Annotated in this window: 87 protein-coding genes, 2 tRNA genes and 3 pseudogenes; 34 read left to right on the forward strand and 58 right to left on the reverse strand. The window is 33.8% G+C overall.

Annotated elements, in window-relative coordinates; all coding sequences use genetic code 11:
• Positions 1-126: 126 nt before the first annotated feature.
• Together CIGNP103_RS01695 and CIGNP103_RS01700 are read right to left on the reverse strand one after the other, a co-directional pair.
• Positions 127-1,299 (reverse strand): UDP-N-acetylglucosamine 4,6-dehydratase, encoded by a 1,173-nt coding sequence (locus tag CIGNP103_RS01695; RefSeq protein WP_086268473.1) that lies wholly within the window; start codon positions 1,297-1,299, stop codon positions 127-129.
• Positions 1,300-1,522: 223 nt separating this feature from the next.
• Positions 1,523-3,100, reverse strand: coding sequence for a flagellin B (locus CIGNP103_RS01700; RefSeq protein ID WP_086268474.1), 1,578 nt, complete (start codon positions 3,098-3,100; stop codon positions 1,523-1,525).
• Positions 3,101-3,335: 235 nt separating this feature from the next.
• On the opposite strand from CIGNP103_RS01700, the gene CIGNP103_RS01705 reads away from it, so the two are divergent.
• From CIGNP103_RS01705 to CIGNP103_RS01735, 7 genes are all read left to right on the forward strand, one after another.
• Complete coding sequence (locus tag CIGNP103_RS01705) at positions 3,336-4,553, forward strand: ammonium transporter (protein ID WP_086268475.1); 1,218 nt, start codon at positions 3,336-3,338, stop codon at positions 4,551-4,553.
• 181 nt (positions 4,554-4,734) lie between these two features.
• Complete coding sequence (locus tag CIGNP103_RS01710) at positions 4,735-6,720, forward strand: type I restriction-modification system subunit M (protein WP_086268476.1); 1,986 nt, start codon at positions 4,735-4,737, stop codon at positions 6,718-6,720.
• Positions 6,713-7,993, forward strand: coding sequence for a restriction endonuclease subunit S (locus CIGNP103_RS01715; protein WP_086268477.1), 1,281 nt, complete (start codon positions 6,713-6,715; stop codon positions 7,991-7,993). Before CIGNP103_RS01710 ends, CIGNP103_RS01715 begins: the two co-directional genes overlap by 8 nt.
• Before the next feature lie 34 nt (positions 7,994-8,027).
• Positions 8,028-9,146, forward strand: coding sequence for a DUF262 domain-containing protein (locus tag CIGNP103_RS01720; protein ID WP_086268478.1), 1,119 nt, complete (start codon positions 8,028-8,030; stop codon positions 9,144-9,146).
• Positions 9,139-10,149, forward strand: a complete 1,011-nt coding sequence (locus CIGNP103_RS01725; protein ID WP_086268479.1) for an AAA family ATPase — start codon at positions 9,139-9,141, stop codon at positions 10,147-10,149. The genes CIGNP103_RS01720 and CIGNP103_RS01725 overlap by 8 nt, the downstream gene beginning before the upstream one ends.
• Before the next feature lie 83 nt (positions 10,150-10,232).
• The gene (locus CIGNP103_RS01730; protein WP_141082225.1) at positions 10,233-10,817 is read left to right on the forward strand and encodes a hypothetical protein; all 585 of its coding nucleotides are present in this window, start codon (positions 10,233-10,235) and stop codon (positions 10,815-10,817) included.
• A gap of 9 nt (positions 10,818-10,826) precedes the next feature.
• The gene (locus CIGNP103_RS01735; protein WP_086268481.1) at positions 10,827-13,679 is read left to right on the forward strand and encodes a DEAD/DEAH box helicase family protein; all 2,853 of its coding nucleotides are present in this window, start codon (positions 10,827-10,829) and stop codon (positions 13,677-13,679) included.
• A 230-nt stretch (positions 13,680-13,909) separates the two neighbouring features.
• On the opposite strand, the gene CIGNP103_RS01740 is transcribed toward CIGNP103_RS01735, so the two are convergent.
• The 16 genes from CIGNP103_RS01740 to CIGNP103_RS01815 all read right to left on the reverse strand — a co-directional run bounded on the left by CIGNP103_RS01740 (position 13,910) and on the right by CIGNP103_RS01815 (position 27,377).
• Positions 13,910-13,986, reverse strand: a tRNA-Ile gene (locus CIGNP103_RS01740).
• A 92-nt stretch (positions 13,987-14,078) separates the two neighbouring features.
• On the reverse strand, positions 14,079-15,590 hold the full coding sequence (gene putP / locus CIGNP103_RS01745) for a sodium/proline symporter PutP (protein ID WP_086241169.1): 1,512 nt from the start codon (positions 15,588-15,590) through the stop codon (positions 14,079-14,081).
• A gap of 9 nt (positions 15,591-15,599) precedes the next feature.
• Positions 15,600-17,411 (reverse strand): penicillin-binding protein 2, encoded by a 1,812-nt coding sequence (mrdA, locus tag CIGNP103_RS01750; protein ID WP_086227843.1) that lies wholly within the window; start codon positions 17,409-17,411, stop codon positions 15,600-15,602.
• The gene (locus CIGNP103_RS01755) at positions 17,408-17,896 is read right to left on the reverse strand and encodes a hypothetical protein (RefSeq protein ID WP_236847404.1); all 489 of its coding nucleotides are present in this window, start codon (positions 17,894-17,896) and stop codon (positions 17,408-17,410) included. The genes mrdA and CIGNP103_RS01755 overlap by 4 nt, the downstream gene beginning before the upstream one ends.
• Positions 17,863-18,321, reverse strand: coding sequence for an N-acetyltransferase (locus tag CIGNP103_RS01760; protein WP_086224192.1), 459 nt, complete (start codon positions 18,319-18,321; stop codon positions 17,863-17,865). The genes CIGNP103_RS01755 and CIGNP103_RS01760 overlap by 34 nt, the downstream gene beginning before the upstream one ends.
• The gene (gene yihA / locus CIGNP103_RS01765; RefSeq protein WP_086224191.1) at positions 18,318-18,914 is read right to left on the reverse strand and encodes a ribosome biogenesis GTP-binding protein YihA/YsxC; all 597 of its coding nucleotides are present in this window, start codon (positions 18,912-18,914) and stop codon (positions 18,318-18,320) included. Before yihA ends, CIGNP103_RS01760 begins: the two co-directional genes overlap by 4 nt.
• Positions 18,911-19,384, reverse strand: coding sequence for a lipopolysaccharide transport periplasmic protein LptA (gene lptA, locus CIGNP103_RS01770; protein ID WP_236847405.1), 474 nt, complete (start codon positions 19,382-19,384; stop codon positions 18,911-18,913). The genes yihA and lptA overlap by 4 nt, the downstream gene beginning before the upstream one ends.
• A complete protein-coding gene (locus CIGNP103_RS01775) occupies positions 19,369-19,884 on the reverse strand; it encodes a hypothetical protein (protein WP_086224189.1) in 516 nt (171 codons plus the stop codon). Before CIGNP103_RS01775 ends, lptA begins: the two co-directional genes overlap by 16 nt.
• Positions 19,875-20,363, reverse strand: coding sequence for a KdsC family phosphatase (locus CIGNP103_RS01780; protein WP_086227840.1), 489 nt, complete (start codon positions 20,361-20,363; stop codon positions 19,875-19,877). Before CIGNP103_RS01780 ends, CIGNP103_RS01775 begins: the two co-directional genes overlap by 10 nt.
• Complete coding sequence (hisB, locus tag CIGNP103_RS01785) at positions 20,360-20,932, reverse strand: imidazoleglycerol-phosphate dehydratase HisB (protein ID WP_086268483.1); 573 nt, start codon at positions 20,930-20,932, stop codon at positions 20,360-20,362. Before hisB ends, CIGNP103_RS01780 begins: the two co-directional genes overlap by 4 nt.
• A gap of 8 nt (positions 20,933-20,940) precedes the next feature.
• Positions 20,941-21,768, reverse strand: a complete 828-nt coding sequence (locus tag CIGNP103_RS01790; protein WP_439097829.1) for a septal ring lytic transglycosylase RlpA family protein — start codon at positions 21,766-21,768, stop codon at positions 20,941-20,943.
• Positions 21,752-22,948 (reverse strand): lytic transglycosylase domain-containing protein, encoded by a 1,197-nt coding sequence (locus tag CIGNP103_RS01795; RefSeq protein WP_086227839.1) that lies wholly within the window; start codon positions 22,946-22,948, stop codon positions 21,752-21,754. The genes CIGNP103_RS01790 and CIGNP103_RS01795 overlap by 17 nt, the downstream gene beginning before the upstream one ends.
• Positions 22,949-22,956: 8 nt before the next feature.
• On the reverse strand, positions 22,957-23,718 hold the full coding sequence (locus CIGNP103_RS01800) for a TatD family hydrolase (RefSeq protein ID WP_086226443.1): 762 nt from the start codon (positions 23,716-23,718) through the stop codon (positions 22,957-22,959).
• Positions 23,715-24,938 carry a GGDEF domain-containing response regulator gene (locus tag CIGNP103_RS01805; protein ID WP_086227837.1) on the reverse strand — a complete coding sequence of 408 codons (1,224 nt, stop codon included), beginning with the start codon at positions 24,936-24,938 and terminating at the stop codon, positions 23,715-23,717. Before CIGNP103_RS01805 ends, CIGNP103_RS01800 begins: the two co-directional genes overlap by 4 nt.
• Positions 24,939-25,002: 64 nt before the next feature.
• Positions 25,003-26,523, reverse strand: a complete 1,521-nt coding sequence (locus CIGNP103_RS01810) for an AAA family ATPase (RefSeq protein ID WP_086229462.1) — start codon at positions 26,521-26,523, stop codon at positions 25,003-25,005.
• Positions 26,520-27,377, reverse strand: a complete 858-nt coding sequence (locus tag CIGNP103_RS01815; protein WP_086252589.1) for an NAD(+) kinase — start codon at positions 27,375-27,377, stop codon at positions 26,520-26,522. Before CIGNP103_RS01815 ends, CIGNP103_RS01810 begins: the two co-directional genes overlap by 4 nt.
• Positions 27,378-27,536: 159 nt before the next feature.
• On the opposite strand from CIGNP103_RS01815, the gene aspS reads away from it, so the two are divergent.
• From aspS to ybeY, 4 genes are all read left to right on the forward strand, one after another.
• The gene (gene aspS / locus CIGNP103_RS01820) at positions 27,537-29,333 is read left to right on the forward strand and encodes an aspartate--tRNA ligase (protein ID WP_086252588.1); all 1,797 of its coding nucleotides are present in this window, start codon (positions 27,537-27,539) and stop codon (positions 29,331-29,333) included.
• On the forward strand, positions 29,333-29,908 hold the full coding sequence (locus CIGNP103_RS01825; RefSeq protein WP_086233338.1) for an adenylate kinase: 576 nt from the start codon (positions 29,333-29,335) through the stop codon (positions 29,906-29,908). The genes aspS and CIGNP103_RS01825 overlap by 1 nt, the downstream gene beginning before the upstream one ends.
• A 3-nt stretch (positions 29,909-29,911) precedes the next feature.
• Entirely contained in the window at positions 29,912-30,430 is a 519-nt protein-coding gene (gene ppa, locus CIGNP103_RS01830) for an inorganic diphosphatase (RefSeq protein WP_086227828.1), read from the forward strand.
• 61 nt (positions 30,431-30,491) lie between these two features.
• Positions 30,492-30,899 (forward strand): rRNA maturation RNase YbeY, encoded by a 408-nt coding sequence (gene ybeY / locus CIGNP103_RS01835; protein WP_086233339.1) that lies wholly within the window; start codon positions 30,492-30,494, stop codon positions 30,897-30,899.
• A gap of 22 nt (positions 30,900-30,921) precedes the next feature.
• On the opposite strand, the gene CIGNP103_RS01840 is transcribed toward ybeY, so the two are convergent.
• On the reverse strand, positions 30,922-33,003 hold the full coding sequence (locus tag CIGNP103_RS01840) for a TonB-dependent receptor domain-containing protein (protein WP_086268484.1): 2,082 nt from the start codon (positions 33,001-33,003) through the stop codon (positions 30,922-30,924).
• A gap of 259 nt (positions 33,004-33,262) precedes the next feature.
• Here CIGNP103_RS01840 and CIGNP103_RS01845 point away from each other — a divergent pair.
• From CIGNP103_RS01845 to CIGNP103_RS01880, 8 genes and pseudogenes are all read left to right on the forward strand, one after another.
• Positions 33,263-33,976: pseudogene (locus tag CIGNP103_RS01845) on the forward strand (fumarate reductase cytochrome b subunit); the annotation flags it as partial.
• Positions 33,977-33,997: 21 nt separating this feature from the next.
• Positions 33,998-35,986: a fumarate reductase flavoprotein subunit gene (locus tag CIGNP103_RS01850; RefSeq protein ID WP_086268486.1), complete on the forward strand. Its 1,989-nt coding sequence runs from the start codon at positions 33,998-34,000 to the stop codon at positions 35,984-35,986.
• The gene (locus CIGNP103_RS01855; protein ID WP_086224159.1) at positions 35,979-36,698 is read left to right on the forward strand and encodes a fumarate reductase iron-sulfur subunit; all 720 of its coding nucleotides are present in this window, start codon (positions 35,979-35,981) and stop codon (positions 36,696-36,698) included. Before CIGNP103_RS01850 ends, CIGNP103_RS01855 begins: the two co-directional genes overlap by 8 nt.
• Before the next feature lie 316 nt (positions 36,699-37,014).
• The gene (locus tag CIGNP103_RS01860; protein ID WP_086232437.1) at positions 37,015-37,650 is read left to right on the forward strand and encodes a hypothetical protein; all 636 of its coding nucleotides are present in this window, start codon (positions 37,015-37,017) and stop codon (positions 37,648-37,650) included.
• A 21-nt stretch (positions 37,651-37,671) separates the two neighbouring features.
• Positions 37,672-38,178 carry a hypothetical protein gene (locus CIGNP103_RS01865; protein ID WP_086226460.1) on the forward strand — a complete coding sequence of 169 codons (507 nt, stop codon included), beginning with the start codon at positions 37,672-37,674 and terminating at the stop codon, positions 38,176-38,178.
• A gap of 12 nt (positions 38,179-38,190) precedes the next feature.
• Positions 38,191-38,538 (forward strand): NINE protein, encoded by a 348-nt coding sequence (locus CIGNP103_RS01870; protein WP_086226461.1) that lies wholly within the window; start codon positions 38,191-38,193, stop codon positions 38,536-38,538.
• Between the two features lie 139 nt (positions 38,539-38,677).
• A complete protein-coding gene (locus CIGNP103_RS01875; RefSeq protein ID WP_086226462.1) occupies positions 38,678-39,028 on the forward strand; it encodes a hypothetical protein in 351 nt (116 codons plus the stop codon).
• 454 nt (positions 39,029-39,482) lie between these two features.
• Complete coding sequence (locus CIGNP103_RS01880; protein WP_086268487.1) at positions 39,483-40,184, forward strand: ion transporter; 702 nt, start codon at positions 39,483-39,485, stop codon at positions 40,182-40,184.
• Between the two features lie 153 nt (positions 40,185-40,337).
• Here CIGNP103_RS01880 and CIGNP103_RS01885 read toward each other — a convergent pair whose 3' ends face one another.
• The 9 genes from CIGNP103_RS01885 to ileS form a co-directional block, all read right to left on the reverse strand.
• Positions 40,338-41,354: an oxidoreductase gene (locus CIGNP103_RS01885; RefSeq protein WP_086268488.1), complete on the reverse strand. Its 1,017-nt coding sequence runs from the start codon at positions 41,352-41,354 to the stop codon at positions 40,338-40,340.
• Positions 41,354-41,686, reverse strand: a complete 333-nt coding sequence (locus tag CIGNP103_RS01890; protein ID WP_086226465.1) for a hypothetical protein — start codon at positions 41,684-41,686, stop codon at positions 41,354-41,356. Before CIGNP103_RS01890 ends, CIGNP103_RS01885 begins: the two co-directional genes overlap by 1 nt.
• Positions 41,683-42,981: a UDP-N-acetylmuramate--L-alanine ligase gene (murC, locus tag CIGNP103_RS01895; RefSeq protein WP_086268489.1), complete on the reverse strand. Its 1,299-nt coding sequence runs from the start codon at positions 42,979-42,981 to the stop codon at positions 41,683-41,685. Before murC ends, CIGNP103_RS01890 begins: the two co-directional genes overlap by 4 nt.
• Entirely contained in the window at positions 42,978-43,778 is an 801-nt protein-coding gene (locus CIGNP103_RS01900) for a carbon-nitrogen hydrolase family protein (RefSeq protein WP_086268490.1), read from the reverse strand. Before CIGNP103_RS01900 ends, murC begins: the two co-directional genes overlap by 4 nt.
• Entirely contained in the window at positions 43,771-43,959 is a 189-nt protein-coding gene (gene xseB / locus CIGNP103_RS01905) for an exodeoxyribonuclease VII small subunit (RefSeq protein WP_086226468.1), read from the reverse strand. The genes CIGNP103_RS01900 and xseB overlap by 8 nt, the downstream gene beginning before the upstream one ends.
• A complete protein-coding gene (metX, locus tag CIGNP103_RS01910; RefSeq protein ID WP_086268491.1) occupies positions 43,952-45,055 on the reverse strand; it encodes a homoserine O-acetyltransferase MetX in 1,104 nt (367 codons plus the stop codon). Before metX ends, xseB begins: the two co-directional genes overlap by 8 nt.
• Entirely contained in the window at positions 45,055-46,506 is a 1,452-nt protein-coding gene (gene guaB, locus CIGNP103_RS01915; protein WP_086268492.1) for an IMP dehydrogenase, read from the reverse strand. Before guaB ends, metX begins: the two co-directional genes overlap by 1 nt.
• Position 46,507: 1 nt before the next feature.
• The gene (gene gatA, locus CIGNP103_RS01920; RefSeq protein WP_086229482.1) at positions 46,508-47,869 is read right to left on the reverse strand and encodes an Asp-tRNA(Asn)/Glu-tRNA(Gln) amidotransferase subunit GatA; all 1,362 of its coding nucleotides are present in this window, start codon (positions 47,867-47,869) and stop codon (positions 46,508-46,510) included.
• Between the two features lie 96 nt (positions 47,870-47,965).
• Positions 47,966-50,719 carry an isoleucine--tRNA ligase gene (ileS, locus tag CIGNP103_RS01925; protein ID WP_086268493.1) on the reverse strand — a complete coding sequence of 918 codons (2,754 nt, stop codon included), beginning with the start codon at positions 50,717-50,719 and terminating at the stop codon, positions 47,966-47,968.
• A 194-nt stretch (positions 50,720-50,913) separates the two neighbouring features.
• Between ileS and rpsO the strand changes: the two genes are divergently transcribed.
• The 5 genes from rpsO (at position 50,914) to CIGNP103_RS01950 (ending at position 54,627) form a co-directional block, all read left to right on the forward strand.
• A complete protein-coding gene (gene rpsO / locus CIGNP103_RS01930; protein WP_086224655.1) occupies positions 50,914-51,186 on the forward strand; it encodes a 30S ribosomal protein S15 in 273 nt (90 codons plus the stop codon).
• Between the two features lie 109 nt (positions 51,187-51,295).
• Positions 51,296-51,844, forward strand: coding sequence for a Sec-independent protein translocase protein TatB (gene tatB, locus CIGNP103_RS01935; protein ID WP_086224137.1), 549 nt, complete (start codon positions 51,296-51,298; stop codon positions 51,842-51,844).
• Positions 51,844-52,596, forward strand: coding sequence for a twin-arginine translocase subunit TatC (gene tatC / locus CIGNP103_RS01940; RefSeq protein ID WP_086226473.1), 753 nt, complete (start codon positions 51,844-51,846; stop codon positions 52,594-52,596). The genes tatB and tatC overlap by 1 nt, the downstream gene beginning before the upstream one ends.
• Positions 52,586-53,605, forward strand: a complete 1,020-nt coding sequence (gene queA, locus CIGNP103_RS01945) for a tRNA preQ1(34) S-adenosylmethionine ribosyltransferase-isomerase QueA (RefSeq protein WP_438939258.1) — start codon at positions 52,586-52,588, stop codon at positions 53,603-53,605. Before tatC ends, queA begins: the two co-directional genes overlap by 11 nt.
• Positions 53,605-54,627 (forward strand): hypothetical protein, encoded by a 1,023-nt coding sequence (locus CIGNP103_RS01950; RefSeq protein WP_086226474.1) that lies wholly within the window; start codon positions 53,605-53,607, stop codon positions 54,625-54,627. The genes queA and CIGNP103_RS01950 overlap by 1 nt, the downstream gene beginning before the upstream one ends.
• Here CIGNP103_RS01950 and hypA read toward each other — a convergent pair whose 3' ends face one another.
• The 9 genes from hypA to CIGNP103_RS01995 all read right to left on the reverse strand — a co-directional run bounded on the left by hypA (position 54,628) and on the right by CIGNP103_RS01995 (position 61,714).
• A complete protein-coding gene (gene hypA / locus CIGNP103_RS01955) occupies positions 54,628-54,969 on the reverse strand; it encodes a hydrogenase maturation nickel metallochaperone HypA (protein ID WP_086224132.1) in 342 nt (113 codons plus the stop codon).
• An 11-nt stretch (positions 54,970-54,980) separates the two neighbouring features.
• Positions 54,981-55,964 carry a hydrogenase expression/formation protein HypE gene (hypE, locus tag CIGNP103_RS01960; protein WP_086268494.1) on the reverse strand — a complete coding sequence of 328 codons (984 nt, stop codon included), beginning with the start codon at positions 55,962-55,964 and terminating at the stop codon, positions 54,981-54,983.
• Positions 55,965-57,053, reverse strand: a complete 1,089-nt coding sequence (hypD, locus tag CIGNP103_RS01965) for a hydrogenase formation protein HypD (protein ID WP_086224128.1) — start codon at positions 57,051-57,053, stop codon at positions 55,965-55,967.
• Positions 57,053-57,808 carry an Eco47II family restriction endonuclease gene (locus CIGNP103_RS01970; protein WP_086268495.1) on the reverse strand — a complete coding sequence of 252 codons (756 nt, stop codon included), beginning with the start codon at positions 57,806-57,808 and terminating at the stop codon, positions 57,053-57,055. The genes hypD and CIGNP103_RS01970 overlap by 1 nt, the downstream gene beginning before the upstream one ends.
• Entirely contained in the window at positions 57,787-58,815 is a 1,029-nt protein-coding gene (locus CIGNP103_RS01975; RefSeq protein WP_086268496.1) for a DNA cytosine methyltransferase, read from the reverse strand. Before CIGNP103_RS01975 ends, CIGNP103_RS01970 begins: the two co-directional genes overlap by 22 nt.
• Positions 58,816-58,821: 6 nt before the next feature.
• Complete coding sequence (locus tag CIGNP103_RS01980; protein ID WP_086241144.1) at positions 58,822-59,100, reverse strand: HypC/HybG/HupF family hydrogenase formation chaperone; 279 nt, start codon at positions 59,098-59,100, stop codon at positions 58,822-58,824.
• A 345-nt stretch (positions 59,101-59,445) separates the two neighbouring features.
• Positions 59,446-60,468 carry a TerC/Alx family metal homeostasis membrane protein gene (locus tag CIGNP103_RS01985; protein ID WP_086268497.1) on the reverse strand — a complete coding sequence of 341 codons (1,023 nt, stop codon included), beginning with the start codon at positions 60,466-60,468 and terminating at the stop codon, positions 59,446-59,448.
• Positions 60,469-60,520: 52 nt separating this feature from the next.
• Entirely contained in the window at positions 60,521-61,126 is a 606-nt protein-coding gene (locus tag CIGNP103_RS01990; protein WP_086268498.1) for a TerD family protein, read from the reverse strand.
• A 9-nt stretch (positions 61,127-61,135) separates the two neighbouring features.
• Complete coding sequence (locus CIGNP103_RS01995) at positions 61,136-61,714, reverse strand: TerD family protein (protein WP_086268499.1); 579 nt, start codon at positions 61,712-61,714, stop codon at positions 61,136-61,138.
• Positions 61,715-61,809: 95 nt separating this feature from the next.
• On the opposite strand from CIGNP103_RS01995, the gene CIGNP103_RS02000 reads away from it, so the two are divergent.
• Positions 61,810-62,061 carry a helix-turn-helix domain-containing protein gene (locus tag CIGNP103_RS02000; RefSeq protein ID WP_086268500.1) on the forward strand — a complete coding sequence of 84 codons (252 nt, stop codon included), beginning with the start codon at positions 61,810-61,812 and terminating at the stop codon, positions 62,059-62,061.
• Between the two features lie 173 nt (positions 62,062-62,234).
• Here the strand turns inward: CIGNP103_RS02000 and CIGNP103_RS08260 are convergent.
• From CIGNP103_RS08260 to CIGNP103_RS02060, 12 genes and pseudogenes are all read right to left on the reverse strand, one after another.
• Positions 62,235-62,315 (reverse strand): annotated as a pseudogene (locus tag CIGNP103_RS08260) (HypC/HybG/HupF family hydrogenase formation chaperone); the annotation flags it as partial.
• Positions 62,315-63,070, reverse strand: coding sequence for a hydrogenase nickel incorporation protein HypB (hypB, locus tag CIGNP103_RS02010; protein ID WP_086224122.1), 756 nt, complete (start codon positions 63,068-63,070; stop codon positions 62,315-62,317). The gene hypB and the pseudogene CIGNP103_RS08260, both read right to left, overlap by 1 nt.
• 40 nt (positions 63,071-63,110) lie before the next feature.
• Positions 63,111-65,333, reverse strand: coding sequence for a carbamoyltransferase HypF (gene hypF / locus CIGNP103_RS02015; protein ID WP_086268501.1), 2,223 nt, complete (start codon positions 65,331-65,333; stop codon positions 63,111-63,113).
• Positions 65,320-66,759 carry a hypothetical protein gene (locus CIGNP103_RS02020; RefSeq protein ID WP_086268502.1) on the reverse strand — a complete coding sequence of 480 codons (1,440 nt, stop codon included), beginning with the start codon at positions 66,757-66,759 and terminating at the stop codon, positions 65,320-65,322. Before CIGNP103_RS02020 ends, hypF begins: the two co-directional genes overlap by 14 nt.
• A complete protein-coding gene (locus CIGNP103_RS02025; RefSeq protein ID WP_086227802.1) occupies positions 66,756-67,295 on the reverse strand; it encodes a HyaD/HybD family hydrogenase maturation endopeptidase in 540 nt (179 codons plus the stop codon). Before CIGNP103_RS02025 ends, CIGNP103_RS02020 begins: the two co-directional genes overlap by 4 nt.
• Positions 67,296-67,973 (reverse strand): Ni/Fe-hydrogenase, b-type cytochrome subunit, encoded by a 678-nt coding sequence (gene cybH, locus CIGNP103_RS02030; protein ID WP_086232419.1) that lies wholly within the window; start codon positions 67,971-67,973, stop codon positions 67,296-67,298.
• A 9-nt stretch (positions 67,974-67,982) separates the two neighbouring features.
• Positions 67,983-69,704 (reverse strand): nickel-dependent hydrogenase large subunit, encoded by a 1,722-nt coding sequence (locus CIGNP103_RS02035; protein ID WP_086224117.1) that lies wholly within the window; start codon positions 69,702-69,704, stop codon positions 67,983-67,985.
• Between the two features lie 3 nt (positions 69,705-69,707).
• Complete coding sequence (locus tag CIGNP103_RS02040; protein WP_086224116.1) at positions 69,708-70,859, reverse strand: hydrogenase small subunit; 1,152 nt, start codon at positions 70,857-70,859, stop codon at positions 69,708-69,710.
• A 534-nt stretch (positions 70,860-71,393) separates the two neighbouring features.
• Positions 71,394-71,621, reverse strand: a complete 228-nt coding sequence (locus CIGNP103_RS02045; protein WP_086224115.1) for a hypothetical protein — start codon at positions 71,619-71,621, stop codon at positions 71,394-71,396.
• Between the two features lie 54 nt (positions 71,622-71,675).
• A complete protein-coding gene (locus CIGNP103_RS02050; protein ID WP_086224114.1) occupies positions 71,676-72,317 on the reverse strand; it encodes a methionine ABC transporter permease in 642 nt (213 codons plus the stop codon).
• Entirely contained in the window at positions 72,314-73,282 is a 969-nt protein-coding gene (locus tag CIGNP103_RS02055; RefSeq protein ID WP_086268503.1) for a methionine ABC transporter ATP-binding protein, read from the reverse strand. Before CIGNP103_RS02055 ends, CIGNP103_RS02050 begins: the two co-directional genes overlap by 4 nt.
• Positions 73,283-73,351: 69 nt before the next feature.
• Positions 73,352-76,102, reverse strand: coding sequence for a valine--tRNA ligase (locus CIGNP103_RS02060; RefSeq protein WP_086268504.1), 2,751 nt, complete (start codon positions 76,100-76,102; stop codon positions 73,352-73,354).
• A gap of 135 nt (positions 76,103-76,237) precedes the next feature.
• Here CIGNP103_RS02060 and fumC point away from each other — a divergent pair, with 135 nt between their 5' ends.
• The gene (gene fumC, locus CIGNP103_RS02065; protein WP_086232413.1) at positions 76,238-77,635 is read left to right on the forward strand and encodes a class II fumarate hydratase; all 1,398 of its coding nucleotides are present in this window, start codon (positions 76,238-76,240) and stop codon (positions 77,633-77,635) included.
• A gap of 218 nt (positions 77,636-77,853) precedes the next feature.
• Here the strand turns inward: fumC and thiD are convergent, their stop codons facing one another.
• Positions 77,854-78,636 (reverse strand): bifunctional hydroxymethylpyrimidine kinase/phosphomethylpyrimidine kinase, encoded by a 783-nt coding sequence (thiD, locus tag CIGNP103_RS02070; RefSeq protein WP_086268505.1) that lies wholly within the window; start codon positions 78,634-78,636, stop codon positions 77,854-77,856.
• A gap of 79 nt (positions 78,637-78,715) precedes the next feature.
• Between thiD and CIGNP103_RS02075 the strand changes: the two genes are divergently transcribed.
• From CIGNP103_RS02075 to CIGNP103_RS02110, 8 genes are all read left to right on the forward strand, one after another.
• Positions 78,716-79,489 (forward strand): MetQ/NlpA family ABC transporter substrate-binding protein, encoded by a 774-nt coding sequence (locus CIGNP103_RS02075; RefSeq protein ID WP_086268506.1) that lies wholly within the window; start codon positions 78,716-78,718, stop codon positions 79,487-79,489.
• A 79-nt stretch (positions 79,490-79,568) separates the two neighbouring features.
• A complete protein-coding gene (gene rpmB / locus CIGNP103_RS02080) occupies positions 79,569-79,760 on the forward strand; it encodes a 50S ribosomal protein L28 (protein ID WP_086224106.1) in 192 nt (63 codons plus the stop codon).
• A gap of 20 nt (positions 79,761-79,780) precedes the next feature.
• Positions 79,781-80,911 (forward strand): potassium channel family protein, encoded by a 1,131-nt coding sequence (locus CIGNP103_RS02085; protein ID WP_086226492.1) that lies wholly within the window; start codon positions 79,781-79,783, stop codon positions 80,909-80,911.
• Complete coding sequence (argJ, locus tag CIGNP103_RS02090) at positions 80,904-82,091, forward strand: bifunctional glutamate N-acetyltransferase/amino-acid acetyltransferase ArgJ (protein WP_086252569.1); 1,188 nt, start codon at positions 80,904-80,906, stop codon at positions 82,089-82,091. The genes CIGNP103_RS02085 and argJ overlap by 8 nt, the downstream gene beginning before the upstream one ends.
• A 62-nt stretch (positions 82,092-82,153) precedes the next feature.
• Positions 82,154-82,384, forward strand: coding sequence for a YdcH family protein (locus tag CIGNP103_RS02095; RefSeq protein WP_086224103.1), 231 nt, complete (start codon positions 82,154-82,156; stop codon positions 82,382-82,384).
• A gap of 212 nt (positions 82,385-82,596) precedes the next feature.
• A complete protein-coding gene (locus CIGNP103_RS08350) occupies positions 82,597-83,691 on the forward strand; it encodes a methyl-accepting chemotaxis protein (protein ID WP_086241133.1) in 1,095 nt (364 codons plus the stop codon).
• A gap of 85 nt (positions 83,692-83,776) precedes the next feature.
• A complete protein-coding gene (locus CIGNP103_RS02105; protein WP_086238574.1) occupies positions 83,777-84,370 on the forward strand; it encodes a hypothetical protein in 594 nt (197 codons plus the stop codon).
• A gap of 10 nt (positions 84,371-84,380) precedes the next feature.
• Positions 84,381-85,469 (forward strand): CinA family protein, encoded by a 1,089-nt coding sequence (locus CIGNP103_RS02110; RefSeq protein ID WP_086227786.1) that lies wholly within the window; start codon positions 84,381-84,383, stop codon positions 85,467-85,469.
• 2 nt (positions 85,470-85,471) lie between these two features.
• Here CIGNP103_RS02110 and hemH read toward each other — a convergent pair whose 3' ends face one another.
• The 8 genes and pseudogenes from hemH to CIGNP103_RS02150 all read right to left on the reverse strand — a co-directional run.
• On the reverse strand, positions 85,472-86,407 hold the full coding sequence (gene hemH / locus CIGNP103_RS02115) for a ferrochelatase (RefSeq protein WP_086241132.1): 936 nt from the start codon (positions 86,405-86,407) through the stop codon (positions 85,472-85,474).
• Between the two features lie 54 nt (positions 86,408-86,461).
• Entirely contained in the window at positions 86,462-88,474 is a 2,013-nt protein-coding gene (locus CIGNP103_RS02120) for a hypothetical protein (RefSeq protein ID WP_086268507.1), read from the reverse strand.
• 154 nt (positions 88,475-88,628) lie between these two features.
• Positions 88,629-88,713 (reverse strand) — tRNA-Leu (locus tag CIGNP103_RS02125).
• 40 nt (positions 88,714-88,753) lie between these two features.
• Positions 88,754-89,056 carry a F0F1 ATP synthase subunit C gene (locus CIGNP103_RS02130; RefSeq protein WP_086224097.1) on the reverse strand — a complete coding sequence of 101 codons (303 nt, stop codon included), beginning with the start codon at positions 89,054-89,056 and terminating at the stop codon, positions 88,754-88,756.
• Between the two features lie 99 nt (positions 89,057-89,155).
• On the reverse strand, positions 89,156-90,967 hold the full coding sequence (gene ciaB, locus CIGNP103_RS02135) for an invasion protein CiaB (RefSeq protein WP_086252565.1): 1,812 nt from the start codon (positions 90,965-90,967) through the stop codon (positions 89,156-89,158).
• Positions 90,968-91,004: 37 nt separating this feature from the next.
• Entirely contained in the window at positions 91,005-91,367 is a 363-nt protein-coding gene (locus CIGNP103_RS02140) for a GtrA family protein (RefSeq protein ID WP_086252564.1), read from the reverse strand.
• Positions 91,364-92,800, reverse strand: a complete 1,437-nt coding sequence (locus tag CIGNP103_RS02145; protein ID WP_086252563.1) for a DUF6056 family protein — start codon at positions 92,798-92,800, stop codon at positions 91,364-91,366. Before CIGNP103_RS02145 ends, CIGNP103_RS02140 begins: the two co-directional genes overlap by 4 nt.
• Positions 92,784-93,551: pseudogene (locus CIGNP103_RS02150) on the reverse strand (glycosyltransferase); the annotation flags it as partial. The pseudogene CIGNP103_RS02150 and the gene CIGNP103_RS02145, both read right to left, overlap by 17 nt.
• Positions 93,552-93,635 lie beyond the last annotated feature (84 nt).

The following is a 93,635-nucleotide window of genomic DNA, read 5'->3' on the forward strand; positions in this document are numbered from 1 at the left end:
GTATCAATACACTGCCATAGATACTCCATCTCTACCTAGAAGCCTTGGAGAATGTAGAGAAATTTTTTACTATTGTATTCATTTTTGATAAATCTTACTATCTCTTCACATAGTGGTTTGCTATATTTACATTTTTGCATCTAGATATCTCCCTTTTTCTATGTGATTAAACTCAGGTAAAACTTGCATAAATTCCGCCATTATTGCATATTTATCAAATTTTCCATCTGCTATCATTGATTTTATATTTGCCTCAAATGTATTTAGACCTGCCCCATTTATCACCGGCTCATTCTCTATCACGCCAATACTAGCAAACCGCTCCATATCTAACTGCTCATTATCTGTGTAAAACTCCTCATAATCTTTCTCGCCGGTTGTATCGCTACTACCAAATAGGCACGCCCATTGTCCATTTTGCGCTAGTTGAGCAGCCTTTGCTCTAGCCTCATCTTCATTTTTACATATATATGGCTCATAGCCTTTAGAATGTAGATAACGCACCGCTATATCACTGAATTTTATCAAATTTAGCTTCTCATCTAGCTTTGGAAAGAAAATCTCTCTATTTTCTCCAAATATCGCACTTAATAAACATAATTCGCCAGATTCCTTAGGCGTTATAAAATATCTACGAACATCATTTGGTGCTACAATTGGCTGGAGCTTTTTAATTCGTTGTTCAAATCCGTGTAATAAGCTTCCATCGCTAAAGGCGACATTTGCAAATCTAGCCATACTTACTGGTGTTAAATTTGATCTGTAAAATGCAAACATCTCCATAATTCGTTTACTAGCCCCCATCATATTAGCAGGATTGGCCGCTTTATCGCTACTAACAGTGAAATATCTTTTTGAGCGTTTCATCAATTCATCACTATTGAATATATTTGTTTGAATTAGTCGCATTAATGTATATGGATCCTTTTCGCTTCTTACATGCTTTAAAGCACTTAAATTTAGCACATAATCATACTCTTTAGAATCCATAAAATCAGCAAATATCTGCGATCCAGCATCTATAGCATAGGTAGCAAACTCACCTTGTATATAGCCATAACTACTTCTAATATCACGCACTAACTCTACTAAGTTATTTTCACTAATATCAACTACATCAAGACGCATTGGCTCTCTAGCAAATATCTCTTTTACTACCGCTGAGCCGATACTACCAGCGCCACCAACTACTAAAAATTTAGAACTAGAAATACGCTCATTTAATTCATCTTTAAGTCTAGCCATATCACTATCAAATAGCGACTCACTCCTACCTATAAGATTTAAAACATCAATCATTTTATACTCTTTTTTGATTATATTTTACCAACTTATAGCTGAATTTAGTAAATTTAATACTCTTTTACCTCTGGTTTCCCAGAGGTAAAAAGGACTTGTAAAGTTTAATGAGTTTTAAAAGTGCGAGTTGATTAAATCACTCTACGAACGACCGCACACCGTGAGTAGAGTTAAGAGGCTTTTATCATTGCATAGCAATGAAATGTATATTACTAAAACTAACTTATTGTAGTAGTTTTAAGACATTTTGCTGTACAGCATTTGCCTGACTCATAGCGTAGCTTCCGCTTTGGGCTAGAATATTATATTTAGAGAAGTTTGCACTCTCACTAGCAAAGTCTACATCACGAATTTGGCTTTCAGCTGATTTTACATTTACTTGAGTAACTGTGATGTTATTTAGCGTAGCTATTAATTGGTTTTGTACTGAACCTAGGTCAGCTCTGATTCTATCTAGACTTTTTCTAGCTGATTCAGCTACATCAACCATAGCCTGAGCACCACCATAAGTATTTACACCACCATTTTGGTCTGTCAACTGACCAGCATTAGAAGCTCCACCATCAAAATACCCCATTGCTTTAGCAATAGCTGCACTAATTGTTCCTGAGTTCATATATTTTAAATTTACGCTAGCAGCATTATATGTAGCCGAAGCAGATACTGCCTCACTAATAGGAGCTGCAGACATACCGCTAATAGCAGATAGACCACCTTGCAAGCCAATTTTAATATCTCTAGCATCTTGGCGGATAAATGTTATTTGGCCCAATAATAACGCACCACCAGATGTAGAATAAAGAGCGCTTGTACCAGCAGTATATCCACCCATAAAGCTTGCACCAGATAAAATATTTAATCTAATAGCCCTACCATCTTTACTAGCTAAAACTAGTTTTCCATTTTGCAAGCTAGCCTCTACTCCGGTTTCATCTTTTTTAGCGTTGATTGCACCAATTAAAACATTATCGCTATCATTTGTTTTTGTAGTTATATTTCCAATAGTTATACCATTAATAATTAAGCCTTTAATAGAACCAGCTGATATAGTATTGCTAAAGATTTGAGTATTATTAACTTTTGCTCTTACACCAGTTTTATCGCTTACACCATTCATCATATCAGCAATTGCTTTATAGCCTTCAGTTCTAAAAATCTTATAATCAAGTTTTTCAAATTCATAGCCATTAGGATATCCATCAATTCCGCTAAGTTTTACACTAGCACTCACATTGGAAATTGTACTAAATGATGAATATCTTGCATTATTTGTAGTCTCAAACCTAGTATGCCCAATTGTATTTGAGTTTGTAGCACCTATGCTTACTTTAGCTGTTTCATTACTATAAGCACCTATTTGGAAGTTTTTGTTTGAAAAATTTCCATTTAGTAGCTGTTGGCCATTAAAGCTTGTAGTAGTAGCTATCATATCTAGTTCTTCTAGAAGTCTGCTAATATCATTTTGAAGTGCTCTTCTAGAATCAGCATTTTGACCATCTTGTGCTGCTTGGATAGCTTTAGTTTTAATAGTATCAAGTATTTTAATCTGTTCATCCATAGCTTTATCAGCAGTTTGGATGATACCTACAGCATCATTAGCGTTAGCAATGGCTTGACCTAGGGAGTTAGCTTGAGAGCGAAGACTATCAGCTATCGCCATACCAGAAGCATCATCAGCTGCTGTTTGAATTCTAAGGCCTGAGCTAAGGCGACCAAGAGAGCCAGTAAGTGCTCTATCATTTACAATTGCGTTTGCGTGTGAATTTAGAGCCGCTACGTTTGTGTTGATTCTAAAACTCATTATAAGTCCTTTTCTTAAAAAATTAAAAGTTCGATGGGGTATAAGCAATGTGTGTTCCAAAATTTGAAATTTATCAAAAATTTAAATTTTTATACCCAAATATATGAAAATCAAAATTGAATTTAGAGTAAATTTTAAATTATCTCATAAAATTTATATTAAAAATTTCTTAATTAAGTAAATTTTTATAGAGTTTTTGATATTATGCCAAATATTTTTTAAAAAAGGAGTATAAATGGATGCGATAAACACCCTATTTATAATGCTTTGTTCGCTATTGGTTTTGCTAATGACTCCATCACTAGCAATGTTTTATTCTGGGCTAGTTCAAGCTAAAAATGCATTAAATACTATAATGAATTGCTTCATAGTCTTTGGATTAGTATCATTTACTTGGATATTTGTTGGCTTTTCATTAGCTTATGAGGGTGACTACCTTGGTATTATAGGTGATCTTTCGGCTGCTTTTTTAAATAATGTTGAAGGTGTAAATGCTAATGGAGTCCCGCAACTTCTAAATGTGATATACCAAATGATGTTTGCCCTAATAGCAAGTGCTGTTATCACAGGATCGCTTGTTGGGCGTGTAAAGCTTGGTGTTTTAGCGATATTTTTGATCTTTTGGAGTATTTTGGTCTATGCGATTTTGGCTCATATGATCTGGGATGAGCAAGGATTTTTATTAACTCGTGGTGGGCTGGATTTTGCTGGTGGCGGTGTCGTTCATATCAGTGCGGGGACAGCTGGGTTAATTGGCGTTTTGATGGTGGGCGCTAGAAAAGAGATAGCGCATATCAGTGAGCAAGCCCACTCTATACCTTATGCCTTTTTAGGTGGTATTTTGCTATTTATAGGTTGGTTAGGATTTAACTCAGGTAGCGCTGGAAAGGTAGATGAGATCGCCGTAAATGCCTTTATAGTTACTATTATTTCAGCTTCTAGCGGATATATAGCTTGGATATGTATGGAAATTCTAAATAGACAAAAACCTAGCATATTAGGCTCTTTAAGTGGCTTAGTAGCTGGACTTGTAGGTATCACACCAGGTTGCGGATATGTAGGCATAGCAGCTAGTATAATAATCGGCGCTAGCACAGCTATTGTTTGTTTTTGGGGATTGATAGTTATCAAATACAAACTCAAACTAGATGACTCATTAGACGCCTTTTCATTACATGGATTTGGTGGTATATGGGGCGCTTTGTGTGTGGGGCTATTTGCTACTAAAGAGATAAATCCTAGTATTGAATTTGAAGGATTATTTGTAAGCTTTAATCCGCATTTGCTTTTAGAGCAGATTATGGGGGTTGTGGTTTGCTTTGGGATTTCGGCTATTATTAGCTTTGTGATATTTAAGGTTATATCATATTTTACCCCGCTTCGTGTAGATAGTGAGCATGAGAGCCTAGGTCTAGATGCTAGCCTACACGGCGAGAGCGCTTATAAAAGATAAAGTTTAAACTATCTTCATACTATGAAATTCGCAGATTAATGGTATTTGAGCCCACTAAATCTGCGAAATTAAATTCCAAAATTCTTAAATCAAATTATTTGATCTATTTTACAATTCTTGTTAATAATATATTAATTTATGTTATAATATTTGACAATAATCAAAAATTCAAAGGATAAAAATGGATATTAGCAAAGAGGTAAATTTTATTTGGAATATAGCTGATAAGCTCCGTGGAGCCTACACCAGTGATAAATATAAAGATGTGATTATCCCCATGGTTATTTTACGCAGATTTGAGTGCGCCTTAGCTGATACCAAAAACAAAGTGCTAGAAAAGTATAATAGCGAAAAAAACTGCCCAGCAAAAGTGTTAGAAAAAGCAAGCGGATATAAATTTTATAACACAAGCAAATTTGATCTAAAAGAGCTTAGAAACGACCAAAACAACATAAAAGCAAATTTGAAAAATTATATAGATGGCTTTAGCGACAATATCAAAGAGATATTTGAAAATCTAGAATTCCAAAAACAGATAGACAAAATGAGTAAAGAAAACTGCCTTTTTAGCATCATCAAAGCTTTTAGCGAACTTGACTTAGATCCCAAAATCGTCCCAAATCACACAATGGGCTATATATTTGAAGAACTAATCCGCAAATTTAGCGAAAATGCAGAAGCCGGCGATCACTATACAGGGCGTGATATCATAGCTTTAATGGTGGATATTTTACTTTTTGGTGTAGATATACAAGGCGATAATAAAGTAATTTCAGTCCTAGACCAAGCTTGCGGAACAGGCGGAATGCTAAGCATAGCAAATGAAAAGCTAAAAGCACAAAACAATAAAGCACAAATTTATCTATACGGCCAAGAGATCAACGGCGAGAGCTACGCTATCTGTAAAGCCGATATACTCATAAAAGGACAAAATGAAAAAAATATTTTAAAAACAGATACCCTAAAAAACAATGAATTCCCAAATGAAAAATTTGATTTCATCATCGAAAATCCACCATTTGGCACTTCATGGGGCGGAGAAAAAGCAAAAGATGGTGTAGAAGACGCTGTAAAACTAGCCTATGAGAGCAAATCTCGCTTTTTGGCAGGACTACCAGCCAAAAGCGATGCGCAACTTCTCTTTTTACAATCAGCCCTAGAAAAGGTCAAAGATAATGGCAAAATCGCCATCATCCAAAACGGCTCTCCGCTATTTAGCGGCGATACCACCTCAGGCGAGAGTCAAATTCGTCGCTATCTACTAGAAAATGACTATATAGATAGCATTATCGCCTTGCCAACAGATCTTTTTTATAACACTGGAATCGCTACTTATATATGGATACTACGCAAATCCAAGCCAAATGAAAGAAAAGGCAAGCTAGCACTAATCGACGCTAGTAGCTTCTATATAAAGCTTAGAAAATCAATGGGCAATAAAAGAAACGAGCTAAACGAGCAAAATATAGCACAAATTACCCAAATTTACAAAGATTTTAAAGAGAATGAGTATTGTAAAATCTATAATAATAGCGAATTTATCTATAAAGAATACACCATAATGACCCCACTTCAAAAGAGCTATACCATCACAGATGAGAGCCTAGAGAGCTTGAAATCTGCCTTTTATAATGACACCAAAATAACAGAATTAGAAAACAAAGATGAATTAAACCAAAAAGAGCAAAAAGAGCTAACCAAACAAAAAGAGGCCAAAGAGCTTGCTAGTGTGATAATAAGCAAATTAAATAACCATAAAGATAGTAAAAAATATCTAAACAAAGATGAATTTATCAGCTTTTTAAAGCAAATTTTAGATATCAAAGATACCAAAACACTAGACAAAATAGCCAAAATATTTAGCCGTGATGACGATGAAGCGCAAATTCAAAGAGATAAAAAAGGCGAGATTATCTACGATAAAGATAGCCGTGATAGCGAGATAATCAACATTAACGCTAATATCGATGAATACATGAAAAGCGAAGTCTTGCCACATCTGCCACTAGCAAAAGCCTTTGATGAAGGCAAAATCGGCGCCGAAATTCCATTTACTCGCTATTTTTACAAATACCAAAGCCCTAAAAGCACTGATGAGATAAAAATAGAATTCAAAAACCTAGAAAAAGAAGCAATTGAGCTTGAAAGCGGTATATTTGATGAGTAAGCAAAATATTGAATTCAAAGATAGCGGGATCCCTTGGATAGGTCAAATTCCAAAACATTGGGAGATTAAAAGGCTAAAATTTATATTAAATGAACGCAAAGAAAATAATAAGCCGGTTAAAACTGATTTTATTTTATCTTTAACAAATGAAAAAGGCGTTATCCCGTATAGCGAAAAAGGAGCGCAAGGCAATATCTCAAAAGATGATATTACGGGCTATAAGTTAGCTTATCCAAATGATATTATTTTAAATAGTATGAATGTAGTAATCGGTTCTGTTGGTTTATCAAGTTATTTTGGTGCGATAAGTCCTGTGTATTATGCGTTATATTCAAAAGAAAATTCAAATATAAAATTTTATAATTATGTTTTTCAAACTAGCGTATTTCAAAATTCTTTAAAAGGTCTTGGCAATGGAATTCTAGAAATTCGTATGAGAATTCCTATGTCAAATTTAAATAATGTTTTTTTACCTTTACCCCCACTCAATGAGCAAAAGAAAATAGCCGAATTTCTAGATAAAAAGTGCGAGATAATTGACAAAAGATTAAGCAATTTAGAGAGAAAAATTAAGAGCTTAAAAGAGTATAAAAAATCACTCATAAGCGAGTGTGTAACCACAGGGCTAAATCCTACAAATATGGAATTCAAAGATAGCGGGATCCCTTGGTGTCCGCAAATTCCTAGCGATTGGCAAGTTATAAATCCTAAAATTCTATTTAAACAAAGAAATCAAAAAGCAAAAAGTGGTGAAATTCAATACACAGCCAGTCAGGAATTTGGTATTATTTCGCAAGAAGAATATACACGAAAAACAGGCTACAATATGGTAAAAGTGCTAAAAGGCTTTGATATTTTAAAACATGTTGAAGTAGGCGATTTTGTTATAAGCATGAGAAGCTTTCAAGGTGGATTAGAATATAGCAATGTTAGTGGTTCTATAAGTTCTGCTTATGTTATGCTTATACCAAATTCTAAATTTGTTAATAATCGCTATTTTAGGTGGCTTTTTAAATCGTCAAAATATATAGATGCACTTCAATCTACTACAAATTTGATTAGAGATGGTCAAGCCATGCGTTATTCAAATTTTGCTTTAATTAAGTTAATTGTCCCGCCACTCAATGAGCAAAAAGAAATAGCAGAATTTCTAGATAAAAAGTGCGAAAAAATAGATAGATTAAATGAGAATTATACTAAGCAGATTACCGCACTAAAAGAGTATAAAAAATCCCTAATCTACGAGTGCGTAACGGGCAAAAAAGAGATTTAAATTGCTATAATTTCAAAAATCAAAAGGAGTTAGAATGAATAATGAAGTAGGTAATAAAAATGAAGAATTTGAAGGCTTTGAAGGCGAAGAAAGCTTAAATACACTAGCAGAGAATTTAAAAAAGGATTATAAAGAAAATTTGCGCATTAGCAAAGAAAGAACAAGTATTTTTGAGATTAATAGAAAATTGGACAATCCGGAGCGTGGACTAATAGAGCTAAACCCAGAGTTTCAAAGAGATGATGATAGATGGAATGAAAAGCAAAAATCAGAGCTGATAGAAAGTATTTTGATAGGAATTCCATTGCCTGTGTTTTATCTATTTCAGACAAGTAGCGGTATGAGACAAGTAGTAGATGGCAGACAAAGACTGCATGCTATTAGGCAATTTTACAAAGATGAATTAAAACTTTCAAAACTAACAATTTTAAGCGAATTAAATGGTAAAAAATTTAGCGAATTAGAACCATTGCTTCAAAATAGCTTTGAGGATTATCAACTAGAAATTTACGCCCTATTACCGCCTACAAATGAAGATATTAAATTTAATCTTTTTGATAGATTAAATCGTGGTGGAACACAGCTAAATCACCAAGAGATGAGAAATGCACTCTATCAAGGTGCTAGCACTAAGCTTATTAATGAATTAAGCCGTGATGAAAACTTCAAAAAAGCAACTAAGCTTAAAGAAAATGCTATAAAGACAATGAAAGATAGATATTTGATATTAAGATTTATAGTTTTTTATCTAATTAGGCAAGAAAAAATAGAAACCAAAATTGAAGGCAGCATTGATGAAATCCTTGCTAATGCGATGAAGGAGATAAATAATAAAGAAAAAGAGCTAAATTTAGATGATTTAAAAAATAAATTTAAAAAAGCCATGGAAAATATAACAAAAAATGACTCAGATGAGCTATTTAGGTTTGAAAATAAAAACAATAAAAAACGACCTTTAAATATGCTTCTATTTGAAAGTGTTGTTTATCTTTTTGTTTTAGCGCTTGAAAAAGGCGTGGCGGTAGACATCCAAAAGCTAAAAAAGTTTAAAAAAGATGAATTTGATAAGCCAGAGAGAATTACTTATGGTATTGATTCTGCAGAAAATATAAAATTTAGATTTGACTCTATGGAAAGGTTGCTTAATGATTAAAGAATTAAAAATTTCAAATTTTAAAAGCATAAAAGAGCAAAGTTTTGAGTTTAAGCCTTTGGTGATTTTGACAGGGACTAACTCATCTGGCAAATCATCTATTTTACACGCTATATTGCTTACATTAGACAATAAAACCAGCCGTTCGCTTCAAAGATTAACAAAGAAATTTGATAAATTTAGCATTGTTAGAAATGTCTTTATCAAAAAAGATAGCGTTGATATAGAGCTAAATGGGGAAGTTTATAAAATAAATGAAGGCGATGAAAACAATAAAATTTATTGCTCAAAAGAGTTAAAATTTGAAGAAAATTTATTTTTTATTAGTGCAAATCGCACTGGGGCAGAGGATTTAGCGGATTATGATGATTATGAAAAGTTTGGCGTAAAAGGTGAATATACTTTTGGATATTTCGATAAACATTGGCAAGAAAAAGCAGGGATTATCAGATTTAAAGATGATGAGAGCTTAAAAGGTCAGCTTTGGCGTTGGTGTAAAGAAATTTTTGAACTTGATTTTGATGTACAAACAAATAAAATAAATGAAAATTTTGTTGAGATAAAATATTATTTTAGAAATATTGATAAAGAGCTTTCACCTTTTAATGTAGGAACTGGAATTAGCTATGCTTTGAGAATTTTAATAATTGGGCTTAATTGTAAAAAGGGCGATATTTTTATCGTAGAAAATCCAGAGATTCACTTACACCCAAAAGCCATTTCAAATATGGCTAAATTTTTTATATTTTTGGCTAAAAATGGTGTTCAAGTTATCTTAGAAACTCATTCAGAACATATAATAAATAGCGCTTGCTATGAAGTGTGTAAGAAAAATTTTGATTCTAGTGATATAGTAATTTATTATAAAGCGAATCAAAATAGTGATTTTGAAAAAATAAATGTAGGAAATAGTGGTAAATTTGTAGATGAAAATGGTAATTTAAGGAAGTATCCAAGTGGATTTTTTGATGCTAATTCTGCTGAATTGTGGGAGCTTTTGTAATGCGTTTGAGCGATAAATTAGCATTAGAATATATTAAATTTAGAAATCAATGCGAATTTGATTTGCGATGTATTGAAGCTCTTTTGTGTTATTTTAAAGGTGAGTTTATTTTTACAAAAGAGCAGCTTAGCTATGCTAGCAAAGAAATTGCTTCATTTGATATGAATAGGTTTTTACCACTTCTTAATAAAATACCGAAATTTCGATTAATTCTCTGTGATGATAATGATCAATTTCCAAATGTGAATATTTTTAGGGATAGAATAGAAAATAATCTAAGCGCAACTTTTAAGGCAGGTGAGCAAAGAAATAAAGCTATAGAGCATTTTAAAGCACTGTTTAAAGATGCGAAATCTATTTTTATTTATGATAAGCACATTTATAAGAATCATAATTTAGCTAGCTTAGAAAAATTGATAGAAGAATGCAAAATACAATGCAATATTTATCTAGATAGAAATACCTATAATGAACTAAATAAAAATAAAAATCTAAGTTCAAAAATAAAATCTAAAATAGCTATAGACAAAGCTCATAATTTAAACAATAAAAATACACATGACAGATATATTATCATAGATAATAAAATAGAAATCATTTTAACAAGTGGAATTGATTATCTTTTTGATACAAGTAAAGATTTTACTTATATAATTAGGGAAATTTAAAGGGCAAAAATGGCTAAAACTATATATGATGAAAAAAGACAATATCAAGCTGATATAATAAAAGAATTTGCTAAAAATGGAGTTGTAGAGCGAAGCGCAAAGTATTATGATAAAAATTTAGCAATGGATAAAGAGATACTACTAGAGTTTTTAAAATCCACTCAAGAAAAGGAGCTTAACTCACTTGGGCTAAATGATGATGAGATAATCTCTAAAATCAATGACTATATAATCAAAAATGGAATTCTAGAGTGCTTAAAAAATGGCGTAATGATAAATAATACAAACTTAGAGCTAGTTTATAACAAAGAAAGCTCTGGTTTTAATGCTGATTTAGCCCAGAAATATGAAAAAAATAAAATCACAATAATACAAGAAGTAAATGCCGATAATGAGAATAAAGAGCGTGTGGATTTAGTGGTTTTTGTCAATGGTGTGGCGTTTGCTTGTATGGAGCTTAAAAGCAATTATTCAGGGCAGGATTATAAAGATGCTATAAAGCAGTATAAAGAGGATAGAAACCCGCAAAATAGGCTATTTGATAATAGGCTTGGTGCGATTGTGTTTTTTGCTTTGGATCTGTATGAGTGCTATATGACTACAAAGCTAGAAAAATCCAAAACTAAATTTCTAGCCTTTAATAAAGGTAAAGGAAAGGACAATGAGACAGGGGCTGGAAATGATGAGGCAGAGGACAAAATAAGCAATGTATGGTATCTATGGGAAGAGGTATTGGTAAAAGATAATATAATTGATTTGATTAAAAATTTTATATTTGATGATAAGGGGGTTATGATTTTCCCACGCTATCACCAGATGGATCTAGTACATAAAGTAAAAAGCGATATTTTGAAAAATTCAGAGTATAAAAACTACTTAATCCAGCATAGCGCAGGATCTGGCAAGACTAAAAGCATAGCTTGGCTGGCATATATGCTAGCATCTTTGTATAAAGATGGCTCTGTAAGATATGAAAGCGTGATAATCGTAACCGATAGAATAGTAGTAGATAGACAACTGCAAAATGAGATAAACAAGATCAAGCATCAAGAAGGATTTATAAAAGCTCTTGGCGATGATAACAGCTCAAAAGATTTAAAAGATGCTATAAAAAATAGTGTAAAAATCATAATTTCTACAATCCAAAAATTCTCTTATATCAAAGATGAATTAAAAAATTTTGACACCAAATGTGCTGTGATAATAGATGAAGCGCACTCTAGCACCAGCGGGTCTAATATGGAGGCTTTGATAGATACTCTTAGTGCTGAATTTAGCGCAAAGAATAAACCAAAGAATATAAGCCTTTTTGGCTTTACAGCTACACCAAAAGAAAGTACTTTACAAATATTTGGTAAAGAGATAGATGGCATGTTTGTACCTTTTCATCTATACTCTATGAAACAAGCGATAGAAGAAGGATATATCCTAAATGTACTTGATAACTATACAACATATAACACTCTTTATAATATAGTATTAAAAAGCAGCGATGAAGAGGTAGAACAAAACCAAGCAAAACGCAAAATAAGAGATATAATAAAACATAATACCGATATCATAAAAAGCCGTGTAGCTGTGATAGCTGAGCATTTTGCTAATATCGGTAGCGATATGCTAAACAGCAAGGCTAAAGCTATGGTGGTGTGCGAGGATATAGAAAGCGTGATAAGATATTATCAAGCTTTTTGCGAGTATTGCGTGGGGAGATATGATTTTAAACCTTTAATAGCTTTTAGCGGTCAAAAAGAAGTTGGCGGAGTGGAGTATAGCGAAAGCGGGATAAATGGCATAAGCGAAGCATCTTTGCCTAGTGAATTTAATAAAGATGAGCGCAGGGTGCTTTTTGTCGCAAATAAATACCAAACAGGATTTGACCAAAATAAGCTTTGTATAATGTATGTCATCAAAGCCCTTAGCGGAATAACCGCCGTCCAAACACTATCAAGGCTAAATAGAATTTGCCCAGAATTTCCGCATAAAACTACTTTTGTGCTTGATTTTGTAAATAAATTTGATGATATTATTGGTAGTTTTGCGCCATATTATACGCAAACTATGCTAAAAGATGGCATTGATATGGCTGATTTACTTGATATCAACGCAAAAATAGATGGATATAATATCTTAATGCCACTTGAAGAAAAGATGGTAGCAGCTGCTATTTCTAATATAGATGATAATACTCAAAAGATGATAAGGCCATATTTCACAAAAGCAATAACACAAATAAATAATTTAGATGATAAGCATAAAATAGAGTTTAAAGGGCTACTTACAAACTACAAAAAGATCTTTTTACACTTAAAAATCATTTTTGGTGATATTTCTAGCGATAAGCTAAAGAATAGATATATTTTTATAGAAATTTTGCTCAAACAGCTTATAAATGAAAATAGAAGTAGCGAAAATATAGATATAGACATAGGCGTGATAAATGTTCAAGTACTAAAAAACCAAACACATACAAAAGAAAATATTAAACCAGATCCAGTGATGGAGATGAGTGCCTTTGGCTCAATGAAGATTGATTCTAGCAAGCTAGAAAAGCTCTCAATAATTATAAAAAAAATTAATGATAATCTTAGTCTAAATATGGAAGAAAACTCGCAAATTAAAGCTATTATAAATATCTCTGAGAAACTACTAAATAGCGCCAAGCTACAAAGCGGAGCAAAAAATAATAATAAAGATGATTTTACAAAACTTTATAATGATGAATTAAATGATATTTTAACAGATAATTATAATGATACGCAATTTGGTGCTTTATACGGCCAACTATTAAATAATCAAACCTATATAAATGAAATTTTCATACCATTTAGAGATAATATTTATGATATTTTAGAAAAAAGATAGGTTAAAATTTGGCATAAATAGCCGATTTTCATCGGCTCTTAGCCTTGCTTTGAGGTTATGAAATTTGGGTTAAATAGCATTAGAAAAGCTATTTGAATTTGATTTTAAGAGAGAAACGACCTTAAAATCAGCGTTTAAAGTATTTAAAGCATTATAAAAAGAGATTTTAAAAATTAAAGAAAATTTAAAAAAATTAAAAAGATATTAAAAATTTAAAAAAGAAATTTAAGTGGTGGGTTTACCAGGACTCGAACCTGGGACCATCCGGTTATGAGCCGGATGCTCTAACCAACTGAGCTATAAACCCACTTGAAATAAGAGTTGAAATTATACAGAATAATTCCTTAAATCTATATAAAACAACTCTAAAAATTAAAATTAGACTAGATAAATTTATCTTTAAAGCTGACTTTGTTTATCTCTCATTTTATTAAATTCATCATTAATAACAGATGAATTTGGCTCTTGCGACATTCTTTCTAACATATTGTTATAGCGATTTACCAGCCAGATTACAAGAGATGATAGCAAGAATGCAGGCAATAATTCATAAACTATACTTGAAAGACCAAATAATATCCATAAAAGTACCGTTACACCACCGATTATAATTCCAGCAAGCGCAGATAAGGCGCTCATATGACGTGAATATAGACTAAATAATAAAACAGGTCCGAAGCTCGCACCAAATCCAGCCCATGCATTACCCACAACTCCAAGTACTGTATCGCTAGAATTAAATCCAATAATTGTAGCAATCACAGCTACAATTATAACCGAAATTCGCCCCGTCAATACCTGAGTTCTATCGCTTACATCATGTTTATAAAAAGCAAAGATAAAATCCCTAGTAACAGAACTAGCGCTAACTAAAAGCTGAGATGATATAGTACTCATAATGGCTGCTAAAACTGCTGAAATAATCACACCTACAATAAATGGGTGAAATAAAGTGTCACCAAGCTTTAAAAATACAGTCTCTGGATCAAATAAAGGATTGCCATTTTGCGAAAAATATACAAAACCAATAAGCCCACTAGCCATCGCACCAACTAAGCCAATAACCATCCATGAAATTCCAATGCGTCTAGCCGAGCTAAGCTCTTTAGCATCTCTAATAGCCATAAACCGCACAATAATATGCGGCTGACCAAAATAACCAAATCCCCAAGCCAAAAGCCCCAAAATACCTAAAAATGTCTGTCCGGCAAAGATATTTAAATGGTCATAATTTGCTGCGTGACTATACTCATTTAAAAGCGCAAAAAAGCTTGAGCCTTCTGGAATATCAATACTAAAATATGCTACTAATGGGATACAGACCAACACTAAAAACATTAAAATACCTTGGAATGCATCAGTTAGACACACAGCCTTAAATCCGCCAAAAAATGTATAAAATACCACTATAAATAGAGTTACTGCAGCACCAAGAGCAAAATCTAAACCAAAAAAGCTCTCAAATGTCTTGCCTCCTGCGATGATACCACTACTTACATAAAGTGTGTAGAATACCAAAATAAAAATTCCTGAAATTATGCGTAAGACTTTTGTTTTATCCTTAAATCTATTTTCTAAATAATCAGGAATAGTAATGCTATCGCCAGAAATTTCAGTATATACCCTAAGCCTACTGGCTAAATACTTATAATTCGCCCACGCACCAATGCTAAGTCCTATAGCAATCCATGCATTACAAATTCCACTTAGATACAACGCTCCAGGCAATCCAAGAAGCATCCAACCACTCATATCGCTAGCACCAGCACTTAATGCGGTCATAAATGGCCCTAAAGAGCGATTATCTAGCAAGTACTCATTTAAATTTGACTTTTTATTATAAGCTAGGCGACCAATCACCAAAAGCACCGCAAAATATAGCCCAATAGCTAAATAGGTAGTAAAATCCAAATTCTCTCCTTATTTACTGTTTTTTTTCTTTAAATATTTTTCATCTATATAACCCATATCTGCAAGCTTATCAAAAATTCTAGCAAGTATCGGTCCAGCCGCACCTCCGCCGCTTGCACCATGTTCTACTAATACAGTTACTATATATCTAGGATTCTCGTATGGAGCATATCCTGTCATCCATGCATGTGAGCGCTCATAATATTCCATATCAACCTCTTTTATGCGCACCTTATCTTCTTGACTAATTCCTACTACTTGAGCAGTACCTGATTTAGCTGCTATGGTAACCTTTGATGGGCTTAATACTCTAAATCCTGTACCGCCTGGAATATTAGCTACTGCATGCATTCCTTCTCTTATATATTTTAGAGCTGATTTTTCTTTTTGGCTTAAAATATCTCTAGCATGCCACTCTTGAGGCACTCCATTGATACTACCAATAAAATGCGGTGTAACATCATGCCCCATTGCAAAAATTGCCGTATCTCTAGCTACTTGCATAGGAGTTGCTAAGAAGCTACCCTGACCTATACTAGTATTAATAGTATCACCTTGATACCATGGCTGATTTAATCTCATTTTTTTCCACTGAGCATCTGGAACAATTCCTATATACTCATTTGGCAAATCAACTCCAGTTTTAACTCCAAAGCCATAGCGTCTAAGAACTGGCGCCATAATATCAATTCCTACATTATATGCTCCACGATAAAAATATGTATCACAGCTATCACGCAAAGCCTCGACTATAGTCATCATCTCAGAGCCATAATTTTTCCAATTTCTAAATTTTCTATCACCTAGCTCAAGATATGGATCACAAAGTATCCGTGATGTTGGTGCATATTTTCCACTCTCAAAAAATGCCATACCCATCGCCATCTTTACAACACTTCCAGGTGGATATAGTGCATTTATTAATTTATTAGTAAATGGATGATCTGGATTATTCATCATCTCATTCCAATCGCTTTGACTAATACCAGTTACAAATTGATTCAAATCATACTCTGGCAAGCTTGCTGCTGCTAAAATAGATCCATCAATTCCATCCATAACTACTACCGCACCAGCTGGACGATCAAAAGCTTGATATAAGTACTTTTGTAATTCCAAATCAATAGTTAAAGATATATCAGTGCTGCTTGGCTTAATATAACCAATCTCTTCTACAACCTTATTTAGTGCAGTAACCTTGGTAGTTCTTTGACCTTCTACTCCTTGTAAAATTTCATTATAATAGCGCTCAATTCCACTACGACCTGTATAGTTAGTCAGTTTTGAAAGCGGATTTGCCTCTATATCTTTTAAATTTGCCCTACCAACATATCCAATAACATGGCTAGCTAACTCACCTAATGGATAATGACGGATAGAAACTGGATTTACCGAGGTATTTTCACGCAAATTTAGCCTAGCAAAATGTGGTAAAACTCTATCATAATCTAAAAAATTTACAACATTTACAAAATCTTGTGAATAAGGAGAGTCATTTTTTATATACTCCCTTTTTAGCTTTGTAGCGTTTAAATCTGGAAACACTGAGATTATAAAGTTTATCTCATCATCTAATACTTTTAAATTTCGTCTTAAATGTGGCTTAATAGAGATCTCAAATCCTAATTTATTTACTGCTAAAGGCTGGCCATTTTTATCTAAAATTTGACCACGAACCGGAGCAATATCTTCAGTTTTTATTGCATTTTTTTCGGCAATCTGCTCATAATACTCATTTGATTTAATACTTAAATAATAGATACGAGTAAGCAAAATAATCCATACAAGAACGATAATTCCATATACAATAGTTAGCCTCATAGCACCCGCCCTCTAAATATTACAAGTGCTATTAGTGATTCTATCGCAGCATATAGCAAATACTCATAGCTTAGCTCAAGACGAGGCTGATTAAGTATATAAAGTGCAATATTACTCATAACCAAAGTAAGAATATAGCCTGAAAATACATATATAGTTATTAATAGCTTTCTCCATTTGATATTTGTCTTTAGCCAATCATCAAGAAGATAGTAAAATAACAACCATGCTAAAAGCACCGAGCAAAACTCAAATCCATTTAATTGTTCAGCAAAAAATAAAAAGGCTACAGTTAGATACCATCTTTTATCTTTTACTCCAAGCGTTCGCTCAATCTCATCACTAAGTATTATTAAATAAGCAAAAAATATCCCTATAAGAGATGGTAAAAATAGCGATGTTAAACTAAATATCTCATAGCCTATAATAGATATAAAAAAAAGGCTAAATCTTAGAGATTGTGAATTAGTGCTATTTCGTTGCATACTGGAAAGTGTTTGCATTTTATGCAATCGGCCCAAATTTTTTGCGCTGGAAGCTTCTCTTTAGAAATTTCTTCAAACCCTAAGTTTTTAAAAAATTCACTTCTATAAGTAAGAGTAAAAACTTGAGCAATCTCAAGCTCTCTAGCCTGAGCTAATAAGGCATTTACTAGTCCACTACCTACGCCTTTGCCTCTATAGGCCCCATCAACTATCAAGCTTCTAACCTCAGCTAAATTTGCTGCGTGAATATGAAGAGCGCTATATCCAATGAGCCTATCATCATCAAAAGCCAATGTATATGAGCGAATATTAGTAGCTATCTCATCATCACTTCTAGGCAAAATCACCCCATTTTCAATCTCAGGGCGAACCAAAATCTGCATACTAGCTATATCTTTTAATCTTGCTTTTTTATACTCTATCATTTTACACCAAATACTGCATTATATATCGCTTTTGTCGCTTTATCTATACCGATTTTTTTACTACTTGATACCAAAATCGCAGCTGGATCAATCTTTAAAACAGCTGACTTTTGACTCTGATTTAGTTTATCTGATTTTGTGTAAATATTTAATACATTCTGGTCAGGTCGGACAAATTCATTTAGATACAAACCAAGATTTTCATCTTTTTGCAGCCCCGCATGTCTAGAATCTATCAAATGGATAAAAGCCTTTATACTAATGCGTTCACGCAAATATTTATCTAGATTTTTTTGCCATGCATTATGCATACTTTTACTAACTTTAGCGTAACCAAACCCAGGTAAATCCACAAAAATCAATGGAACCTTATCCTCGCCATTATCGACTATAACCTCAAAATAGTTAATTAGCTGAGTTTTACCTGGTGTAGAGCTAGATTTAGCCAAGCCATGGTGATTAGTTAGTGCATTAATAATAGAGCTTTTACCAACATTACTACGCCCTAAAAACGCCACTTCGCTTATACCAAACTCAGGAGAATCATCAACTCCTTGAGCTGAGAGTAAAAACTTAGCACTTACGATTCTCATTTATCTTCTACCTGAAATATAAATTTAACTGGCTTTTTATCCTTGCTTTTGACACTATAAACACCTTTTAACTGATCTACTATAATTTCATCACCAAAAATTTTCTTATCACTATCAACTTCATGCAAAAATGCACTACCTTTTAAGGTGTAAATTTGCCCTTTTGGCTCATAGGTTAGTAAATCGCCACTACCATTATACTTTTTACCATCTAGTAAGATACTAAATTTGGCATTACTTATTGCCTCATATTTTTGCGGTTTTCGATTTTTATCAAAGTAAATTTTAACACGATTTGCAGTTAATGTATCGCTTTTACCTTTTTTAATTAATACATTACCTACAAGTTCTCCAAGTCCTACTTTCTCATCAGCATAGAAGCTATCAGCACTTACTTCGACCTGATTTGCACTTACTACACCATAAAAGAATGCAACAACTATAAAAGATTTAACTATTTGTAAAACCAACCTTTAACTCCTTTTGCAACGATATGATTACTATCAAGTGCATATATCACGCTTTTTCCTACTATTTTATCGCTATTTTGCAATAATTCAAATGGGACACTGCTTAATAATGTTTTCTCCATCATTAGATACTGAATTTCACTAGAGTTGTATCGCAAATTGGTATCTAAATTTAGATATCTCACATCGCCAAAAAATGTTATATTATTATCTTTATAAATAGCCTCATTTGAGGTGATGTTGTGTCTATCTTTTTGGATAAAGGTAACATTTGGCTGAATAAATTCATTATAATCATCATAGGCTATAACACTTTTAGATGTAAATTTAGCATATGTATTTGTAGCATTTATCTCATAGCTTATTACTCCATCTGCTTGCATATTTGCTACCTTTATACTGTTACTTTGCAGGCTAGTTTCATATGGGTTTTGTAACATTAACGCCACTACGCTCATACTAAAAAGAGCCACAACAAAATAAAAAATTTTTATAGCCAACGCCCAATCCACTCATCACGTAAATTTTCTCTATCAATGATAATTTCTATCATCTCTCTAACTGCACCATAACCGCCATTTTTACTTAATTTTATATCTGGAGTAAGCGCTTCAAAAGCATCATTTGGTGCAAAACTAATAGCTACATTTTTTAACAATTTCATATCATTTAAATCATCGCCAATAGCAGCTGCATTTTCTAAACTTAATCCTTCTAATTCTAAAATCTCTTTAGCCTTAGCAAGTTTATCGCTTACACCTTGAAAACAATACTTAACCTCTAGCTCTTTGGCTCTATCAGCTACGATTTGAGAGCTTTTACCTGTAATTATGGCCGAAATTTTACCCATACGATTCCACTGTTGTATGGCAAATCCATCTTTTACATCAAATCTTTTAAATTCATCAGATAAATTAGTCTTATAAAGACCACCATCACTCATACATCCATCAACATCTAAAAATATTATCTCTATCATAATACGCCTTTGGTGCTTGGAATTCCTATCTTATCATTTTTAGCCACAGCCCTACGAAATGCCACAGCAAAAGCCTTAAATGTAGCTTCTGCTATATGGTGAGAGTTTGTACCTCTTTGCTTGATTATGTGCAAGGTAATGCTTGAATTCATTGCAAGTGCTCTAAAAAACTCCTCTACAAGCTCACTATCAAAGTCCCCAATCTTTGGATTCATCTGCGATTCATAGACCAAAAAAGGTCTATTAGATAGATCCAAAGCACACTCCACAGCAGCCTCATCCATCACTACAACTGCATTGCCGTATCTCTCCACGCTACCAAGCGGATATAGAGCTTCCTTGATAGCTTGACCTAGTACGATACCGCAATCTTCTACGCTATGGTGATCATCTATATGTAAATCTCCTTTGCAATAAAGCTTAATATCCATTAAAGAGTGCTTTGCAAATGCAGTTAACATATGATCAAAAAATCCAATACCAGTATCTATATCACTATTACCGCTTCCATAGATTTCAAGCTCTAAACTAATATCAGTCTCTTTTGTTTTTCTTTGTTTTTTTATCATTATATTTCCTAATCTCTAGCTATAAACGCACCTTTAAACTGACCACTAGATATGAAATCACGAGCTTCAGCTTCGCTTCTAAATCCTGTTAAAAATACCCTATAAATTGGCTCACCATTTAAACTATACTCACGAACTGTTGTTTTATAAATTCCGTTTGTATTATTATATTGAGTTTTATAGGTATTTGCTCCAGCAAGGCGTCTAAATGCACCAATTTGCACCATAAAATTACCACCTGTATATGTGTGGGTTTTAGCCGTTTTATTAGCCGGAGTCTCAACCTGTCCGTAAAATCCTATAACTTCAAGCTTTACTGGAACTGTTCCATCAGCAATCATAGCAATTTCTAAAGCTGCGGCTTTAGATAAATCAATAACCCTACCAGCTACAAATGGTCCTCTGTCATTTATTCTTACTGTGGTTGTTTTGCCATTTTTTAAACTTGTAACTTTAACCATTGTATTCATTGGCAAGGTTTTATGAGCTGCAGTTAGAGCATGCATATTATATGTTTCGCCATTGCTTGTTTTTTTGCCATGAAAATTTGGTCCATACCAGCTAGCAATACCTGTAGCTGTATCACCTACTTCTACTACTGTTGGGTAATATGTTTTACCATTTATTGTATATGGTCTCATTGTAGATTCTTGATTGCTAGCACCACCATTTTGTATAGTTTCAAAATCTGAACCTGAGTAGTTTGAACCATATCCTGAGCCTAAATAGCCACCTGAATACCCCGAACCTGAGTAGTGTGGGATACTCTTTGTAGAACATCCGCTAAATAATGCACCTGCTAGCACTATGACTGATAATTTAGTGAGGTATGACAAGATTTTCTCCTATTGCTAATTTCATATTTGTTTTGCTATTTGCCTTTATAATTTCATCCACTTCTACGCCAAATTTACGTGAAATCATTCCAAGTGTATCACCCTTTTTAACCTGATACTCATAGATTGTTTTAGCATTTGCTGGGACGGCAAGTTTATAGTTTGATTTTATCTTACTTACATTATTATACTCTTTAATATCGCTTGCTTTAATATTTAACTTTTTAGCAATAATTTCAAAAGTATCACCTTTTTTAGTATTATAAATTTTACTCTTTGACCCCTCTTTATAATTAGCGGCAAACTCCTCTTTTTTAATTGTTGGGATATAAATATAATAAGTCTCCCTATTTGGCGGAGTAAAGCTGTATCTTAAATGAGTATTATATTTGCTAAGATTTTCTAAACTAAATCCGATAGATACAGCCACATCTCTTAAGCTAGTTCCACCTGGAATTTCAACTCTTTTAATACCTATATATGTAGCTGAATTTAGCATTGAACTATCTTTTGAGATTAGAAAATCACTATCATTTGCCACATATGCCATCATTATAATTTTACGTAGATAATCCCTGCTTTCTAACGAAAGGTACTTTTTCTTTGGGTTTAAAAGCACCATTATATCATCACTTCCAGCTAATTTTATAGCTTTGCTTAATTTTCCCTCTCCTGCATTGTAAGCTAAAATAGCTAGATACCACTTGCCAAACCTATCTTTTAATCTTTCTAAATAATCAATAGCAGCATGTGTAGCTTGCAATGGATCTCGTCTTTCATCTACATACTTATCAACTTCTAAATTATGCAGCTTTGCAGTACTAGGGATAAACTGCCAAATTCCAGCTGCTTTAGCTCCAGAGGTTGCTCTATTTGATAACTTAGATTCTACAATAGCTAAATATAATAAAAAATTTGGAGCATTTCGCTCTTTTAAGACATCTTTTATTATAGCAGCATGCTTATACTCTTTAGTTATTGTATTTATAAATTCTTTCTTTGTCATATCCATTCGAACATTTTTAAGTAGTAAAAAATGCTCATCGTTTATATATTTTGGGTCAATATCAAGCTCTTTTAATACCCTAATTTCTTTTTGAAAATTATCATCTGAAACCATAAACCCAAATGAGCAACTACAGCTTAAAAGTATAAATAAAACTATGGCAAATATTCTCATCTCTCTCCTTAAATTCCAAATAATCTATTTGCATTTTGCGTTGTAATACTCTCAACATCGCTCCTGCTAAGTCCTAAAATATCAGCCATTTTATCAGCTACATATGTCGTAAATGCTGGCTCATTTCTCTTACCCCTGTGAGGTTCAGGAGTAAGATATGGCGCATCAGTTTCAAGCACAAGTCTATCAAGCGGAATCTTAGGTAAAATTTCAACTAATTTTTTTCCATTTTTAAAAGTTAAAACGCCACCTATTCCATAATAAAATTTACTGCTTAATTCAAGCAAGATAGGACTAGCATTAAAACAATGCAAAACTCCGCCAACTAGCCTACTTTCGTACTCTTTTAAAATTTTTAGACTATCCTCGTTTGCATCTCTAATATGCACAATAAGCGGCAAACCAAGCTCCACGGCTAATTCGATTTGACTGATAAAAGCCTCTTTTTGTTTGGCTTTATAACTATCTATATCTGTTGCTGGTAGTCTAAAATAGTCTAGTCCACACTCGCCTATAGCTATACATTTTGACTCTTTAGCAAATTTACGCAAAATATCTATATCATACCCATCGATTTCATATGGATGCACTCCAGCAGCAAAGTATATATTTTCATTTGAATTTGCTATTTCTAACGCTTTTGGCAGATCATTTATATCTGCTCCTGGAATTATAATCTTTTGCACTCCGCTATCAAATGCACTTTTTATTACGCTACTAATATCATCAAATCTAGCATCATCTAAATGACAATGTGTATCTATAATCATAAAATTTCTACCCTATTTTTACCATTTAATTTTGCTTTTGTTAAAGCTTTATATCCTATATTTATTGCTTGATCAATTTTGAGCGAATTATCAAAAAGACAAACTCCTACTGAAATAGTTGGGCGAATAGCTGAGGCGACTACTAAATTTGCAACCTTTGATCTAATTTGCGCCATAATTCTTACACTCTCATCAAAGCTAACTTTATCTAAAATCACACCAAATTCACCACCGCTAAGGCGTGCTACAATCATTCCCTTTAGCTCATTTCTAAGCATAGATGCCACATGCGCTATAACTCTATCGCATAGATCAAAGCCAAATTTAGCATTTATATCTCTTAATCCATCAATATCAATAATTGCGATGCTAAATTCTGCTTTTCGCTCTGCTAAATTTTTTACATAATTAAAAAAATAACGCCTATTAAATAACTTTGTTAATGGGTCATATTTTTTATATAGTTCGATATTAATCTCATCTTGCATAGCTTTTAGATTGCTATCTACTCTATATATAATCTCCTCTTTACTAAAAGGCACAGAGATAAAATCATTTGCACCATTTTTTAGAAATTTTGCCGCCACATCATTATCGCTAGCTGCTACTACGATTAAGCCTAGATGATTTTTATCCTTTGTTTGGCGAATTTGACGCATTAAATCAAATCCATTGATAACTGGCATATTATAGGCTGTTAAAATTAGTTTAATATCTGGATTATCCTCTAAATAATTTAACGCCTCCTCGCCATGTGCTGCAGTAAAAACTTTATAAAGTTGCGAATTTAAAATCTCTTTTAGCTGATTTCTCACGCTCATAGACGGCTCGACTATCATAACCTTATAGCTACGATTTCTACATAGTCTATTAATTGTTTCAAAGATATAATTAATCGCATCAAGATTATCTTTTACTACATAATCAACAATATTTTTTTGCATAAAGAGTTTTTTTAAATTCTCATCTACACTACCAGTTAAAATAATAGCTAAGATATTTTTAGATAGTACATAATCAACCACTTCACCATCTGGTGCATCAGGTAAATTAATATCAAGTAAAGCAATAAAAAAGTCATCATTTTCCTCAATAGCCTCAATCGCCTCTGCGTAACTATGTGTTACTACGATATCCATATCAACATGTGCGTTCATCTTTTTGGCTATTAGCTTAGCTAAGGCTTTATTATCCTCGACTATAAGGACTCTCTCACGCATGATAACCCCATCTTAATTTAATATTCAAAGCCTTGATTATACTCAAATTAGACTTTAACACTCATTAAAGCAATAATTTCTTAGCAAATTCAGTCGCCTCTTGCGTTATACTTTCACCACTTATCATACGCGATAACTCCATTACTCTTTCATCTATATTTAACTCTTTTGCAGTAGAGCCTTTTATATCTTTTTGTACTAAAAAGTGATGATGGGCTTTTGAGCTAAGTTGAGGCTGATGTGAAATAGCAAAAATTTGATATAAGCTTGATAGTTCTATCAATACATTTGCTATACTCATAGCCTCTTTGCCACTTAGATTAGCGTCTATTTCATCAAGGATTAACACTCCACCGCCAAGACCGCTAATCTTAGCTTCACTAGCGATAAAAGCAAGTCTTAAACGATTTATCTCTCCACTACTTAGAGTTTTTAAATTTGAACTATTTAAATTTATATCTACTAAATCAGCACCATTTATATCTAAATTTTTACTATTTAAATCCATATCAATCTTATCCATATATAGATCTTCTAAATAGCTATTTATCATAGTTTCTAACTCTTTTATAGCTTTAAAACGCTCTTTTGTTATAGCTTCTGAAGAGCTTTTAAGCTCATTTGATAATTTTGTAAATTTAGATACTAAATCAGATTTTTGAAACTCTATATTTTCATAATGAGCTAATTCATTCTTTCTTTTTTTTAATATCTCTAGACACTCTTCTATACTTCCATATCGTTTTATTAAAGCATTTAGACTCTCTATACGATCTAAAATCTCCTCAATGTCCAATCCTTCAAACTCATCAAAATCCACGCTACTTCTAGCTATTTTAAGCTCATTTAAAGCATCGCTAAAAAATCCACTATCAATCTCGCTAATATGCAAAGCATCCATTACTGCCTTCTCATAGGCAAATATCGCTTCAGCTTTATTCCAAGCCTCTTCTATCTTGTCTTTTTTACTAAGACGCTTTTTAATAGCATTAAGCTCTTCAAATTCTCCTACCTTAGGAGAAACTTGCTCAATCTTTTCTATCTCAAATTTAGCAAAATCTCTAAGCTCATCGATCTTTTTTTCCTCTTCATTTATCTTATCTAGATCTTTTTTAACGCTCAAAAATTCACCAAATTTCTCTTTAAATTTGATTAAATTCTGATTATAATTTTTAGATTTTTTACTAGCTAAAATATCTAAAAGATTAAGCAATCTACTATTTTCAAACTCTGTAATATCTCTAGCGCTTAAATATTTTAAATGGCGACTAGCAACTAAATTTAAATTTTTTTTAGATATTGATTGATTGTTTATAAAATATCTTGTACTCTTATCTTTTAAGAGTTTAAAGCAGTTTATGCTCTCTTCTTCAATCCCAAACTCATCAAGCCCAAGCCTACACTCCACATCGGCTTCAATAAGCCTAGCATCACTATCTTTGTAGCCAAAAACGCTTAATATCGCCCCCATCAAAACGCTCTTTCCAGCACCACTCACACCAGTAAATACACTAAGCCCAGAGCCAAATTTAAGCTCTAATTCATTAAAACTTAAATAATCTTTAAGATAAATTCTCTCTATCACTGGTGCCCCCATCTTAATTTCTCTTTTAACACACCAAAGTAATCCCTTCCTTGATGTCTAAGTAGATTAACTCTAATATCACTAACGCTAATATCCACACTATCAAATTCAATTAAATCAAATCTATCTTGCCCATCTATTAGCACCACCACATCATCATTACTTCTAAACTCTAGCCTAAACTCCCTAGGCAAGACAAGCGGCCTTTGAGTAAGGCTATGAGAACATATCGGCGTAACGCTATAAGCATCACACAAAGGATGGATAATAGGCCCTCCAGCACTCATATTATACGCAGTTGAACCCATCGCAGAGCTAATTATCACTCCATCACCAAAATATGAATTAAAATGCTTTGAATTTAAAAACGCATCAATATGCGAAGTGGTATCGATCTTTTTACGCATTAAAACAATATCATTAAAGGCTAATTTTGTAGTTATTTTGCCATTTTTATTGAAATTTGCCCTAAGCATATATGGGCGTTCAATATCATAAATTCCAGCCAAAAATTGATCTAAAAATCCACCAAATCCATCCAAGGTAGAATCAGTCAAAAATCCCAAATGCCCAGTATGAACCCCATATATATAAGCCTCGCTTTGTGCTGCTCTCCTACAAGTAGCTATAAAATTACCATCACCACCAAGCGAGACTATAACCTTTGCTCTTTTGATTAACTCACTAAATTCATACCCTTCTAATGATATACTTTGAGCCACATGAGTCTCAAATATCACATCAATTGAGCGACTTTTTATAATCTTTATAATCTTTAATAACGCATCTTTTTGCTCTATTGGATCTCTAGTTGTAATTGCTATAGTATTTAAATTTTTATGAATTTTAGACATAACTCTCCCCTAAAAGCCAAATTCTACACAAAAAAATATAATATAAAGTATATCTAAAAGTCTAAATTTAACTTTAGCTAATTACTAATAAAAATCTCTAATAAAATTTTTATAAAATTTAATGTATAATTGCCACTTTTTACAAACGAAAGGATTAATATGCGGAGTCATTACTGCACCGACTTAGACGCACAAGATATCGGTAAAAGTGTCAGTCTATGTGGTTGGGCAAATTCATACCGAGACCACGGCGGCGTTATATTTATAGATCTTCGTGATAGAAGTGGAATTATCCAGCTTGTATGCGATCCAGCAGACAGCAAATCAGCACACGAAATAGCATCAAAAGTTAGAGATGAATATGTCCTAAGAGCAAAAGGCAAGATAAGAGCTAGGGGCGAAGGACTAGTAAATCCAAAGCTAAAAACCGGCGAGATTGAAGTCGTAATAGATGAGCTAATCATTGAAAATGAGAGCGCTCCACTACCTTTTGTAATCGGCGATAATAGTGTTGGTGAAGATATCAGGCTTAAATATCGCTTTTTAGATTTAAGAAATGAAGATAGCCTAAGCAAATTTCAACTTCGCTCAAAAGCTAGCATAGCGTGTAGAAATGCCCTTGATAGATTAGGATTTTTAGAGGTTGAAACCCCTATGCTAACTCGTGCTACACCTGAGGGCGCAAGGGATTATCTAGTGCCTAGCCGTGTTCATCCTGGCGAATTCTACGCCCTACCACAAAGCCCACAGCTCTTTAAACAGCTATTAATGTGCGCTGGATTTGATAAGTATTTTCAAATCGCAAGGTGCTTTAGAGATGAAGATTTAAGAGCTGATCGCCAACCTGAATTCACTCAAATCGATGTTGAAATGAGCTTTTGTGATCAAGAAGATGTGATAAAAGTTGGCGAAGAGGTGCTAAAAGATATATTTGCAGCTTGTGGGCATAATATCCAAATTCCATTTAAAAGAATGAGTTATAAAGATGCTATGGAGCTTTATGGTAGTGATAAGCCAGATCTTAGATTTGATCTAGCTATGGTTGATGTAATCGATATCTTCGCTAAATCAAATAATCAAATTTTTAGCACTCCGGCACAAGATCCAAAGAAAAATAGGGCCAAAGCTATAAAAGTCCCAAATGGAGATAATATATTTAGCAAACGCCAAATGCAAAGATTTGAAGAATTTGTCCGTAAATTTGGCGCTAAGGGCTTAGCATTTATCCAAATAAAAGATCCAAAAGATACAGCCGGACAAGATAACTGCGTAAATTTTGATGGACTTAGCCTAAAAGGGCCACTAGTTAGATTTTTTGATCCAAGCGATCTAAAAGAGCTAGTTTCTAGAATAGATCTTAAAATCGGCGATGTCGTATTTTTCGGTATCGGAGAGAAAAAAACCGTGCTTGATTATATGGGGCGATTTAGAATTTTCTTAGCTAATGAGCTTGGTATAATAGATCAAAAATCATTAGAATTTTTATGGGTTGTAGATTTCCCTATGTTTGAGCAAAATGATGATGGTAGCTACTCAGCGATGCACCATCCATTCACAATGCCTAATAACCCAGATGAGCCAAATTTAGAAGATATCACGAGCATAGCTTATGATGTTGTCTTAAATGGTGTTGAGCTTGGCGGTGGAAGCATTAGAATTCACAAAAATGATATCCAACAAAAGGTCTTTAAACTTCTTAAAATAGATGAAAACGAACAAAGAGAGAAATTTGGATTTTTACTTGATGCACTTAGTTTTGGTGCGCCTCCGCATGGTGGATTTGCTATAGGTTTAGATAGACTTATTATGCTAGTTACAAACTCATCAAGCATAAGAGATGTTATAGCATTCCCTAAAACTCAAAAAGCCTCATGTCTAATGACTCAAGCCCCAAGTGGCGTAGATGCTCATCAGTTAAGAGATTTAGGATTAAGATTAAGAGAAAAGGAAAAATAATGAAAAAGCTATTTTTAATAATAGGCGCCCCAGGCAGCGGAAAGACTACAGACGCTAGCATAATAGCTAAAAACGATTCTAAATTTAGCCACTACTCAACAGGCGATCTATTAAGAGCTGAAGTAGCTAGCGGTAGCGATCTTGGTCGCTTGATAGATAGCTTCATCTCTAAAGGCAATCTAGTCCCACTAGATGTAGTTGTAAATACCATAGTTAGTGCTATCAAATCTAGCCCTACAGAGTATATTTTAATAGATGGCTATCCACGAAGTGTAGAGCAAATGTTAGAGCTTGATAAGGTCTTATTAAATACAAATGATGTTAAACTAAGTGGCGTTATAGAAGTAGATGTAAGCGAACAAGTCGCAAGAGAGAGAGTCTTAGGCAGAGCTAGAGGCGCTGATGATAATGATGAAGTCTTTAATAATAGAATGAAAGTCTATCTAGCCCCACTTAAAGAGATTAGAGATTTTTATAGTAGCAAATCCCTACTTCGCAATATCAATGGCGAACGCACTATAGAAGAGATCGTAAGCGATATGGCAAATTTATTAAACACTATGATAAAGGAGTGAATTATGGATATAAGCAAAATCAAAGCTGGTAGTAACCCAGATAAACTAAACGCAGTAATCGAGATCCCATATGGATCAAATATCAAATACGAAATAGACAAAGATAGCGGTGCTGTCGTAGTAGATCGCGTGCTATACTCAGCTATGTTTTATCCAGCTAATTATGGATTTATCCCATCAACTCTAGCTGATGATGGCGATCCAGCTGATGTTTTAGTCTTAAACGAATACCCACTTCAAGCCGGTAGCGTGATACCTTGTCGCTTAATAGGCGTTTTGGTAATGGAAGATGAGAGCGGTATGGATGAAAAGCTCTTAGCAGTCCCAGTAACCAAAATCGACCCTAGATATGATGGTATCAAAAGCATAGATGACCTACCAAAAGCTACGCTTGATAAGATCAAAAATTTCTTTGAAACTTACAAAATGCTTGAACCAAATAAATGGGTAAAAGTCAAAGGTTTTGAAGATGCTAAAAAAGCTCAAGATATCTTAGACAAAGCTATCAAAGCTTACAAATAACCTTAATGTGGCAAAATCTTGCCACATTAGTTAAATTTGAATTATCAACTAAAGGGTTAAAATGATAATCTGCGAAGAGTCCTATCCAGAGATTTTAGACATTATCGCCTCCAAGCTCACAACTGCTGATATAGAGCTTTTATTAGTTGATAGCGATACTATGCATCAAATAAATTTAAAAGAGCGCAAAATAGATAAAACAACAGATGTTTTAAGCTTTCCGCTCCACTATGTCCCGCACTTTCCAATTGGCTCAATAGTTATAAATACAGACCTAGCAATGACTAAAGCCAATGAACTAGGACACACAATAGATGAAGAGATAGCTCTACTTTTTACTCATGGATTACTTCATATTCTTGGATATGACCATGAAAACGATGATGGACAGATGAGAAGAAAAGAAATTGAAATCTTAAATGAGCTAAATTTACCAGATAGCCTAATAGTAAGAACATTAGATGAGTAGTAGGGATTAGCCCTACTATCTTTTAGAATCTACCATTTAGTGATAGATAATATCTTCTACCTTCATCTACTCTATCATATGTATTTACATATGCATCTTTACCTTTGTTTTTATAAGTTTCAAATCCATCTGTAAAATCTTTATCAAATAGATTATATACTCCAGCATTTAGGCTCCAATTTTTATTTATCTCATATGAAGCACCCAAAGAGGCTAAAAATACATTTTGATAATACTCTCTATTTATATTATCATTCCCCATATATCTATCTATCTGCCACTCACCTTTTATCCATGGAGTGATTTTTTTAGTTATAGAGTAGTCAGCTTTAGCTACTATATTATGCTTTAAGCTTCCTTCTTCTGGTTTGCCTATGCTATCTTTAGTAGCGCTATCTTTAATCTCAGTATCTAGATATGTATAGGATAAATTTAAATTCATATCACTAATAGGTCTAAGTCCAGCGCTAACTTCTACACCCATATACTGCACTTCACCATGATTTATAGCTTGAGAGCATGAGCTACCTCCAGTAGCACTTGCGTTACAATTTCCTATATTAGGTATAGCTTCGCCTTGATTGTATGATGTGTTTGAAATTTTATCTTTAAAATCAGTGATAAATCCAGTCACAGCCATATCAAATATATCATCACTATAGCCCATGCCTAGCTCGTAGTTTATCGATGTCTCCTCTTTTAGATCTGGATTACCGTATGTTGGGGTTTTGCCTTGACCGCTATAGTTGTACTCTCCAGCTATTAGCTTATTTGCTGTAGGAGCTTTAAATCCTGTTGATACACCACCTTTAAATGTGAAGTTATCATTTAGATTATAGACTAGATACGCTCTTGGAGAGATATTATTACCAAATGTCTCATGGTAGTTATATCTAGCACCTAGTGTTAATCTTAAATTTTCTAATATCGAATACTCATCTTCAGCAAATGCCGCTATAGCATACTGGCTAAATCTGCTTGGACTAGCTATCTTATCTTGCATTTTTTCTAGTTTATACTCAGCCCCAACGCTTAATATATTACTTTGACCAATTGGAATCACAGCCTTAGTATCAGCTATATAGTCTTGAGCTAAGATATCTCTATTTTGTCCTTTATATGGATTTTGTGCTACAACTAATCTACTATCATTAGTTACGCGGTTATACTGAATACCTGAATTTATAGTAAATCCATCATACACACCCTCATGCGTTAGATAGGTTACTAACTTTTCTACATCCATAGTTGGTTCATAGCCGCCTTTTACTCCTACTGTACCAAGCTGCCCCTCTCTATTATCATAGTGATTTCTAGCATAATCTATATCAAATGTAAATGTATTTGCATCATCATGCATATAGTTTAATCTTGTGCCTATATTATAGTTATTAGCCTTTGTTGGGCTTTCACCTTGACTTCTATCTAATTCTTTACCATGTTCATTTCTATATATTACATTTGATTGCTCTCTATAACTTTGTGCATATCTAAATGTAGCGCCTAGTTTATTCTCTATTAATGGACCATCAGCATAGATATTAAATCCATATAAATTTCCCCACTGATTATCTTCATTTATTAAGGTATTTAATCCAAATGAAGCACCCCACTCATCGCTAACCTTTTTAGTGATGATATTTACCACGCCACCTAATGCCTCTGAGCCATATAGGGTACTCATAGGACCTTTTATAACCTCAATTCTTTCAATACTAGAAAGTGGTGGCAAAAATGCGTTCATCACCTCACCAAATCCATTTGGTCCTATATCGCCACTAATACCTTGGCGTCTTCCATCAACTAAGATTAGTACATATCCATTACCTAAACCGCGTATAGATATATTATTCGCACCAGTTTTGCCAGGTGCTGATATATCAACTCCTGGTATATCTGATATAGCCTCAGCCACATCTCTATATGGCTTTCTTTCTAAATCCTTTTTAGTAATGACATTCATTGTTGCTGGAGCTTCTTTAATCTCTTGAGAGAATCCCGAAGCCGTAACAACCACCTCATCTAATGCATATTTATCGCTGGCTATAGCGTAATTTGATATATATGCGATTGCAGCTACAGAAAGTAAATATTTTTTATTCATAAATTCACCTTTAAAAAATTAATAGTGGAATTATATGATAATAATTATTAAAATAGATTTAAAAGCAAGCCAAATTTAACTAAATTTAAATATCAAATAAATCAAAATATTATCTAAGTTATTATTTAAAATTCGATTCAAAAGCCTAAAAATAGATACTTTTGATTATAATTTAATAGATGAATTTAATAATATATCAAGTTTAGCTAATGTATAATTACAAATTATCCGTCTAAATTTCAAATTATAAGGGGAGCTTATGAGTAAGCAAATCGAAGGGTTTCTTGGTATAAGCGAGGATCGCAAGAAAAGTAGAATTCCTGCAAAACTCGATCTTATTCAAAGTGGAACTGGGCTATTCCTAGGACTATTTATGTGGGCACATATGCTGTTTGTATCTACCATACTATTTGGTGAAGATGTTTATAACCAAGTTGTGCATATTTTAGAGCTTAGATTTATGTATGATAGCCCAAATATGAGCTATGTTACTAGCTTTTTGGCAGCCTGTGTGCTTGTAATCTTTTTTATCCATGCTGCGCTTGGTATGAGAAAAATGCCTATCAATTTTAGACAATGGCAAATTTATCGTGCTCACGCAACTCGTATGAAACACGAAGATACAACACTTTGGTGGATTCAGGCTTGTACTGGGTTTATTATGTTTTTCCTTGGGTCAGCGCACCTAATCATCATCATCACAAATTCAGATCAAATCGCCCTACTAGCTGATGGCACACTTGGATCAGCTGAGCGTGTTTATAGCCATTTTATGTGGTTATTTTATCTAGTATTGCTTTTTGCTGTTGAACTTCACGGAAGTATCGGTCTATACAGACTATGCGTGAAATGGGGATGGTTTGAGGGCAAAGATGCCAAAGCAACTCGTAAAAATCTAAAAAAAGCTAAATGGATTTTAAGCGTATTCTTTATAGCTCTTGGACTATTAAGCCTTGGGGCATTTCTTAAAATCGCTATGAACTAGGAGTATAGTATGAATGTAAAATATTATGATGCATTAGTAATCGGCGGTGGTCTAGCTGGTTTAAGAGCTGCTGTAGCCGCTGCTGATAAGGGTCTTAGCACTGTAGTTTTAAGCCTATGTCCTGTCAAAAGAAGCCACTCTGCTGCCGCTCAAGGCGGTATGCAAGCAAGCCTTGGTAACTCAAAAATGAGTGAAGGCGATAATGAAGATGTGCATTTTGCTGATACTGTCAAAGGTAGCGACTGGGGATGCGATCAAGAAGTTGCTAGAATGTTTGTCCAAACCGCACCTAAAGCAATTCGTGAGCTTGCTAGTTGGGGCGTGCCTTGGACTAGAATCACAAAAGGCAAAAGAAGTGCTATCATAAACGCTCAAAGAACAACAATCGATGAAAAAGAAGAGGTTCATGGACTTATCCATAGCCGTGACTTTGGTGGTACCAAAAAATGGAGAACTTGCTTCACTGCTGATGCTACTGGCCATACAATGCTATTTGGCGTAGCAAATGAAGCTTTAAAACGCAATGTAGAAATTCATGATAGAAAAGAAGCTATAGCTCTTATTCACGAAAATAACCGCTGCTATGGTGCGATTGTACGTGATCTAGTAACTGGTGAGATCACAGCTTATGTAGCCAAAGGCACCCTAATCGCAACTGGTGGCTATGGCAGAATTTACAAACACACTACAAATGCCGTAATCTGTGAAGGCACAGGCGCTGCTATCGCTCTTGAGACTGGTATTGCTAGACTTGGCAATATGGAAGCCGTCCAATTCCACCCAACTCCAATTGTCCCAAGCGGTATATTACTAACTGAAGGCTGCCGTGGTGATGGTGGGATATTAAGAGATGTTGATGGATACCGCTTTATGCCTGATTATGAACCAGAGAAAAAAGAGTTAGCTAGCCGTGATGTCGTTAGTCGCCGTATAATGGAGCATATCAGAAATGGCAAAGGGGTTAAAAGCCCTTATGGCGAGCATGTCTGGTTAGATATTAGCATTCTTGGTAGAGAGCATATAGAGAAAAACTTGCGTGATGTCCAAGAAATTTGCCAAATTTTCAATGGTATAGATCCAGCTGATGAAGGTCCAAAAGGTTGGGCGCCTATTCTACCAATGCAACACTACTCAATGGGCGGAATTCGTGTCAAACCAACTGGTGAGAGCCAAACCTTAAAAGGGTTATTTAGTTGCGGTGAAGCTGCTTGTTGGGATATGCATGGATTTAACCGCCTTGGTGGAAATAGCGTTGCTGAAACCGTAGTAAGTGGTATGATTATCGGTGATTATTTCGCTGAGTATTGCGATAATAATGAAGTAGATATCCAAACCAAAACGATAGAGAGCTTTATCAATAAAAGCAAAGAATATCTAAATGAACTCATCAACAAAGATGGCAAATACAATGTATTTGAAATCAAAAATAAGATGAAAGATATAATGTGGGAACATGTGGCTATCTTTAGAACTGGCGATGGTCTAGCCAAAGCTGTAAAAGAGCTAGAAGAGCTATACAAAGAGAGCACAAATGTCAAATTAGAAAATAAAGAGCTATATGGTAATCCTGAGCTTGAAGAGGCTTATCGTGTGCCTAAAATGCTTAAACTAGCTCTATGTGTGGCTTATGGCGCACTTCAAAGAACTGAAAGTCGTGGCGCACACTATAGAGAGGACTATCCAAAAAGAGATGACGCTAACTGGTGTAAGAGAACTTTGGCATATTGGAAAGAAGGCGATACACTCCCAACACTAGAGTATGAAGAGCTAGATATTATGAAAATGGAGATGCCACCAGCATTCCGTGGATATGGCGCTAAAGGCAATATAATAGAAAATCCACTATCAGCTAAACGCCAAGAAGAGGTTGATGCTATTAGAGCAAAACTTGAAGCTGAAGGCAAAAATAGACATGAAATTCAAGATGCTTTAATGCACTATGAACTTCAACCAAAATACAAAGCATTAAACGAAAGAGCAGGTATAGGCTATGAGTAGAAAAATAAAAATTAGAGCATTTAAATACAATCCTCAAAGTAAAGTTAGCAAACCGCACTTTGCTGAGTATGAACTAGAAGAAACCGATGGTATGACACTTTTCATCGCATTAAATCAAATTCGTGAAAAATTTGATCCGGGTCTTAGCTTTGACTTTGTGTGTCGTGCTGGTATATGTGGTAGTTGTGGTATGGTCGTAAATGGTCGCCCACAACTAGCTTGTAGAACTCTTACAAAAGACTATCCAAGTGGCGTTATCGAGCTTATGCCACTACCTGCATTTAAACTACTTAAAGACTTAAGCGTTGATACAGGTAACTGGATGAATAATATGAGTAAAAGAGTTGAGAGCTGGATACACTCAAATCACACTACTGATATTAGCAAAATGGAAGAAAAAGTCGATCCAGATGCGGCTCAAGAGACCTTTGAGCTTGATCGTTGTATCGAGTGCGGTATCTGTGTAGCAAGTTGCGGAACGGCTCTTATGAGACCTGACTTTATCGGTGCTGTGGGGCTTAACCGTGTGGCTAGATTTAAAGTTGATCCACTAGATAATAGAAGCGATGAAGACTTCTATGAGCTTGTAGGTGATGATAATGGGGTATTTGGTTGTATGAGTCTTTTAGGCTGTGAAGATAACTGCCCTAAACACTTGCCACTGCAAAGCAAAATCGCCTATATGAGACGCAAACTAGCTACTGTAAAATAAACAAATTTAGCTTTTGCTCTCGTTGATAGCGTGGCTTTAAAATCCCAAATTTATTAGAATTTGGGATTTTTTATTATTTTTATTCTCCATTTTTTATTCTTTGTTTTTTATTTTTATTCTTTTATTCATCAGCAAAATTCCAATTTCATCTACCTTTATAAAATCAAATTTTAATAACTTTATAATTTTAAAAATATATTATTTTAGTTTAATATTATTTAAATTTTTATTTAATTATTATCCAAATTTAAGTTAATATTAATTAGGGGGGGGTATAATTGAGCTTTAATTTTATTTTTCTTAAAAAGGATATAAAATGAAATTTAAAAATAATCACGCAGATAAGTTTTTAGATGAGCTGTGGAAAAAGATAGAACAAGGGCTTTTAAATGCTCAAAAAAGTGATATTTGCGAGTTTTTATTGTATCTTTTAAACAAACACGCTGTGGTGCTAGAAAAGAATGATTTTTTACACGAATATAGCCCAAATGAGTTAGCTAGAATTCTAGTTTCTACACCTTCAAAAATCAAAACTATACAAAATAATATTGCTTTTAAATTTATGGATAATGATGAATATAAAGATATTTTTAAAGATTTGATTAAAAAGCTTGGAGATAAAAAAATAGAAATATTTGAAAGCGAAAATAAAGGCAAAATATGTTTTAGTTTAGAGAGTAGAGAACAAAAAAGCATACTTGATGAAAAACTAAAAAAGCTTGGTGGCGCTAAATATGATTTTTCTTTTAATAGCGAACTTGTAAGCATTGATAAGGGCAAGTTTTTAGAGCTTTTAGAAAAAGAAGTTGGCAGTGAAAATATAATAAAAATTGTAAAAAATATATCAAAAAAAGATATAAGCATTGAAAAAGCAAAAGAGTGGATTCAAACTGCTTGTACTTTAAAAGATTTTGTATCTATGATTAGTGAATTAAAACCATTTTTTAGTTAAATTCAAAAATAAGGAGAAAAAATGACAGAACAAACAAGGGCGGTTTTTGAAAACCCAGAGCTTTTAAGAGAAAAACTTAGTATTTTTTTAGGAACACCTAAAAAAGTAGAAATTTACGCTAAGGCGGCTGAAAAGTTTTTTAACACTGGTGGCAGAATCTCACTTAAATTTACGCCTACTTGGTCTTGGTGGGGATTTATTGGCACTATTTGGTTTTTGTTTTATAGAAAACTAAATATGCATGGTTTAGGCTTTTTTGTAGCTTTGGTACTTACAAGCTTTGTGCCACTTTTACCTGCTATTGTAACGATTGCTATACCTATTGCTGGCAAATATTTTGTAATCAAGCGTTTTGAACAAGCATTAGATATGAATAATGATATGATCTTCGTACAAATGTCTGGCGTAGCAAAATGGGCTATATATGTAGCTATTGCTCTCTCGGTAATTGGCGTGATAGTCTCTATCGCTATGTTTTCATTTTTTGGTGCTCTTATGAGCGATTTAAATAGCGTAGATGCATATTAAGAAAGGATAAAAATGACACCTACAGCACAAAATTTTTTAATGTCTTTACAAGGTAAAATTGGAGCAAATGAGCTAATAGCCACACAAGGCAGGCTAGAAAAAATCCCAGATGATAAAATCACAAGCCTAGCATTAGTTGAACTAAAAAGCCCAGTAATTGGGCTTATTTTAGGCTTACTTTTTGGTGGTTTTGGCGTAGATAGATTTTACAAAGGTGATATAGGGCTTGGAATTATAAAATTTCTTTCTATGTTTATTTTAATAGGCTTTATTTGGGTGATTGTAGATTTATTTTTAGTTTATAAAGGGATTCAAAAAGATAACTTTATGAAACTAAATATGGTACTCTCAGGGTATTAGAAGCTAAAATGGATATAAATATTTTTTTGATGACACATATGTCGTATTTTCCAAACAGAATCGATCTTATGAATAATATTAAAGAAAAAGCTAGCTCGCTAAGCGAAGATAAAAAACAAAAGTGACACAAGCACTGGCAATGTATAAGTTTTACAATCCTACTTTAATGACATTTTTAGCTATTCCTTTAATCATAATAGAATGTGTTATTTTTTTAGTAATTCTAGGTTTTGTGGATGATTTTATTATTCGCAATATTTTTGGCTCTAAAATTATTGAAGGTGGTGTTGGGCTTTTTATAGCTCTTGGAGCATTTATTTATGAGTTTTGGAATACTTATAAAAATAAAAAAACTTATAATTACGAGACCTTAATTGCTATCTTAAATGGTGAAGAGGTAAAAAATTCATTTATAAGATCGTATTTTAATATACCTTGCTATAAATTTATTAAAACAGATGCCTACAAACTAGAAGAAAAACAAGCTTAACAAAATGAGAAACAATGAAAAAAATCTTAATTCTAGCTAGTATTTTTCTAGTAAGTAGCGTATTTGCTAAAAATGCACCAGTAAAAATATAAACACAAACAAATAGACTTACACAGGTATTTTTGGTTTTCAAAATATCACATAACAGCATTAGATGATATTGCCATAAATAGCATTACTCTAAATCGTAGCAATTGCAAAGTGGCTTACCCCAATTTTAGCTACAAATTTCCACAAAAAGCTAAATATTTAACCACGGCATTTTATGACAAACTGCAGTAATATTTTAGAAATAACAACTGATGTTGATGGACTAGAGTGGACTTCTTCGCAAAACTAGCTCAAAAAACAGCAAACCCTCTAGTGAATTCTATAAGAAATTCTAAAATTCCCCAAATTTTTCACAATTTTCGGCTATAATTCTGCTAAAATATCATAAAACAAAAGGTAAAAAATGTCATCAATCATAACCCTACGCTCAAAATTACAAAGTATAATCGAAACTAAGGCGTGGAATTACGCCATAATTGCGGTGATTTTATTTAACTCGCTTTTGCTAGGATTAAACACCAGCACCGAGATAAAAGCTAGTTTTGGCGAGCTTTTAAACGCTCTTGATATGCTCTGCCTTGTGATTTTTACCATAGAGCTTGCCCTGCGTATATTTTGCTACCGCCTAGCGTTTTTCACAAATAGCGAGAGATGGTGGAATATCTTTGATTTTTTAATAGTCGCACTTAGCTTTGTAGCTATTGAGTATTCAGTCCTTCGCGCACTTAGAACGCTTAGGATTTTGCGACTCATCTCATCAGTACCAGCTATGAGAGTGGTGGTCGATGCAGTGCTAAAAACAATCCCAGCTATGCTTAGTATTTCAGCCTTGCTTAGCATTTTTTACTATGTTTATGGAGTGCTTTGTGTGGAGTTGTTTGGAGAGAAATTCCCTGAGTGGTTTGGCACACTGCCAAGGGCGTTATATACGCTATTTCAGATAATGACGCTTGAGAGCTGGAGCATGGGGATTGTGCGGCCTGTGATGGAGGTCTATCCATATGCGTGGATAGTTTTTGTAAGCTACATCGTCATTGTGGGCATGATAGCGCTAAATCTCATCGTAGGCGTCATCGTAAATAGCCTAAATGAGCTTAATAAATAGCGTATTTAGCTGAATTTAAAGATAAAAATTAAATTTAGATATTTTGTAATATTCCAAAATTATCAAATTTAAAATTATCAAATTCCTAAATTCCAAAATCTCAAAATATTACAAATCTATCTCAATACAAAGAGTTGCTTACCAACAAAGCAACTAAAATGCCCTTTGGTATGAGAAGTCTATAAGCTCATTTTTGCCTTCACTTGCAGCTGCATATAGAGCGAAATTTGGATTTCTTAAAAGCTCCCTACCATAAGCCACAATATCACAATATCCACCTAAAATCATCTCTTCGCCCTGCTCTTTTGTAGTGATTAATCCTACTCCAATAACTGGTATATTTACCACCTCTTTAATAGCTTTTGCATAATCTGCTTGATACATAGGCTTAAGTTCTGGAACTAGGCTTGGCTTAGTTACCACGCCACCGGCCGATACACTGATATAGCAAGCACCTAGCTCGGCACATTTTTTGGCTATGATTTTGCTATCTTCTATGGTATTTCCGCCCACCTCCCAATCATCAGCGCTAATGCGAACACCAAATGGGATAATAGGTGAAATCTCTTGAGCAATCAAGCTTAGAAGTCGCATTCTATTATCTATACTTCCGCCAAATTCATCATCTCGTTTATTGGTTAATGGGCTTAAAAACTCGCTAATCAAATACCCATGCGCTGCGTGTATCTCTACAATATCATAATTAGCAGCCTTGGCTCTTATAGCGGCATCTTTAAATTTAGTTACAATCTCATAAATTTCTTGAGTGTTTAGCGCCTTTGGATGCTGGTATTCAGGGCTAAAGCATATTCCACTAGGACTTAATATATTATCGCAAGTTCCCTTAGCTCCGGCGTGTCCTAGCTGCACGGCTGTAGTTTTGCAAGTATATTTTTTAATCTCATAATTTAGCTTAGTGTGTGCTTCTATTTGATTATCACTCCATAAGCCTAAATCATTTTTAGATATACAACCCTCTGGTGATACCGCTGTGGCTTCAACGATGATAAATCCAACTCCACCAAGTGATCTAGCCGGATAGTGTAATCTATGAAAACATCGTGGCAATCCACTATAATCCCTAGCCTTATAAACACACATCGGTGGCATAGCTATACGGTTTGGAAGTGTGAAATTACCAACTTTAATAGATTCAAATAATATAGACATTAGTTCTCCTTTAAACATTTTTCTATCGGTATTATTATGCCGTTTTGCTCTTTAGAGACAAAGCTACTGGTGCCAAATTCATAATTAAATTTCGCACTCGTAACATTATAATCTCCGCATTTTATAATCTCTTTTGAGTTAAATTTATACAAAAGCTCATTTATATCAATGCTTCTTTGATTATCCATCTCATTGTATAAAAACCCAACAAAAAATATAGCACTACAAAGCGCTAAAATAGATATCTTGGATTTTAAATTTAATTTATCATTAAACACAGCAAGAAAGATCAAAATAGCAAGGATAAAAACTAAAAAAAGCAAAATTCTCATCTCTCGCCTCTTAGCTGATAGCTGATATCTCCAGCACCAAAGCCGATCACAAGGCCACTAGCTAAGCTATGTTTAACGCCAAAATTATCAAAAAATTCAATACTATTGCCGTTGCGTTTAATGCTATCAGCAAATAAAGCACCCTTAAACTCGCTCTTTAAATCTATATTATTTGGCTCTTCACCAGCGGCATAAACAGGCAATACCACAAGCTCATCAACATCACTAAAACACGCTTTAAATCCATCTAAATTTGCCATTAATCTTGAGTATCTATGTGGTTGGAATATCGCTGTAATGCTCTCAAGTCCAAGCAGCTTTGCATACTCTTTAGCACTTTTTAGAGTCGCTTTAATCTCTGTAGGATGATGACCATAATCATCGATTAAGGCAAACTTTTCATTAGCAACTAAGATATCAAATCGCTTTTTTATCCCTTTAAATTTCTTAAGATTTTCCCTAACTTCTTCAAGTCCCATCATAGAATTAGCCGCCAAAATAGCAAGACTCGCATCCACAGCGATATGCTCTCCCATGCCCCAAGCCTCAAATTTACCAAGTCCTTTGAGATGAAAGCTAGTATATGGCTCATAATTTCTAAGCACCATTTGAAGATTGGTTATATCGCCCTTTTCTAATCTAATAGCGTCCATTTTAATAGTGCTTAAAAACTCATCTTCAGCATTAATAATACGAATCTTAGCCCTTTCTAAAAAGCCCTTATAAGCAGCATGAAATTTCTCAATATCATTATCATAATGCTCCATATGTTCAGGTTCAGCATTTGTAACAATAGCTAAAAATGGATTGGAATTTAAAAAGCTACTATCACTCTCATCAGCTTCAAATATCAAATTATCACTAGCTTCATACTTCATATTTGAGCCAAATTCTTTACTTATAGCACCAATTATAGCGCTACCTTCCATAAGGGCTGCAAGCATAGCTGAAGTTGTGCTTTTACCATGTGCTCCAGCTACAGCAAAGACTCTTTTGCCCTCTAAAATAAATGGCAAAGCCTCCTTCCTTGATAGGCACTCAATGCCACGCTTTCTAGCCTCTACTAATTCCACATTATCGCTCTTAATAGCGGCGCTATAAACGACAAAATCAGGATCTTCTATAGCACTTTTACAGTGTGGTACGGTGATTTTCATACCGCTAGCTCTAAGCTCTTTAGTTATCGCACTATCAGCAATATCAGAGCCACTGATTATAAAATCACGCTCTTTTAAAAACCTAGCAATCGCTGAAATTCCAATCCCGCCAATACCTATAAAATGAACTTTTTTCATATATTTAATCCTAATAACGCTTCAGCTTTTTGACGGAATTTCCATATTGAGCGAGCTTGTGTAATTAGCTTTTTATCTATATCACACATTAGCATTCCCTCATTAGAATCTAAGCTATTTTCAATCTCTCCATTTGGATTTATAAGCATAGTTTGTCCATAAAATTCACTCTCAATATCATCAAATTTAGCCTTGCCTAATCTATTTACACGCACGATATAAAGGTTATTTGTAAGCGCTCTCATCTTCAAAAGCTCATTCCAGCGATTGCTTGAGTTGAGCGTACAAGCACTTGGCAATAGCACGCAATCGACCTTTTTAGCTACAATCTCAGCCCAAATTCGATCAAAATGCGCCTCAAAGCCAAAAACAACCCCAAATTTAATCCTATCAACATTAAAACTCATTATCCCAAAGCTCTCTTTTTTAGAGTAGAATTTCGCTTCATTCCAGTGCGGATAGTCTATTAAGATATTTTGCTCTTCATATTTTGTGCTTTGTGGACTGAATTTAGCTACGACTTTTTTACACTCTTTGCCTTTGATTTGTAAAAGTGGTGCGATAATTGTTAGATTGTATTTACTTGCCATCATTGATAAACTAGTTCGTTTGTGTTCGCTCTGCTCTTTTATCATAGATTTTGGCATTTTAATAATCTCATTAAAAAACGAATTGATCACATATTCACCAAGCACTACTACGCTAGCGCCACCTTTAGCGGCTAAATTTAAATAATGATCGATTCTTGAATCGCTCATAGCCAAAGTATACAACTGTAAAGCTGCTACCTTACTCACTATCTTCTCCTATTTGAGTAATCTCTAGCTTAGCATTTTCTAGCATATCTCTAGCTTCATTTACTAGCTTTAATCCATCTTTATATAGTTTTATGCTATCACTAAGCGCTAAATTCTCATTATTTAAACTCTCTAAAAGCTTCTCAATTTTATCTATTTTATTTTCAAAACTCTCACTCATCTAATGCCTTTTTAATATGTTTTTCTATCTTATCTATCTCGACTAAAAATGCGTCATGTCCATAATCACTATCAACGCATATGTATCTTCCCCTATGCCCTTGACCTATCTTAACTAGCGCTTCATACATCTCAAGCATCAAATTTGGCGGAAACAAAATATCCCCACTAAATGAGATAAATGTTAGCCTAGCACGAGTAAGCATCAAAGCTTCATTAAGTGAGCCGTAGTGCCTAGTACAATCAAAGTTATTCATCATCTTAACAACATATAGATATGATAATGGATCAAATCTTTTAGGGAAGTTATTGCCATTATACTCCATATACCTATCTACTTCAAATCTACCTAAAAGCTCGTATAAACCATCAGTTTCTACATATTTTCTACCAAATTTTTTATCCATTGTAGCAGGACTTAAAAAGCTAATATGCCCAGCCATCCTGCCAAGTGCCATGCCTGTCAAGCCATTTGCTTCTATATCATCTTTATTATAGTAGCCACCTTTGAAATTTGGATCATTTACTATCCCTTCAATAGCTATTTTATTAAAAGCAATAGCCCAAGCTTTAGTAGCGTAAGTAGTAGCTAGCATTATCACTCTTTTGGCGAAATTTGGAAACTCTATAGCAAAGCACAGAGCTTGCATCCCACCAAGACTACCACCGATTATTGCGTAAGCTTCTTTAATGCCTAGCCTATCAAATAACCTCATCTGCGCTCTTACCACATCACTTATTACAAGCACAGGAAAGCGAAGTCTATACTCTTTTTTAGTGCTTGGATCTATACTTAGAGGATTTGTGGAGCCAAATGAACTACCTAAGATATTTACACAGATAACAAAATATTTAGTAGTATCAATAATCTTTCCATCACCTATTACGCCATCCCACCAGCCAGCTTTTCTATCGCCTTCATAAATTCCAGCAGCATGAGCTGAACCAGTAAGTGCATGGCATACGACTATAGCATTGCTTTTATTCTCATTTAATTTGCCATAACACTCATAAGCTAGGTCAAATTCGCTTAAAATTCGCCCACTCTCTAAATGCAACGGCTCATCAAAATGCTCTACAGCTCTATATATTTCCACTAATTTACTCTATAATTTGGTGCTTCTTGAGTTATGATAACATCGTGAGCATGGCTCTCTTTTAGCCCTGCACTTGTGATCTCTACAAACTCAGCCTTCTCTTGGAAGGTTTTAATATCCTTACTACCGCAATACCCCATTGAACTTCTCAATCCACCTACTAACTGATGAATCACATCACGGATCGTCCCAGCGTATGGCACACGGCCTTCGATCCCTTCAGGAACTAGCTTATCTTGAGCAGTACCTTCTTGGAAATATCTATCACTACTACCCCTTGTCATAGCACCTATACTTCCCATACCTCTATAACTTTTATATTGACGCCCTTGAAAGGTTACTAACTCACCTGGACTCTCATCGCAACCAGCAAGTAAGCTACCTACCATAATGCAGCTAGCACCGGCTGCTAAAGCCTTAGCAAAATCACCGCTATATTTGATCCCGCCATCAGCTATAATAGGCACATTAAATTCCTTAGCCGCTTCAGCACAATCGCTAATAGCTGTAATTTGTGGCACTCCAACTCCTGCTACAATTCTAGTAGTACAAATCGAGCCTGGCCCAATACCTACTTTCACTCCATCAGCTCCGGCTTTGATTAGATCTATTACAGCTTTAGGATTTGCTACATTACCTACTATGATATCTACTCCAGTTATTTGAGATTTAATCTCTTTTAAGGTATCTATAATCCCTTTGCTATGGCCATGAGCAGAATCCATCACCAAAGCATCAACCCCAGCTTCGGCTAAAGCTTTAGCTCTATCTATTTGACCAACGCCAATTGCTGCAGCAACTCTAAGACGGCCAAATTTATCTTTATTAGCGTTTGGATACTCTTTGCGTTTTTTAAGATCTTTAATGGTTATTAAACCTTCTAATTTGCCATTTTTATCTACTATAGGTAACTTTTCAACTTTATTTGTAGAAAATATCTTTTGCGCATCATCCAAAGTACATCCCGATGGAGCGGTGATGAGTGGGGCTTTTGTCATCACTTCGCCTACTTTTTTACTATAATTATGCTCAAATCTCAAATCACGATTTGTTAAAATCCCTATTAATACACTATTTTCATCAATTACTGGCACACCTGAAATTCTATAATCACTCATTAACTCCAAAGCATCTTTGATACTAGCATCAGCGGTGATTGATATAGGATCCATTATTACGCCACTTTCACTTTTTTTAACCTTTTTTACCTCTTTTACTTGTGATTCTAGATCCATATTTTTATGGATAACCCCGATCCCACCAAGTCTAGCCATCATAATAGCAGTTCTATGCTCTGTAACTGTATCCATCGCTGCTGATACTACAGGTATATTTAACTCAATATTTTTACTAAATTTAGATCTGATATCTACTTGTTTTGGCAAAATTTCAGAGTATTGAGGCACCAATAAAACATCTTCAAATGTTAAGGCTCTTTTTACTATTTTCATACTATTTTCCTTTTATTATATTCTCTAAGCTTAAAGCTGCGTCTAAAACTGTCTGTTCTTGCCACGCTCCACCAATTAATTGAGCTGAGATATTTAGTCCATTCTCATCATTTGATACTGGCACAGTGATAGCTGGAAGGCCTGCTAAATTCACTCCAATTGTATAAATATCACTCAAATACGCACTCAAAGGATCTTTTAATTCACCAAATTTATATGCCACAGATGGCGCAACTGGCATTAAAATTATATCTACTTCATTTAAAATCTCATCATATTCACGCTTGATAAATGCTCTTGCCTTTTGTGCTTTTATATAGTAAGCATCATAGTAGCCGCTACTTAAAACAAATGTCCCAAGAAGCATTCTTCGCTGAACTTCAGCTCCAAAGCCCTCACCTCTAGTATTCGCATACATCTGCCCTAAGCTATCAGCCTTGGCTCTATTGCCATATCTTACACCATCATAGCGACTCAAATTTGCACTAGCCTCAGCTGTAGCAATGATATAATATGCGGCAATATCATATTTAGAATTAGCTAACTCTTTATAGCAAATTTCATGACCGGCATTTTTTAACTTCTCTATGGTTGAATTTAATGCATCTTTAACTGGAGCGCTTGCTTCATCAACATAGTTTTTAATTACAGCTATTTTTAATTTTCTATTTGGATTTAAATTTAGAGCCACTGGAGTAAAATCTACATTTGCACTAGTGCTATCTAGTTTATCATGTCCAGCAATAACATCATACAATATTGCAGCATCTTCTACATTTTGCGTAATTGGCCCAATCTGATCTAAGCTACTAGAATAGGCACTAAGTCCATATCGACTGACCCTACCATATGTAGGTTTAAAGCCCACACAACCGCAAAACGCCGCTGGTTGGCGTATGCTACCACCCGTATCACTACCAAGAGCCGCTATAGCTATACCGGCTGCTACAGCCGCTGCGCTTCCGCCACTACTTCCGCCTGGAACTCTAGAGTGATCAAGCGGATTTAGCGTTCTACCATAATATGAACTCTCAGTAGTGCTTCCCATAGCAAACTCATCCATATTTGTTCTACCAAATGGAGCTAAACCAGCTAAGATTAGCTTCTCAATTACAGTTGCGTTATATGGTGCTTTGTAGCCTTGTAAAATTTTTGAACAGCTTGTAATTGCCCAATTTTTTACTTGAATATTATCTTTTATAGCAATTGGCACACCAGCAAAACTCTCATCAATTGGACTATTTGTCAATTGCTCAACATATGCACCTATCTCTTTAGTTTTTTCTATTTTATTAATCAGCTCTTTACGAAGTAGCTCTAGATCGCTAGAACTTAACTTCATAGCCTCTTTTAGACTTATCACTCTTTCTCCTTATATATATTAACCAAAACTATTCCTACAGCAGTAACGGCTAGTAAAACTGCAATTGTAACAACTATAGTTATAATCCCAACTGGTTCAGTTAGCACTCATCACCTCAGCACATCTAGGACATAGACACTCATCACTTTGAGCGCTAAATTTCCAGCATCTTGGGCATTTAAATTTAGCCGAACGAGCAACAACGAATCTATTATCACCCACTACAAACTCTGCTAAAATATCACTATCAACTCTAAATACTCCAAAATTACTTACCATATACCAATCAGCTACCTCATCTTTATCAAGAGCCAATATAGAATCACTGCTAGTTTGAATTTCTAATTCTAAAGTAGCTTTAATTAGCTTATCTTTTTTTAGATTGTCAATAATTTCATTAAATTTCTCTTTACTCTCTCTAAGCAATGTATCATCGATTACGCTATCAAATTTAATTGGTTCATAAACTAGATCAAAAACATCGCTTTTGCCATCTTTGATTATACTAGGTGCATACTCCATAACCTCATCTACTGTATATGTAAGAGTTGGAGCAATAAGCGGTAAAAGCGCCTTAGTTATTAAAGCCATAGCAGTTTGCGAACTTGCTCTTTTAGTGCTATTTGCAGCATCGCAGTATAATCTATCCTTGCATATATCTAGATAAATACCACTTAAATCGCCGCTTAAGAAATTTAATAAAATATTAAATCCTTTTGAATACTCATAATTTTTAAAACAGCTACTAACTTCATTAAAGCACGCACTTGCCTTACCTAAAATCCATCTATCTAGCAAGCCAAATTCATAATTAAATTCTTTTAAATCGCTAATATTGGCTAGTAAAAATCTTATAGTATTTCTAATCTTTCTATACTGTTCGGCTACTTGTTTTAAGATATCATTGCCTATTTTTAAATCACTTGAATAATCACTTAAACTAACCCATAGACGCAAGATCTCAACACCAAATTCCTTAGCAACTGCATCTGGAGCTATTACATTGCCTTTGGATTTGCTCATCTTTTCGCCATTTTTATCTACGGTAAATCCATGAGTTAATACGCTTTTATATGGTGCTTTTTCATTTACAGCACAGCTTAATAGTAGAGAACTTTGGAACCACCCACGATGCTGGTCGCTTCCTTCAAGATACATACTAGCACTATATTCACCAGCGTCATAATCACTGCTATTTAACACAGCATTCCAAGTTGAGCCACTATCAAACCAAACATCTAAAATATCGCTAATTTTTTCTAATTCATCAGCCTTAAATTTAGACCCATTAGGCAATAGCTCATCGATACTCATACTCCACCACGCATCAGCACCTTTTTCATCAAAAATCTTAGCTATATGATCTAAAATTTCACTATCAAAAATAACTTCTTTAGTAGATTTAATTCTAAAAAATGCAATTGGCACACCCCAATCACGCTGACGACTAATACACCAATCTGGACGATTTTCTATCATTGATGATATTCTTTTAATCCCAGCTTCTGGATAAAATTTCACACTATTTAACGCCTCAAGAGCGGTCTGACGCAGAGTTTTGCCGCTTAATTTTGGCTCATCCATAGCAATAAACCACTGCTTTGTTGCTCTGTAAATTACAGGTTTATGCGTTCTCCAGCAAAATGGATAACTGTGAGTAAATTTACTTACTTTAACTACTGCATCGTCTAAAAGCTCTATAATTTTCTCATTAGCTTTAAATATATGCATACCTATAAACTCATCTACAACATCTGCTGGCAATAAAGCATTATGTTTTAGCGTCTCATCATATAGCCCAGCCTCATCAACTGGCATTATAACCTCTATACCATATCTAAGACTAGCAAAATAATCATCTTCTCCATGACCAGGTGCAGTATGGACTAATCCTGTACCGCCATCCATTAAGACATGCTCGCCAAGAATAAATTTAGACTCTCTGCCATTAAGCGGATTTATAGCGTGTAAATTTTCTAATTTTTGCGAATTAAACTCACTGATAATCTCTCCACTTGTAATGCCTTGAGCTACTAAAACCTCAAGTAAAGGCTTAGCAAAAATTAATTTCTCTTTTGTAATACAGTAAATTTCATTTGGATTTAAACTAATTGCTTGATTAGCTACTAATGTCCATGGAGTAGTAGTCCATATTACTGCTTTAGCATCTTCAACTCCTATTGCTTTAGACGCTGATTTTGATAATTCAAAAGCTACATATAGACTATAATCTTCTTTATCAGCATACTCTACTTCAGCCTCAGCAAGCGCACTCTTAGCCGCCCAGCTCCAAAATACAGGCTTACTTCTTTCTATTAAAAGACCTTTTTTAGCCACTTCGCATAGGGTTCTATATATATTTGCTTCAAATTTAAATTTCATCGTCATATATGGATCTTCCCAATCCCCTATGACGCCAAGAGATTTAAACTCAGCTTTTTGAATCTCTATAAATTCACTAGCCCAGTCTCTACACTCACTTCTAATAGCTGCGGTACTCATACTCTTTTTTTTATCACCAAGTTTCATCTCTACTTGTTGTTCAATTGGCAATCCGTGACAATCCCATCCTGGAGTAAATCTAACACTCTCTCCAAAAAAGTAGTGAGTTTTAACTATTATATCTTTTAAAATTTTATTTAATGCGTGACCTATGTGAAGGTGACCATTTGCATATGGTGGGCCATCATGAATATTAAAACTCGCAGATGCATTTTGACGAGCTTTTTTCATCTTATCATAGACTCTATTTTTATCCCATTTTGCGTATCTTGCTGGTTCATTTTGTGGCAAATTGCCTCTCATTGCAAAATCAGTAACCGGCAACAAAAGAGTATCTTTATAATCCATATAACACCTTTAATAGTAAAAAATTTTTTGATTTTAGCAAAAAGTATATAAAACTTAAGTAAAAATTGCCAAATTTAATCTATATAAATTTTTATAATTCAAATTTAACCTATCAAATACTATTTTTAAGCAAACTTTTTGATTATTATGATATAATCACCGCTCAATTTTATATACCGCTCAGGAGGTCAAATATGGCTTTAGATACGGCTAAAAAAGCTCAAATAGTTGCAAAATTTGCTAGAAAAAGTGGAGACACAGGCTCTTCAGAAGTTCAAATTGCACTGCTAAGCACAAGAATAGCAGAACTAACAGAACACCTAAAAGTAAATAAAAAAGACTTTAGCTCAAGATTAGGTCTATTAAAACTAGTTGGTCGTCGCAAAAGACTATTAAAATACCTAAAAGCTACTAAATATGAAACTTATACTAAATTAATAGCTGAACTAGGTCTAAGAGATAAATAATTCATAAGCCCTTTTTGGGGCTTTTTTACTTCTATACACTATAAAAATCAATATCTATTAAGCAAAAAAATTGTAGAATACTAGCTTAAATTTAAATTTAGGAATTTTTATGCTAGGAATGGGAATCGGTGAAATATTAATAGTCGCCATTGTTGCTGTAATAGTCTTAGGTCCTGATAAACTACCAAGTGCTATGGTTAATATAGCAAAGTTTTTTAAGATATTTAAACAAACTATAAATGGAGCTAAAAGCACATTTGAACAAGAGATAAAAATAGCCGAATTAAAAGAGGATGCTAAAAAGTATAAAGATAGCTTAACTAGCGGCATAGATGGAGTAAGAAAAAAGCTAACATTTGAAGAGCTTGATGAGTTAAAAAGCAATGTAACTAATATAGCAGGTTCAACACAAAAATCACTAGCTGATATACAAAATGAGATATCAAATTTAAATCCTATAAATAAATTAAATGCTGGTTTTGACTTTAATGATGAAGAAGATCAATCACAACAACCTAAAAATACAATAACTGATAATCCAGCAAATATAAGCAATCCACCAAAACCAAATTTAAGCTCATTAAATAGCATAAATAGCAACCTAAATTCTAACCAAAAAGAGCTAAAAAATGAAATTCAAAACACAAAAGAGGCATAATGTTTGAAGATTTAAGACCGCATTTAATCGAGCTTAGAAAGCGTTTGTTAATTAGTGCATTATCAGTTATAGTATGTTTTATTATATGTTTTAATTTTTGGGCGCCTTTGCTTGATTTTATGACTGCGCCACTTAAGGCTGTATTGCCAGATAATAGCAACATCATATTTACTCAAGTAGCTGAACCATTTTTTACAGCGATGAAAGTAGCATTTTTTGCTGGACTTTTGCTTGCATTGCCTATAATCTTTTGGCAATTTTGGCTATTTGTAGCTCCAGGACTATATGAAAATGAGAAAAAATATGTAATTCCATTTGTGTTAAGCGCTACAATTATGTTTATTGTAGGGGCTGCGTTTTGTTACTATTTTGTAGTGCCTGTTGGCTTTGCTTTTCTTATAAATTTTGGTGGGACACTATTTCAAGCGCTCCCTAGCATTGGGGATTATGTAGGGTTTTTTACTAAGATTGTAGTAGCTTTTGGAATTAGCTTTGAGCTACCAGTTGTCACATTTTTTTTAGCTAAGATTGGTATGATTACTGATGAGAGTTTAAAGGGATTTTTTAGATATGCGATTGTTGGGATATTTATTTTTGCAGCGATTATGACTCCACCAGATGTGCTTAGTCAATTTATGCTAGCTATTCCATTAATTGGACTATATTCTTTATCAATTTTAATAGCTAAAATGGTAAATCCAGCACCAAAAGATATAGATGAAGATGAAGAAGAAATTGATGATGAAAAATAATATATTTGATCTAGATAGTTATGATTATGAGCTTCCCTCTAGCTTAATTGCATCATCTCCAGCTAATCCAAAAGAGAGTGCTAATCTATTAGTGTATCAACGCTCTAACAATAAAATAACGCATACAAAATTTGGTAATTTGATGGAATTTTTACCAGATTGTGATATTATTTTTAATGATACTAAAGTTATCAAAGCTAGAATCTATGGCAAAAAATCCAGTGGCGGAGCTGTAGAGTTATTATTAAATCAACCTTTAGGCCAAGGTAAATTTAGCACTTTAATTAAAGGTCGAGTAAAAGCTGGGACAATTTTAGAATTTGATAATGGGCTAAGTTGTGAAGTTATAGAGCTTTTAGATGAGTATCGAATTGTTAAATTTAATCAAAATGGTAATGAAATTAAAACAGAAAATTTATACCAAATTCTAAATCAAATAGGACATATCCCACTCCCTCCATATATCAAAAGAGCTGATCAAAAAAGCGATGAGATATGGTATCAAAGTATATTTGCTAAAAATGATGGAGCAGTAGCTGCGCCAACTGCTAGTTTGCATTTTAGCCAACAAATGATACAAGATATAAAAAACAAACACAACATCTCATATATTACTCTACACGTAGGAGCTGGAACATTTAAAGGTGTTGAAGTTAGCGATATTAGAGAGCATAAAATGCATAGCGAGATCTATACTATAAGCGATGAGACGATAAATACTATAAATAGCAATAAGCCTATTCTTGGCGTAGGAACGACAGTTACAAGATGTATTGAATACTTTTATAGAACTGGAGTAAAAGATGGACTATGTGATCTATTTTTACATCCAGCTAATCCACCACAAAGACAAAACTATCTATTAACTAATTTCCACTTACCAAAATCTACATTAATTATGTTAGTAGCAAGCTTTGTGGGCTTAGAAAATGTCAAACAAATTTACAAACAAGCTATAGAAAAAGAGTATAAATTTTACTCCTATGGTGATGCGATGTTGGTGATATGATGAGAATTTTATTTTTACTTTTAATGGCTGAATTTGCAATGGCAAATAGCGTAGATATTAAGGAATATGTCGCTTTTAGCGTACTATTTTTCTTTGTAATGCTACTAATCGTAATTAGCAGGAAACCAGTACAAAATAGAAATCAAAAACTAATCCGTACATCAGATAAAAGATTAGCTAAACTAAATTTAAGATTTTTCCATAATAGGCTTGAAAATGGTGATATTATCGAGCGCTTGGGGTTATTTTTTAGAGTACTTCATGATAAAGCTGCGCAAAACCAAAATATCATAATCTTTAACTACCCTCCAAGACAAGCTAGGTATTTTAGTGCAAATTTTAAAGCTATCACAAATGCAACTCATAATATTCTTTGTTTTGTAAATAAAAGCATAAAAAATAGCTCAATTTTATTTACTATCAAACCAACCAAAAATCCAGATGAATATCAAATTTCAATTAAAACTTCAGCTCAAATGAATACTAGTGAGATTATAAGCGCATTAGAATATAAAAATAGAAATATAAATTATAAATTTCTCTCTATCGCTTCAAGCTATGCTGAACAAATCGGTTCAAAGATTGAATTTAGCGTAAAATCCAATAGCTCAATCTTTTCATTTAACGCTACAATGCATCAGCTAAAAGAGCCGCAAATCAGCGAACCAAATGAGCAAAAAAGTGCCTTAGTAGCCTATGAGAGTCAGACTGGATTTTTTGCTCTTGTAGCTGGACTTAGTATTTTTGGGATATATATCCAACCAGAATCAAGCTGGGAGAGTGTTAAAAACCATATAACAGATATGCTTTATAAACCTGATTTTTTATTTATTCAAGCAAAAATTGTTAAAAAACTTCCATATAATGAGTTGAATTTAATCAAAGAGTGGCAAAAGATTAAGGGCTTTAAGATTATTATAATAAGTGATAATTCTCATTTTGATGATGTCGCAAGCAGCTTTGGTGATACAAAACTATACCAACCATATACTATAGATGAGTTAGCTAGCGTAATTTGCTAGCTATTCCATCTCTAGACGCATTAGATACATATCTTCACCGCTAATAACATCTAGCGAATTTGAACCACATTTTGGACAAAGAAATTCATTTTCTAAAAGCACACTTTGAGCACCGCACTCGTTGCATTTAATCGTAATATCTTTTGGATGAATTATAAGCTTAGCATCTGAACAGATTGTATCTGCTTTAAAAGCATCAAAAGCACTTTGTAAATAGTGCGCTTCTACTCCGCTTAATCTTCCTATCTCAATCTCTACTTTATTTATCTTTGTAGCATTATGCTTCATAGCATTTGTCTCGCACAATTTAAATAGATCTTGGACTATAGCTAGTTCATGCATTGACTCTCCTTTTAGCAAATTCTAGGTAGCAACTCACCCTTTGGTGGCTCCATAAATCTAGATGCTCCATAGCTATTTTGTATAATTACATTACCTTTATTACTATCTAAAATCTCGCCGATAGTATTTGCATTTGAGTCAAATTCTCTTAAAATCTCAAGCGCTTTAATCTCATCTTTAGGATCAATAGCTAAAACAAAGGTTCCCTCATTAGCAAGCTCATATGGCTCAAACCCAAGCATCTCGCAAATTCCTATAACCTCATCACTTACAGCGATATTTTCCTCATTGATTTTAATATCATATCCACAAACTTTTGCCCACTCATTTAAGACTGCTGAAAGTCCGCCACGAGTCGCATCTCTCATAGCAAGAGGAGCGATATTAGCATTTAAAAGCGCTTCAACTACATTATTTAAAGGCTTACAATCGCTTTGCAAATCCAAATTTAGCTCATTTCTATTTGCTAAAATCACAGCACCATGCCTACCTACATCACCACTTAAAAGGATTTTCGTACCACCTTTTAAATTCCCCACTCTAGACTCTTTGATAATCTCTCCAATACCTGAAGTATTGATAAAAATCTTATCACAACTCCCCTTACTAACCACCTTAGTATCACCGCAAACTATGCTAACTCCAGCCTCATCAGCCGTGCTTTTCATACTATTTAAGATCTCTTTAAGCTCATCAATACCAAGCCCCTCTTCTATAATCAAAGCGCAACTAATATATCTAGGCTTTGCCCCTACCATTGCTAGGTCATTTATAGTCCCACAAACTGCGATTTTACCGATATCGCCACCTGGAAATTTAGTAGGGCTTACTACGAAGCTATCGGTGCTAAAGGCTATTTTACCACTTAAATTTAAAATCGCACTATCATTACTTTGGGCTAAAATTTCATTATCAAAAATCCTAAAAATCAACCCATTTATGAGTTCATTCATCTCTTGCCCACCACCACCATGAGCTAATAATATCTTTTTCATCTATCCTCTTTTGCTATATTTATAATACGCCGCACAAGCGCCCTCGCCACTTACCATACAGCTACCAATAGGATTTTGCGGATTACACACCTTGCCAAAGACTTTACAATCATACGGCTTAGCCTTACCACGCAAAATTTCACCGCAGATACAGGCCTTAGACTCCTTAGATTCGCCAACTTCTACATTAAAATATTTTTTAGCATCCAAGTAGCTAAACTCATCTCTTAGTCTTAATCCACTATCTTTGATAACGCCTAGCCCTCTCCACTCAAAATCACACGGCTGAAAATATCTATCTATTAGCTCTTTGGCCTTTAAATTACCATCTTTGCTAACCACTCTAGCATACTCATTATAGACCTTATGGGTGCCATTTTCATGCTGATTGACTAAATTTAATATACTATCCATAAGATCCAAAGGCTCAAATCCACTCACCGCAATAGGCGTTTTAAACTCATTTGCTAGCTCTTCATAAATTTTACTACCAGTAATCACGCTCACATGCGATGGACCCAAAAACGCATCGATTTTCACATCTTTATCACTCATTATAGCCCTTACTGGTGCTGGGACTGTGACATGATTTATATGTATAAATAGATTTTGTAAATTCAACTCAACAGCTTGTTTTACTACCACTGCACTCATAGGCGTGGTGGTCTCAAATCCAATAGCAAAAAATACAACTTTTTTATCTGGATTTTCTTTGGCTATTGTGATTGTATCAAGTGGCGAGTATAAAGCCCTGATATCAGCCCCATCAGCCCTAAGCTCGGATAGAGAGCCTTTACTCCCTGGTACCCTTAGCATATCAGCTAAGGTACAAAATATCACCCCATCTATACTAGCAATCGCTATAGCCTCATCAATGCGACTTCTAGGCATTATACACACAGGACAGCCTGGACCGTGGATGAAATTGATATTCTCTCCTACTAATTGTGGTAAGCCAAATTTCATTATACTATGAGTATGACCGCCGCAAATCTCCATGATATTTAATGGCTTTTTGCTTCTTTGCTTGATTATCTGGCTTAAGGCTAAAATCTTATCTTTATCTCTAAAACTATTTATCAAATCCATTAAAATCCTTCATATGTTTGAAATGCTAACTTATAAAGAGCTGTTAAAATATCTTTATCAATCTTTTTAAGTTCATTATAAACGCTATCTTTTTGTAGTTGCAAATGTAGGTTTTGCTTTAGTAGTTTTTCTATAGTTTTAGACAATTGTTCGCAAAGTTTTTTAAAAGCCAATTTATCACCTGTTATAATTTCGTAAAATTTATCAATAGAAATTCTGCGTAATCTTTCATTGCTAGTTTGCCTTTTCCCATCAAGACTGATAACCCAAGGCTCATTTGCTGATTTTTTAGCTATTACTTCTACAAGAGCGCAAATATCTTTGGAATTTTTAGAATTTAAAAGATGATTTTGCATTTTCATAAATGTTTTTTGACTTGATGAACTATTCATGGTATTGTGTTTATTTTTCAGCTCGACAAAATATGAGTTTTTTTCGCCTTTAAATACTATATCCCAGCCACTTTTTGGAACTTCGCAACCTTTAATATACTGAAAAATATTTTGATGAAAATATCTAATAGAGTTATTATTTGATTTATCTCTTTGTCTTTGTAGCTCCAAGGCTATAATTTCTTCATAACTTTTAACATAAATATGTTTATCAAAAAGCAATTTTATAGGATCGATTATATTTGAATTAAATTTTTTCAAATCAATACTTTTTAACACTTCTTGATACTCGTTTAAAGTCTGCAAAACATGTTTTTCAAAGTCTGTTTTTGATATAAAGTCTAAAATAAACTCTCGCCCCACTTCGTTTCTCCATTTAATGATTTAATTATCTCTTTACCAATTTCATAAGCCAAATTCACAGGCACAGCATTGCCGATTTGCTTGTATTGTTCTGCCATACTTCCACAAAACTCCCACTCATCTGAAAAAGATTGAATTCTAGCATTTTCTCTTACGCTAAATGGCCTAATCTCACTTGGGTGACACCTGTCAGTTTGCTTCATTTGCGGTGTTGTAAGCACAGTTAGGCTTGGCTCATCAAAGCTAAGTCGCCTTAAAATTCCAGTTCTACCACCAGCCATATCCCAGCAAGTTTTCATATAAGCTTTAGCAATATTTGGATCTATATCACGCCAATAACCACCAGCAGGCACAAGAGCAAAAACACTAGCTTTTTGCTCTGAGTATTTAGCGCACTGACTTTTTGGGACATTTTGTAAAATATCTCTTAGAACCAGCTTTTTATCGTGCTTTTTAGGAAAAGTAAAAAACACCTTATCTTGCAAATCTTTTCTAATTCCAACTACAATCAATCGCTCTCTTTTTTGCGCCACACCATAATCAAGCGCATTTAGCACTTTATATTCTATATTATAGCCTTGCTCGCAAAAAATATCACAAATAATTTTAAAAGTATTGCCTTTATCATGCGTTAAAAGCCCCTTGACATTTTCAAATAAAAACATCTTAGGTTGTAATTTTTTCAAAAACAAAGCATAATGATAAAATAGAGTCCCCCTAGTATCTTCAAGCCCAAGCCTCTTGCCTGCGTAACTAAAGCTCTGACAAGGCGATCCACCAGATAATAGATCCAACTCTTTGATTTTTATATTAAATTTGCTCTCTAAATCACAAGATGAAATTTCAGCAATATCATCACAAATAACATTCCAATTGGGTCTATTTGCCAATAAAGTTTTAACAGATGATTTATCTATTTCTATCAAACCTATATGGGCAAAACCGGCTCTTTCTAATCCAAGAGCCATACCTCCGCCACCAGCAAATAACTCAATACTTTTAAACATCAATCTCTACTTCAACGCTGCTAAGCCCATATCGCCTTCATCAGATGGTATTTTACCGTTATTCATATCATCTGCTATTTGCTTATAAATCTCTAAGCTCTCTAAGGCATATTTGGTATCTATCTTCTCCATCGCAAATCCCACATGTATCAGCACATAATCCCCCACCGATACAGGCTCAGCTATCAAGTCCAAGCTCACCCCACGCTTAACACCGAGAGTTTCAACAATGGCAAAGTTATTCTCATCTATTGATATCACTTTTGAAGGTATTGAAAGACACATTTTTATCCTTATTTTTACACATTAAAAGCACTAATTCTAGCAAATATTTTTTTAATTTTCAATACGCTTTATTTGACAAAAAGGCTAAAATTACATAAAAATCAAAGGCAACGCAAAAATTTTGAATTCCTGAGAATTCAAATCTAGAATTCCTATGCGTCAGCACAAAGCACACCAAATCCATCACAGCTGCACCAAGACCTGAAAGTAAAGTTATTTTTTTCGCTCCTTTTTTATAGATTACGAGCTAATTATAAAAATGCTTAACAACTTTTTGGAAACAAAATTTAATTTTGGAATTTCAAATTCTAGAATTCCCTAAATGCTAGGGAATTCTAGAGTAAATTACAGATTAGAAATATCTTGTTTTTTGCCGGCAAACACACTTGCTAAAACACCAAACCCTAAAATAGTAAAAATCGCTATTAAAGAAATAGTAGAACTTATTTCAAATTCTAGATCAAACATAGCATTTAAGGCGTTAATAATAATTTTAAAGCCTATGAAAAACAATAAAACAATCACTGATTTTTCTAAATAAACAAGGTATTTTTTTAAAGATTCAAGCACAAAATACATAGCCCTTAAACCCAAAATAGCAAAAATCATAGCTGAATATATAATCAAAGGCTCTTGCGATACAGCAATGACGGCTGGAACGCTATCAAAAGCAAACATAACATCGCTAACTTCTATCACGCAAAGGCATAAAAACAAAGGCGTAGCAATAAGCCAAGTCTTTTTATCTAAAAAATTAAGATTTGGGTTTTTATTTAGCTCACTTTGGGCAGTGTTTTTGCTTATAAAAAAACTATGACCGACTATTTTTGGAAAAACGCTAAAATATTTATAGACAAACTTATAAGCTAAATGATTTGAGTAATCTTCTATTTCATCATCATCGCTATCATTATTTTTTAACATTAAAATTGCGCTATAAAGCACTGCAAGTCCAAAAATTATTTGTATCCACGGCCCAAGCATAAAAAGCCCACTTCCAATAGCTACAAAAATCAGTCTAAAAACAATAGCGCCAAGTATTCCAAAATAAAGCACTTTATGTCTGTAATTTTGTGGAATTTTAAACCAAGTAAAAATCGCCATAATCACAAATAAATTATCTACGCTTAAAGATTTTTCTAAAATATATCCAGCAAAGAAAAGTTTTGCCATTTCTCCACCGTGTTCATAATACAAGAAAATCCCAAAAACCACAGAAACTAATACCCAAAATATAGACCATAAACTAGCTGACTTTAAAGACATAATTTTATCGTTTTTATGCCATACTAAATCCACAAAAAGCGCAGCTACGACAAAAAGAATAAAAATAATAATAGTGTATAATGGAAAACCTAGATGTTGCATTTTTATATCCTAAGAAGATTGTAAGCCAAAAAACTTGGCTTACAAAATATTTTTACAAGTATTTGATGACTGATCTGTTGATAAGCTCTTCTAGCTTTTTATCTGCTGCTGGCTCGCCAATTGCTGAAAATTTCCACTCACCATTATGTTTATAAAGCTTGCCAAGTATCATAGCTACTTTATAAGCAAAGGTGTGATCCCTTGCTACATTGTAAGTAGCAAAGACTTTATTTACTCTCGTAGGAGTGCCTTCATACAGTCTAATGCTAGCAAATGGAATATCGTTAAAATCAATTTGATTATAAGAGTTTAGAACGAAAATTATTTGATCTACATTACTATCAACTCTACTAAGATCAATACTGATTATTTCATTATCTAGCCCATCATCACCATCCACATCGCCAGTTAAATCATCGCCACTATGGACTATACCAGAAGCTGATTTGTTACCAAAATAAACCACATTTTTTAGATTTTTATTACTATCAAAACAAGCAAGAGATAAATCTAAATCAACCGGCACGGTTTTAGTGTTGCCAAAAAGCCCTGTTTTGCTAATAGCTCCCCAGTTTGCTCCAACACAAAAATCAACCAAAGACGAGCCATCATCTTTTTTAAGAGAAATTTTTTGACCTTTTATAAGAGAAATAGCCATGGGAAAACCTTAACTATTTAAGCCAAATTGCTTGCAAAAGCCATCAAGTCCTTCTTTATACCCAGTGCCAACAGCTGAAAATTTCCACTCATTGTCTTTAAAATAAAGTCTTCCAAAAAGCAAGCCAGTTTCAGTAGAATAATCTTCTTCTAAATCATATCTAACAATTTCAGTATTTGTTTCATCATTTACTAATCTTATAAAAGCATTGCGAACCATACCAAAATTTTGTTTTCTTTGTGCGGCTTCGTGTATTGTTACAACGATAGCTATTTCTTTGATAGAACTAGAAATTTTACTTAAATCTACCTTTATAGACTCATCGTCACCATCACCTTCGCCTGTTCTGTTATCGCCTGTGTGTACCACACTTCCATCGCTACTACTTAGATTATTGTAAAATACAAAATCTTTTTCGTTTGCTACTTTCGCATTAGAATCCAACAAAAACACAGAAGCATCAAGGTCAAAATCAGCCCCAGTATCGCTTGCGTTTGTATCCCAGCCAAGTCCTATTAAAATCTTTTTTAAGCCAGGTGCTTCTTTGTTTAGAGAAATACGCCCACCTTTTGTTAAATTTACAGCCATTTAAGCCTCCTTAAAGAAATTTTATCCCATAGGATATAGGATTAAAATCTTATCAAAGCTAAACTTAAAAAATAATTAACCTATAGGATAAATTTATGAACGAAAAGTTTAGCAATGCTAGTGAAAGTGAAATTATAGAATTCCACAAAAAATTAGCTGATAATATAAGAGCTTTTAGAGAAAATGCTGGCATTTCGCAGCTTGATTTAGCATTAGAAATCGGTATAAAATCAGTTGCATTTTATTCAAATTGCGAAAACTTACGCTACGGCAAACACTTTAATTTAGAGCATATTTACAAAATCGCCAAAGCATTAAATATAGATATAAAAGAATTATTTTCTTAGTATAATTAAAATGATTTTTGGAATTCCAAAATAGAATTCCAAATTCTAGAATTCCTAGAAAATATAAAAAAGAAAACCCCCGCACCCCCAAGAAAAAAGATACTAAGAATTTTAGAATTCCCTAGAAATTTACTTTTTTAGCAAGGCTTTTTGCTCAGCGATAAACTCTATCCACGCTTAACACCGAGAGTTTCAACAATGGCAAAATTATTCTCATCTATTGATATCACTTTTGAAGGTATGCTAAGGCACATTATTTTAATTCCTTTTTCATTTTTAAATAATTTATCCACTTATCTATGCCAAGGCCTGTTTTGCTATCGACTTCTATTATATCAACTTTTGGATTTAGCTTTTTGGCCTCTTTTTTCACCTCATTGATATCAAAATCAAAATGCTCTAATAGCGAAGTTTTCGTTATCACCACTATATCAGCCGCTCTAAACATAACAGGATATTTAGCCACCTTATCGCTCCCTTCTGGCACACTGATTAAGACAGCATTAAGGTGAGCACCCACATCATAACTAGCTGGGCAAACTAAATTTCCCACATTTTCTATAAATACCAAATCAAGCTCTTTAAGTGGTAAGTGGTGTAAGCCATTATGCACCATAAAAGCATCTAAATGACAAGTTTGGCCGGTACTAATCTGATGAGCCTTGCCACCTGCATTTATAATGCGATTAGCATCCATATTGGTCTCTAAATCCCCCTCAACTACCCCAACTCTTAGGCCACTTGATTTTATAGTAGCTTCTAAAAGCGTGGTTTTCCCAGCTCCCGGACTACTCATCAAATTCACACACAATAGCCCATATTCGTCTAAATGCGCTCTATTGTGAGCAGCTTCGTGGTCATTATCTTTTAATATTTTCTCCACTACTTCAATAGTCTTTTTTTCATTTAACACCGGATGGTCATGATGACCGTGATGGTGATGATTATGATGATCATCGTGACTATGATGATGCGATCCACCCATACTGCAACCACAATCTTTACACATAATATCTCCTTAATTTTAAAACAATTAATAATCTTATATATTAAATCTTAGTATTATATCTAAGCAGATTTAAGCCAAAGTAAATCTGCCCCATAGCAATACCAGAATCATTCATAGGCTCATTAATTGGCAAATAATATTTAATATCATGGCGTCTAAACTCAGATATAGTTCTTTTTAACAAAGCTCTATTTTGCCATACTCCACCGCATAAAACAACTGGAAGATTATGCATTTTAGCAATCTTTAGAGCTAAATTTGAAATTCCATTTATAAAAGCAGTAGCTGCTACTTTCATAGGAACATTTAAAGCGCCTATAAATGCATTTTTATAATTAATTATATCTCCATCTATTTCAAATTCATAGGCCGCATTTATATTTTCATCATATAAAGCCTCAAGCATCATAGGGGCTTGTGCATCATAGGTAATAACTGGCAAATTTAGCACAATTGCAGCAAATGCATCAAAAATTCTACCAAGCGAACTAGTATCTACTATATTTAATCTATTTTGTAAGATTTTATCTAGATTAGATCTTTGAATTTGAGGTACTATGGTATCTATTTTTGGTGAGTTTAGATTGTATTTTTTTGCTATTGCGTAAGCTAGATAGTAGATATTTTTTATCCCTTTATCTGCTCCAATAAGCTCAAAATTATCAAAATGCATAACTCTTTTAAACTCATTATCTTTGCATCTTAGCACTTCGCCACCCCATATAGTAGCGTCCTGGCCATATCCAGTTCCATCAAAGCTAAGAGCTAAAACTTCACAATCTAAGCCGTTTTCTAACATTACACTAAGAGCATGAGCATGATGATGATAGACCTTATAAATCTCTTTATTTTTAAAATTATTTACAAATCCAAAATGCGGATGAGCATCACCAATGATAAAATCAAACTCAAACCCATAAATACTCTTAAAACTCTCTAGCAGCTCATCAAATCTTTTAATCACTGCTAAAGAGCCCATATCGCCAATATATGGAGAGCTAAAGATAAGGCCATCTTTATAGATAGCAAATTGATTTTTCATCAAACTCCCAAGCGCTAAAAAGCACCCTTTTGGCGCATCTTTTAATCCTAAATTTAAAGGTATAATATTAGGCTTTAATCCACGAGAAGTTCGAAGATAAATTGGCTTTGAAAATAGCTCAAAACAGATGCTATCATCGCTTGGATTTACAATATCTCTATCATTATCAAGAGCATAATCACACACACTACCAAGTCTGCTAGCAAGCTCATCAAAGTTTGTTAAAATAGGCTCTTTGCTTGGGTTTGCGCTAGTGGCTATAATTGGAGAATTTAATCTATCTAATAGCATTATATGTAGTGGAGTTGGTGGTAAAAATATACCAATACTTCCTACGCCACTAGATATTGACTTAGGTAGATTATTTTTGGATTTTAATAAAACAATAGGTTTTAAATTTGAGTTTAAAATCTTAGCTTCACTCTCATTAATATAAGCATAATCACAAGCCATATCAAGATCTTTACACATTATGGCTAAAGGTTTATGCGGACGCCTTTTACGCTCTTTTAGAGATGATACAGCCTCACTATTTAGAGCATCGCAAACAAGATGAAATCCACCAACTCCTTTAATAGCTATGATTTTGCCATCTTTTAAATCATCTATACATCTTTTAAGAGCCTCTTTATTATTTGCAAGAATTTTGCCATCTAAACTCTTATAGCTTAACTTTGGACCGCAGTTTTTACATGCTACTGGTTGAGCATGATAACGGCGATTGGTTGGGTCTTTATACTCATCTTGGCACTGTTTGCACATATTAAATTTGCCCATTGTAGTATTTATTCTATCATATGGCAAGCTTTTAATTAAAGAAAATCTAGGGCCGCAGTTTGTGCAGTTGATAAATGGATGATTATATCGTCTATTTGTAGGATCTTTTAATTCGGATTTACACTCATCACATATAGCAAAATCAGGTAAAATAGGTGCAAATTTATAACTTTCTTGCGAGCTAATTATATTAAAATCATCATATTTTTTATCGCTATTGCTAATAATAATATTATCTATTCTAGCTAGTGGAGGCAAATTTATTTTAAGCTTAGATATAAACTCATCAATATTTTTCTCATCGCCACAAAGCTCAATTTTCACACAGCTAGAATCATTTAATACAGTTCCATTTAGTTCAAGATTTTTAGCTAATGAATAGACAAAAGGGCGAAATCCAACACCTTGAACCAGCCCAAAAACTTCAATCTTAATTGATCTCAAGTGGATAGTGTCCGCTAAATTTACTTTTATAATTTGAATTACAAAACTTTAAAGCCAAATTTGCAATTACAGGATTAGCAAAGAGATTTCCGCTAAATATCATACCTTCGCACTCTAGTTCATCTTTTAAAATATCACCAAAATCACTTAAAAAAAATGCCAAACTCTCCAAACAGCCAAAGCTAATATTCTTCGCATCTGCGCCAGCTAGCCTAAAACTCATCGTGCTTCTAATAGCTCTTACCCAATCAAATTCGCTCTTGCTACTCATCTTATAATCAATTCTTACCCCTTTTAAACCGCTATAATCCCTAGCGTAGTTTAAAATTTGGCCATTGTATCCTAGAATTTGATCAATTATCATAAATAGCGAATAAAAATTATTAGGTAAATCTATAGTACCATTTGGTAGCTTGTACTCTTTTTGATAGTTTGCAAGTAACCTATCGCCACCATCGAATTCGGAAATTTTTTGCCAAATTTCTTCAAAGCTCTTTGGTAAATTAATTCTAAGCATATCAAATACATCTTCACCCTTATAAACTTTGATAAAATCGCTATATTTTTGACTTAAAAATACTCTAGCGATTGTAGAATTTGCTACACCTAACTCACTTACACAAAGACCAAAAAGAGCATAATTTTTATCATCAAATGAGTTTATAAACTCCATCTCTTTAGTTTTTATAAACTCTCCAGATCTAATAATTAAAATTCTCTCGTCTAAGATTGATACTTTCATATCATTTTTTAAACTTTTAATAGATAAAAAATTTATCCCATTTTCACTTAGGGCTTGAGTGATCTTATAAACATTGATATCCCAAGCGCTTCTAACATCAAAATATAGCGGTGCATCTTTGTGATTACTGCGATATATCGCATTAGTACGCAAATTTATAACCGGCTTTTCAAAACTAGCAAGAGCGATTAGAGATTTTTCATCGCATACAAAAATTTTAGCTGCATTTTTAAGATTTGTTGGTAGTATATAATCACAATCAAAACTACTAAATTTAGATATCTCATAACCATCATAATTTACAGTTTTACCAGCCATTATATCTTTTATAGCATTAGCTATAAATATATTATCACTTTTAAAGCCAAATTCATTTTCATCTGATTTTAAAGCATTTGGAGTAATATTTTTAAAACTAAAATCAAACTCGAATTCGCTATTTTTTGGTAATTCATCAGCTAAACTAACCTTGGACTCTTCAATAAAAATTGAGTGCGGAACTAAATTTATATACTCATCGCTAAATTTAGCTAGCTCGTTTTCATTGCCTTCTACATATAATTTTATAGATCTATTTTGAGCTGTAACGGAGTATTTTAAAGCACTTTTTTTAGCCCAAAAATCTAAAAAAAACGCTAAAACCGAACCATCATTTGCACAACTAAATTCAAAGCAAAGTATCAAAATTGCTCCTTTTTCCACTCATCAGCCATATCTTGCACACCTTTATCATCTATCCTTTCATAGCTAAAACCTAAATTTGAAAGCTCTTTTAAGATTATTTTTTCCATTAAATTCGTAGATTTTTTAATCTCATCGCTAAGCTCAAAACTCATTGGAACAATTCTTCTAGGTATTACACCTATTATTTTAGTTTGCGGTCTATCGCCTACTAAATCCATCATTTCAATAGTTTGAAGCATCTCTACTTCGTGTGCTGAACCAGACCAATTAATGCTCTTTGGCATATCTTCAAAATCAAAGAAATATACATCTCCTATCTGCCCACCATCAGCATCGATACAATCAACGACTATTAAATAATCGCTATCAGCCATTATCGGAGTTAAATGATTTGCTAAAGTACCGCCATCTACAAATTTTAAATTATGTTCTTTGGAGTTAAATTTAAAGTTATTCTCAATCATCTTAACAAAATGAACGCCGACACCTTCGTCGGCGAACATTACATTTCCTACTCCTAGGATTAAAACACGCATCTACTTCTCTTTTGGGAATTTGTAGCCGCTGATTATCGCATCCATAGCACCATCTTTGCCTTTTATAGCGTTAAATACAGCCATATAGATATGAACTACCATAAATATAAAGATAATCCACATAGCAATATGGTGAATTTGACGCACATTAGCAAGTCCTCCCATCCAAGCCTCAATAACTTTCATAGGCGTATAAAGCAACCCGCCAAGTCCTTCATGATATACATTGACATATAAAATCAAGCCAGTCAAGCAGATCACAAAAAGCACAATATAAAAGAATATATAAGAGGCAAATTGTAGTGGATTATAGGTTCCTTGAATATGAGGATGCTTGCCTAAGAATAGATAATATTTAATTTGGGCAATCCAAACTTTAATATCTAAAAAATTCTTTACACTCACTCTTTCAATATGGCTTTGTTTATCAAAGAAAAATAGATATGTCTTAAAGATAAAACAACCTATTAGTATAAATCCAGCTATTTGATGAACAGCACGCCATTTAGCATTCATAAAATTTATAGGCTCACCTGTTATAGCAGGACTTACAAAGACATAAGCAAGATAAAATCCGCTCACACTCAAAACCACAATAGATATAGCTCTAATCCAGTGCGTAAGGCGTAATCCTATGCTAAATTCATAATCAGCGATATGTTTTTTACTATTTTTCATATCTGCTCCTTAGATTAAATTCGGATTAACTTTATAGCTACTTAATTCATTGCCTTTTGTATCCATTACATGGACAGCACACGCTATACAAGGATCATAAGAGTGAATTTTGCGTATTATCTCTAAAGGCTGTTTTAAATCAGCAATTTTCAAGCCGATTAAGCACGCTTCATAGCTACCCATTTGACCTTTAGCATCTTTTGGGCTAGCATTCCAAGTAGATGGAACGACAGCTTGCCAATTCTCAATCACTCCATTTTTAATTCTACACCAGTGGCTTAGCATACCACGAGGCACATTACCTATAAATCTACCTTTATACTCTTTATTAGCATCAATTTGATATTTAGCGCAAGTGCTATCATCGATTTTTAAATTCTCAATTAGATTATTTAATGCTTTTAGAGCATTATCGGCAATGATTTTTGCCTCAATCATTCTACATGCAGTTCTACCTAAAGTAGATAAAACAGCACTTACTGGTAAGCCAGTTTCAGCTAGGAATTTATCCACTACTGGAACTACATTTTTATTGCCTTTTACATAATTTACTACTATATTTGCGAGTGGGCCAACTTGCATAGGCAAACTATCATATCTTGGGGCTTTAATCCAGCTATATTTACCATCTAAATCAAAGACTTTAGAATCTTCCATTTCGCCCTTAGCATTTAGAGTTTTAGCATCTTTAAATCCTGTATAATTTGGCGTAGTATCACCATCATAAGGGTGAAGTGGTGCATCATTTTTATACCATGAGCGAGTAGCTTCTTCGGTGATTTTGCTCTCATCTACTTCAAATACCTTAGATATATCGCCATTTAAGATATAACCACCATCAAATAGATACTCATTAGCACCAATTTGGAAATCTTGATATGTTAATAAATTTGGAGTTCCTACATCATTTACCACGCTTGGCTCATTAGCATAAGCCTTAGCCGCCATCACCAAATCAGGCCAATAAGCACGATTGATAAAATCAGCCATCTCTTGGAATTTCACCATATATTCACCTAGCCTTGCTGGGCTTTGAAGATCCATAACGCATGTTACGCCGCCTACAGTTAGACTTTGTGGATGAGGCTGTTTAGCTCCAAATACAGCCATAGCTTGAGCGATTGTTCTTTGAAGTCTTAAGCACTCAAGATAGTGACTTAGAGCAATTAGGTTTTGCTCTGGAGTAAATTTATATGTAGAGTGACCCCAATAAGCATTAGCAAATGGCCCAAGGTTGCCTTTTTCTACGAATTTTTTTACTTTATCTTGAACTAATTTTAACTGATCTGCGCCACATGCATATGGAGTATCGCAATATTTAAATGCCTCTTCGCTAGCCTTTTTTGGATCAGCACTAAGAGCACTCACCACATCAACAAAATCAAGCGCATGAAGTTGATAAAAATGCACCGGATGATCATGTAAAAACAGAGCCGCATTCATAAGTGTTCTAGTTAGTTTTGCATTTAGCGGAGGGACTATTCCTAGAGCATCTTCTACAGCCTCTATACCTGCTCTATAGTGCGAAAATGTACATACACCACAAATTCTTTGCGTCATAAAACCAGCATCTCTAGGATCTCTACCTTTTACAATTACCTCAATACCACGCCAAAGAGTTGAGCCACTATAAGCCTCTTTAACTACATTATTTTCATCTACGATTACTTCTACACGAAGATGGCCTTCAATTCTTGTAATAGGATCTACTACTATTCTTTGTTCGCTCATATTTTACTCCTTCTCTTTTGTTGCAGTAGCGATAAGTGCGTGAGCTGCGACAGCTACACCTGTGATTGCTAATACACCTATACCAATTTTATCACTTATAGCATCCGCCCCAAGTCCATCAAATACAGTGTTATACAATCTATCACCTAGTGGCACCTCAAATGGCCCCATCTGATCCCAAAAATCTGGCTCAGAACAGCCGATACAGCCGTGACCTGCTTGGATTGGCCAGCTTGTGTGTTGGTTAAATCTCTCACGAGAGCAGTTATTAAATGTATATGGACCTTTACAACCTACTTTATATAGACAATATCCATTTTTTGCACCTTGATCACCAAATTCTTGTACAAATTCACCAGCGTCAAATCTACCGCGTCTTTCGCATAGATCGTGAATTCTAAGCCCATAAGCCCATTTTGGTCTATTATATACATCAAGCGCTGGAAGAGTACCAAATAACAAGAAGTTAAGCACATTACCAACGATATTTTTTTCACTTGGCGGACATCCTGGGACATTGATTACTGGTTTATTGGTGATTTTGTGAAGTGGTTTTGCGTTTGTAGGGTTTGGAGCTGCTGCTTGGATACCGCCAAAGCTAGAGCATGTACCAATAGCAAAGATAGCAAGAGCATTATCACTAGCGTGGATAGCGTGTTCTCTACCTGTCGTGCCTTTTGGGCCTACTGTTAGATAAAAGGCGCTATCACCATCTGGAATACCGCCTTCTACCATTAAGACATATTTGCCTTTATATTTTTGTATAGCTTGTTCTAAATTCTCTTCAGCTTGCCAACCAGAAGCTGCCATAACTGTTTCATGATACTCTAAACTGATATAATCAAATATTAAGCTATCAATTGTAGGTGCATCACTTCTTAAAAGACTCTCGCTACAGCCGGTACATTCAGCCATATGGAGCCAAATCACAGGCAATCTATCGCTAAGCTCAGCTGCTTGAGCTACCATAGGTGCAAAACTAGCCGGCAAGGCCATAAGAGCAGTCATCGCTCCAGCCCATTTCATAAAATCTCTACGAGTAAAGCCGTGTTCGTTTAAAACATCCATAATAGAGCTATTTGCTTTCATTTTTGGAAGTTTGGCTAATTCTGATAGCCTATTTTGTATGGTGGTTATATTATGATTATCTACCATAAATTTCCCTTTTAATTGAGATTAAATTTATCTTAAAAATAAATTCTTTACCTGTTATTTTACTATCATTTAACTTAATAAATTTGATAAATCAAAATTAAATTTTAATTTTAAAGTTAAATTAATACAAATGGGCTAAAATCGGCTATTTTGCTACAAATTTAGGACTAAATAGGCAGTTTTTATTGCAAATTTAAAAAACAAAAAGTTAATAATACAAACTTTATCCCAGTTAAATTGAAGTATTAAATTCACTATTTAAATTTTATATATTAATAAAATTAACAATACATATGCATAAGATCATTGGTACTGTTATAATTATTAGGCTATTTTCATCACATTTGTAAGACTGCATAAAACAAAAAACAAATCACTGTAAATATCTAAAGCCAAATATTATTAATTTCATACTTACTAAACATAGGTCATCAAAATTATTATTATAATTAGCACACATAAATCTAAAAAATAATATAAAAGAAAGTTATTTAAAAATTAAAGAGAGCATAACCCTCTTTAATTTGGATAAATTCAAGCATAAATATCTAGCTTGCCAAGCTTTAAAGCCTCATTTTGAATAAATTGTGTAGGATTAGTTATTCTTGTAGGTGCTTCTATGTTTGGAGTTTGCATATTGATATCTGCTGTTTGACCAAACAGTTTTGCCATCATATTTTGTTCGACATCGATTGACTTTTTTAGCACCATTGTGCTAGCTACTAAACTAGCCTCTGCACTTCCACTCATACCTGCTAACATTTTTAACTCCTTAAAATTTAGTTATAAGTATAATCGACTAAAATATAAATTTTATTATTTTTTGGTGATTTTATATAAAAAATTTCCGCTACTTTGGATTATTTGAACCATTACTATCAAGATAATTACCGTATATGCCATAATATCTGGGCGAAATCTTTGAAATCCATATCTCATAGCTACATCGCCAAGGCCACCACCGCCAACGGCGCCCGCCATAGCGGTAAATCCGATCACAACTATAAGCGTAAGTGTGATAGCATTTATAATGCTTGGCAACGCTTCTATAAATATAACCTTAAATATTATCTGCGTTTTGGTGGCTCCATAGCTTAATGCTGCTTCTATAATGCTACTATCTACTTCATTCATCGCATTTTCGATTAATCTAGCGATAAATGGCGCTGAGCCGATAGTGAGCGGGACTATGGCTGCTGTCGTGCCAATACTGGTACCAACTATAAATTTAGTTAATGGAAACAAGACAATTATAAGAATTATAAATGGAAAGCTTCTAAGTGTATTGACTGCGATATCTAGAGTATTATAAATAGCTCTATTTGGTTTTAGGCCGTTTTTAGAGGTTATAACTAAGATTATAGCCAGTCCAAGCCCTATAATAAAAGCCAAAAGCGTAGATACAAAAGCCATATATAAGGTATCAATCGTGGCTTCAAAAAGCAATTTTGATATCATTTACTCTCCTTTATAATCTCATATAGAGCGCCTGAATTTTTGATGAATTCTTCTACTTTAAGCTCATATTTTGGTTCTACATTTATAACCAAGCTACCAAGAACGCTACCACCTAGCTTTTCTAATTTTCCCCAAACTATGTTAAAATCAATATCAAGCTCTCTAGCCATATTGGTTATAATACTATGCATCGCTACATTTGGCGGGAAAAATATCTTAATATTTACGCCAGTACCTGGCAAAATCTCCTCTTCGCCAAGGAATTTTTTCATATTTTCATTTGGATTTAAAAATAGCTCAACAATACTTCCAGAGTTGGTTATAACTCCACCTTCAAGCAAGATAGCTCTATTTGCTATGCTTTTTACCACATCCATCTCGTGAGTAACAATAACTATAGTAATACCTAAAGTTTGATTGATTTTAGCAAGCAAAGATAGAATTTGCTTTGTAGTATTTGGGTCTAGTGCGCTAGTAGCCTCATCGCTTAGTAGGATTTTTGGTTTTAGTGCTAAGGCTCTGGCTATGGCTACTCTTTGTTTTTGACCACCACTTAACTGGCTTGGATAGCTATTTGCTTTTGATTCTAGGCCGACTAGTTTTAGCAACTCCTCAACCCTATCTTTAATATCATTTTTATTCCACTTCCACATAACTAATGGCATAGCAACATTTTCAAATACGGTCTTTCTGCTCATTAAGGCAAAGTGTTGAAAGATCATACCTATATCTTTTCTTAACTCTCTTAGACCTTGCTCATTTAATTGCGAAATTTCTTTATCAAATACTTTTAGACTGCCATCTTGATAATCTTCCAGCCCATTAATGCAGCGTAAAAGCGTGCTTTTTCCAGCTCCGCTGTGACCAACAATAGCAAAAATTTCACCAGGCTTTATCTCACAACTAACATCATTTATAGTAAGATGTTTATCATAATATTTTTTTAGGTTTTTTATACATATCAACTCTTATCCTTTTGGCCTACATTTTTGAAATTTATATCATTATACTTTATAGATTTTGCCAAATTTTATTTATGTTAAATTGCCTAATTCGTTTGTTACTTTTGCTAATTTATCTTTAGCAGCCGCTAGGCCATCTTTATTGGTTTGTAGCACGGCCTGTGGAGCATTTGCTACGAATTTTTCATTGCTAAGCATATTTTCAAGTTTAGCTATCTCTTTTTCAAGCTTTGATTTTTGTGAGTTTAGTCGTGCTATAATGGCAGTCGTATCCACACCAGCAAGCGGTATAAAGCTCTCTAAATTCTCGCTCACATCTCTAGCAGAATTAGGGATAATATTTTTTGTTATCTCTACATTTTCACATTTAGCAAGTAGTTTGATAAAGTTTAGGTAGCTAGCGATATCAAGATTGCTATTTAACTTTATAAAGGCTTTTGAGATTTTGGCGTTGCCTTGGTCTATCGTCGATTTAGCACGGCGAATGCTTATTATGGCTTCGATTATTAGCTCAAATTTGGATATGATAGCTTCATCTATTTTGCTAGCTTTTGGGTATTTAGAGATCATTATGGAGGTAGAATTTTCTAAATTTGTGCCACTTAATTCGTGATATAGATACTCGCTGATAAAAGGCATAAATGGGCTTAGTAATTTCATACTCTCTTTGAAAATAGAGCCAAGCTCGCTAATTGCGCTTTTATCGGCTTTTGATAGCTCAATCCCCCAATCACAAAATTCATCCCATAGGAATTTATACACCCTATCTGCTGCGTCATTAAATCTATAGCTATCAAGTGCTTTTCTTGTTTCGTTTATAGCGATTTTAAAGCGATTTAGTATATATTTGCCAAGTTCTGTATGCACGGCATTTTCATCAAGATCGCTGAATTTATCTACATTCATACGCAAGAATTTAGTAGCGTTATATAATTTGTTGGTGAAATTTCGGCTTAAAACCATCTGCTCATCGCTCATTCTGACATCACGACCTTGAGCGCATAAGATAGTTAGCGTAAAGCGAAGTATATCGGCTGAATACTCATCGATCATATCTAGTGGGTCTATTATATTTCCACTTGACTTGCTCATCTTTTTGCCATCTTTGTCTTTGACAAGAGCGTGTAAATATATATCTTTAAAAGGTAGCTCTCCTAAGGCGTTGTTGCTTTGAAACATCATTCTAGCCACCCAGAAAAATAGTATATCAAATCCAGTAATTAGCATGGAATTTGGATAAAATTCGCTTAAATCACTCTCAAGCCACTTCTCATTTTTCAGCGCATTACCATTTCCCCAGCCAAGTGTGCTAAAAGGCCAAAGCCCACTAGAAAACCAAGTATCAAGCACATCGGGGTCTTGGGTGAATTTATCTCCACCACATTTTGGGCATTTGAGTGGTTTTTCATTCTCATCAGCCCACTCATGGCCACACTCGCAGTAAAATACTGGAATTCGATGCCCCCACCATAATTGACGGCTTATACACCAATCTTTTAACTCTCTCATCCAAGCATTAAAGCTATTTATCCAATGTGATGGGTAGAATTTTGCTCCGCCTTCATTTACACTTTTGATAGCTTCATCGGCGATTTCAGATTTTACAAACCATTGCTTGCTGATATAAGGCTCTACCACATTTTTACAGCGGTAGCAGTAGCCTACTTGATTTTCATAGTCTTCGATTTTTTCTACAAAGCCCTTGCTCTCTAGCTCGGCTACTACCATATCTCTAGCTTCAAGTCTTTCTAAGCCTTTGAATTTAGCACAATAATCATTTAAAATTCCCTTTTCATCAAAGATTGTTATAAACTCCAAATTATGCCTATTTCCTACTTCATAGTCGTTTGTATCGTGCGCCGGAGTTACTTTGACTACGCCAGTACCAAAGCTCATATCTACATGCTCATCAGCGATGATTTTTATTTTTCGCCCAAGCAAAGGCAACTCAACAAACTTGCCTATTAAATCCTTATATCTTTCATCATTTGGATTTACCATTACAGCAGTATCACCAAAGTATGTCTCAGGTCTAGTAGTAGCCACCACGATATAGGGACGCTTGTTCGCATCTTTAGCGGAGCTTGAATTTTGCTCGCTTGATGAATTATTTATTCTATCTGCACTCGCAAAATTCTGCGCAACCCCCAAATCTGCTTGGCAATCGCCACCTATCTGGCTATGGTTTGAAGAGCTATTTTCACATAAAAAATATCTCAAATGATATAATTTGCCTTTATTTGCCTTATGCTCGACTTCTACATCGCTTAAAGCGCCATCGTGCGTACACCAATTTACCATATAATTTCCACGGATTATAAGCCCTTTATTATACAAGCTTACAAAGGCTTTTCTCACAGCGTTTTTAAGCCCTTCATCCATAGTAAATCTCTCTCTACTCCAAGCAGGCGTTATCCCAAGGCGACGCATTTGATAGACGATTTGACCGCCGCTTTTTTCTTTCCATTCCCAGGTTTTTTTAAGGAATTCTTCTCTGCCGATTTGCTCTTTTGTAATCCCACTAGCTAGAAGTTGCTTTTCAACTACATTTTGAGTAGCTATCCCAGCGTGGTCAAGTCCTGGCTGCCAAAGGGTTTTATAGCCATCCATCCTTTTGTATCTTGTAATTATATCTTGTAAAGTAAAGGTAAGCGCATGCCCTATATGTAGGACTCCTGTGACATTTGGCGGTGGCATCATGATACAAAAAGTTTTATTATCTTCTTGAATATTTTTATTCCCATCAATCTCGAAATATCCACGCTCTTCGCAGATTTTATAAAATTTCTCTTCTATTGTTTTTGGATCATAAAATTCAGCCATTTTTTGCCTTTAGTGAAAGATAAAAATGTGCGATTTTAGCTAAATTTATATAAATAAATAATAAAATTTATGAAGCTATAAGCCATTTTAATGGATAATAGCAACTTTAAAATTTTAAATTATGAAAGGATTAATATGGATTTTCGCATTGAAAAAGACACAATGGGCGAGATCAAGGTGCCTAATGACAAGTATTGGGGAGCTCAAACTGAGAGAAGTTTAGAAAATTTCAAAATCGGCAAAGGCACAATGCCAAGCGAGGTTATAGAGGGTTTTGCCTATCTTAAAAAGGCTTGCGCTATCGTAAATAACAAACTTGGCCGCTTAGATGATGCTAAAACAAAGGCTATTTCTCAAGCTTGCGATGAGGTACTAGCCGGTAAATTAGATGGTAATTTCCCGCTTGTAGTATGGCAAACAGGTAGCGGAACTCAATCAAATATGAATTTAAACGAAGTTATCGCTAACCGCTCTACTGAGATTTTGGGTGAGGATTTTAGAAGTAAAAAGCTAATTCATCCAAATGATGATGTAAATAAAGGTCAAAGCTCAAATGATACTTATCCTACAGCTATGAGAATTGCTTTTGTTTTAGAACTTCAAAAACAGCTTTTCCCAGCTATTGATAAGCTTTTGGCTACACTTGAAGCAAAGAGCAAAGAGTTTGCTAATATTGTTAAAATAGGTAGAACTCACTTACAAGATGCTACACCTTTAACCTTAGGTCAAGAGTTTAGCGGATATGCTCACATGTTAAAAGCTAGTAAAGATCAAATTCTAGCTACTATTCCATTTTTAGAAGAGCTTGCTATTGGCGGAACAGCGGTGGGAACAGGGCTAAATAGCCATCCAGACTTTAGTCCTATGGTGAGTGAAGTTTTAAATGAGATAACTAAAACTGAGTTTAAATTTAAATCTCATCCAAATAAATTTCACGGCCTTACAAGCCATGATGCTGAAGTATTTTTAAGCGGTGCTTTAAATGGTCTTGGGGCAAATTTAATGAAAATCGCAAATGATATCAGATGGTTAGCAAGTGGCCCAAGATGCGGTATTGGCGAGATAAATATCCCTGAAAACGAGCCAGGAAGCTCTATTATGCCAGGTAAAGTCAATCCTACTCAATGTGAAGCCGTAACAATGGTAGCAGTCCAAGTAGCAGGCAATCATGTAAGTGTAGCAATGGGCGCATCTCAAGGTAATTTTGAGTTAAATGTATTTAAGCCTGTAATTGCTCACAATATTTTAGAGAGCATTAGATTGCTAAGCGATTCTATGGTTAGCTTTAATGACCATTGCGCTATTGGAATCACCGCAAATGAAGCTAAAATCGATAAACTTCTTCACGAAAGCCTTATGCTTGTAACTGCCCTAAATCCACATATTGGATATGAAAATGCTGCTAAAATAGCTAAAACAGCTCACAAAAATGGCACAACCTTAAAAGAAGAAGCTATAAATTTAGGTCTTTTGACAGCTGCTCAGTTTGATGAGTGGGTAAAACCTGAAGATATGACCGCTCCTAAGAAATAGAGGTGAATTTAATTTTGCAATGACATAAAATTAGTTATGAATTTACTACCATATATGTCATTGCAAGGAAGTTGCTTGCAACTTCCAAACAGATCTTTTAAATTTATTTTAATTCATAAAGCAGCAATCAATACAAAGTAATCCTAAGTAAAAATACCATCTATTAAAATTAACTCTAAAAGATTTAAAGAAGATGTAAAAATCTATATTTAAATTTACTACAAGTTCCAACAATGATTAATTGGCCCATTTCCATGACCAATAACCAGACCGCTTTTGAGTGCGTTTGTTACATACTCTTTAGCATTTTTTACTGATTGATTAATACTTAACCCACTAGCGATATTACACGCAATAGCAGAAGATAGAGTGCAACCTGTACCATGAGTATTATTAGTATCTACTTTAGGAACACAAAATTGGCTAAATTCGCCATTTTCATAGAGCAAATCAACTGCAGCATCTTCTCTTAAATGACCACCCTTTATTAATACGCTTTTGCAGCCATAATTACTAATTTTAATAGCTGCAGCTTTCATATCATCCATATTGTTTATCTCCATACCGCTTAATGCACTTGCTTCAGGTAAATTTGGCGTTACTACACTTGCAAGATTAAAAAGCTCTTTAGTATAAACTTCTAGAGCACTCTCATCCATTAATCTTCCTCCAGTTGTTGCCACCATCACAGGGTCTAAAATTATATTTGTACAGTTATATTTTTTAAGCATTTTAGCAACTGAACGCATAATATCTGCATTTGAGAGCATTCCTAATTTTATTGCATCTGGAGTTATATCACTTAAAACTGAATCTATTTGTGTCTCTACAAACTCAGGCGAACAGTTTAAAACTCCACTAACTGCTGTAGTATTTTGTGCAGTTAGCGAGACTATTACTGCCATTGCGTAGTGCTTATGAGCTGTAATTGTTTTTATATCAGCTTGAATCCCTGCCCCGCCTGATGGATCTGAACCTGCTATAGATAGTACTTTTTTCATATTTTTCCTTTATATTAACTGAAATTTATAATCAGTTTTGTATAATAGCAAGTCAAATTTAACATTTAAGGATAAAACAATGAAAAAACTACTAGCTTTAAGCCTTGTTGCTGCAAGCCTTGTAAGCTCTGCATTTGCTACAACTCTAAAAGTTGGCGCCACTCCGGTTCCTCACGCTGAAATACTTGAATTTATAGCTCCAGAGTTGAAAAAATCAGGTATAAATTTGGAGATAAAAGTATTTAACGACTATGTAATCCCAAATATTGCAGTTGAAGATGGTGATTTAGATGCTAATTTTTTCCAGCATATACCATATTTAAATGAATTTAATAAAAATAAAGGCACTCACCTAGTAAAAACTATAGGTGTCCATTTAGAACCAATGGGTGTTTATAGTAAAAAAATTAAATCTTTAAGCGAGTTAAAAAATGGTGCAATAGTAAGCATTCCAAATGACCCTACAAACGAAAGCCGTGCGCTTGATGTACTAGTATCTGCTAAATTAATAGAAGTTGATACAAATGTAAAGCTACGCACTCCTTTAGATATTACTAAAAACCCTAAAAATCTCAAATTTAAAGAGATAGAAGCAGCTACTTTGCCACGTACTTTAGATGATGTAGATATCGCCGTGATAAATACAAATTTCGCTATGAATGCAAACCTAAACCCTACAAAAGATGCTCTAGTAATCGAATCTAAAGAGAGTCCATATGTAAATATTGTAGTTGTAAAAGATGGAAATCAAAATAAAGATGGTATAAAAGCTCTTAATAAAGCATTGCAAACTCAAGCTATTAAGGATTTCATAACTGAAAAATATAAAGGCTCTATAGTTCCAGCTTTCTAATTTAAATTCATTTTTAAGCTAATTTTGGGGTTATTTTAGATATAATTAACCCCAAATTTTTATAAATTAAGGATATAAAATGTCAAAAAGATGTGCAATTACAGGCAAAGGCCCTATGGTTGGAAACAATGTAAGCCACGCTAACAACAGAACAAAAAGAAGATTTATGCCAAACCTTCGCACAGTGCGTGTAACATTAGAAGATGGAACAACTAGAAAAATCAGAGTTGCAGCTTCTACATTAAGAACAATGAAAAAACAATCAAAATAACCATTTAAAAAGAGGAATTTATGTCTTTGATTAAAAAGATTAAAAAGTTCCTCCACTGGACCGATGAGTCCAAACCCGAATATGATCTAAATACTGAACTTTATCAACAGTTAAAAGCCTTCCGACTTCCATTAATATTTGTCGTACTAATGATGTTATTTGGTACATTAGGATATATGATTACTAGCGGTTTTACACTAATAGATGCGATATATCAAGCCGGAATGACATTTACAACTGTTGGATTTACCGAAGTCTCACAAATCACTACCACTGGACGTCTTTTTACCATCGTTTTTATACTTATAGGATTTTGTTTGTTTACATTTTCTATGGGTCTTGTTATCGAGATTATTAAAAAAGGTGTCTTAACTAGGATTTTAAAGGAAAGAAGCATGATATATAAGATCGCAAGACTTAAAAATCACTTCGTAATCTGCTATCATAATCTCTATACTATCGAGCTTTCAAGGCAATTTAGAGAAAACCACATTCCATTTGTAGTTATTGATAGCAGAGAAGATTTAGCTCAAATAGCTGAAACATATAAATATCCATACTATATAATAGATGAACCTCATACCCAATCAGCTATCTTAAAATCACACCTCTCTAGCGCTAAAGGCCTAATCACTCTAAGCCCGCACATAGCCGATAATATCGCCCTTATTGCTACAGTTAGATTATACGAAAAAGAGCTTGGTAGAATTAAACCATATTTTATTATGACTAACTCAGATAATGATAATGACACCCAAAAGCTAATAAAACTAGGCGCAGACTCAGTAGTAAGCCCATCAAAGCTAGTCGCTCAAAGAATCTCAGCTATGAGCGTACGCCCTGATATGGAAAACATTCTAGAGCAATTTTTATACAAAAAAGATTCTCCTATAGATATGGAGGAAATTAGAGTCCCAGAGGCTTCATGGATGAGATTTAAAAGAATAAAAGAGACTCATTTAAGAAAACTTACAAATGCTGATATCGTCGGTATCACAGACCAAAATGGTAAGTTCAATCCAATGCCAAATGGCGATACTTTAATTGGCACTAGCTCAAAGCTATTAGTAATTGGAACTGCTGAGAGCATCAGAGCAACAAAACGGCTAATTTTTAGCAAATACAAACCAGAGGAGCTAAAATATGTTTAACCTAATCAGTCTTAAAAACGGCCTTGAAAATGTAGATGGATTTTTCTTTGGTGGCGTTAGCACTGGGCTTAAACCAAATGGTGATAACGACCTTGGATTTATCAGAGCCGATGAGCCATTTATGCTTTCAGCTAAATTTACATCAAATAAATTTCAAGCTGCACCTATTGTCCATTTTAAACGTTATGAAAAAGGATTTAAATCAAATTTCTTACTACTAAATTCAAAAAATGCCAATGCAATGACAGGGCAAAGCGGCGTAGATGATATTGATGAACTTTTTAAGATTTTAAATCAAAAAACCCCGCTAATAAATCCAATTATGAGCTCTACTGGAGTGATTGGATATAGATTAAATCAAGAAAAAATCAGATCTGGATTTGATAAATTTGATCTTAATCAAAAAAGCAGTGACTCTGTAGCAAGGGCAATTATGACTACTGATAGCTTTAAAAAAGAGATAGCTTTTAAAGTTGAGCTTGAAAATGGCAAAAGCTTTAATATTGCAGCCATTTGCAAAGGCGCAGGTATGATAAATCCAGCATTTGCTACTATGCTTTGCTTTATTCTTACTGATGCAGCTATACCGCAAAGCGATATGGATGAACTACTAAAAGAGACGACAAAATATAGCTTTGATGCTGTAAGCGTAGATGGAGATACTAGTACTAATGATACACTAATGCTACTTAGTTCAGGCAAAAGTGGCGTATATGATAAAGAAGCGTTTAAATTCGCACTTGATAAGATCACATTAGAAATGGCTCTAAATTTAGTCAAAGATGGTGAAGGAAGCACCAAAGTTGTCGCCTTTGAAGTAAAAGGTGCTGCTAGCGATGATGAAGCCAGCAAAGCAGCTAAGGCACTCTCAAATTCGCTTTTAGTCAAAACAGCTATTTTTGGAGAGGATCCAAACTGGGGTAGGATAGCCTCCACGATCGGCGCTAGCGGCATAGAATGCGATAGCACTAAATTAGCTATATACTATGATGATGTACTAGTATATGATAAAGATCACCCTGAGCTAGATGAAGCAAGAGAGCAAAAAGCGCACACAGTAATGAAAAAGGATAGTTATCGTATCATTTGTGATTTAGGTATTGCAAATGGTAAATTTACTGCATATGGATGCGATCTAGGGCATACTTATGTTAAAATCAATGCCGATTATAGATCATAATTGGCTTGGTTTAAGTATCTTTTTTGTATAATGTCGAGATTTTAAATTTAAAAGGAGTATAAATGCTACACGAATATAGAGATTTAATCACAGAATTAAAAGGCAAAAATGCACATTTTGATGCTGTATTTAACAAACACAATGAACTAGACCAAAGAATTCTAGATGCAGAAGAAGGTCGTGAACATATGGATCAATTTGAGTTAGAAACTCTTAAAAAAGAGAAATTAAGACTAAAAGATGAAGCTTACCATATCTTAATGGAATATAAAAAATCTAAAGCAAATAGCTAAGTAAATTTGGGCTTTTTGCCCAAATTTACTTCGATTGACAATCATTAATAAAAAATATACTTTATCAGTTTATTATAATAATAATTCTTTTTTATATTTTATCGAAATTTAAATATTTTTGTTATACAATACACTATAACCCTAATAGCTCTATAATTAAATAGCTTATGGCTTTAACAAGTTTAAAGAGTTAAAAAATTAAAAGGAAAAATATGTTTGGTTCAAAAAAAATCGCTCAATATGAAGAACAAATCGTCGCTCTAAAAAAAGAGTTAGAGGCTACAAATGCAGAAAATAGCAAGCTTCGAGCTGAGTTACAAGGGCTTATGGCTTCTCAAACCAATCTAAAACAGTGCGAAATAATAACCGAAATAGCTAAAAGTATGATTGAAGGCGTAAAAGCAAATTCAAGAAATATCCAATCAGGTATAGAGAAAAATCTGGAGCTATCTCGTGCATCTATAGATAAAATTGATTTCAATCTAAATAACATTGCCGAATTAAGCCATTCTAGCAACAAATTGATAGATTCTCTAAATGAGATCACAAGCTCAAGCAACAAAACTCGCACAGCAGCTGAAAACCTACATAAAAGTGTTGATGAGATTACAAATGTTATAAATCTAATCAAAGATATTTCAGATCAAACAAACCTTCTAGCGCTAAATGCTGCTATTGAGGCGGCTCGTGCTGGTGAGCATGGTCGTGGATTTGCTGTTGTTGCTGATGAGGTTAGGAAACTAGCTGAAAGAACTCAAAAAGCAACTGCAGAAGTAGAGATGAATATCAATCTACTAAAACAAAATGCTAGCGATATGTTTGCTCAAAGTGAAGAAGTTGAGACTATCTCAATTGAGTCAAATAAACATATCGAGGGCTTTATTAATAAATTTGAACTATTAGTAAATAATACTAAAGATATAGAACATAACGCAAAACTTATCTCTTATGATATCTTTACAAGCCTTGTTAAGATCGATCATATGCTATTTAAAACAAATGGCTATAATCAAATTTACACTAAAAACTTCGAACAGATGCCAGACCATACAATGTGCCGTCTTGGTAAATGGTGTGAAGATAGTGGTAAAGCTATATTTGGTGATACTGCTGAGTTTAATCAAATTCTTGAACCGCATAGTATGGTGCATAAATATGTCAATTCTGCAATCGACCTTGCAAGTAAAGATTTCTTAAATAACTCTCCAGTAATCATTAAAGAATTTACAACTTCTGAAGAATATTCTATTAGATTGTTTGAAATATTTGATTCGATGGTGCTTGCTAAAGCAAAATCGATGCAATAAACCTGAGAGCTTTGGCTCTCACTCTACTCTTTTAATCAAAATCAAATTTAAAACTTGGTAAAATTACAAAAATTAAGGATCAAATTTGAGGCTAATTATTTTAGTTTCTTTGCTTTGCTTGATGCTAAATGGTTTTGAGGCTGCACAGAAGAATACTCCAGTCAATCTAGCATCAAAGCTATCAAAAGGCTCATTTGATATTCAAACTTGTAAGCTACTAACATCACATTATAAAGAGCTTCATGGTAATACCCAGATTTTAAATAGTATTGATTTAATCAATATAGAAGCGATTAAATTTGACCACTGGACAACTAGGGATTTTAGTATAAATATATTTCAAGCTGTAAATACTCATACAAAAAATTATAGCTTTTATGGTATTTATACTGCATCACATGATTTAAATTTAGATATTTTTAAACTAACAAACTCCCTAAATACCACCTATGATGACTCGCTTGATGTTCCAACAGCCTATATGCACTCTACAAACCTTAGTGCTAAACTGCTTAAAAACACAAAAATCGGAGCTATGCTTTATCAAGATGAGACCAAGCAGTATAATACAAGCTACTATATAAATACTAAAATTTATAAGAATTTATATCTAGATTTGTCATTTTATAATACTCAAAGTACAAATAGTTTTTATACTAAATTTACACTTAATTACTAAAGGCTTAAATATGAAAAATTTAATCATAATCCTGGGCGAGGATTTGCAGATAAATCGCCCATTTTTAGACTATTTTTTTACATCTTATAAAGAAAAATTTGGTGCTCTTGCTTCAGTTTATTACATTCAAAACAATGATAAGGAACTACCATTTTATATAGAAAATTTTACCAAAGAGTATGATAATATTACTATTTGTGCTAATGAAAATGGATTTAATACGCTTAGTAAGATTTTAGCTACACTTACAACTGATACGATTGAGCTTAAATTTGAAACACTTATGCCATCTCAAGTGATTAAATTTAGTAAAAATAGTTTTTTAATATCCCTAAATAACTCTCAAATAAATTTAATCAAAGCCGAACCAATCAAAGAACTACCTGAGATTTTAACTCAAGATGACCAACAATCTAAAATCTTTCATATTATCGATATTGACAAAGAGAGCGCACAAATTTTACTTGAGCCACTCACTGCTAGCTATAATGTAAATATTACTCTAACTACAATAATTGATGGCCTAACCAAGGTCAAAGTTAGCACTAGTAGATATGGACATATCGATAGCTTCATTGATAGCGTTGCTAATTTATTTATTGGTAAAATAATTCCAGCTGATGATATTATCAAATTTACAGCTAAAAAGCTAATTCAAAATGATAAAAAGATAACCTTTGCAGAATCTTGTACCGCAGGAATGTGTGCTGCAGCACTTGGCAATATACCAGGCGTGAGCGTAGCCTTTAGTGGTTCGCTAGTAACATACTCTAATGAGATTAAAAATAGCTGGATAGGTGTTGATAAAGATATTTTAGATAGTTTTGGCGCTGTTAGCGCACAGTGTGCTGAGGCTATGGCTAGCGGAGCGCTAGGATTAGGAGTAGCTGATTATGCTATAGCTATTAGCGGAATAGCTGGCCCAGATGGCGGAAGCACGCAAAAGCCAGTAGGTACAGTATTTATAGCAGTTGCATCTGCAAATAATGTAGCCTCACTAAGACTGCTTTTAAGTGGCGATCGCAACTATATAAGAACACAAAGCGTTCTACACGCCTTTACTTTACTACTTCGCCAATATCCTGAACTTTGTAAATAGAGCTAAATGACGCTTTTGGCGATGAATTGAGCAAATTCATCGCTATCATTTGGTGCTTTTACCACCTTATAAAACTCAAATTTATTCTCATCAGCAATATGCTTATACTCAATCGCTAGCTCAAAATCAGTCTCGGAATTATCAATACAAAAGCTAATTGGATATATTAATGCTTTTTTACTTGGTAAATTTGGAAGTACTTCGCTTAAATTTGGTCCTAGCCACTTTACTGGCCCAAGACGAGATTGATAGGCTAAACTTATGCTATTAAACTCTAATTTAGCAATATTTAATTTGGATTTTAAAATCTCTAAATGATCTTTTAGATGACGCTCATATAAATCGCCTTTATCAATTACTTTTTGTGGAAGAGAGTGAGCTGAAAATATCAAATCAATCTGCCTAGCATTAGTATCTCCAAGGCTTTTAATAATATCAGCAATAATAATATCATTAAATTTATCATTATTATAAAAATAATCTATAATACTTATTTTAGCGCCAATTTCGAGCTCATCTATAGCCTTTTTAGCAGAGTCTAAGCTTGATGTAATTGTAGTAACTGAATGATGAGGATATAGTGGAAAAAGTATTATTTCATCAGCGTCTTTATATTTTGCAAGAGTATCAGACGCAAATGGCGGTGTATAGTTCATAGCATAATCAAAGATTAGATTATCAAAGCCAAATTTGGTATTTAGTTTAGCTACCAAAGAGCGTGTTATATCGCCTAAAGCGGACTTTCCGCCTAGTTGAATATAGTTTTGAGTGGCTGGCTTTAATCTCATCATTGTTATAATCCACGCTACAAAAGCTCTTAAATATCTATTTTTAATTCCTAAAATATATGGATCATTAAACATATTAGTTAAAAATACCCTAACTTGACTTAGATTATCTACTCCGCCCATATTTAGCAGTATAACTACTCTTTTCATTTTTTACCTTTTGGCTAAATTTGACTAATTGTATTTAAAAAAACTTAATATTTTCTACCACTCAATAGTATAATTATAGCGGATATTTTGACCATTTTGTATCCCCATCACCTCGCCAAAATCCCCCACGCCTACCCAAGAGCTATCCTTAAACAACCTCACCCAAACAAAATCACTCCCATAAAAATGAGTATTTCTAATCTCAAATTCGCTCTTTTGCTCGTTATTAATCTCAATTTCCATCACGCCATCAATCACATCGCTAGAATTTAGAGTAGAATTAAATTTCACAATATCTTTTGAAGCATTAAAATTTTTAAAGACAAAATAATCCCTTAACTCAGATACCCCACTCATATTTTCATCCAAAACCGGACTATACTCACTACTATTTTTAGCTATATTTTGACACTCATTATCACAAAAAATAGCGAAATATATCTTAGCAATATATGGATAATTCACCGCTTGACTAAGCTTATCCCCATAAGCCTTAGCATAGTATAAATAGCTATAATCTTGCGATAAATTTGGCTTTTGAGTTAAATTCAAATCAATATCGCTTGATATAATTTTATATGGATTTTGCGGTTTTTCTCGTGGCAAAGATACCTTCAACCAAGCTTTAGCGATACCATTTTTAAAGCTATTTTTGCTAACTGTATAGCTATTTTCACTACTTTTATATATGTGATCATCATTTGGCTCACTTAAAGCGTGTAAAGATAGCCTACTAGAATTACCAAAGCTCACATCATCACCATAACATCCAGCGCTAAAAAGCTTAGCTACGCTATTATCGCTTAGGCGAACCTGAAATTCCAAATTCGCACTAACACCCATAAAATCACTATATTGACTAAGGCTTAAATTCTCATCCATAACCCCAAATAATCCAAATTTAGAGCCAAAAATAGTATTTGTATGAACGATTTTATCATAGTCAAAATATGCGATATCCTTAGAAATTCCAGCATCGCAACCTATCAAACCAAGCTCATTTGGATCATTTGTAAAGCTATTTATCAAGCAACCTCGATGAATTTTATCGCTATTTTGCCTATCTATAAACTCAATCCTAGCTACACCAATATCAGGATAGACAAATCCATCTTTATCCGTGCTAATCACCCCTACCCCATCTTTAAACTCAATAGTCTCAGATGAGAGATTTGCCACGCAATTTTCCAAGATATGGCCTATAAAATCACCGCTATAATGGCCATTATATCCAGTTACTACATTACCATTATAGTCCAAGGCTATAAGCTTAAAATCTCTATATTTCACTCCGCCTTTTGGATTTTGTGGGATATTTTCTAGCTTAAATTTAGCCACTCGAGCATTAAATTTAGATGATTGAATCTGCTTTGAGTTGGCTTTTTGGTCTTTGTATTTGGCTATGAGATATAAATTTTTATAATCTATCGTTGGCAAATTTGGAATCATAAGTGGGATTTTACCACCGCTAAAAGTGTTAGATTGATAAATTTTATATCTATTATTAAGCCAAATTTCAAAATCACTCACAACGCTAGTAGTCTGAAATTCCACTTCAAACTCTCGCTCTATAATCTGTGTATAAATTTCACCGAAACTCTCATAACTATTTGAGTTTTGACTTGGGCTTAGCATATTTAGTGCTATTTCAGACTCAAACTCATAATCGCTTAGCCCTATATCAGCCACACCAAAGGTTATTAAGAGATTTTCTCCACTTTTTAATATAATATCTTGAGATTTATAGCCATCATTTTGATAAGTATTATTACAAATAAGATGGCTATTTTGGATGGAATTTGAGATTTTATAATCAAATTTCGCCATTGTAGCACTAGTGAAACTCACGCTAACTAAGGTATCAAATTGCGCCGTTATCGATATCGCAACTTGCTTATTTGATTTGATTTTGCTAGTTTTGATTTTATAGTGCTCTTGTATATTTTGATTTACAATGCTCTTATCTCCAAGACTTATCCCATCACGCTCTAAACTCACAACACTAGATATATCGCAGTCTGCCACCAAAGAAACTACCAAAAATATAAGTAAAAATAGAGCTCTCATAACCATCCTAATATCTAAAATTATATTCAAAAATACTAAATTTAACTTATAATAATTAAATTTTTAAGCTTTTCAATAATTATGAGAATTTAAGTAGCGTTATTTATAAATATTATTTAAAAATTTTTTAAGATTTATCTAAACCTAATAAAAATGGTGCGATCAGCGAGACTTGAACTCGCACACCGTAGCGGCACTACCCCCTCAAGATAGCGTGTCTACCATTCCACCATGATCGCAAAAGTGAATTTTCAAAAAGCCCCAAAACGGGGCTAAAGATTAACCTAAAAATGGGTTAGCATAAAGTGCGATAAGAGCGATAACAAGTGCGTAAATAACTTGTGCTTCGATCATCGCAAGAGCGATAAACATTGTAGTAAGTAGTTTGCCGCCAAGACCTGGGTTTCTAGCTGTACCTAAGATAGTAGCAGCAGCAGTATGACCCATACCGATAGCACCACCAAGAGCAGCCACACCAAGACCGATACCAGCAGCTACAACTGAAAATGCTTTAATCTGTTCGCCATCAGCACCAAATGCTAAGCCTGTTAAAGCCACAAGAAGAAAAAGAATCTTTTTCATAGTAGTTCCTTAAAAAAATATTGTTTGAATTAGTTCGGATAAATTCCCTACTTAGAATTCAAAACGCAAGATTATACATAATTTTCTTTTAATTTTTCATTAATTTTGCCACTTTTGCCACTCACCACTCTCGTCAATTTCATTGCCGATCATCTCATATCTATTATAATAATATTTCACAAAATTCGCCACCTCAGCATCATTTGACAGGTAAATTTCTCCATCAAAATATGCAAATTTAGCCAAAAATTCACTAGCATTTATCTTTTTGGTATAGTAACTCGCTAAATCGATATAATTTTCCAAAGTTAAGCTTTTGAATTTCTCATAACTTTGCTGATTAAAGCTTAATTTTAATCTCTTTTCATCAAACCTAAGCACCCCAGCCCTAAATAGCAGCGTCAAATGTATCAAACCCTCACAATAATACGCCCTAGTCTCAACCACCTTTTGCCACGCTATTAACCCTACACTTCGCTTAATAAGCTCAGCAAAAACAGGTAAAATTAGCTCATTTTTTTCATGTAAAAAGAAATTAACTAGCCCACCCGTTGTGGCCTTATACTCTTCTATAAATTTAAATTCCCCGCCAATATTCATCAAATTTTCGCTATCACTATCCATAAATAATATATGCCCAAACTCATGCCCGATTGTGGAAATTTCATAAACTTGCTTCCAAATTTTCTCATTATTAAACAAAATTTCACGACCATAATCTAAAAATTCTTTATCAAAAATCTCACTTGCTAACTTCATAAAAGGCTTAGCCTTAGAGCTTTGATAGACAAAATCCACAAAAGCAAAAATCTTCTTACCGCACTCGCCACTTACTATCTCATCATTTGGAACCACTTGAGCCGAAAAAAGCCCATTAAATTCCGCTCCATAATAGAGCATAGGAGCGCATATATAAAGCTGAGTTTTATCGATATTAGAATGGACTAAACTAGCCATATTTGAGTTTTTAGGCTCTATTTGAGAGTAAATTTGATCAAAGCTATCTTTTATCTGATTTTTCAATTCACCCTCATCAATCCCACTTTGATCGCTCAATCTCACATCCCACTCTAAGGCCACAGCGTGAGTATAAGCATCTTCATAATACTCCAAAGGATGGCCGATCTGTATAGCCGAGCGGGTTTGCATCCAGGCTCTCTCAGCATCTTGCCATTTTGATATTACTCTATCATTTTCACACTCACTAAAAGCAAGTTTCAAAGCCTTAAAATACTCTATATATGCCATATCTTGATCGCTTTTGGCTAGAGATTTTAGCGAATTTATAGAGTTTTGAAATTCACTCACCACCGCTGCGCACTCACTAGGAAATGCTAGGATATAAGGGGTCATTTTATATCCATCTATATCTTTTATCACAGCGCCATAAACTCTATCGCATTTTAGACCATCGCTAAGCTGATACAATTCATTATCATTGATAAATTTCATAGCTTGAGCTATATTATCAAATTTAGTTTCAAACTCATCATTTATCCCTTCTATTATATGGCGTTGCCAGACTTTATGCATATTTGTAATCACGATCCCAACTCTATGCACACTCCATAAAAGCTCCATTTCAAATTCGCTCAAAAGCCCTTCTTGGCTCACAAGATTAAGCATTTTAGCAAATCTATCTATATAAAATTTGCTTACAAAATCATATAAATTCGCATTAACTTCTCTAATTTGGTCTTTATCTAAGCCCAATCTCTTTAACTCATTTTCTACACTTGTGGTTCTAAGCGAGACTATTCTATCTGTTATAGCTATTTTAGTTTGGCTGTTATTTGCTAAATTTGCTATCTTTAATCCTTGTAAAATTATAGGATTATCCATATCTTTATACAGCTGATTTAACTCATTTTTAAAGGATTTTGATATCTCATTTAATCTTTTGTAGCTCATATTTGACCTTGTGTTGTATTTAAAAAGCAAATTATATCTATTTTAAAAAAACAAAATATCTACAAAGTATAAATCCGCTAATAGTATATATCGCACCAGCTAGGCATTGAGCCAGATAGACATCTATATCATATGCCCTATAACTTATAGCCAAAAATCCCAAATTTAAACAATAAGCAATCCCCATATAAATGAGAAATTTCAATGCTTTTGTAGCTGTTATTTTGGATTTAAATGTAAATTTGCTATTTAAAAAATATGATAAACAAATCCCAATCACATAACCTAAAAAATTTGCTATCTCAGCAATAAGGCCAAAATATGTCAAAGCAAGCACACTCCCAAGCCCAACAAAAGTATTTGCTATACCAACTAAACCATAGATGATAATCTCTCTCATTTTATATAAATACTCTGTATATCATAATGTTTCGCTACTACTTGATTTATCCAGTGTTTTGGATCCTCTTGTAAATTCTCAAAATCTATAAATTTTTTTGAGTGATAAATCAAATTTTTTGGTATTACTATATCGTTTTTACCGGTTGCTTTTTGAGTTATAATCTCTTTAATAATCGCTTTTTGGCTTAAATTTGTCTTATAAGTATGATAGCTAAGCAATGCTACACTACAAATAAACAAAGGAAAACTTATAATAATAATTTTTTTACTATAAGTGTTGTATAGCTCTTTAACTATTAAAATGATAATAGCCATCAAAACTATATCTCTTACTACGCTAGTCCGTTTAGGCACACCATCTATTAGCCCAAAAAGCACAAATCCCATAAAAATCCAAAGCGAAAATAGAGCGATATAAACATAATAAAATTTATCTTTGATAGCTAAATTTCTCATCATCCATAGCAATAAAGCAAAAACCAAAGCAGCGCAAATATGCTTTGTAAAAACAGTAGCAATACCAATAGATAAAATAGCTATAATCCAATGATAATATTTAAATTTACCATTTTTTAACACATAAAATATAGAAAAAAGTATAATAAAAATAAGAAATATATCTGAATAATTATGATTTAAAGCTTGATTTAGCGTGAGGATTTTATCTAAAAATGATAAATCAAAAAACTCACCCAAACTCATAAAATTAGTAATTTCTACCCGTTTATTGCTTCCAGGTGATAAATATAGTGTTACCCAGCCAACCACAAAACCAAAAAATCCCCAAATTTGCCAAAGAGGTAATGATATTTTATGATATATCGCATAAATAAAGCTAATTATAATAACAAAAATAATCATAACTCCGATAAATTCACTCGCCATACCAGCCAAAAATGCTAAAAATCCAAAACCAAAATAGGCTAAATTTATCCATAAATTATGGCTACTTTTTTGCGTGTGATTATAAATTTGACCCCAAAACAATCTATAAGGAATACAAAATATAAAAATCAAAGTAACTCCCCATAGATAATTCGCACTTCCAGCAGCCCATAAAAATATCGAACCAAAATATCCAAAAAATCCCAAAATAGCAAACCAAAAAGCAAGCAAAGCTACATCGATTTTATCCTTTATAACCCCTCCAAATAAAAGCACAAATCCAAAAAAGAAAAAAGCCACACCTACAAATGCGTTAATAATATCAAAAATAGGACTAAAGACGAATTTAGCCAAATATCCAGAAAACAAAATTTCACCAATTCTAGCGTTCCAATTAAAATAAGTTGATAAAAAATTGCCATTTAAAGCACTTTGATACAAGGCATAATCATCTGCTTGAGCCGGATAGAGTAAATTTAAAAATAGCAAAATGATAAATAAACCACCAAAAATAGATAAATTTAAATATTTAATGTTGCTTATCATTCATATCCTTTAAAATATAATTTGGGCGATTTTTCACCTGTTCATAAATCCTAGCTATATACTCTCCAATAATTCCTAAAACAATCAAAATAACACCACTAAAAAATATAATCACACACATCAAAGATGGATATCCTCTAACAGCATTTCCATATATCAAAGTATCAATAACCAAAACAATCATATAGATAAAAGCGCCAAAACTAGCTATAAAACCTAAGATAAAAGCTAGTCTAAGCGGCATAGTAGAAAAGCTAATCAACCCTTCAATTCCGTATTTAAAAAGCTTCCAAAAACTCCATCCACTACTTCCGCCGTTTCTAGGGATATAGCTGTATTCTAAGTAAATTTTAGAAAACCCAACCCATTCAAATATCGCTTTAGAAAATCTATGATACTCGCCAAGGCTCAAAATCGCTTCAACCACCTCTTTACTCATCAAGCAAAAATCCCTAACGCCACTTTGGATAGAAATTTCACTCATCAAACGGCTAATTTTATAAAACATATCGCTAAAAAAGGCTCTAATCTTGCTCTCGCCTTTTCTATCTATCCGCCTAACGCACACCATATCTATATTTTGCGTTATATATTTTTGATACATTATAGGGATTAATTCTACTGGGTCTTGCAGATCAGCATCGATTAATATAGTAGCCTTAGCATTACTAGCTCGAAGTCCAGCTAAGATCGCAGCTTCTTTACCAAAATTTCTTGAAAAATTTAGAATTTTAACCCTATTATCTTTTAATGCTAATTTTTTAAAATCTCTAAAGTATTATCCGTGTTACCATCATTTATAAATATAAATTCGCAATTAATTTGCTTAGAATTT

This window comes from Campylobacter sp. P0103 (assembly GCF_002139545.1).
GTDB lineage: Bacteria > Campylobacterota > Campylobacteria > Campylobacterales > Campylobacteraceae > Campylobacter > Campylobacter devanensis.

What these genes read in the sequence shown, in the direction of transcription:
- CIGNP103_RS01695 (WP_086268473.1), bottom strand. Translation starts at nt 1,299, where the DNA reads ATGATTGATGTTTTAAATCTTATAGGTAGGAGTGAGTCGCTATTTGAT.
- CIGNP103_RS01700 (WP_086268474.1), bottom strand. Translation starts at nt 3,100, where the DNA reads ATGAGTTTTAGAATCAACACAAACGTAGCGGCTCTAAATTCACACGCA.
- CIGNP103_RS01705 (WP_086268475.1), top strand. Translation starts at nt 3,336, where the DNA reads ATGGATGCGATAAACACCCTATTTATAATGCTTTGTTCGCTATTGGTT.
- CIGNP103_RS01710 (WP_086268476.1), top strand. Translation starts at nt 4,735, where the DNA reads ATGGATATTAGCAAAGAGGTAAATTTTATTTGGAATATAGCTGATAAG.
- CIGNP103_RS01715 (WP_086268477.1), top strand. Translation starts at nt 6,713, where the DNA reads ATGAGTAAGCAAAATATTGAATTCAAAGATAGCGGGATCCCTTGGATA.
- CIGNP103_RS01720 (WP_086268478.1), top strand. Translation starts at nt 8,028, where the DNA reads ATGAATAATGAAGTAGGTAATAAAAATGAAGAATTTGAAGGCTTTGAA.
- CIGNP103_RS01725 (WP_086268479.1), top strand. Translation starts at nt 9,139, where the DNA reads ATGATTAAAGAATTAAAAATTTCAAATTTTAAAAGCATAAAAGAGCAA.
- CIGNP103_RS01735 (WP_086268481.1), top strand. Translation starts at nt 10,827, where the DNA reads ATGGCTAAAACTATATATGATGAAAAAAGACAATATCAAGCTGATATA.
- mrdA (WP_086227843.1), bottom strand. Translation starts at nt 17,411, where the DNA reads ATGAGGCTAACTATTGTATATGGAATTATCGTTCTTGTATGGATTATT.
- CIGNP103_RS01755 (WP_236847404.1), bottom strand. Translation starts at nt 17,896, where the DNA reads ATGCAACGAAATAGCACTAATTCACAATCTCTAAGATTTAGCCTTTTT.
- CIGNP103_RS01760 (WP_086224192.1), bottom strand. Translation starts at nt 18,321, where the DNA reads ATGATAGAGTATAAAAAAGCAAGATTAAAAGATATAGCTAGTATGCAG.
- yihA (WP_086224191.1), bottom strand. Translation starts at nt 18,914, where the DNA reads ATGAGAATCGTAAGTGCTAAGTTTTTACTCTCAGCTCAAGGAGTTGAT.
- CIGNP103_RS01780 (WP_086227840.1), bottom strand. Translation starts at nt 20,363, where the DNA reads ATGATAGAGATAATATTTTTAGATGTTGATGGATGTATGAGTGATGGT.
- hisB (WP_086268483.1), bottom strand. Translation starts at nt 20,932, where the DNA reads ATGATAAAAAAACAAAGAAAAACAAAAGAGACTGATATTAGTTTAGAG.
- CIGNP103_RS01795 (WP_086227839.1), bottom strand. Translation starts at nt 22,948, where the DNA reads ATGAGAATATTTGCCATAGTTTTATTTATACTTTTAAGCTGTAGTTGC.
- CIGNP103_RS01800 (WP_086226443.1), bottom strand. Translation starts at nt 23,718, where the DNA reads ATGATTATAGATACACATTGTCATTTAGATGATGCTAGATTTGATGAT.
- CIGNP103_RS01805 (WP_086227837.1), bottom strand. Translation starts at nt 24,938, where the DNA reads ATGCGTGAGAGAGTCCTTATAGTCGAGGATAATAAAGCCTTAGCTAAG.
- CIGNP103_RS01815 (WP_086252589.1), bottom strand. Translation starts at nt 27,377, where the DNA reads ATGTCTAAAATTCATAAAAATTTAAATACTATAGCAATTACAACTAGA.
- aspS (WP_086252588.1), top strand. Translation starts at nt 27,537, where the DNA reads ATGCGGAGTCATTACTGCACCGACTTAGACGCACAAGATATCGGTAAA.
- CIGNP103_RS01825 (WP_086233338.1), top strand. Translation starts at nt 29,333, where the DNA reads ATGAAAAAGCTATTTTTAATAATAGGCGCCCCAGGCAGCGGAAAGACT.
- ppa (WP_086227828.1), top strand. Translation starts at nt 29,912, where the DNA reads ATGGATATAAGCAAAATCAAAGCTGGTAGTAACCCAGATAAACTAAAC.
- ybeY (WP_086233339.1), top strand. Translation starts at nt 30,492, where the DNA reads ATGATAATCTGCGAAGAGTCCTATCCAGAGATTTTAGACATTATCGCC.
- CIGNP103_RS01840 (WP_086268484.1), bottom strand. Translation starts at nt 33,003, where the DNA reads ATGAATAAAAAATATTTACTTTCTGTAGCTGCAATCGCATATATATCA.
- CIGNP103_RS01850 (WP_086268486.1), top strand. Translation starts at nt 33,998, where the DNA reads ATGAATGTAAAATATTATGATGCATTAGTAATCGGCGGTGGTCTAGCT.
- CIGNP103_RS01855 (WP_086224159.1), top strand. Translation starts at nt 35,979, where the DNA reads ATGAGTAGAAAAATAAAAATTAGAGCATTTAAATACAATCCTCAAAGT.
- CIGNP103_RS01860 (WP_086232437.1), top strand. Translation starts at nt 37,015, where the DNA reads ATGAAATTTAAAAATAATCACGCAGATAAGTTTTTAGATGAGCTGTGG.
- CIGNP103_RS01865 (WP_086226460.1), top strand. Translation starts at nt 37,672, where the DNA reads ATGACAGAACAAACAAGGGCGGTTTTTGAAAACCCAGAGCTTTTAAGA.
- CIGNP103_RS01870 (WP_086226461.1), top strand. Translation starts at nt 38,191, where the DNA reads ATGACACCTACAGCACAAAATTTTTTAATGTCTTTACAAGGTAAAATT.
- CIGNP103_RS01875 (WP_086226462.1), top strand. Translation starts at nt 38,678, where the DNA reads ATGTATAAGTTTTACAATCCTACTTTAATGACATTTTTAGCTATTCCT.
- CIGNP103_RS01880 (WP_086268487.1), top strand. Translation starts at nt 39,483, where the DNA reads ATGTCATCAATCATAACCCTACGCTCAAAATTACAAAGTATAATCGAA.
- CIGNP103_RS01885 (WP_086268488.1), bottom strand. Translation starts at nt 41,354, where the DNA reads ATGTCTATATTATTTGAATCTATTAAAGTTGGTAATTTCACACTTCCA.
- CIGNP103_RS01890 (WP_086226465.1), bottom strand. Translation starts at nt 41,686, where the DNA reads ATGAGAATTTTGCTTTTTTTAGTTTTTATCCTTGCTATTTTGATCTTT.
- murC (WP_086268489.1), bottom strand. Translation starts at nt 42,981, where the DNA reads ATGAAAAAAGTTCATTTTATAGGTATTGGCGGGATTGGAATTTCAGCG.
- xseB (WP_086226468.1), bottom strand. Translation starts at nt 43,959, where the DNA reads ATGAGTGAGAGTTTTGAAAATAAAATAGATAAAATTGAGAAGCTTTTA.
- guaB (WP_086268492.1), bottom strand. Translation starts at nt 46,506, where the DNA reads ATGAAAATAGTAAAAAGAGCCTTAACATTTGAAGATGTTTTATTGGTG.
- ileS (WP_086268493.1), bottom strand. Translation starts at nt 50,719, where the DNA reads ATGGATTATAAAGATACTCTTTTGTTGCCGGTTACTGATTTTGCAATG.
- rpsO (WP_086224655.1), top strand. Translation starts at nt 50,914, where the DNA reads ATGGCTTTAGATACGGCTAAAAAAGCTCAAATAGTTGCAAAATTTGCT.
- tatB (WP_086224137.1), top strand. Translation starts at nt 51,296, where the DNA reads ATGCTAGGAATGGGAATCGGTGAAATATTAATAGTCGCCATTGTTGCT.
- tatC (WP_086226473.1), top strand. Translation starts at nt 51,844, where the DNA reads ATGTTTGAAGATTTAAGACCGCATTTAATCGAGCTTAGAAAGCGTTTG.
- queA (WP_438939258.1), top strand. Translation starts at nt 52,586, where the DNA reads ATGAAAAATAATATATTTGATCTAGATAGTTATGATTATGAGCTTCCC.
- CIGNP103_RS01950 (WP_086226474.1), top strand. Translation starts at nt 53,605, where the DNA reads ATGAGAATTTTATTTTTACTTTTAATGGCTGAATTTGCAATGGCAAAT.
- hypA (WP_086224132.1), bottom strand. Translation starts at nt 54,969, where the DNA reads ATGCATGAACTAGCTATAGTCCAAGATCTATTTAAATTGTGCGAGACA.
- hypE (WP_086268494.1), bottom strand. Translation starts at nt 55,964, where the DNA reads ATGAAAAAGATATTATTAGCTCATGGTGGTGGTGGGCAAGAGATGAAT.
- hypD (WP_086224128.1), bottom strand. Translation starts at nt 57,053, where the DNA reads ATGGATTTGATAAATAGTTTTAGAGATAAAGATAAGATTTTAGCCTTA.
- CIGNP103_RS01975 (WP_086268496.1), bottom strand. Translation starts at nt 58,815, where the DNA reads ATGTTTAAAAGTATTGAGTTATTTGCTGGTGGCGGAGGTATGGCTCTT.
- CIGNP103_RS01980 (WP_086241144.1), bottom strand. Translation starts at nt 59,100, where the DNA reads ATGTGTCTTTCAATACCTTCAAAAGTGATATCAATAGATGAGAATAAC.
- CIGNP103_RS01985 (WP_086268497.1), bottom strand. Translation starts at nt 60,468, where the DNA reads ATGCAACATCTAGGTTTTCCATTATACACTATTATTATTTTTATTCTT.
- CIGNP103_RS01990 (WP_086268498.1), bottom strand. Translation starts at nt 61,126, where the DNA reads ATGGCTATTTCTCTTATAAAAGGTCAAAAAATTTCTCTTAAAAAAGAT.
- CIGNP103_RS01995 (WP_086268499.1), bottom strand. Translation starts at nt 61,714, where the DNA reads ATGGCTGTAAATTTAACAAAAGGTGGGCGTATTTCTCTAAACAAAGAA.
- CIGNP103_RS02000 (WP_086268500.1), top strand. Translation starts at nt 61,810, where the DNA reads ATGAACGAAAAGTTTAGCAATGCTAGTGAAAGTGAAATTATAGAATTC.
- hypB (WP_086224122.1), bottom strand. Translation starts at nt 63,070, where the DNA reads ATGTGTAAAGATTGTGGTTGCAGTATGGGTGGATCGCATCATCATAGT.
- CIGNP103_RS02025 (WP_086227802.1), bottom strand. Translation starts at nt 67,295, where the DNA reads ATGCGTGTTTTAATCCTAGGAGTAGGAAATGTAATGTTCGCCGACGAA.
- cybH (WP_086232419.1), bottom strand. Translation starts at nt 67,973, where the DNA reads ATGAAAAATAGTAAAAAACATATCGCTGATTATGAATTTAGCATAGGA.
- CIGNP103_RS02035 (WP_086224117.1), bottom strand. Translation starts at nt 69,704, where the DNA reads ATGAGCGAACAAAGAATAGTAGTAGATCCTATTACAAGAATTGAAGGC.
- CIGNP103_RS02040 (WP_086224116.1), bottom strand. Translation starts at nt 70,859, where the DNA reads ATGGTAGATAATCATAATATAACCACCATACAAAATAGGCTATCAGAA.
- CIGNP103_RS02045 (WP_086224115.1), bottom strand. Translation starts at nt 71,621, where the DNA reads ATGTTAGCAGGTATGAGTGGAAGTGCAGAGGCTAGTTTAGTAGCTAGC.
- CIGNP103_RS02050 (WP_086224114.1), bottom strand. Translation starts at nt 72,317, where the DNA reads ATGATATCAAAATTGCTTTTTGAAGCCACGATTGATACCTTATATATG.
- CIGNP103_RS02060 (WP_086268504.1), bottom strand. Translation starts at nt 76,102, where the DNA reads ATGGCTGAATTTTATGATCCAAAAACAATAGAAGAGAAATTTTATAAA.
- fumC (WP_086232413.1), top strand. Translation starts at nt 76,238, where the DNA reads ATGGATTTTCGCATTGAAAAAGACACAATGGGCGAGATCAAGGTGCCT.
- thiD (WP_086268505.1), bottom strand. Translation starts at nt 78,636, where the DNA reads ATGAAAAAAGTACTATCTATAGCAGGTTCAGATCCATCAGGCGGGGCA.
- CIGNP103_RS02075 (WP_086268506.1), top strand. Translation starts at nt 78,716, where the DNA reads ATGAAAAAACTACTAGCTTTAAGCCTTGTTGCTGCAAGCCTTGTAAGC.
- rpmB (WP_086224106.1), top strand. Translation starts at nt 79,569, where the DNA reads ATGTCAAAAAGATGTGCAATTACAGGCAAAGGCCCTATGGTTGGAAAC.
- CIGNP103_RS02085 (WP_086226492.1), top strand. Translation starts at nt 79,781, where the DNA reads ATGTCTTTGATTAAAAAGATTAAAAAGTTCCTCCACTGGACCGATGAG.
- argJ (WP_086252569.1), top strand. Translation starts at nt 80,904, where the DNA reads ATGTTTAACCTAATCAGTCTTAAAAACGGCCTTGAAAATGTAGATGGA.
- CIGNP103_RS02095 (WP_086224103.1), top strand. Translation starts at nt 82,154, where the DNA reads ATGCTACACGAATATAGAGATTTAATCACAGAATTAAAAGGCAAAAAT.
- CIGNP103_RS08350 (WP_086241133.1), top strand. Translation starts at nt 82,597, where the DNA reads ATGTTTGGTTCAAAAAAAATCGCTCAATATGAAGAACAAATCGTCGCT.
- CIGNP103_RS02110 (WP_086227786.1), top strand. Translation starts at nt 84,381, where the DNA reads ATGAAAAATTTAATCATAATCCTGGGCGAGGATTTGCAGATAAATCGC.
- hemH (WP_086241132.1), bottom strand. Translation starts at nt 86,407, where the DNA reads ATGAAAAGAGTAGTTATACTGCTAAATATGGGCGGAGTAGATAATCTA.
- CIGNP103_RS02120 (WP_086268507.1), bottom strand. Translation starts at nt 88,474, where the DNA reads ATGAGAGCTCTATTTTTACTTATATTTTTGGTAGTTTCTTTGGTGGCA.
- CIGNP103_RS02130 (WP_086224097.1), bottom strand. Translation starts at nt 89,056, where the DNA reads ATGAAAAAGATTCTTTTTCTTCTTGTGGCTTTAACAGGCTTAGCATTT.
- ciaB (WP_086252565.1), bottom strand. Translation starts at nt 90,967, where the DNA reads ATGAGCTACAAAAGATTAAATGAGATATCAAAATCCTTTAAAAATGAG.
- CIGNP103_RS02140 (WP_086252564.1), bottom strand. Translation starts at nt 91,367, where the DNA reads ATGAGAGAGATTATCATCTATGGTTTAGTTGGTATAGCAAATACTTTT.
- CIGNP103_RS02145 (WP_086252563.1), bottom strand. Translation starts at nt 92,800, where the DNA reads ATGATAAGCAACATTAAATATTTAAATTTATCTATTTTTGGTGGTTTA.